This is a genomic window from Alteromonas sp. ABH4_454, from assembly GCF_056311775.1.
The window spans coordinates 1,326,443-1,441,785 of sequence record NZ_CM149972.1; the positions used below are offsets into that span (position 1 = coordinate 1,326,443).

General features: G+C 44.7%; 106 protein-coding genes and 1 tRNA gene (2 of these 107 running past the window's edge). 49 read left to right on the forward strand and 58 right to left on the reverse strand.

Annotation, left to right across the window (positions count from 1 at the left end; translation table 11 throughout):
- The 5 genes from ACYX4W_RS05830 to ACYX4W_RS05850 form a co-directional block, all read left to right on the forward strand.
- Positions 1–241, forward strand: the 3' end of a protein-coding gene (locus ACYX4W_RS05830) for a 5-(carboxyamino)imidazole ribonucleotide synthase (protein ID WP_476074951.1). 896 nt of this gene lie to the left of the window's left edge; 241 of the gene's 1,137 nt are visible here — the last part of the coding sequence; the start codon falls outside the window, past its left edge; it ends in the stop codon at positions 239–241.
- 60 nt (positions 242–301) lie between these two features.
- Positions 302–377, forward strand: a tRNA-Thr gene (locus ACYX4W_RS05835).
- Positions 378–443: 66 nt separating this feature from the next.
- Entirely contained in the window at positions 444–953 is a 510-nt protein-coding gene (locus tag ACYX4W_RS05840; protein WP_476074952.1) for a copper chaperone PCu(A)C, read from the forward strand.
- Positions 954–1,175: 222 nt separating this feature from the next.
- Positions 1,176–1,649, forward strand: coding sequence for a Dps family protein (locus ACYX4W_RS05845; RefSeq protein WP_118490413.1), 474 nt, complete (start codon positions 1,176–1,178; stop codon positions 1,647–1,649).
- A gap of 187 nt (positions 1,650–1,836) precedes the next feature.
- Positions 1,837–3,018 (forward strand): PQQ-dependent sugar dehydrogenase, encoded by a 1,182-nt coding sequence (locus tag ACYX4W_RS05850; RefSeq protein ID WP_476074953.1) that lies wholly within the window; start codon positions 1,837–1,839, stop codon positions 3,016–3,018.
- 83 nt (positions 3,019–3,101) lie between these two features.
- Here the strand turns inward: ACYX4W_RS05850 and ACYX4W_RS05855 are convergent, their stop codons facing one another.
- Both ACYX4W_RS05855 and ACYX4W_RS05860 read right to left on the reverse strand, forming a co-directional pair.
- Complete coding sequence (locus tag ACYX4W_RS05855) at positions 3,102–5,210, reverse strand: S9 family peptidase (protein WP_476074954.1); 2,109 nt, start codon at positions 5,208–5,210, stop codon at positions 3,102–3,104.
- Between the two features lie 310 nt (positions 5,211–5,520).
- The gene (locus ACYX4W_RS05860; RefSeq protein ID WP_476074955.1) at positions 5,521–5,853 is read right to left on the reverse strand and encodes an Mpo1-like protein; all 333 of its coding nucleotides are present in this window, start codon (positions 5,851–5,853) and stop codon (positions 5,521–5,523) included.
- A 250-nt stretch (positions 5,854–6,103) separates the two neighbouring features.
- Between ACYX4W_RS05860 and trxA the strand changes: the two genes are divergently transcribed.
- Positions 6,104–6,973 (forward strand): thioredoxin, encoded by an 870-nt coding sequence (trxA, locus tag ACYX4W_RS05865; protein WP_461853283.1) that lies wholly within the window; start codon positions 6,104–6,106, stop codon positions 6,971–6,973.
- A gap of 58 nt (positions 6,974–7,031) precedes the next feature.
- On the opposite strand, the gene ACYX4W_RS05870 is transcribed toward trxA, so the two are convergent.
- Positions 7,032–7,451, reverse strand: a complete 420-nt coding sequence (locus ACYX4W_RS05870; RefSeq protein WP_474853440.1) for a hypothetical protein — start codon at positions 7,449–7,451, stop codon at positions 7,032–7,034.
- A gap of 264 nt (positions 7,452–7,715) precedes the next feature.
- Here ACYX4W_RS05870 and ACYX4W_RS05875 point away from each other — a divergent pair, with 264 nt between their 5' ends.
- The 5 genes from ACYX4W_RS05875 to ACYX4W_RS05895 all read left to right on the forward strand — a co-directional run bounded on the left by ACYX4W_RS05875 (position 7,716) and on the right by ACYX4W_RS05895 (position 12,952).
- Positions 7,716–8,894, forward strand: coding sequence for an aminotransferase class V-fold PLP-dependent enzyme (locus ACYX4W_RS05875; protein WP_476074956.1), 1,179 nt, complete (start codon positions 7,716–7,718; stop codon positions 8,892–8,894).
- A gap of 145 nt (positions 8,895–9,039) precedes the next feature.
- Complete coding sequence (locus ACYX4W_RS05880) at positions 9,040–9,222, forward strand: DUF2065 domain-containing protein (protein WP_071816877.1); 183 nt, start codon at positions 9,040–9,042, stop codon at positions 9,220–9,222.
- Positions 9,223–9,504: 282 nt separating this feature from the next.
- Positions 9,505–10,803, forward strand: a complete 1,299-nt coding sequence (locus ACYX4W_RS05885) for an adenylosuccinate synthase (protein WP_476074957.1) — start codon at positions 9,505–9,507, stop codon at positions 10,801–10,803.
- A 314-nt stretch (positions 10,804–11,117) separates the two neighbouring features.
- Positions 11,118–12,524 carry an aldehyde dehydrogenase family protein gene (locus ACYX4W_RS05890; protein WP_476074958.1) on the forward strand — a complete coding sequence of 469 codons (1,407 nt, stop codon included), beginning with the start codon at positions 11,118–11,120 and terminating at the stop codon, positions 12,522–12,524.
- An 11-nt stretch (positions 12,525–12,535) separates the two neighbouring features.
- Positions 12,536–12,952: a VOC family protein gene (locus ACYX4W_RS05895; protein ID WP_061439302.1), complete on the forward strand. Its 417-nt coding sequence runs from the start codon at positions 12,536–12,538 to the stop codon at positions 12,950–12,952.
- 52 nt (positions 12,953–13,004) lie between these two features.
- Here ACYX4W_RS05895 and ACYX4W_RS05900 read toward each other — a convergent pair whose 3' ends face one another.
- A complete protein-coding gene (locus ACYX4W_RS05900; RefSeq protein ID WP_476074959.1) occupies positions 13,005–13,712 on the reverse strand; it encodes a PepSY domain-containing protein in 708 nt (235 codons plus the stop codon).
- Between the two features lie 77 nt (positions 13,713–13,789).
- Here ACYX4W_RS05900 and ACYX4W_RS05905 point away from each other — a divergent pair, with 77 nt between their 5' ends.
- Positions 13,790–14,260: a LabA-like NYN domain-containing protein gene (locus ACYX4W_RS05905; RefSeq protein ID WP_476074960.1), complete on the forward strand. Its 471-nt coding sequence runs from the start codon at positions 13,790–13,792 to the stop codon at positions 14,258–14,260.
- Between the two features lie 98 nt (positions 14,261–14,358).
- Here ACYX4W_RS05905 and ggt read toward each other — a convergent pair whose 3' ends face one another.
- Both ggt and ACYX4W_RS05915 read right to left on the reverse strand, forming a co-directional pair.
- Positions 14,359–16,077 (reverse strand): gamma-glutamyltransferase, encoded by a 1,719-nt coding sequence (gene ggt / locus ACYX4W_RS05910; protein WP_476074961.1) that lies wholly within the window; start codon positions 16,075–16,077, stop codon positions 14,359–14,361.
- A 76-nt stretch (positions 16,078–16,153) separates the two neighbouring features.
- Positions 16,154–17,530 (reverse strand): Na+/H+ antiporter NhaC family protein, encoded by a 1,377-nt coding sequence (locus ACYX4W_RS05915; RefSeq protein ID WP_476074962.1) that lies wholly within the window; start codon positions 17,528–17,530, stop codon positions 16,154–16,156.
- A gap of 220 nt (positions 17,531–17,750) precedes the next feature.
- On the opposite strand from ACYX4W_RS05915, the gene ACYX4W_RS05920 reads away from it, so the two are divergent.
- Together ACYX4W_RS05920 and ACYX4W_RS05925 are read left to right on the forward strand one after the other, a co-directional pair.
- Positions 17,751–19,835, forward strand: coding sequence for a glycoside hydrolase family 3 N-terminal domain-containing protein (locus ACYX4W_RS05920; protein WP_476074963.1), 2,085 nt, complete (start codon positions 17,751–17,753; stop codon positions 19,833–19,835).
- Between the two features lie 92 nt (positions 19,836–19,927).
- Complete coding sequence (locus ACYX4W_RS05925; protein ID WP_476074964.1) at positions 19,928–20,998, forward strand: mechanosensitive ion channel family protein; 1,071 nt, start codon at positions 19,928–19,930, stop codon at positions 20,996–20,998.
- 146 nt (positions 20,999–21,144) lie between these two features.
- Here the strand turns inward: ACYX4W_RS05925 and ACYX4W_RS05930 are convergent, their stop codons facing one another.
- Positions 21,145–22,611 carry an exo-beta-N-acetylmuramidase NamZ family protein gene (locus tag ACYX4W_RS05930; RefSeq protein WP_476074965.1) on the reverse strand — a complete coding sequence of 489 codons (1,467 nt, stop codon included), beginning with the start codon at positions 22,609–22,611 and terminating at the stop codon, positions 21,145–21,147.
- Between the two features lie 68 nt (positions 22,612–22,679).
- Positions 22,680–23,675, reverse strand: a complete 996-nt coding sequence (murQ, locus tag ACYX4W_RS05935; RefSeq protein ID WP_476074966.1) for an N-acetylmuramic acid 6-phosphate etherase — start codon at positions 23,673–23,675, stop codon at positions 22,680–22,682.
- A 188-nt stretch (positions 23,676–23,863) separates the two neighbouring features.
- Between murQ and alr the strand changes: the two genes are divergently transcribed.
- The gene (gene alr, locus ACYX4W_RS05940) at positions 23,864–24,940 is read left to right on the forward strand and encodes an alanine racemase (RefSeq protein WP_476074967.1); all 1,077 of its coding nucleotides are present in this window, start codon (positions 23,864–23,866) and stop codon (positions 24,938–24,940) included.
- Positions 24,941–25,378: 438 nt separating this feature from the next.
- Here alr and ACYX4W_RS05945 read toward each other — a convergent pair whose 3' ends face one another.
- From ACYX4W_RS05945 to ACYX4W_RS05960, 4 genes are all read right to left on the reverse strand, one after another.
- The gene (locus ACYX4W_RS05945) at positions 25,379–26,092 is read right to left on the reverse strand and encodes a YitT family protein (RefSeq protein WP_476074968.1); all 714 of its coding nucleotides are present in this window, start codon (positions 26,090–26,092) and stop codon (positions 25,379–25,381) included.
- A 233-nt stretch (positions 26,093–26,325) separates the two neighbouring features.
- Entirely contained in the window at positions 26,326–26,637 is a 312-nt protein-coding gene (locus tag ACYX4W_RS05950; protein ID WP_179982234.1) for a hypothetical protein, read from the reverse strand.
- A gap of 88 nt (positions 26,638–26,725) precedes the next feature.
- Positions 26,726–27,115, reverse strand: a complete 390-nt coding sequence (locus ACYX4W_RS05955) for a VOC family protein (protein ID WP_476055081.1) — start codon at positions 27,113–27,115, stop codon at positions 26,726–26,728.
- Positions 27,116–27,160: 45 nt separating this feature from the next.
- Complete coding sequence (locus ACYX4W_RS05960; protein WP_476074969.1) at positions 27,161–27,415, reverse strand: Rho-binding antiterminator; 255 nt, start codon at positions 27,413–27,415, stop codon at positions 27,161–27,163.
- A gap of 343 nt (positions 27,416–27,758) precedes the next feature.
- On the opposite strand from ACYX4W_RS05960, the gene ACYX4W_RS05965 reads away from it, so the two are divergent.
- From ACYX4W_RS05965 to ACYX4W_RS05980, 4 genes are all read left to right on the forward strand, one after another.
- Positions 27,759–28,877: a hypothetical protein gene (locus ACYX4W_RS05965; protein WP_476074970.1), complete on the forward strand. Its 1,119-nt coding sequence runs from the start codon at positions 27,759–27,761 to the stop codon at positions 28,875–28,877.
- A gap of 19 nt (positions 28,878–28,896) precedes the next feature.
- On the forward strand, positions 28,897–29,694 hold the full coding sequence (locus tag ACYX4W_RS05970) for a substrate-binding periplasmic protein (protein WP_476074971.1): 798 nt from the start codon (positions 28,897–28,899) through the stop codon (positions 29,692–29,694).
- Positions 29,695–29,874: 180 nt separating this feature from the next.
- Positions 29,875–31,146 carry an NRAMP family divalent metal transporter gene (locus ACYX4W_RS05975; protein WP_476074972.1) on the forward strand — a complete coding sequence of 424 codons (1,272 nt, stop codon included), beginning with the start codon at positions 29,875–29,877 and terminating at the stop codon, positions 31,144–31,146.
- Between the two features lie 509 nt (positions 31,147–31,655).
- The gene (locus ACYX4W_RS05980; RefSeq protein ID WP_476074973.1) at positions 31,656–32,123 is read left to right on the forward strand and encodes a hypothetical protein; all 468 of its coding nucleotides are present in this window, start codon (positions 31,656–31,658) and stop codon (positions 32,121–32,123) included.
- An 11-nt stretch (positions 32,124–32,134) separates the two neighbouring features.
- Here ACYX4W_RS05980 and glyA read toward each other — a convergent pair whose 3' ends face one another.
- On the reverse strand, positions 32,135–33,391 hold the full coding sequence (gene glyA / locus ACYX4W_RS05985; RefSeq protein ID WP_476074974.1) for a serine hydroxymethyltransferase: 1,257 nt from the start codon (positions 33,389–33,391) through the stop codon (positions 32,135–32,137).
- 247 nt (positions 33,392–33,638) lie between these two features.
- Here glyA and ACYX4W_RS05990 point away from each other — a divergent pair, with 247 nt between their 5' ends.
- Positions 33,639–34,496, forward strand: coding sequence for a LysR family transcriptional regulator (locus ACYX4W_RS05990; protein ID WP_474808937.1), 858 nt, complete (start codon positions 33,639–33,641; stop codon positions 34,494–34,496).
- Between the two features lie 77 nt (positions 34,497–34,573).
- Here ACYX4W_RS05990 and ACYX4W_RS05995 read toward each other — a convergent pair whose 3' ends face one another.
- The 8 genes from ACYX4W_RS05995 to ACYX4W_RS06030 form a co-directional block, all read right to left on the reverse strand.
- On the reverse strand, positions 34,574–34,903 hold the full coding sequence (locus ACYX4W_RS05995) for a zinc ribbon domain-containing protein YjdM (RefSeq protein ID WP_474808935.1): 330 nt from the start codon (positions 34,901–34,903) through the stop codon (positions 34,574–34,576).
- 24 nt (positions 34,904–34,927) lie between these two features.
- Complete coding sequence (locus ACYX4W_RS06000; RefSeq protein WP_476074975.1) at positions 34,928–35,383, reverse strand: GNAT family N-acetyltransferase; 456 nt, start codon at positions 35,381–35,383, stop codon at positions 34,928–34,930.
- Between the two features lie 52 nt (positions 35,384–35,435).
- Complete coding sequence (locus tag ACYX4W_RS06005) at positions 35,436–35,864, reverse strand: GNAT family N-acetyltransferase (protein WP_476074976.1); 429 nt, start codon at positions 35,862–35,864, stop codon at positions 35,436–35,438.
- A gap of 77 nt (positions 35,865–35,941) precedes the next feature.
- Positions 35,942–36,376 carry an energy transducer TonB gene (locus ACYX4W_RS06010; protein ID WP_474853476.1) on the reverse strand — a complete coding sequence of 145 codons (435 nt, stop codon included), beginning with the start codon at positions 36,374–36,376 and terminating at the stop codon, positions 35,942–35,944.
- Positions 36,377–36,495: 119 nt separating this feature from the next.
- Positions 36,496–36,780, reverse strand: a complete 285-nt coding sequence (locus ACYX4W_RS06015) for a hypothetical protein (RefSeq protein WP_476074977.1) — start codon at positions 36,778–36,780, stop codon at positions 36,496–36,498.
- 82 nt (positions 36,781–36,862) lie between these two features.
- On the reverse strand, positions 36,863–37,159 hold the full coding sequence (locus ACYX4W_RS06020; protein ID WP_476074978.1) for a hypothetical protein: 297 nt from the start codon (positions 37,157–37,159) through the stop codon (positions 36,863–36,865).
- A gap of 556 nt (positions 37,160–37,715) precedes the next feature.
- Positions 37,716–37,943 carry a hypothetical protein gene (locus ACYX4W_RS06025; protein ID WP_474853482.1) on the reverse strand — a complete coding sequence of 76 codons (228 nt, stop codon included), beginning with the start codon at positions 37,941–37,943 and terminating at the stop codon, positions 37,716–37,718.
- Positions 37,944–38,336: 393 nt separating this feature from the next.
- Positions 38,337–38,576, reverse strand: coding sequence for a hypothetical protein (locus tag ACYX4W_RS06030; RefSeq protein ID WP_476074979.1), 240 nt, complete (start codon positions 38,574–38,576; stop codon positions 38,337–38,339).
- A 226-nt stretch (positions 38,577–38,802) separates the two neighbouring features.
- On the opposite strand from ACYX4W_RS06030, the gene ACYX4W_RS06035 reads away from it, so the two are divergent.
- Both ACYX4W_RS06035 and ACYX4W_RS06040 read left to right on the forward strand, forming a co-directional pair.
- On the forward strand, positions 38,803–39,045 hold the full coding sequence (locus tag ACYX4W_RS06035; protein ID WP_014978218.1) for a type II toxin-antitoxin system ParD family antitoxin: 243 nt from the start codon (positions 38,803–38,805) through the stop codon (positions 39,043–39,045).
- Positions 39,042–39,344 (forward strand): type II toxin-antitoxin system RelE/ParE family toxin, encoded by a 303-nt coding sequence (locus tag ACYX4W_RS06040; protein WP_476074980.1) that lies wholly within the window; start codon positions 39,042–39,044, stop codon positions 39,342–39,344. Before ACYX4W_RS06035 ends, ACYX4W_RS06040 begins: the two co-directional genes overlap by 4 nt.
- A 104-nt stretch (positions 39,345–39,448) precedes the next feature.
- Here ACYX4W_RS06040 and ACYX4W_RS06045 read toward each other — a convergent pair whose 3' ends face one another.
- Entirely contained in the window at positions 39,449–40,063 is a 615-nt protein-coding gene (locus tag ACYX4W_RS06045) for a DUF6988 family protein (RefSeq protein WP_476074981.1), read from the reverse strand.
- 30 nt (positions 40,064–40,093) lie between these two features.
- The gene (locus tag ACYX4W_RS06050; protein WP_476074982.1) at positions 40,094–40,696 is read right to left on the reverse strand and encodes an AbiU2 domain-containing protein; all 603 of its coding nucleotides are present in this window, start codon (positions 40,694–40,696) and stop codon (positions 40,094–40,096) included.
- A gap of 135 nt (positions 40,697–40,831) precedes the next feature.
- On the opposite strand from ACYX4W_RS06050, the gene ACYX4W_RS06055 reads away from it, so the two are divergent.
- Complete coding sequence (locus ACYX4W_RS06055) at positions 40,832–41,986, forward strand: IS110 family RNA-guided transposase (RefSeq protein WP_476073587.1); 1,155 nt, start codon at positions 40,832–40,834, stop codon at positions 41,984–41,986.
- 416 nt (positions 41,987–42,402) lie between these two features.
- Here the strand turns inward: ACYX4W_RS06055 and ACYX4W_RS06060 are convergent, their stop codons facing one another.
- The 8 genes from ACYX4W_RS06060 to ACYX4W_RS06095 all read right to left on the reverse strand — a co-directional run bounded on the left by ACYX4W_RS06060 (position 42,403) and on the right by ACYX4W_RS06095 (position 46,284).
- Positions 42,403–42,825 (reverse strand): hypothetical protein, encoded by a 423-nt coding sequence (locus ACYX4W_RS06060; RefSeq protein WP_476074983.1) that lies wholly within the window; start codon positions 42,823–42,825, stop codon positions 42,403–42,405.
- A gap of 106 nt (positions 42,826–42,931) precedes the next feature.
- On the reverse strand, positions 42,932–43,363 hold the full coding sequence (locus ACYX4W_RS06065) for a hypothetical protein (RefSeq protein WP_476074984.1): 432 nt from the start codon (positions 43,361–43,363) through the stop codon (positions 42,932–42,934).
- A gap of 24 nt (positions 43,364–43,387) precedes the next feature.
- On the reverse strand, positions 43,388–43,534 hold the full coding sequence (locus ACYX4W_RS06070) for a hypothetical protein (protein ID WP_476074985.1): 147 nt from the start codon (positions 43,532–43,534) through the stop codon (positions 43,388–43,390).
- Between the two features lie 349 nt (positions 43,535–43,883).
- Positions 43,884–44,315, reverse strand: a complete 432-nt coding sequence (locus ACYX4W_RS06075) for a hypothetical protein (protein WP_474859897.1) — start codon at positions 44,313–44,315, stop codon at positions 43,884–43,886.
- Entirely contained in the window at positions 44,293–44,574 is a 282-nt protein-coding gene (locus ACYX4W_RS06080) for a hypothetical protein (RefSeq protein ID WP_476074986.1), read from the reverse strand. The genes ACYX4W_RS06075 and ACYX4W_RS06080 overlap by 23 nt, the downstream gene beginning before the upstream one ends.
- Positions 44,575–44,848: 274 nt before the next feature.
- The gene (locus ACYX4W_RS06085; protein ID WP_474806479.1) at positions 44,849–45,145 is read right to left on the reverse strand and encodes a hypothetical protein; all 297 of its coding nucleotides are present in this window, start codon (positions 45,143–45,145) and stop codon (positions 44,849–44,851) included.
- 156 nt (positions 45,146–45,301) lie between these two features.
- Positions 45,302–45,760 carry a nuclear transport factor 2 family protein gene (locus tag ACYX4W_RS06090; RefSeq protein ID WP_476074987.1) on the reverse strand — a complete coding sequence of 153 codons (459 nt, stop codon included), beginning with the start codon at positions 45,758–45,760 and terminating at the stop codon, positions 45,302–45,304.
- Positions 45,761–45,894: 134 nt separating this feature from the next.
- Positions 45,895–46,284 (reverse strand): GFA family protein, encoded by a 390-nt coding sequence (locus ACYX4W_RS06095; protein WP_476074988.1) that lies wholly within the window; start codon positions 46,282–46,284, stop codon positions 45,895–45,897.
- A gap of 250 nt (positions 46,285–46,534) precedes the next feature.
- On the opposite strand from ACYX4W_RS06095, the gene ACYX4W_RS06100 reads away from it, so the two are divergent.
- On the forward strand, positions 46,535–47,503 hold the full coding sequence (locus tag ACYX4W_RS06100) for an integron integrase (RefSeq protein ID WP_476074989.1): 969 nt from the start codon (positions 46,535–46,537) through the stop codon (positions 47,501–47,503).
- 80 nt (positions 47,504–47,583) lie between these two features.
- Here the strand turns inward: ACYX4W_RS06100 and fadA are convergent, their stop codons facing one another.
- Both fadA and fadB read right to left on the reverse strand, forming a co-directional pair.
- Positions 47,584–48,747 (reverse strand): acetyl-CoA C-acyltransferase FadA, encoded by a 1,164-nt coding sequence (fadA, locus tag ACYX4W_RS06105; protein WP_024015658.1) that lies wholly within the window; start codon positions 48,745–48,747, stop codon positions 47,584–47,586.
- Positions 48,748–48,765: 18 nt separating this feature from the next.
- Entirely contained in the window at positions 48,766–50,916 is a 2,151-nt protein-coding gene (gene fadB, locus ACYX4W_RS06110; RefSeq protein ID WP_476074990.1) for a fatty acid oxidation complex subunit alpha FadB, read from the reverse strand.
- Between the two features lie 495 nt (positions 50,917–51,411).
- Here fadB and ACYX4W_RS06115 point away from each other — a divergent pair, with 495 nt between their 5' ends.
- From ACYX4W_RS06115 to ACYX4W_RS06125, 3 genes are all read left to right on the forward strand, one after another.
- Positions 51,412–53,475 carry a transglycosylase SLT domain-containing protein gene (locus ACYX4W_RS06115; protein WP_476074991.1) on the forward strand — a complete coding sequence of 688 codons (2,064 nt, stop codon included), beginning with the start codon at positions 51,412–51,414 and terminating at the stop codon, positions 53,473–53,475.
- Between the two features lie 177 nt (positions 53,476–53,652).
- Entirely contained in the window at positions 53,653–54,984 is a 1,332-nt protein-coding gene (gene pepQ / locus ACYX4W_RS06120) for a Xaa-Pro dipeptidase (RefSeq protein ID WP_476074992.1), read from the forward strand.
- Between the two features lie 296 nt (positions 54,985–55,280).
- Positions 55,281–55,997, forward strand: a complete 717-nt coding sequence (locus ACYX4W_RS06125) for a ZIP family metal transporter (RefSeq protein WP_476074993.1) — start codon at positions 55,281–55,283, stop codon at positions 55,995–55,997.
- Positions 55,998–56,108: 111 nt separating this feature from the next.
- Here ACYX4W_RS06125 and ispB read toward each other — a convergent pair whose 3' ends face one another.
- Positions 56,109–57,083 carry an octaprenyl diphosphate synthase gene (ispB, locus tag ACYX4W_RS06130; protein WP_474808885.1) on the reverse strand — a complete coding sequence of 325 codons (975 nt, stop codon included), beginning with the start codon at positions 57,081–57,083 and terminating at the stop codon, positions 56,109–56,111.
- A 986-nt stretch (positions 57,084–58,069) separates the two neighbouring features.
- On the opposite strand from ispB, the gene rplU reads away from it, so the two are divergent.
- The 3 genes from rplU to cgtA all read left to right on the forward strand — a co-directional run bounded on the left by rplU (position 58,070) and on the right by cgtA (position 60,091).
- On the forward strand, positions 58,070–58,381 hold the full coding sequence (gene rplU, locus ACYX4W_RS06135; RefSeq protein ID WP_012517169.1) for a 50S ribosomal protein L21: 312 nt from the start codon (positions 58,070–58,072) through the stop codon (positions 58,379–58,381).
- A gap of 15 nt (positions 58,382–58,396) precedes the next feature.
- Positions 58,397–58,654: a 50S ribosomal protein L27 gene (gene rpmA / locus ACYX4W_RS06140; protein ID WP_012517170.1), complete on the forward strand. Its 258-nt coding sequence runs from the start codon at positions 58,397–58,399 to the stop codon at positions 58,652–58,654.
- A 258-nt stretch (positions 58,655–58,912) separates the two neighbouring features.
- Complete coding sequence (cgtA, locus tag ACYX4W_RS06145) at positions 58,913–60,091, forward strand: Obg family GTPase CgtA (protein WP_476074994.1); 1,179 nt, start codon at positions 58,913–58,915, stop codon at positions 60,089–60,091.
- 186 nt (positions 60,092–60,277) lie between these two features.
- On the opposite strand, the gene ACYX4W_RS06150 is transcribed toward cgtA, so the two are convergent.
- A complete protein-coding gene (locus tag ACYX4W_RS06150) occupies positions 60,278–60,643 on the reverse strand; it encodes a hypothetical protein (RefSeq protein ID WP_474808881.1) in 366 nt (121 codons plus the stop codon).
- Between the two features lie 163 nt (positions 60,644–60,806).
- On the opposite strand from ACYX4W_RS06150, the gene folA reads away from it, so the two are divergent.
- Positions 60,807–61,304, forward strand: a complete 498-nt coding sequence (folA, locus tag ACYX4W_RS06155) for a type 3 dihydrofolate reductase (RefSeq protein ID WP_476075447.1) — start codon at positions 60,807–60,809, stop codon at positions 61,302–61,304.
- Between the two features lie 130 nt (positions 61,305–61,434).
- On the opposite strand, the gene rpoS is transcribed toward folA, so the two are convergent.
- From rpoS to ACYX4W_RS06210, 11 genes are all read right to left on the reverse strand, one after another.
- Positions 61,435–62,427 (reverse strand): RNA polymerase sigma factor RpoS, encoded by a 993-nt coding sequence (rpoS, locus tag ACYX4W_RS06160; RefSeq protein WP_118490355.1) that lies wholly within the window; start codon positions 62,425–62,427, stop codon positions 61,435–61,437.
- 72 nt (positions 62,428–62,499) lie between these two features.
- Positions 62,500–63,369 carry a peptidoglycan DD-metalloendopeptidase family protein gene (locus tag ACYX4W_RS06165; protein WP_476074995.1) on the reverse strand — a complete coding sequence of 290 codons (870 nt, stop codon included), beginning with the start codon at positions 63,367–63,369 and terminating at the stop codon, positions 62,500–62,502.
- A gap of 1 nt (position 63,370) precedes the next feature.
- Complete coding sequence (locus tag ACYX4W_RS06170) at positions 63,371–63,949, reverse strand: YqaA family protein (protein ID WP_476074996.1); 579 nt, start codon at positions 63,947–63,949, stop codon at positions 63,371–63,373.
- A complete protein-coding gene (locus ACYX4W_RS06175; RefSeq protein ID WP_014948160.1) occupies positions 63,946–64,581 on the reverse strand; it encodes a protein-L-isoaspartate(D-aspartate) O-methyltransferase in 636 nt (211 codons plus the stop codon). The genes ACYX4W_RS06170 and ACYX4W_RS06175 overlap by 4 nt, the downstream gene beginning before the upstream one ends.
- 81 nt (positions 64,582–64,662) lie before the next feature.
- Positions 64,663–65,748, reverse strand: coding sequence for a tRNA pseudouridine(13) synthase TruD (gene truD, locus ACYX4W_RS06180; RefSeq protein ID WP_476074997.1), 1,086 nt, complete (start codon positions 65,746–65,748; stop codon positions 64,663–64,665).
- Positions 65,745–66,218 (reverse strand): 2-C-methyl-D-erythritol 2,4-cyclodiphosphate synthase, encoded by a 474-nt coding sequence (ispF, locus tag ACYX4W_RS06185; protein ID WP_476074998.1) that lies wholly within the window; start codon positions 66,216–66,218, stop codon positions 65,745–65,747. Before ispF ends, truD begins: the two co-directional genes overlap by 4 nt.
- On the reverse strand, positions 66,218–66,976 hold the full coding sequence (ispD, locus tag ACYX4W_RS06190; RefSeq protein ID WP_476074999.1) for a 2-C-methyl-D-erythritol 4-phosphate cytidylyltransferase: 759 nt from the start codon (positions 66,974–66,976) through the stop codon (positions 66,218–66,220). Before ispD ends, ispF begins: the two co-directional genes overlap by 1 nt.
- Before the next feature lie 5 nt (positions 66,977–66,981).
- Positions 66,982–67,272 carry a cell division protein FtsB gene (ftsB, locus tag ACYX4W_RS06195; RefSeq protein WP_179982290.1) on the reverse strand — a complete coding sequence of 97 codons (291 nt, stop codon included), beginning with the start codon at positions 67,270–67,272 and terminating at the stop codon, positions 66,982–66,984.
- Between the two features lie 98 nt (positions 67,273–67,370).
- Positions 67,371–67,502, reverse strand: coding sequence for a hypothetical protein (locus ACYX4W_RS06200; protein ID WP_476075000.1), 132 nt, complete (start codon positions 67,500–67,502; stop codon positions 67,371–67,373).
- A 10-nt stretch (positions 67,503–67,512) separates the two neighbouring features.
- Positions 67,513–69,087, reverse strand: coding sequence for a TIGR03545 family protein (locus ACYX4W_RS06205; RefSeq protein ID WP_476075001.1), 1,575 nt, complete (start codon positions 69,085–69,087; stop codon positions 67,513–67,515).
- Positions 69,088–69,418: 331 nt separating this feature from the next.
- On the reverse strand, positions 69,419–71,041 hold the full coding sequence (locus ACYX4W_RS06210; protein ID WP_476075002.1) for a methyl-accepting chemotaxis protein: 1,623 nt from the start codon (positions 71,039–71,041) through the stop codon (positions 69,419–69,421).
- 440 nt (positions 71,042–71,481) lie between these two features.
- Between ACYX4W_RS06210 and putA the strand changes: the two genes are divergently transcribed.
- The 6 genes from putA to ACYX4W_RS06240 all read left to right on the forward strand — a co-directional run bounded on the left by putA (position 71,482) and on the right by ACYX4W_RS06240 (position 83,768).
- Complete coding sequence (gene putA / locus ACYX4W_RS06215) at positions 71,482–75,279, forward strand: bifunctional proline dehydrogenase/L-glutamate gamma-semialdehyde dehydrogenase PutA (RefSeq protein WP_476075003.1); 3,798 nt, start codon at positions 71,482–71,484, stop codon at positions 75,277–75,279.
- Between the two features lie 263 nt (positions 75,280–75,542).
- Entirely contained in the window at positions 75,543–76,991 is a 1,449-nt protein-coding gene (locus ACYX4W_RS06220; protein ID WP_476075004.1) for a TolC family protein, read from the forward strand.
- Positions 76,988–78,511: an efflux RND transporter periplasmic adaptor subunit gene (locus ACYX4W_RS06225; protein WP_476075005.1), complete on the forward strand. Its 1,524-nt coding sequence runs from the start codon at positions 76,988–76,990 to the stop codon at positions 78,509–78,511. The genes ACYX4W_RS06220 and ACYX4W_RS06225 overlap by 4 nt, the downstream gene beginning before the upstream one ends.
- Positions 78,501–81,728, forward strand: coding sequence for an efflux RND transporter permease subunit (locus tag ACYX4W_RS06230; protein WP_476075006.1), 3,228 nt, complete (start codon positions 78,501–78,503; stop codon positions 81,726–81,728). Before ACYX4W_RS06225 ends, ACYX4W_RS06230 begins: the two co-directional genes overlap by 11 nt.
- A complete protein-coding gene (locus ACYX4W_RS06235; protein ID WP_476075007.1) occupies positions 81,700–82,440 on the forward strand; it encodes a response regulator transcription factor in 741 nt (246 codons plus the stop codon). The genes ACYX4W_RS06230 and ACYX4W_RS06235 overlap by 29 nt, the downstream gene beginning before the upstream one ends.
- Positions 82,434–83,768, forward strand: coding sequence for a sensor histidine kinase (locus ACYX4W_RS06240; protein ID WP_476075008.1), 1,335 nt, complete (start codon positions 82,434–82,436; stop codon positions 83,766–83,768). Before ACYX4W_RS06235 ends, ACYX4W_RS06240 begins: the two co-directional genes overlap by 7 nt.
- Positions 83,769–83,923: 155 nt before the next feature.
- Here the strand turns inward: ACYX4W_RS06240 and ACYX4W_RS06245 are convergent, their stop codons facing one another.
- Positions 83,924–84,526 (reverse strand): TIGR04211 family SH3 domain-containing protein, encoded by a 603-nt coding sequence (locus ACYX4W_RS06245; RefSeq protein WP_474808855.1) that lies wholly within the window; start codon positions 84,524–84,526, stop codon positions 83,924–83,926.
- A gap of 172 nt (positions 84,527–84,698) precedes the next feature.
- Here ACYX4W_RS06245 and ACYX4W_RS06250 point away from each other — a divergent pair, with 172 nt between their 5' ends.
- A complete protein-coding gene (locus tag ACYX4W_RS06250) occupies positions 84,699–86,204 on the forward strand; it encodes a CYTH domain-containing protein (RefSeq protein ID WP_476075009.1) in 1,506 nt (501 codons plus the stop codon).
- A 59-nt stretch (positions 86,205–86,263) separates the two neighbouring features.
- Positions 86,264–87,343: a helix-turn-helix domain-containing protein gene (locus ACYX4W_RS06255; RefSeq protein WP_476075010.1), complete on the forward strand. Its 1,080-nt coding sequence runs from the start codon at positions 86,264–86,266 to the stop codon at positions 87,341–87,343.
- A gap of 28 nt (positions 87,344–87,371) precedes the next feature.
- Here the strand turns inward: ACYX4W_RS06255 and mutH are convergent, their stop codons facing one another.
- Entirely contained in the window at positions 87,372–88,049 is a 678-nt protein-coding gene (mutH, locus tag ACYX4W_RS06260; RefSeq protein WP_476075011.1) for a DNA mismatch repair endonuclease MutH, read from the reverse strand.
- A 113-nt stretch (positions 88,050–88,162) separates the two neighbouring features.
- Between mutH and rppH the strand changes: the two genes are divergently transcribed.
- The 7 genes from rppH to ACYX4W_RS06295 all read left to right on the forward strand — a co-directional run bounded on the left by rppH (position 88,163) and on the right by ACYX4W_RS06295 (position 95,651).
- Entirely contained in the window at positions 88,163–88,705 is a 543-nt protein-coding gene (rppH, locus tag ACYX4W_RS06265) for an RNA pyrophosphohydrolase (RefSeq protein ID WP_474808848.1), read from the forward strand.
- Positions 88,706–88,839: 134 nt separating this feature from the next.
- Positions 88,840–91,131, forward strand: a complete 2,292-nt coding sequence (ptsP, locus tag ACYX4W_RS06270; RefSeq protein ID WP_474854455.1) for a phosphoenolpyruvate--protein phosphotransferase — start codon at positions 88,840–88,842, stop codon at positions 91,129–91,131.
- A 3-nt stretch (positions 91,132–91,134) separates the two neighbouring features.
- On the forward strand, positions 91,135–91,941 hold the full coding sequence (locus tag ACYX4W_RS06275) for a sulfite exporter TauE/SafE family protein (protein ID WP_476075012.1): 807 nt from the start codon (positions 91,135–91,137) through the stop codon (positions 91,939–91,941).
- A gap of 4 nt (positions 91,942–91,945) precedes the next feature.
- Entirely contained in the window at positions 91,946–92,758 is an 813-nt protein-coding gene (lgt, locus tag ACYX4W_RS06280; RefSeq protein WP_476075013.1) for a prolipoprotein diacylglyceryl transferase, read from the forward strand.
- Positions 92,759–92,766: 8 nt separating this feature from the next.
- A complete protein-coding gene (locus ACYX4W_RS06285; RefSeq protein ID WP_476075014.1) occupies positions 92,767–93,600 on the forward strand; it encodes a thymidylate synthase in 834 nt (277 codons plus the stop codon).
- Positions 93,601–93,609: 9 nt separating this feature from the next.
- Positions 93,610–94,680: a response regulator gene (locus tag ACYX4W_RS06290; RefSeq protein WP_476075015.1), complete on the forward strand. Its 1,071-nt coding sequence runs from the start codon at positions 93,610–93,612 to the stop codon at positions 94,678–94,680.
- The gene (locus ACYX4W_RS06295) at positions 94,677–95,651 is read left to right on the forward strand and encodes a GGDEF domain-containing protein (protein ID WP_476075016.1); all 975 of its coding nucleotides are present in this window, start codon (positions 94,677–94,679) and stop codon (positions 95,649–95,651) included. The genes ACYX4W_RS06290 and ACYX4W_RS06295 overlap by 4 nt, the downstream gene beginning before the upstream one ends.
- Positions 95,652–95,662: 11 nt before the next feature.
- On the opposite strand, the gene ACYX4W_RS06300 is transcribed toward ACYX4W_RS06295, so the two are convergent.
- The 6 genes from ACYX4W_RS06300 to rapA form a co-directional block, all read right to left on the reverse strand.
- A complete protein-coding gene (locus ACYX4W_RS06300; RefSeq protein ID WP_476075017.1) occupies positions 95,663–97,840 on the reverse strand; it encodes a response regulator in 2,178 nt (725 codons plus the stop codon).
- Between the two features lie 105 nt (positions 97,841–97,945).
- Positions 97,946–99,292 (reverse strand): AmpG family muropeptide MFS transporter, encoded by a 1,347-nt coding sequence (locus tag ACYX4W_RS06305; RefSeq protein ID WP_476075018.1) that lies wholly within the window; start codon positions 99,290–99,292, stop codon positions 97,946–97,948.
- A gap of 100 nt (positions 99,293–99,392) precedes the next feature.
- On the reverse strand, positions 99,393–99,716 hold the full coding sequence (locus ACYX4W_RS06310) for a hypothetical protein (RefSeq protein ID WP_474827940.1): 324 nt from the start codon (positions 99,714–99,716) through the stop codon (positions 99,393–99,395).
- 143 nt (positions 99,717–99,859) lie between these two features.
- Positions 99,860–100,747, reverse strand: coding sequence for a DUF3530 family protein (locus ACYX4W_RS06315; RefSeq protein WP_476075019.1), 888 nt, complete (start codon positions 100,745–100,747; stop codon positions 99,860–99,862).
- Positions 100,748–100,892: 145 nt separating this feature from the next.
- On the reverse strand, positions 100,893–101,609 hold the full coding sequence (gene rluA, locus ACYX4W_RS06320) for a bifunctional tRNA pseudouridine(32) synthase/23S rRNA pseudouridine(746) synthase RluA (RefSeq protein ID WP_476075020.1): 717 nt from the start codon (positions 101,607–101,609) through the stop codon (positions 100,893–100,895).
- A 50-nt stretch (positions 101,610–101,659) separates the two neighbouring features.
- Entirely contained in the window at positions 101,660–104,539 is a 2,880-nt protein-coding gene (rapA, locus tag ACYX4W_RS06325; protein WP_476075021.1) for an RNA polymerase-associated protein RapA, read from the reverse strand.
- 336 nt (positions 104,540–104,875) lie between these two features.
- Between rapA and ACYX4W_RS06330 the strand changes: the two genes are divergently transcribed.
- Positions 104,876–105,667, forward strand: a complete 792-nt coding sequence (locus ACYX4W_RS06330; protein ID WP_476075022.1) for a DUF4019 domain-containing protein — start codon at positions 104,876–104,878, stop codon at positions 105,665–105,667.
- A gap of 1 nt (position 105,668) precedes the next feature.
- Here ACYX4W_RS06330 and ACYX4W_RS06335 read toward each other — a convergent pair whose 3' ends face one another.
- On the reverse strand, positions 105,669–107,033 hold the full coding sequence (locus ACYX4W_RS06335; protein WP_476075448.1) for a gluzincin family metallopeptidase: 1,365 nt from the start codon (positions 107,031–107,033) through the stop codon (positions 105,669–105,671).
- 221 nt (positions 107,034–107,254) lie between these two features.
- On the opposite strand from ACYX4W_RS06335, the gene ACYX4W_RS06340 reads away from it, so the two are divergent.
- Together ACYX4W_RS06340 and ACYX4W_RS06345 are read left to right on the forward strand one after the other, a co-directional pair.
- Positions 107,255–109,330 carry an extracellular solute-binding protein gene (locus ACYX4W_RS06340; protein WP_476075023.1) on the forward strand — a complete coding sequence of 692 codons (2,076 nt, stop codon included), beginning with the start codon at positions 107,255–107,257 and terminating at the stop codon, positions 109,328–109,330.
- Between the two features lie 307 nt (positions 109,331–109,637).
- On the forward strand, positions 109,638–111,035 hold the full coding sequence (locus tag ACYX4W_RS06345; RefSeq protein WP_474808821.1) for a PhoH family protein: 1,398 nt from the start codon (positions 109,638–109,640) through the stop codon (positions 111,033–111,035).
- 113 nt (positions 111,036–111,148) lie between these two features.
- Here ACYX4W_RS06345 and ACYX4W_RS06350 read toward each other — a convergent pair whose 3' ends face one another.
- The 3 genes from ACYX4W_RS06350 to ACYX4W_RS06360 all read right to left on the reverse strand — a co-directional run.
- Positions 111,149–112,126, reverse strand: coding sequence for a hypothetical protein (locus ACYX4W_RS06350; RefSeq protein WP_476075024.1), 978 nt, complete (start codon positions 112,124–112,126; stop codon positions 111,149–111,151).
- Positions 112,127–112,398: 272 nt separating this feature from the next.
- Positions 112,399–113,784, reverse strand: coding sequence for a siroheme synthase CysG (cysG, locus tag ACYX4W_RS06355; protein WP_476075025.1), 1,386 nt, complete (start codon positions 113,782–113,784; stop codon positions 112,399–112,401).
- Positions 113,785–113,913: 129 nt separating this feature from the next.
- A protein-coding gene (locus tag ACYX4W_RS06360; protein WP_474853553.1) for a DEAD/DEAH box helicase crosses the window boundary here: on the reverse strand, positions 113,914–115,343 show its 3' portion. The gene runs 361 nt beyond the window's last position; only the last 1,430 of its 1,791 coding nucleotides appear in the window; its start codon lies off the right edge, out of view; its stop codon occupies positions 113,914–113,916.

Genomic DNA, 115,343 nt, shown 5'->3' on the forward strand with positions numbered 1-115,343 from the left:
TCCAAGTGCTATGGTTAACATCATTGGATGCAGCAGCTTTTCTCGAGACCTGCTAAGTATTGATGGAAGTCACCTGCATTGGTACGGAAAGTCTGTTCGTGAAAAACGCAAAATGGGGCATATCAATGTCACCACTAACACTTATGAGAGTTTAGGTGAAAAGCTCATGGCATTGAGCAAATATTTACCACTTGAGTACTTCCCGAAATTAGTTGGTGAAGCAACGCGATTAAAAGGTTGACACCCACGCGTTTATCGCTAGAATACGCATCCGCTGTCTAGGCAGCGGTTTTTAAAGTGTGCCGACTTAGCTCAGTTGGTAGAGCAACTGACTTGTAATCAGTAGGTCGCCAGTTCGATTCCGGCAGTCGGCACCATTTTTCTTTTTTCCTATGCCAAACTTACGTACACTTGCTTACGAATACCCATTCGGAGCAGACTGTATGTCACTTTTTTCCAAATCACTTAAACCGTTAGTTATCGTTACTGGCTTATTTTCTTTAAGCTTGTCTGGGACTATTTCTGCCCATGGCAATGCTCATAATAACCACCACAAGCCAAAAGAGCAGCATAAGCACATCAGTAAGCAAACTGACGTTATGGTGATGAATGGTTACGCCAGAGCAACCTTTGCCTTGGCAAAAACCGGCGCAGTGTACTTTACTCTACATAATCAAAGTAAACACGACAAAACGCTGATATCTGTTTCAGTACCCCAAGATATAGCAAGTGAAGCGCAAATTCACACAACGGTGATGCAAGAAGATGTCATGAAAATGCGTGAGCTAACTGAAGGCGTCAAAGTAGAAGCGGGCGAGATGGTCGCTTTTGAACCAGGTGGCCGTCACATCATGTTGATGGGGCTGACTAAGGGATTGGAAGAGGGCAGTGAAGTAGTGCTAACCCTCACATTTAGCGATGCAAGCGAGACTGAAGGTTTCGCTACCGGTTAAAAAAGAAGCGGGCGGAGGTCACCATCACCACCATTAATACAGCATGAGGCAGAATGGATAAAGTCATCGATTAATACGATGAAAGCAATTAACTAAACCGTTAATCTAAATCAATATTTCTGTAGTACTATTAACTTATATTATCAAGACCTAGATTTTTGATGGCCAAGAAACTGGTTGAACGAAAATCTCAAAAAGGGTTTCAACGTTAAGGAGTGTGACATGAGCAAGATTGATATTGGTATTTCTGAAAGCGATCGTAACGCAGTAGCAGAAGGCCTGAAAAAGCTATTGGCCGATTCTTACACCTTGTACCTTCAAACGCATAACTTCCACTGGAATGTAGAAGGACCGCAGTTCCGTGAACTGCATCTTATGTTTGAAGAACACTACACAGAGCTTGCAGAAGCAGTAGACGAAATCGCAGAGCGTATCCGTACTTTAGGTGTTTCAGCGCCGGGCACATATAAGTCGTTCGCTGAACTTAGTTCAATTGAAGAAGTTGAAGGTGTGCCTGAGGCCAACGAAATGGTTCGCTTACTGACTCATGGTCATGAGCAAGTAGTGAAAACGTGCCGTGAATCATTAAAGCTAGCGCAAGACGCTGACGATGAATCATCTGCAGCGCTAATTGGCGATCGCATGCGTGTTCACGAGAAAACAGCGTGGATGCTTCGCGCAACGCTTCCAAAATAAATACTGCGCCGTTGTAAAGGTAGTTAATTTCGTTTAGTCGGCAAGCCAACTTTATCGCATTAGCGAGTAAAACTATCACAAAGGGTACAGCGGCGCTGTACCCTTTTTTGTATACTGCTATAACTTAAAAAATAAAAGAAGAAGTCTGTGCCACCAAACACAGCTTCTGTAAAAGAGGCTTCTAACGATGAGACCATCAAGTACTTTAGCAGTTACATCCAAACCCGTAAGCATACTAGCGCGTTCAGTAGTATGTGCGATGGCGCTAGCAGTAAGTCAATTTGCCCTAGCTCATGGCGATCACAAGCATGACGAAGACCATGAAATCACCGACAGCGATATAACCGTATCCACGTTTGCTGAAGGTTTAGTACATCCATGGGGCATGGTGTTTTTACCTGATGGCGACTTACTGGTAACCGAACGAGCGGGTGGTATCCAACGTTTGTCTAAAGACGGTAAATTGTCAGGGCGCCTAAATAACGTACCAGAAGTGGTCGCGCAGAACCAAGGTGGTATGTTAGACATTACCATCGACCCAGACTTTGCCAGCAACAACACGATTTATTTCTGTTACAGCAAAGCGAGTGAGACAGAAGGCAAACCTGGCAGTAGCAGTAGTGTTGCAAAAGCCACGCTTACTGATTCGGGCCTTGAAAATGTTGAAGTTATTTTTAGTGCCGACTCTATTGTCGATAACGGCTTTCACTTTGGCTGTCGTTTAGCGTTCGATGCTAAAAAGCACTTATACGTCACTATGGGCGACCGCTATAAGTACATGAAAGAAGCGCAGAACACCAATAACCACTTCGGCAAAATTGTACGCATAAACCGTGACGGCAGCGCAGTAGAAGATAACCCTTTCACCGATGGCAATGCCCCTGAAATATTCAGCTATGGTCACCGCAACGTGCAAGGCGTCACTATACACCCTGAAACTGGCGTAGTCTGGGCAATGGAACACGGCCCCAAAGGCGGTGATGAAATTAATATCCTAGAGCGCGGTGCGAACTACGGTTGGCCAGAGATTACTTATGGCGTTGACTACAGCGGCGATATTATCAGCGATAAAACTCATATGGATGGTATGAAGCAGCCTTGGTTGTACTGGGATCCGTCCATTGCACCAAGCGGCCTAACCTTCTATCAAGGCGACATGTTTAAAGAGTGGAACGGCGATATATTAGTGGGTTCTTTAAAATTTACCCACCTTCGCCGTATCAAGGTAGAGAATGGAAAGCCCGATGAGCAGTTCGAGTATGTTCGCGACAATCACGACCGCATCCGCGACGTAGAAGTGGGGCCAGATGGTGCCATTTACTTACTGACCGACGCCCCTAATGGCAAAGTAGTGAAGCTGACCAAATAAGGTCGATGATAAAAAAGGTAGGCGCCATTTCATTCACTGAAGGGCGCCTTTTTTCTTAAAAAGAACTGTGGGTTTAAAACGATTTATTCGCTGTCGTTGTCTTTCTTGTAGCGTTCAAACCACGCCAAAATATTCCCCACTTTTTGAATTAATCGCGAAGGGCGGCTTGCTATACCGTGTGACGCGCCTGGAATTCGTACCATAGCCGCATCCACACCTTGCAGTTTCAACGCTTGATAGTATTGCTCGGTCTCACTGATGGGAGTGCGGTGATCGGCTTCGCCCGTTAGCAGCATGGTTGGCGTAACCACGTTGCCCACTAAGCTCAAAGGACTGCGTTGCCAGAGTTTATCGGCAATATTCCACGGCATATCAGCCATCCAATATTGGCTAAAATAGGGATACGCATCGGCGGTCAAGGAAAAGCTCATCCAATTAATAACCGGCTTTGCCACAACGGCTGCACTAAAGCGATCAGTTTTACCAATGGACCAGGCGGTAAGTGTACCGCCGCCTGAGCCGCCAGTAATAAACAAATTCTCTGAATCTACATAGCCTTGGCCAACAACCGCGTCTACCACGTCCATCAAGTCGTTGTAGTCTTCTGACGGATAGTTATGGTGGATCAAATTACCAAAGTCTTCACCGTAAGAGCTACTGCCCCTTGGGTTAGCCCATACCACGACATAACCTTGCGCGGCCATTAGCTGAATTTCCATAGCAAAATGAGGGCCGTAGGCAGCATGAGGACCGCCGTGAATTTCTAGTATCAGCGGGTATTTTTTGCTGCTATCGAATCCTGGGGGCAATGCAATCCATGCGTCGATAGGTAACTCGTCAACACTTGATACGACGGAAAGGTCTTGCACCTCTGCCAAGGTCTTATGGCCAAGTGCGTCGTTATTTAAATCGGTAAGCTGTGTGTCGTCTTTACCTTTTCTGTAAAGCGCCAAGTCACCAGGCCTAGTGCGGCTGGCAGTGGTATAAACGATGTCACCTTTGTCACTAACGGCAAAGTCGCCCGACGTGTAAGGGCGTCCAAAGGCCTGACCGCCAACACTCACGTCGATAGTTTTTACATCACCTTTAAGGTTCACCGTAGCAAGCTTAGTCTCCCCATGATCAAGGTAAGAGAAAACTAATCCGCGACTGTCTTTACGCCACGTGAACTTACCTAAGCTTCTATCTAGCGAAGTTGTTAAGCGGGTAATATCACCACTTTTAAGTTCTAGTACAACGAGGTCACCGTTTTGATATGAAAGCTTTCTGTCGTTAAGTTGAGTAAACGCAAGGTACTTACCGTCGGGGCTTAAGGTTGGCCTTCCTTCAGGCCCCTCCATATCGGTAACTTGTTCAACTGCCGCTGTGCTTACGTTTACTTTGTAGATATCGCCAGACAATGGGTGTAGCGCATAGTCTTCTCGCTGCGGTGTGGCGAAATAAATCCAGTCATTGTTTCTAGAAAAGGCAAGGGTACCGCCGCTTGGAAATTTCCCGGTTGTTAACTGTCGCGGCGTGCCGCCTTCGACAGGCAAAACAAAAATCTGGTCGAAGCCTTCACGCAAGTAGCCTCTGCCGTCACCTCTATATTTTACCGCATCAATATAGGTGCCTTGGTCAGCCCACTTTGCTCCTTTTGGCTTGCTCGGCATTCCTGTAAACAGTGGCTTTTGCTTTTCTTCGGTAAACTGCGTAAAGGCTAAAGTTTTGCTGTCATGAGACCAGGTTAACTGGCGAGGTGTCTCGCTGGTATTGGTTAAACGCACTGACTGCATAGTGTCTAAGTAATAAAGATGGATTTGTGCGCGGCCGTTGACCGCTTTTGTATACGCCACCATTTTACCGTTGGGCGACAAGGTAGCCTGTGACAAGTTTTCGTCTACTCCAATAAACGGGCGATGTTCACCGGATTTAATGTTTATCTGCCACAATCGGCTTTGTCTTCCGTCAGTCATGATATCCATGCTTTGACGAGAATAAATAACTGTTTCTTTATCAAGGAATTGAGGGTTTGTGACAAATTCCAAGTTAAAGGTGTCTTCGTACGTTAGCGCATTTACGCTACCTGAATCAGATTGAGAGTTTTGTAATGCACTGGCTTGGCTCATGCCTAAAACCAACAGTGATAATGCTGTCGAGGTAGCTAATAAACCTTGTTGTATAGGGCGAAGGGGGAAACGAGACACAAACATGTTTGTTCCTTTTGTTATTCTTTTTGCGTTAAGCGCGATAGGCGGCGTTTTTCAAAATAATGTGTTCGCAGTCGTGCTCTTAACGTTAATGCTAGGGTTAATTTAGTAAACTGCGAACCTTATTCTCAACCATATCGCTTTCGTTTCCATTATGTAAAGGGTGTGCGGTGAAGGGTGTGGATTGTCCGTTAAAAATGCGAATTGCTGCATGTATCGCGGCATATTACGCAATGTATAACAACGGGGGGCGCTAACAGCGGGTGTTATCGTTATTACCGCACCGGTAGCCCTTGTGTAACTTTCATGAGCCTTAATCGCCTTTAAGACTAATTTTGCCCACCAGAATATCTTTAAACATAACCCAATCGCCCATCAAACTATAAAGGGGGTGTTTAAATGTAGCGGGGCGATTTTTCTCAAAAAAGAAATGTCCTACCCACGCAAAGCCGTAACCTACTAGCGGTATAAACCACAGTAGCGACCAGCTCGCCATATATATTGCCAGCGCTATAACGCTAAGTACTAGCCAAGAGCCGATAAAATGAAGCGTGCGGCATGTGCCGTCTTTATGCTCATTTAAATAAAATGGGTAAAACTCTTTGAACGAAGCAAACTGAGTGTCTGTGCTGGTTTGTATAGTCATAAAACCTTCTTAGCCAAATCTTATAGAAATTAGGTGGCTTAATAATAAAGTATCTCAACAGAAAAATTTTACACCACATTAACATTCCTTGAAGGTAGAGATTGTCGTGAAAGCGACAAAGGCGAAATGACCGCTTTTACAAAAAAAGTATCTCGCTCATCCTAAAGCTAAAGATAACTCCCCTTAGCCTTGTAATTTTACAGCGCCTGCCCCATATTCCTCTCAATACAAGAAATTAAAGGCCTGCGTTATGGAAAATCTCGTTGCAAATAGCCAAGCAACCATCGTGGATATTACGGTAGAAAACTTTCAGCAAATTATTGTAGAAGCATCACAAGAAAAACTGGTGCTTATCGATTTCTGGGCTGACTGGTGCGAACCTTGTAAAGACCTAATGCCCATACTAGAAAAGCTGGCAGGTGAATACAGCCAGCATTTGATTTTGGCCAAAGTAGACTGCGAAGCACAGCAAGAAGTGGCTGCTCAGTTTGGTATTAGAAGCCTACCAACGGTAATGGTGGTGCAAAATGGTCAGCCCGTCGATGGCTTTGCAGGTGTACAACCTGAGCAGCAAATTCGTGAAATGCTGGATAAATATTTGCCAAACCCAGAAGATGATCTACTTGCCACTGCAGGCAAGGCGATCCAACAAGGGGATTACGCAGAAGCACTGCCAGCGGCAAAAGAAGCCTTAACGCTTAACCCTGATAACGTAAACGCGAAGTATATGCTTATTGATTGCTACGTTGAGACGGGCTCTATCGATGCAGCTAAAGCTTTGCTTGAAGAGATTAAGCTGGTAGATCAAGACTCTCGCTATAAGAGTTTGGCGGGCAAAATTGAACTTGCAGAACAAGCGGCGGATACGCCTGAAATACGCCAGCTTCAAGCGGCAGTAGAGGCGAACCCTGATGACCTGCAGCTTAAGGTTGACCTAGCTGTACAGTTGCAGCAAGCGAACAAAGCACAAGATGCACTAGAGCTTCTTTATACTGTATTAAAGAAAGAACTTGGCTTTGGCGATGCCAGAAAGTTAATGATGGATATGATGAACGCACTCGCTGACGGCGATCCGCTTAAGTCAGAGTATCGTCGTAAAGTCTATAGCTTGTTGTATTAAGACTATTCGGGTTTTAGCGTTCACCGTAACGCTAAAACCATCGCCTTGGGCTAGAAAACTAGCAAATAGGTGAAAACCCTTCTTTATGCAGCCAGTTAAGTGCCTCGAAGTATTTTTCAAAATACTCCCGTTCATAGTTGCTCGTTTCAAAATCACGTTGGTTTGATGGATGGGTGCGTTCCAGCTGAGCACGCTTGACCATTCCGCTATCTAGCACATACGCTGAGCGACTAAGCCCTTTCGAAATATTCACCTTTATTGCATCTGCTAAACGGGTCTGACATTCCGGCGTAGATAATACCCAACGGCGTCCGTCCATTAAGGCTGCCCAAGGCTTATTGTCGAACCTATCAATAAGCGCATGCATTTCCTCTATAAAAAATTCTGTTGTTTTAAGGTTCCACGCTCCGGTAGCAAACACTTCAAGAACGTTACCTGAGACATCCAATGAATAATTTCCGTATTTAGGGAAACGCATAAAGTACCTTTAATGTGTGTCTGCGTGGAACAGATGGAGCTTGCTAACTAGACTTACAAAACCAGCTCACCTCTATAGGGTATAGCAGAGTTTTTTAGTTTTGCAGTGGGCGTATGTATATAAGAAATAACATTAAGCGCAACGATTTGGGCAAAACTATTTACACCTATTTTGTAAATAAATGTTTTGCTGTAGGCGCAGGTTCATGCGAAGTATGCTGAAGTTTGATAGGGTTTAAGCGGTTTTTATTTTAGGCAATAAAGCATGGCATATCAGCAGTTTTATACAGGATTTCTCAACGCTAACAAAGGTAAACAGCATTATGCGTGTCACAGCCATTATTTTTGGCCAGACTGTACGCGCGAGGCAATGCTTGATTATTGGGATGACAGCGCTAAATACGTAGACGAAAAGTGGGGGTATTTTTTCCAAACTTTAGTACCGGAACTGCAGCAGCGTATTAGCAAAATACTGAATACTGGCGCGCCTCAGCAAATCGTTTTTGCGCCAAATACTCATGAATTGCTTTATCGTATTATGAGCTGCATAGATAATGTTGCCCCTTATAAAGTGGTGTCGACAGACAGCGAGTTTCACAGTTTTCAGCGCCAAGCGAGTAGACTAGAAGAACAGGGGGCAATAGAACTAATTACCGTACCTACCAAGCCTTATCATACTTTTGCTTCACGCTTTAAGGCGGCTATTGCTGAACACAATCCTGAGCTAGTTTTCTTTAGTCAGGTCTTTTTCAATTCTGGTTATGTGGTAAACGACGTTTCAGATATTGTATATAGTGTGACTAACGACAGTACCCTCGTAGTAGTTGATGGCTACCACGGCTTTATGTCAAAGCCTACTGACCTTGCCGATATTGCTCATCGTATTTTTTATCTTTCAGGTAGTTACAAATACGCACAGGCGGGAGAGGGGGCGTGCTTTGCTCACGTACCGTTGGGCTGTAAGCTAAGACCCACGTATACCGGCTGGTTTGCCGAATTTGGCGAGTTAGACAAACCCCGCGAGACGGGCGGTAAAAATGACGTTCAATATAGTTTAGATGGTATGCGCTTTGCCGGTGCCACTATGGATTTTACGGCGCTCTACAGGTTAAGAGCTGTACTTCGCATGTTTGAAGAAAATAGTTTAGATGTTGCCGCGATAAATGATTACGTAATGCGCATGCAGCGAACATTTTTAAAAAAGCTTGCTGGTTGCAATCATCCGTTACTCAATGAAAAGCACTTAGCCGTTAACAATGAAATGAATCGGGGGCATTTCCTTACCTTTGAATTAGATAATGCGGATGTGACAAAAGCCCTTGCTTCAAAGCTTAAAGCACATCATATTCTTACTGACTTCAGAGGTAACCGGTTACGCTTTGGTTTTGGCCTATACCATACACCCGAATACATTGATTTACGCGCGCTTTCGGAAATACCTTAAAAGGTGTTAGTTCGTTACAGGAAAGGCGGCACACAATGTCGCGAAAAATGTGGCGAACTCATTAACAGCGCAGTTATCAACGACATGCTCATTGAAAGCATGCTCTTTAAGAGCACAGTACTTTCACGGCTTTAAGGATAAATTTATGGAGTGGCTATTACCCGCTTTCGCTTTGGTACTTATAATCGAGGGAATAGGACCGCTGCTTTTTCCGAATAAATGGCGTAATTATTTGCTTCAAATTAGTCAGCAACCGAGTAATCAATTGCGTCAAATTGGCGGTACCCTTGTGATAATTGGCGCGCTACTGCTTTTTTATTTCAGTTAATGTTGGAAGAAGCTTTTTTCTGAGCTGCGCAGTTCAAGGTTGACCGCCTGTTCAGGTTTTGCGCTAGCTAAACTTTAGAATGCTATAAAAATTAGCGCTTTAGGAAATATGTTTTATAAAAAAATAAGCCAAGCCTTATTTTAAAAAGCCGCCGGCGACGGTTGGGCATCTTTATGTTTTCAAAAATAAAAATCAAATAGTCGTATTTTTGTTCGAAAAAGAGATGATCCTTGCCCTAGAATTTTGTAGAATCCCCGCCTAATTTTCTTACACATATGATTCATGGCAAAGAACGTTGTGGTACTCGGCACTCAATGGGGTGACGAGGGTAAAGGCAAGGTCGTAGACCTACTCACTGATCGCGCAAAATATGTTGTTCGCTACCAAGGCGGGCACAATGCAGGTCACACTCTAGTAATCGACGGTGAAAAAACCGTACTTCACTTAATCCCATCAGGCATCCTACGCAATAATGTTACCTGTATTATTGGTAACGGTGTTGTGCTTAGCCCTGACGCACTAATGAAAGAAATGACTATGCTTGAAGAGCGTGGCGTTCCAGTGCGCGAGCGCTTAAAGATTAGTGAAGCTTGTCCGCTTATTCTTCCTTATCACATTGCACTAGACGTAGCGCGCGAAAAAGCCCGCGGCGCAAAAGCAATTGGTACAACTGGTCGTGGTATCGGTCCTGCTTATGAAGATAAGGTAGCTCGTCGCGGTTTACGCGTAGGCGACTTATTCAACGCCGAAGACTTCGCTGCAAAGCTGAAAGAAGTGCTAGATGTGCATAACTTCACACTTACGCAATACTATGGCGAAGAAGCAGTAGACTTTGATGAAACCTTGAAAGGTGCAATGGAAGTTGCTGACATTCTTAAAGCAATGGTCGTTGATGTAACTGACGAACTAGACAAGGCACACAATGCTGGCTCGCCTATTATGTTTGAAGGTGCCCAAGGCACACTTCTAGACATCGACCACGGCACGTATCCTTATGTTACGTCGTCAAACACTACCGTTGGTGGTGTCGCAACGGGTGCTGGCTTTGGCCCACTTAAGCTAGATTACGTATTGGGTATCGTAAAAGCATACACCACGCGTGTAGGCTCAGGCCCTTTCCCTACTGAGCTAGATTGTGAAGTTGGTCAACACTTAGGTGTTAAAGGCCACGAGTTTGGTGCAACTACAGGGCGTAAGCGCCGTACTGGTTGGTTCGACGCAGTTGCAATGAAGCGCGCAGTACAAATTAACTCTATTACCGGGTTCTGCTTAACGAAGCTTGACGTACTAGACGGTCTTGAAAGCCTTCAAATTTGTGTTGGCTACAAAGATGCAGACGGTAATGTGAAAGACGTTCCACCTATGGCCGCTGACGGTTACGAAAAAGTAACGCCAGTATATGAAGAAATGCCAGGTTGGACAGACAACACCTTTGGTGTAACTGAGTTTGAAGCCCTTCCACAAGCGGCGAAAAACTACATTAAGCGTCTTGAAGAGCTAACAGGTGTGCCGGTTGATATCGTGTCAACAGGACCTGACAGAAACGAAACTATCGTTTTGCGCAGCCCTTACGACGCGTAATAGCGCTACATTAAATACGTTTAAAAGCCCGGTGTTTACTGGGCTTTTTTGTTGCTAACAAACTTTACCTCTTTTTCACTTGCCTCTATCACGCCTCATTTTTCTGCGCCTGCATTTCACGCATATAAAATCTACTTGTACCCTCTAATATGTAGTCGCATTAAACATTAATTAACAATTTAGTTGCGTTGTCTTAGAACATCCCTATTAATATAAGATAGTATCAGTTAATTATTACGCTGCTTTACCCGTCAACAATACCAAAGAGAGTCATCGAATTGTTGCAGTGGGTGTTATGCTATCGGAGCCTTCTTATGCCAAATAGACCTTCTCTTCACGCAGTGGAAACTGGCGTGTGTTTCGTTGACGTCGTTCACAAGCTTAACGACAGTTTCGATACTGGGAAAACTCAGTCTCTGGAGTGGCGTAAAAGCCAGTTAAAGGCATTAGAAACTTTACTGAAAGACAACCAGCACGACATTTTGCAGGCCCTTAAAAATGACCTAGGCAAATGTAAAACCGAAGCCATGGTCGCTGAACAAGGGTTTCTGCTTTCTGATATTAAGCATACGCTTAAGCATTTGGACAAATGGGCAAAACCGCGCAAAGTATCTACGCCTATGGTGGCGTGGCCAGGTAAGAGCTTTCGCAAGCCAGAGCCGCTTGGCACCGTGCTTATTATCGGAGCGTGGAATTACCCGCTTCAGTTACTACTAGCTCCTTACATTGCTGCCATCGCAGCGGGCAACTGTGCGGTATTGAAACCCTCTGAATTGGCTGAAGAAACATCGTCGCTGGTGGCTAAGCTTATCCCTCAATATATGGATAATTCATGCGTTGCAGTAATAGAAGGCGGTAAAGACGAAGCGACAGCGCTGCTTGCCTGCAAGTGGGACCACATTTTCTACACTGGCGGGGAAGTGGTGGGCAAAATTGTCATGAGCGCCGCGGCCAAACATTTAACGCCTGTAACCCTTGAACTTGGCGGTAAAAGCCCTTGTTTTGTTGATAAAAACACAAACCTTGCTGTCACCGCACGTCGTTTAGTGTGGGGTAAATGGATGAATGCGGGCCAAACCTGTATTGCCCCTGACTATGTCATTGTAGAAAAGGGCTTTGAGCAAAAGCTTATCGAAGCTGTTAAAGAAGAGCTGAAAAAGCAATACGGCAAAGCGCCTTTATCGTCACGAGATTACGGCAATATAGTCAATCATCGACACTTAAAGCGTCTTGAAAGTTACCTCGAAAACGTCAATGTGGTGTATGGCGGCGAGCTAGATGAATCTCGTCCAGCAATGGCGCCCACCCTTGTACTAGAGCCATCGCTAGATAGCCCGCTAATGAAAGAAGAGATCTTTGGCCCGATTTTACCTATCATCACTGTCGACAACATGGAGGCGGGCATTAAGTTTGTGAACAGCAGGCCTAAGCCACTTGCCCTTTATGCATTTAGTGATAAGGACGATGTGCTTGATAATATTATCAGCAAAACCAGCTCAGGCAGTGTGTGTACTAACGACACTATGCTGTTTATGACTAATCCTGAGTTGCCGTTTGGTGGCGTAGGAAATAGCGGCATGGGTAACTATCATGGCCAAGCAGGTTTTGATACATTCAGTCATAGCAAAACGGTAATGAAACGTTCATTCGCCCTCGACGTGTTCTTTCGTTATGCGCCGTTTTCTAAGTTTAAGTTATCGTTACTTAAGAAGTTTTTATAACAGGAGTTTTCATGGTTCAACCTTTTCACCTTGCCATTCCGGTCACTAATTTAACCGACGCAGAAGCGTTCTACGGTGAATTGTTGGGCTGTGAAAAGGGCCGCAGTGACACCCAGTGGATAGATTGGAACTTCTTCGGCCATCAGTTAGTAACGCACTGCGTAGAGGCCATGCCGTCGCCGCCTGCTTATAACGGGGTAGACGATCATGCCGTGCCGGTGCCGCACTTTGGCGTTGTGCTAACCATGGACGATTGGCAAGCTCTAGCAAGTAAATTAGAGGCTGCCAATACCGAGTTTGTTATCGCACCTTATATTCGCTTTAAAGGAAAGCCCGGCGAACAAGCCACTATGTTTTTTAAAGACCCTTTCGGCAACGCGTTAGAGTTCAAAGCGTTCGCAGATATTTCTCAGCTTTTCGCTTCATAATAATTGGTGTCAGCTGCTCTTTGCTCTACATCAAAGAGAAACTGATACTCGGCTAGCGCTTCTTCTTTTTCGGTTTGAAGCGCTTATATAAAAGCGCAACGCCGGTAAGGGTGAATAAAAAAGCACTGCCAGAAAAAGCAATTAACCAAGGCGTGTTAAAGTTGCTTCTGTCCTTGTAATCCATTATGTGCAGCATCCACATAAAATCAAATAGCCGCCAGGTGTCGGTACGTACGCGCGAGACGCTGCCCGTGTTCGGGTCGATATAAAACCGAGTATTGAGCTCGTCGTTAAAACTGACCTGCCATAAAGGGGCTGACAAGTTTTGTACTTCTTGCGGTAGCTTATCTAAACGCTGTGCCTCGAGAATGTCACCATCACCTGCGTATTGCTTTGTAGCTGCTTTTCGCACAGCACTTTCTTGTAGTGCGTTTAACCGTTCACCTGTTAAGGCGCTATAGCGATAAGCATTATCGCCATCCACGACATAATAAACAGGGATAGCATCGAGCGAAGATTGTGAGGTATTGACGCGATAGGTAAGAGAAAGTGACGCTGAGCTATTGTGCTCACTTAATATATCTGAAGGGGAGATCGCAGCCTTGTGCCACGACGTAGTGACGGCGTGTTTTAAGTGGTTGCCTCTTACTTCATCTATGGGTAACCAGGCCATAACCAAGCCGCTTAAAAACCATAGGCCTATTTGTACAAATAGTATTAAGCCCAGGTAGTTGTGCGCCTTGCGCATAAATTTCATCATCAGGTTTTTTGGTTTTATTATCAAAAGGCTATAACATCAGAAAACAATAACCGAGTAAATCGATAAAGAGAGTGGTTTTGAATAAAGCATTAGTGCTGGTAGACGTACAAAATGTGTATTACACCTGCCGTCAGGCGTACAAACGTAACTTTAATTACAACCAGTTTTGGCGTGAACTTACCTACAATTTAGACATAACACATGCTTTTGCATATGCCATAGACAGGGGAGACAGCAAGCAGCGAGAATTTCAGAACATTCTTCGTGCTATTGGGTTTGAAGTAAAGTTAAAGCCTTTCATTCAACGCGCCGACGGCTCGGCAAAAGGCGATTGGGATGTGGGTTTAACAGTAGATGCACTTGAACACGCCGACGATGTTGATGAGATCATTCTGGTGTCGGGCGACGGCGATTTCGATATTCTTGTAAACGCCCTTAAAGCAAAAGGGAAAACCGTAACGGTGTACGGCGTTCCCGCATTAACGGCTGAAAGTATTCAAAAAGTGGCGTCTAAGTACGTGCCTATCGACACCACGCTGTTGCTGTAGTTATTAGTTTTAACCTTGCTTGATGCCGAAATCTTAAGGCTGAGCCGATACGGCTCGCCTATAGATTTAAGTTCATGACTACAAGCTAATGAGGTGTGCTAATACGGTTGTACTAGGCTTTTACCCCGGCCGCTTTTCTCAGACGCGGCTTCCACACCCTCTTTAGTACGTTTAATTAAATGCACATCACCAAATCGACGGTTATCAATGGTATAGCCCATGGCTTTAAGCTCATTCACAGTTGCCTCTGTAAATCCGTCGTGCATACGAATAGTGTCTTTTGGCAGTAGTTGGTGATGGAAACGTGGTGAATTCACGGCTTCTTCGGCACTCATGTCGTAAAGTAGGGCATTCAAAAGTGATTGAGCAACTGACGAGATGATAGTGGTGCCGCCCGGCGAACCTGTTACCAGAACCACTTGGTCATTTTTAGTGACCAGCGTTGGCGTCATAGAAGACAGCATGCGCTTGTAAGGTTCAATAGCATTTGCCTCACCACCCACTGCGCCAAAGAAGTTAGGCACGCCAGGCTTAGCGCTAAAATCGTCCATTTCATCATTCAACAAAAAGCCAGCACCAGTCACAACAACACCGCTACCGAAAGTAAGGTTGATGGTCGTTGTATTAGCAACAGCGTTACCCCATCTGTCCATAATAGAGAAGTGTGTTGTATCTTCGCTTTCTTTTAAACCCGGCTTCACGCTTGGCGTATCAGAAATGCTGTCAGGCTGAATATCTGCTGCGCGTTCGATAATGTAGTTAGCGTCAGTGAGCGCTTTTACCGGAACACTAACAAAGTCAGGATCGCCCATATATTCAGCGCGATCGGCAAACACACGCTTGCCTATTTCAGACATAACGTGAATATATTCAGTGCTGTTTTGCGCAGGCAAATCGTGGTTTGCATCATAGGCTTCTAGCATGCCAATCCATTGCGCTACGGCAACACCACCCGAACTTGGAGGAGGTGCGGTCACCAGCTCATAACCTTGCCAGTTTAGGTGAAGAGGTTTGCGCCACACGGCTTTGTAAGCTTGCAAATCTTCGTAGGTAATAAGGCCGCCATTTTGCTGCATAAAATCAACAATATGTTTTGCTACATCGCCTTTATAAAAGCCGTCTTTGCCCTGCTGCTGGATAGCTTTAAGTGTTTTTGCTAGCTCAGGCTGCTTAAAAGTAGCGCCCGCTTTTGCATCTGCAAAGTATTCACTGAAATTGTTGTCGATGCCTTTTTCTTGGGTGCGCGAAATATAACGGGCAATGTTATTTGCTAATTTTTCATGCACCACAAAGCCCTGTTCAGCCAAATCAACGGCTGGTGCGAGTAGGCGCTCCCAATCCAATGTGCCGTATTTTTTATGCGCGGCCCACATACCTGCAACGGTACCAGGAATGCCAGACGCTTTAGCCCCAAACAAAGACTCATACGGTTTTACATCACCTTGCTCGTCAAGATACATATCGCGGTGAGCTTTTTCAGGCGCCATTTCACGGTAATCAAGAAAGTCGGTACTATCTTCAAACTTTATTGTCATAAAGCCACCGCCGCCAACGTTACCCGCCTCTGGCAATGTTACGGCTAAAACAAACTGAGCAGTAATAGCCGCATCAATAGCGTTGCCGCCTTCCTTAAGTACCTGCATCGCAGCATCGGCGCTATAGCTGTCAGGCATGGCAACGGCCGGCTGACTTAAGCCTACGGCATTTTCTCCAACAGTATTAACAGTGTCGTTTGGCGAATGTGAACATGCTGCCACTACTGAAATAAATGCCACTATCATCGAGATAAACCCGATGTTTGCTATCCGTCTTTTCATTTAAAAACTCCTTGCTACAGATATTGCTAACACCTTGATATTAGCAATCGGCTACCAACAAACGTTAGTCACGTGTTTAGCCAAGCATGACTAAGCTTGCTACAAAATAGGCAATAAGCGTAAGTGCGCCGGCAAATAATGCATAAGGGAACTGGGTTTTAACGTGCGTTAATACGTCAGTACCCGCAGCTAGCGAAGATACGGCTGTGGTATCGGAAATAGGCGAACAGTGATCGCCAAATATACCGCCACCCAATATAGCGCCAATAACCAAAGAAGGAGGCAACCCTAAACTCTGAATTAGTGGTACACCAATAGGTATAAGGATGGCGAACGTACCCCACGACGTGCCTGTGGTAAACGACATGATCCCGCCGGCAATAAACAACATGGGAACAATAAGCACCATTGGAAGGTATTCGCCCACTATTCCTGCCACAAATACGCCTGTTCCTAGCACCTTAAGGCTATTGCCTAAGGTTAATGAAAGTAACACTATGGTAACTAGGGGGAGTAGTTCACCCATCCCTTTAAAACCGATATCTACCGCTTCTTTATGAGTAAAACGTTTATGGACGAGAAGCAGACCGTAGGCAATAGCAGTGGCAAGAGCCGTAGCATAAAGAACTGATTTACTGCCGCTGCCTTCAGACAAAACGCCGTTACCTGTCCAGAACATGAAGCCAACCATACTCAATACCATCACAAGCAGCGGCACCAGCATAAATCGCGCTTTAGTGGCAGGCTCAGTCGTGTGATTTACCTCAACATGAGACAGTGCTTTTTCTTCTTCAGCCATAGGGCCGTGCACTTTATCAGCCGAAATTGTATAAGCCACAATAAGTAAGGTGAAAATAGCGTAAAAGTTAAAAAATACGCTGCCCCATAAAATGGAAGCTGACGAAGCGGGTAGTTCGTAGGCATCGAGTAGGCTGAGTATAAAAGCGCCCCAGCCGTTTAATAAAATCAAAATACAAACTGGCGCGCTGGTGGAATCAATGATGTAAGCTAAACGTGCGCGGCTCATGTTGAAACGATCAAACAACCCTCGGGCGAATATACCAGCAGTAAGCACGCTCAAGTTCGATTCTATGAATACGGCAATACCAGTGAACATAGTCAAACTACCCACTTGCTTACGACTTTTTGCTACGCCCTTGTTGACAAGAAAGTTAACGGTTGCCGTTACGCCACCAGAATCACGAATAAAAGCCAGTAATGCGCCTACTAGAACAGAGAAAATAAGCACCCGCGTGTTACCTGGACTAGCAGCCGTATCAACCACACGCTCTATGGCATTAATAGGGGCCATGTAGCTAGTTGCGATATCAGCATTGACCAAAATTAAGGCTTCAGCAGACAGTACGGCCAGCGCCAATGCTAAGATAACTTCTTTTTTCCAAAAAACGACGGCAATAGCCACAAGAGGGGGGATGACTGACATCCAATCCATACTTCTTTCCAAACTTAAATTTATGTGTGCTTAGGACCTGCTGCTTTAGATTGTTTTCTTAAATTCAGCGTGTCCTACAGGTATGTCTTTTCACGTCACATATTATATAAACTAACGCGTAAGAGAAGGAGTGAATACAGTTCAAAGTTGGCGAACATGCTTCTCTCATTTATGCTAGCGTACCGTATTGTGCTCTGTGTTACCAAGGATTAGATAAACATTGTTATTCCAGCAAGTTATTTGTAAAAAGCGTGCTTCTGTATTGGGCTTAAGCCATTTTCTTTCAGGCATTTTAGTTTTATTTAGTGTCGGCATTTTTGCTGCTAGCGCAACGGCAAACTCATTAAGCGTCGACGCATCTACCCCAAGAGCTACCAATACTGACTTACCCTCAATCAGCGCTAACAAAATCACAGCTAAAAAGGCTGGCGATGACGGGGCTAGCGAGGAATTGACTAGCGCGAAAACGATTAGTGCCGAAGCTGTCAGTGCAGTAAGGAACATGCTTGGGCAAAAGATCATTTTAGATTTTCGCTATTTCTGTGAAGACGGTACGCCATCATCGCGCTGCCGTACGCCTATGACCGAAATTCCTCCTTCGCTTTTAAGTGTGCTCAGTACACACAATATAGGTGGCGTTATTTTGTTTTCAGAAAACATTCAAAATGCCGATCAGTTAATTACGCTCAATTACACCATGCAGCAGCATATGGTAAAAGCAGGTCGCCAGCCGCTATTTATTGCTGTCGACCAAGAAGGAGGGAGAGTAGCGAGACTGCCTTCAGATATGCTTTCGCCGTTTGCAGGTAACATGGCTATCGGTGCTACCTTTCATCAGCGGGGCCATGCCTTTGCCCGAAGCGTAGCATCGCATATAGGGCAAACGCTGTTACCTTTAGGGGTTAATACTAATTTTGCGCCGTCGGTGGATGTAAATAGTGAGCCAAAGAACCCCGTTATAAACGTACGCAGTTTTTCTGAAAAACCAGAGCAGGTGGCGGCACTCGGACAAGCGTTTGTAAGTGCAATGCAAAGTACGGGAGTCTTGGCTGCTATTAAACACTTTCCAGGTCACGGTGATACCCATGTGGACAGCCACAGTAGCTTACCGCAAGTCACCCATACCAAAGCTCAGGCTATGGCGGGGGATATTCTTCCTTTTGCTAATATCATAAACAGTGCAACCCCGCCTGCAATGGTTATGAGCGCACACATTCAATATCCGTCGTTAGATGATACTGAAATCGCAGACAAGAATGGCAAGCTGCAAATTGTTCCCGCTACCTTGTCGAAAAAGATACTGACCGACATGCTTCGCAAACAGCTAGGGTATAAAGGTTTGGTCGTTACAGATGCGTTAGATATGGCTGGTATTACACAGTTCTTCTCGCACGAAGAAGCACTCGTTCGCGCATTCAGTGCCGGTGCGGATATTGCGCTCATGCCTTTCACCATAAGAAATAGAAAGGATATCAACGCATTTTCAAAGCTTTTAGATAATGTGGCAGTAAGACTTGTAAATAAGTCATTAGACTCATTTTCAGAAAGCGCTTTCTTGGTGTCTTCCTATAATCGTATTCTTAAAGTAAAACAACACTTTAATTTAGAAAGCTTTGTTTCCAAGCCTGTATCTTGGTGGCTTAATGAAGCAAAAGAAAACGCATCGATTAATAGTCCTAACAGTCTAAAAAACAAAGGAATTCAAATTGAGAAAGCGCTTTCTGGGGCTTCGGTTTCGGTGCTGTTTGGAAAGGGGAAACTTCCGGTAACATCAACGCGTTGGCTTGCGCTAATGCCTGATGCCGCAAGGTGTTTAGCCTTTGAAAGTGCACTGATACGAGCAAGTTCAAAGAGTACTAATAAGCCCCTAGAATTTGCTTGTTTACCCTTGACGGCATTGCCAAAAAAACAGCTTGCTATGATGCTTTTAAAACAGGCAGAAGTGCTAGTGGTGGGTAATATTAGTCCGCTTCACGCGAACTATGAGTTAGGTGGGCTTGATCTACCTGAACATGTGAAGCAGCGCGCAAGTGAAACTGATGTGATGACATTTAGCAAAATGATGATGACTGCTGCGAAAACACAGAACAAAACCGTGGTTTTTGCTCCCCTACGTATGCCGTATGAAGCAAATGACCTTAAAAATGCGGCAGACATCGCTATTGCGACATTTAGTTATGCAATAAGCATAGACAGTCAAGGTGATAGGGACGGTAACAAAGTTACCAGCTATAGTCTGAACGCACTGGCTGATGTTTTAGTTGGTAATTCAGTTGCTGAAGGCCGTGCACCAGTTTCGTTATAGTAACTTATACTATACCTAAAAGCGTCAGTTTGACCGACAATGTGAAAGGCTAGTTTAAAGGTGCTTCTTTAGACAGCCTTAAAGGAAAACATGTGATTACAGAAAACTTATCAGGTACTACGCGAGCATCACTAATGGACTCTGTGTTAAGTGCGTTCGTTACATTTGTTCCTTTACTTGTTGCTATAGCACTGGTTGTAAGTACACTCATTACTCTACATTACCTTTTGCTTGCTAAACAAAGCCACCTTACCAGCGAACAGAAACTGCCTCGTCAAGTTGGCATGTTAGTACTTACTATTATTGGGGCGGTTGTTATAGCAATGACTCTTCCAGTAAGTGAAAGTACGCGAAATCAAGTTATAGCACTTATCGGTGTACTCATTTCTGGTGTCATTGCATTTTCATCTACCACAATGGTGGGTAATTTGATGGCAGGAATAGTACTTCGGGTAAACCGCCCCTTTAGGGTTGGTGACTTCATAAAAGTAGAAGGCTATAGCGGGCGCGTTACTGAAATGGGGTTGCTTGATGTTGAAATTCAGACGGAGAGCAGAGAACTAATTGCTTTCGCCAACACGCTTATGGTGAATTCGCCTGTTTCGGTCACGCGTGCTTCTGGTGCAATTGTTAGCGTGGATATTAGCTTAGGCTATGATATTCACCACAGCGTTATTGAAAAGCATCTACTTGCTGCTGCTGAAAATGCAAAGCTGGCAGAGCCTTTTGTACAGGTCATGGGGCTAGGCGATTTCTCTGTAAGCTATCGTATTTCCGGGTTACTAACCGAAGTAAAGAGCTTGCTGAGCGCTCGCTCAAGGCTGCATAAAGCTGTACTTGATGCCTTGCACAATTCTGATATTGAAATTGTTTCGCCTAGTTTCATGAACCAGCGTCCTCAGGCCGATGGTTTGAAAATGATTGCTAAATCGCCCAGCCAAACCACCAAAGAAGAAGCGTCTCCAGAAGACGTGATTTTTGACAAGGCTGAAGAGGCGGAGCAGAAAGAAAAGAATAAAGAAATGCTGATGCAGACCATTGCCGATATTGATGCAAAAATCGCAGAGGCTGAAAGTGAAAATAGAGATGAGCTAAAGCAACAAAAAGCCACAGCAGAAGCTAGACTTGCAACACTAGTAAAAACTAAAACAGAGGAAGGTTAGTTTTTACTAACTTTTTTTAGGCTTATGATATAAGCCCTAAAAGCTGAGTAAGTGTTTACTTTCACCTTTAGTCATCCAAAGGTTAATAGCAGTTCCTCTCCATTTTGTCTTTCTACCAGTTCGTTAAATTGGCAAGCCTACATGAGTTATTCTTGACGTCGTTCGGTGTCTTCATAAAGTAGATATGGCTTTCTTTTTTCTCTGAACGTGTTCAAACTTTTTTGCCAGCTTTGGCGAATCTCAGCAGATGTTTTCCCGGTTTGGATTTGTATTCTTAGCGCATCAGTACCCGCTAATTTATCGAAAAACTGTGGGCGGGTGAAAAATGTTTCTGTAGAAATTCCACTGGCGGTGGCATTTCGGTTGTATTCAGAAAAGCGAGAATAGGCATCAATCAAGGTTTCTATTTCTAATCCACTAATTGGTGAACCTTCTCGATTCTGCAACTTAAGGCTTGAGTTTTCCAAGTCCATATATTCAGCGTCGATAAGATCTGCGCGGGTAAATACGTGTGCATTTAGTAAGGTGTTTTCATGTTTAGGGTGAGGCGCTGCACTATTTGCTTTTACCATTATTTGAGATTCACCAAATGCAATATTAGGGTGACCAATAAGCTGAAATGGAAAATCAGTACCACGGCCAATGCTAACATCGGTTCCCTCGAAAAAGCATAGCGTGGGGTATAGCTGGATAGATAAATCGTTTGGTAAGTTAGGGCTAGGTGCCACCGGCAGGGAATAATGCGCAGTGCGTTTATAATCTTCTACCGGCACTACGGTAAGTTTTGCTTGGTTGTAGTTAGTTGCCTCAATATCTAACCAGCGCTCTCCAACGATCATTTGAGCAAGTTCACCTAATGTCATGCCGTGCAAAACGGGAATAGGGTGCATGCCAATAAACGATGAAAATGCGGGCTTTAGCACTGGGCCGTCGACATATCGGCCATTAGGGTTTGGTCTATCTAGCACCACAACCTGAATGCCTTGGGCAAAAGCGGCTTCCATTACATAGTGCAACGTACTTAAGTATGTGTAAAAACGTACGCCTACATCCTGAATATCGAAAACAATTACGTCGGTATTTTCCAGCATAGCCGTCGTGGGCTTTTTAGTTGCCCCGTAAAGCGAATGAATAGGTAAACCTGTTTTAGCATCAATATCGCTATTTACCTTTTCACCTGCGCCTTTATCCCCTCTAAATCCGTGCTCGGGTGACATAATGCTTACTAGGTCAATGTTACGTTGCAATAGGGCATCTACCAAATGCTGATAGGGTTGGTTTTCTTTTATCGGTCCTGAATGCCCAGTTATCTGGTTATTTCTAACCAAATCATTTCTAACTAAAGAGCTTTGGTTCACTACCAAACTAACTCGCTTACCTTCTAACAAAGGGAGGTATTTTGAATAGCGTTCAGCACCTACAGCAAGTTGATTGGCGTTTAAGTCTTCATTAACCAGCCCACTTTGTTTTGCTTTTAAACTGTCACTATCAGTTGTATATACATGTGTAGATAAGCTGTTTTGCGCACATGAGGTCAAGAAGGAAAAACTGACCAGCAAGATAAAGGCGACAATTAATGCGCTCTTTGTATAACGTGTAATATTTGTGCTCATAGTGACTAAACCGAACCCCCTTATTGCAGTGCCTTATTGCAATCTCTTATTGCAGAGAAGCACCTTAGCTATTTACTTTCTTCAACGGCTTTACGTAAGTAGCCATCGTTAGCACACAGCTGTGCGGCTGCCTGCTCTGCGGTTTGCCCTGTTAGTACCATTAAAATGGCGACCTTCGCTTTGTTGTTGCATGCACTAAGTGCTGCTAAAGCGGCATCTTCACTACAGTCGGTAGCCTGCATAACAATGCGAAGGGCACGAGCTTTTAGTTTTTCGTTAGTAGCATTCACATCTACCATCAAATTTTGGTAGGTTTTTCCCAGCTTAATCATAGCGCTGGTGCTAATCATATTAAGTATAAGCTTTTGTGCCGTACCCGACTTCATACGTGTGCTGCCGGTAAGTGCTTCAGGACCGACAACGGGGCATATGGCCGCGTCAGCATTTTCAAAAATAGCAGCGTTAGGGCTACAAGCAATAGCGCCGGTAAAGCAGCCAAGGGAATGGGCATATTCCAATGCTCCACTTACATAGGGTGTGCGACCGCTAACTGATAGACCTATAACTGTATCGTTCTGCGTTAGTGATAAACTTTCAAGGTCAGTTCGACCTGCATTAAAATCGTCCTCTGCGCCTTCAACCGCGTGCTGAACGGCTTTCTCTCCGCCGGCTATGACACCTACAACCATTTCATCGGGTACACTAAAGGTAGGGCGACACTCAACAGCGTCTAGTATGCCTAATCTGCCGCTGGTCCCAGCACCAATATAAATAAGCCTTCCGCCGTTTTTAATGCTAATAGTTGCGGCATCAACCGCTTTTGCTATTTGGGGTATTTGAAGTGCTACCGCGTTTGCGACTTTAGCATCCTCGTTGTTAAGGCGGGTAAGAATGCCTTGGGTACTTAACGTGTCTATATCCAAGGTATTGGGATTTCTGCCTTCTGAGACAACTTTATTCAGTGATTTAGCTAATTCGTTCACGGTGGGAGCATTATCTGCCGCGTTGTTTTTAATACGGCTGTTTGCGGGCGAATCTGAAGTAGAAGGGTTGTGCGAAGACATGATAAACCTTGAAGCGACGAAATGATTATAATAAGCGAGCGCAAAGCATAACGGTATTTTAAACCATAAGAAACCTTGCGTTAGACAGTCGGTTTTTCAATATTAATCCTGCGCCCTCAATGCACTTCTCGTGGTACACTTCGGCTTTATATGTTTCCCCATTAAACATTTAAGGAACGTGTTTTTCAGTGAGCCGACAAACGCAAGCTATTATTCATGCTGACGCCATTTTACATAATTTCAAAGCTCTTGCCGCTTTAGCGCCATCTAGCCAATCTATGGCGGTGGTGAAAGCTGATGCCTATGGTCATGGAGCCGTAAATGTGGCGCGTATTCTTCAGCATGTTTCTTCGCGTTTTGCTGTCGCTATTATCGAAGAAGCTATTGCCCTTCGCGATGCGGGAATTACCGCGCCAATCGTTGTTTTAGAAGGGGCTCATCAGGCAAAAGAGTGCCAAATGGCGTTTCAGCATAACTGTATTTTGGTTATGCATTGTGAAGAGCAGCTTGCATGGTTAGAGCAATGCCCTGAACAGCAACGCCCGCATGTTTGGCTTAAAGTGGATAGCGGCATGCACCGATTGGGTTTTGCCCTTTCCGATATCGAAGAGATTGCTGCTAAATACAACCACTTACTCAGCGAGCAAACAGTGATTGCTACACACTTTGCGTGCGCTGACGATATAAACAATAATTTTACTATCACGCAAATCGAAGCGTTTAATCAAATAGCAAATATATTGGGCTTACCTACTAGCGTGGCTAACTCTCCGGCTACGGTAAATTGGCCGGCAAGTCGAAATGCGTGGAACCGGTTGGGAGTGGGCGTTTACGGTGGTGCGGTTTCAACCTCGCAAAACATTGATGTTGAAATGTATCCAGCCATGACCCTTCGCTCAAGCGTACTGGCTGTGCGAACTATACCCGCAGGCGAGGGGATCGGGTACGGGCAAACCTGGGTGGCGAATAAACCCAGCAAAATTGCAACCGTAGGTATTGGTTATGCCGACGGCTATCCAAGGCACTGCAAAAACGGTACGCCAGTCATGGTTAGGGGGAAGCGCGCTTATTTGGCAGGCCGCGTATCTATGGACATGATCACCATTGATGTGACGCATATCGACAATGTAGCTGTGGGCGATGAAGTAGAGCTTTGGGGACAGAATGTATCTATTCAGGAAGTTGCAGCCAATGCAGACACTATCGACTACGAATTAATGACGCGAGTTTCTCAGCGAGTACCGCGCATTGTGAAATACCTTTAGTTTTCAACACTGTGCCAGTTTGAGCAATCTTTATATAAGTTTTAATAAAGCACTATTCATTAAAAGAATGAGACTTTTACCCCTAATTTGGGCTTTACTGTTGTGGCTTAGTTATGGGATTGCGGCGAATATTTCGCCTCCAACTGTTCTGAGCATCAACTCATAAGTGAGGTTTGTATGCGTACTTCGTTTTCTCGTCCGAGAGTGAATCGTGGAGTAGTTAGTCGACCGTCAAGACCTGTTCAAAAGAAGCAATAGGTTTGCTGTAGGCGTCAAGGAATACAAATAAAAGATACAATAAAGCCCGGTTAGGTTTGCCTAACCGGGCTTTCTATTAACTACTTATATGAACGGTTAAGTACTTTCAGCTTGCCAGTATCTGTTTAGACGCCCAAGCCTTTAAACCTAAACGTAAAACCTTAGGCGCTGACTACCAACTTAGCCGTTTTGGGCGCGAAGCTCGCTGTCTATGCTGCTGTGCTCATTGCTATCCACACGCTTCGCGTCAGCCTTTTTTGATTCTATTTTAGCCTTGTCTGAACTGTCTTCTCCGGGTGCCGGGAAGTAACGCTCTGGTCTATGGTTAAGCGAAATAACCATATTTAAACAAAACGCCGCGAGTATCGAGATGAGCACTAATGGCCACGAAATAAAAAACAGCGCGCTAAGCAATATGCAGCTATCAACAGTTAACTGGAAAGTCCCAGCTCTGATATTAAAGCGTTGCTGTAAGTAGAAGGCCATAATACCAACGCCACCTAGGCTAGAGCTGTGACGGAACATCATCAGCATGCCTACACCAATTAAAATTCCGCCAAATACCGCTGCGAAAAACGGGTTAACGTGGCTGATATCTACAAATGCTGGAATTTGCTCGGTTAATACCGAAACAGTGGTTACAGAGATAAACGTATTGATGGTGAAACGTTTACTAATTTGCGTCCACGCTAGGGTATAGAAAGGTAGGTTAATCAAAAAGAATAACAAGCCGAAGTCCATGTCGAAAGCATAGGTACCTAATAGCGCAAGACCTGCCGCGCCACCTACCATTAGGTCTTGAGACTGAAAAAGATATACGCCAAAAGCAACAAACAAGCCGGCGCTTATCAGGGCGAAAACATCCTCGACGACACTGTGTTTTGTTTTTTGCATAAAAAAGAGTTTGCGTTAAGAAGACACTGCGTAATTATACGTTTACAGCACATTCGGTGACAGCAAGATGAAAAGTTAAGTCGGTGCGATAAAAGTAAGAAGGTAAGTTTGCCTTTACGACTTTTAGCGCTTCGGTGAATAAGGTGTTGCGGCGATGTAAACGTTGCACCAAGGTGGTTCAGCTTTATGGCTACAAAAGCTTAATGCGTTCCTAATATTTGAAGGTTGAATGATTATTCCACAATAGAGAACACCACAATATCTTGCTTATTAAATTCTACACTGCACTTCATGATACCTAAGTGCAGTGGACTATATGCTTCAATCTTGCTGCCATTTGCTACAAACTCAGTATCCCACAACAATAAGTCTGCGGTGTTAAGCTGGCGTTCAACGCTTTTTTTCGACACCCCTGGCGTAAAGTTGTCGCAAAGAATAATGACCTCACGTCTTGCTTCAATCCAGTAAAAGGTAGTGGTGATCAACAGTGCTATCGCCGCTATTGCAACAACATCTGCAATAATAGAACGTTTCATGGCCTGCACGTTTTACTTCTCCTCTACGTCTTTACTGTGGGTGAATAAACCTTGTGATACAGAATGCGCTATAAGCAAGGTGCACTTGTATAAAGTGCTATTCAGTGGTTTGGATCAAATCCCACTTATTGCCGAACTTATCTTTAAAGATGGCTACCGTACCATAAACTTCTTCACGGGGAGTTTCTAAAAACACCACGCCTTTACTTTGCATTTCGTTAAAGTCGCGCCAAAAGTCATCGGTATTTAAAATTAAAAATACTTTGTCTGCGGCTTGGTTACCAATAAGCGCTAATTCAACGTCGTTTTTAGCTTGCGCTAGCAGCAAGCTGGCTGAACTGTTTGGCGGCGTTACTAACACAAAGCGCGAGTCTTCACCGGTTGCTTTATCTTCAGTTAAGGTGAAATTTAAAATCGTTGTGAAGTACTCAATTGCGTTGTCGTAGTCGTCTACAAAGAAGGTAATCGCCGAAAGGTGTTGTGTCATAAATGTGGTTCAGTTCAAAATGGTTAAGTGAACTTGGCATACTACCTAAAAGCTCACCGAGCTGAAATGCGGGTTATCAGTTATTGCATGAAGTTGAGCGATTTCATTAAGGGCAATGTTTTCTACATTACCGTTAATGCGCATTTGTATACATTCTGTTGGCGCGTCATTGCGTTTATCTATAACTGTATTTAATGCCTTACCGTTTTTTAGTTCCCCACTTTTTAATACAGCGCTTAACTCAAATTTATACATGCAGGCTATTTCTATGTAGTCATAAAGCTGACAGGCTATATTCACAGGTTTTCCTATAATTGCTTTTAAAGCGTTGCTCAAATTTTAGATAAGCCCTGGCGTTCACGGCAAAAACTTCTTTATTTACCGTACATTCATTCCACTTCACTTTAAACATTCGACTGCCAATGTTTAAATGCCGCCGCCTATCGGGGCGGCGGAATTTCTCAACTTAAGTCTCAGAAGTCAGACCTTAACAAATGATCTTTTTTTAAGGTTTGCTCAGTATTGTAAGTACTGAAGGATTTATTTTGGTGCAAAAAATTCCTGAGCGCTTAAACGCCCCTTTACTCATTAGAGGCAATTTATAGCAAAGGGTTCCCGCCGAAAATTCAATACAGGAACAGTAATGAACAAGCTACTATCCGCATTTTCTTTAGTTTCAATTGCTACATGCGCTTCGAGCGGCGTAAAAGCCGACGAACTCCCCTTTAATTTAAGCGGTCACGTAAGGGTTAACTACGGACATCAAGATTGGCAAATTCCCGAGTTTAGAGATGGTTTTGAGTTTGAATCATTCAAGCTTGGCGTATCCGGCGAGTCGGACCAGTTTAGCTATAAAGCAGAGTACCGCTGGTACGAGAACACTGATTTTGATACCGTTCGCTTCGCTGACCTTACATATCATTTTGACGACCAAACCGAAATTACCGCAGGTATAACGCAAACCCCGTTTGGTCTACAGCCCTTTGCCAGCAACAACTTTTGGTTTTCAGTTAACTACTATCTTGGCTTCGAAGACGACTACGATGCTGGGGTCAAAATTAATCACGACTGGGGCAAATGGGATTTTCAAGCCGCTTACTTTATGAACGATGAGTACAATGACGCAGCTGAGTTTGGTCGTTACTCATTTGATGTGGCAGATGACGGGGAATACCGAAATAAAGAAGACGGGCAGTACAATCTACGTGCTAACTACTCAGCGAATTTTATTCGCGGTGCGACTACCGATATCGGTGTGTCGTATCAGTACGGTAACATTCTAAACTTAGATACATTAGACGATGGTGATATGAATGCTTATGCCGTTCATATGCGTCATACCCAAGGTGACGTAAAAGTTGAGCTACAGTATATCGACTATGAATACGACCTGGCTGCACCTGAAGGGCAGGCTGACGACCGTATAGCACTATCGTCTTTTACTTTTCCATTTCTGGCGGCTGCTGACGGCAAAACTTATTCAGCAAACCTCGTGTACTCGGTGCCCTATAAGTTTGCGCATATAGAATCGCTTACCTGCTATTCAGAATACAGTGTTGCCAAAGGCGAAGGAAATGAAGGGAAAAACTCTTCTCAGTGGATAAATGGCTGTAGCTTTGGCTGGGATAAATTGTTTGTATATGTAGATAGTATCCAAGGCAAAAATATGTGGTTTTCAGGCGGCCCCGGCGTTGGGCTAGACTTAGGTGGTAGACAAGAAACTACCCACCGGTTGAACATCAACCTTGGCATTTACTTCTAACCAATAACAGGACTTTGACATGCGATTACTACTTATAGCGACATTGATACTAGCGCTAATTCCAATGCAAAGTTTTGCCCATTCATGGATGAAACTGCGTATAGCGACCACAGAGTATGCGCCTTACACGTCAACTGAAATGCAGCACGAAGGTTACATAAACCATATTATCGCCGATGCGTTCAAAGAGACGGGCGTTGTGGTGGAGTTCGTATCCTTACCGTGGGAAGAAGCGTTAGAAGCAACGCTAAAAGGTGAATACGATGCGGTTTCTTACGGCAACTTTGTACGCTCTCGAGAAAGTGAATTTTTCCATAGCAACCCGATAAGCGCAGAAAGCTTGGTGTTCTACGTTAACGCCGACAAAGGCCCCGATAGCTGGAATGACCTTAGCGATATGCAAGGTCTAAAAATGGGGATCACAGAAGGGTATTTATATAACGATGAGCTTGCTGCCTTTATTAAAGACAATGAAAGCGTAGTGGAGCGCGAGACTGATAAAGCGAACCTAGAAGCGCTAATAAACGGTGATATCGATGTTTTCCCCATTGATGAACTTACCGGTTGGTATTTGCTACAGCGAGATTTCAACAGTGGCGACCGTCGTGATGTCATGCCTATTAAACCTTTTATCTCTACGGTAACCACGCATTTGTTAGTGCCTAAAGGGCAAGGCGATAGCCAGCTTATTTTGTCTTTATTCAATAAAGGACTAGAAGAGCTAACGTTGGAAGGTAAACTAACTCGCTTCAAGCGACTGCTAAAAGAAGGTTATTATCAGCACCCGCAAAAGAAGGTAAATTTCGACCGACGCTAACACACAACCGTGTTCTAAACGCGTGCTAATCCACGACTTTTCAAATTGAAAAAAGGTTGCGAACCAAACGCGGTTCGCAACCTTTATTCATGCTGCTTTCTCATCACTTAGTGTCTTTTCTGCTGATTACTAAACTGATATGGTTAACGGCTATTTTCTAATGCCCATTTAGAGGTTGCCTTGTCGTACTCAGCTGAAACATCCTTCCTTGCCCGCGTTATCGCCTTACTAAAATTACTCGGTCCTGGTGTGCTTATGGCAACGGCGGCGGTAGGTGGAAGCCATTTGGTGGCCTCAACTCAGGCGGGCGCAAAATTCGGATGGCAGTTAGCGCTTCTCATATTGGTGGTAAACCTACTTAAATACCCGTTTTTCAGGGCAGGCGTAAGTTACACCATCAGCACGAAGCAAACCCTGCAGCAAGGCTATTTAGAGATGGGTAAACGCTACCTAGCCATTGCCTTGTGCTTAAATACTATCGCATCGGTAGTCAATGCTGCGGCACTGTTACTGTTTGCAGCAAGTTTATTGTCGTATTTTATTCCATTTGATATAGCTATAGCGGTGTCTGCCTCAGTAGTTTTAGCGCTCATATTACTGATTTTACTGGCAGGGCATTTTGAAGGGCTCGACAACATTGCCAAAGGCATAATGGGCGTGCTTGTGGTGGCAACCATAGCAGTGTTTATCGTTGCACTTAGTAATTATGCTGCTACAACGGTGCCTGCCGAAGAGCAGCCTTCGCCGTGGACGCTCGCCACGCTCGGATTTTTGGTGGTAACAATGGGGTGGATGCCTGCACCTATTGAAATATCCTCTATTACTTCTCTTTGGTTAAAGCGTCAGTGCAAAGGTCAAGCGGTGACCCCGAAGTCGGCCCTTTTTGATTTCAACTTGGGCTATGCGGTAACGGTATTGCTTGCCCTGTTATTTTTAGGGCTGGGAGCATTAATTCTGTATGGCAGCGGCACAGAGATCAGCACTAGTGGTATTGGCTTCTCTCATCAGCTTATAAGCATGTACTCGTCAACCATCGGAGAGTGGGCGCATCTGCTTATCGCGATAGTGGCATTTCTATGTATATTCGGCTCGGCGCTAACGGTATATGACGGCTACGCGCGAGTGGTTGCCGAAGCAATTGCGCTATTGTTTAACAAGGATAAAGCCGCCCGAAATACACTTGTGACACCAGTATTACTTTTCATGGCAATATTCAGCTTTATCATTGTACTCTTTTTTAAGTCTGCTCTATTGGCCATGCTAGGCTTTGCGATGACGTTAGCTTTTGTAACCACGCCAATGTTCGCTTGGCTTAATCATAAGCTGGTGGCACAAACTAAGCTGCACCCTGATGCCGCGCCTAATAAGGTAGTAAAGTTACTTAGTTTGCTAGGCCTAATTTACCTGTTTGGGTTTCTTTTGGTATTTGTTTGGTGGAAGTGGTTTAGCTAACGGCTTACCCCAGAACATAGCCTCACTCGCCACCACCTTTGCCAGCCGGTTACTGCTATTGCTAGCCGGCCCACTTCAGCAATTTAATACGAATCTTTTGAAAGCGCCTAAAGACATGAGAACCCCTCGGTTAGTGCTTTATTTCTTCAAGCAGTAGTAAATTAGTTTAATTACTTATACCAATCCGTATAGATTATTACCCACTCAGCGAGATTTAAAATGTTCGTAATCGCGGCGTGTTACCGAAGGTATAGTGGCTCTACATCAAGGTGACACAACAAAGAGTACGGACATTTTAAACTCGCCCTTCGGGAAGGTCTGGCAAGCTTCCTAGCTTCATTCTGGGAATTTGAAAGGGAACAGCCATTCCTGCATTCCCACGCTTCGCTAGAAAGCTTGCCAGCGCCTTCTGAGTGGGCAATTATCTATGCGGATTGGTATTATATCCAAGTATTCATTTAAGACTCATCTATACTAAAAGCGACGCTGCTAAAGGAGTGGGCTATTCGGTGCGTATAGTAAAATTATTTCCAACACTACATTCAGGTAAATACATAAGCTTTGTGTTGCTTTGCTTCGTGTGTATGACAATGTGGGGATGCACAAAAGACGAGCCGAAATCCATACAATGGAACAATGCCTATGATATTGAAAGGGAGCTTCACCTTTTAGGGCAGCAGGATGACCCGAGAGAAATTTATAAGCGTTTGCAGGGCATTAAACAGCAAGCATCGCTTCAGCTATCCCAGCTTCGCAAGACAGGGCAGCACGACCCACTATTTACCGAATGGCTAGAGTCATTAAGAATAAGTTTGTCGCTAGCGCCACTGTATAGCAACACAATCGAAACCTGTGACGTGTGGCAAAATGCAATGGAAGAAGCATGGGGCGTTCAAACTATTGAGTTTAACGAACGAGCTAAACTCGTGTGGCGGGTAATGGTCGCTACCTGCAACGCACGAGTTCGCTCTTTGTAAACCGCTAGGTTTTACTGAGTGTAAACAGGGCGAGCAGCAGTTAGCGTAGCAACCTTATCTTTAACTTGCTGAATAAGATTATTGTCTTCAGGTTCCGATATCACATCGCAAATCCAGTTAGCTAACTGGGCACAATCGTCTTCGCTAAAATTACGAGAAGTCACCGCTGGCGTACCTATCCGAATGCCACTTGTAACAAAAGGCGACTGTGGGTCGTTAGGCACAGTATTCTTATTAACAGTAATATTCACACTATTTAAGATAGCGTCTGCCTCTTTACCCGTCATTCCCTTACTAACCAGACTTAGTAAAAACATGTGGTTGTCAGTTCCGTTAGATACCACATCAAATCCACGCTTCATAAATACGTCTGCCATAGCGCGTGCATTGGTAACCACTTGCTTTTGATACGCTTTAAATTCGGCTGTCATGGCTTCTTTAAACGCAACAGCTTTAGCCGCGATAACGTGCATCAGCGGGCCGCCCTGAATCCCCGGGAAGATAAGTGAGTTAAACTTCTTTTCAAGTTCAGGGTTTGACTTACACATAATGAGCCCGCCGCGAGGGCCTCGTAGTGTTTTGTGGGTAGTGGTAGTAACCACGTGCGCGGCGTTAATTGGAGAGGGATAGACACCCGCAGCCACAAGACCCGCAACGTGTGCCATATCTACCAGCAAATACGCGCCTACACTATCGGCGATGTCTCTAAACTTTTGCCAATCGACAACGCGAGAATAAGCTGAAAACCCTGCCACAATCATCTTTGGATTATGCTCTTTAGCTAACGCTTGTACTTGGTCGTAGTCAATTTCACCGGTTTCGGTGTTTAACCCATATTGAATGGCGTTGTATAGCTTTCCTGAAAAATTAGGTTTTGCACCATGGGTTAGGTGACCGCCGTGATCAAGACTTAACCCGAGTATGGTATCGCCAGGGCTTAGCAGTGCCATGTAAACCGCAGTATTCGCTTGCGAACCAGAATGGGGCTGAACATTTACATAATCAGCTTCAAACAGGGCTTTGGCTCTGTCGATAGCAAGCTGTTCAACTTTGTCCACAGCTTCACAGCCACCGTAATAGCGCTTACCCGGATAGCCTTCTGCATACTTATTCGTTAGCTGACTACCCTGCGCCTGCATAACGGCTTTGCTTGTGTAGTTCTCTGAAGCAATTAGTTCAATGTGATGTTCTTGGCGCTCGTCTTCTTGCGCAATAAATTCGGCAATATCTGGGTCTTGCTGGTTAATGTTTTGGTTTAGCGTATTCATGCTGCCTCCTAATTTTCATTGTTGTGTATTCGATACTAGAAGTGCAAAATGAATAAATAAAATTAATAAAAAATATGGCATTATAATTTTATTAAATGCCTGCGGCTGCACTTTTGGCACAACACAGCACAACACAGCGCGTTTGTGTTTTGTCTGTAGAAAAGTGGCTAATAGACTAAGCCTGTAAACTTTGTTGGTGAAAGGTCAGTGTATAGTTGACGCTATAAAGAAGGTGTAAAGCAAACTAATGAAGAACTTGTCCATAGATTTCCTACGCTCGTTCGTGCTTATCGCACAGACGGGAAGCTATACACAGTGCGCCGAGCAGCTGCAACGGACACAACCTGCAATAAGCCTTCAAATTAAAAAACTAGAAGAAATGATTGGGGAGAAGTTATTTTCTCGCGACAAAAATCGTTTAGCGCTTACCGGCGCTGGTAGTCGCTTGTTGTCATATGGTGAGAAAATAGTAGCCCTTAATGACCAAGCTATGGCTGAGTTCGGTAAGCCTCAGGTGACCGGAAATATTAAGTTAGGTATTCCCAGTGAATTTAGCACCACGCTTATGCCTAAAATCATTCGGCGGTTCACACAAACTTACCCGGAAATATCGCTGGAAGTGCATTGCGCGCTAAGCAAAGATTTGTTGAGCGAACCGCTGAAAAGCCAGTTCGACTTAATTTTGTCATTACAGGAAACACCAGATCCACAGCAGGATGGCTTCATCATCTCAGATCAACTGGTATGGGTAGGCAGTCAGCGCTTTGTTAACAGTGTGCCTGCTAAGCTCCCTATTATTGCAGCCCCCTCACCGTGTATTTATCGCAAACGCGCCACTAACCTTTTATCCGCAATCAAAAAGCCGTGGCAGGTGGTATACACCATTGCAGATTTAAACGGTATTCAAACTGCTATTAATGAAGGGCTAGGCATTACGGTACTGGCAAAAAGCTCAGTACCGTCAGGATTACACATTTTATCTAATTCAGAAAACTTGCCCGAACTTGGACATGTAGGCGTTTGCTTAGTTAACCCTCAGAAAGTGTCATCTAAAGCGATTAGCCTGCTCACTGAAACCATTACTAATGAGGTCGCTAACTTCTAAAGTGTTATTTAGCTAGTGCGCCCTATGCGCTAAATGATAAGCGCGCTAAGAGGTGAGGGGTTTTAAAAAAGTGCTGACTATGCCTTTTTAACAAACTGCGCGGTAAGCATCATCTCACCTGCACCATCTACTTTACAATCTAGCTGGTGGTCTTTGGCATCTTTCACATGACGGATAACCGCTTTGGTACCAATTTTAAGTACCAGCGAACTGCCTTTTACTTTCAAATCTTTTGCTAACGTTATCTTGTCACCGGCAACTAACGGCGTACCGTTATAATCTTTTGCAGAGACTTCTTCTTCAACATCGTTCGGGTTCCACTCGTGTCCACATTCGGGGCAAATAAGTAGAGACTGGTCTTCGTATACATATTCTGATTGGCAATGCGGGCAAGGAGGTAACGACATGTGGAATTCTCTTAAAATACTAAATTAAAGCGCTCGGGTCATAAAGTGGCTGTTGGGATCGATTGAATAACTGCCAAATGGACCGCAATCAACAAAACCAAACTTTTTGTATAGGGTTCTGGCCGCTAAAAAGTAGTCTTGCGTTCCTGTTTCTAAACTTACCGAACTAAACCCTTTCATTTTCGCATGTTCTAGGGCAAAAAGTAATAACTGAGACGCCACACCACATCCTCTGAAGGGCTTTGCCGTTCGCATAGATTTTAGCTCTGCGCTATGTGTATCAAGGGCTTTAATAGCAACACAACCCGCAAACTGTTGCTGCTTCCAACCACTAAAAAAAGTAATGTTAGGCGCTTTTAGTGCATTAACATCTAGTGCGTGCACGCTCTCAGGTGGCGATGTAGCATACATATCAGACAAATGCTCTTCTAAAAGCGCTAGCACTTCTCCTCCGGTGAGATCGTCAATAATAATCTTCATGTGCTTTGGCCTTTAGGTATATTCTGAGTAGACGGCGGTACAAGCCTGTTTGTTAAGTGCTTAAGGGTTTAGTCATGTTAAAAAAGCGGTCGTCTTCACTTTTAACGACAAATCCCACTTTTTTATAAAGCGAAACTGCAGGGCTAACTTTGAATACTCGTAGTTCAAGCGAGTTAGTATTGGCCCCTAACGCAAGTCTTTCGGCTTCTTCAATGGCAGCACGACCTATGCCTTTGTTTTGTGCACTCGGTATAACTTGGAGATCGCGCAATATACAGGTGTTATCTTCAAACTGTAGGCGCATAACACCCACTGTTTGGTTGTCTAATTTAATGTCGTAGTTGACTAGTGCAGCCGTAACCTCTAACACTTTTTCAGTATTCCACTCGGGAGCGAATTTTGCGTAATATTCTTGCATGTTCGCAAAGGTAAATTCGGCTGCTCGCTGAAGGTTTGTAGTTCGAAAGAAAGTAATTTTCATAGTTATAACTACACCTCAAATTCCTCTTTTACTACAAACTCAAACATAACGATAAACATCGGTATATCCTCCAGTCGCTATTCGCAAGCCATTGCGGCTTGTTTCTTACACTTTGAAATAGATTCAGCCTCTGTATTACCACCCATGCAGAAATCTAACCTCAATAGCTTTTCTTCGCGGGTCGGAGATTTGCTTTTAGCCAATGTCCACTCCCAATCTTGAATAACTTTCGTTACCGGCTTAGAAATAACCTTTTTAGGTACTGAACTTATAAGCTCAATGCTTTCGGTCAAGCCATTTTCGTCCACTATTACTTTAAATACTCCGCAGCCAACAATGCCTTTTCTTGCTAATTCAACGGGGTAGCGTGGCATAAACTGCTTTTCTCTCAACCAAGTGGTTTCAGTAATTGTTGGCTTTAGATGTGTTAACTCCACAGAAGCATAATTAACTGCTGCGAGTGTGCCTGTAGATAAAAAATAGATGACGAAGAGTAAATTCTTATAGTTCATAAAACCTTCCTTAGTGGGTTCAAAAAACATTCGCATAAAAAACTCAAATACGGCTTCTATGGACAGAGCGATGGGGCGAAGTCTAATGTAGCGTGTCAGTTTACGAAGAGACTTTATTGTTACGTGCGTGCATTGTCAGACCCACAGACAAATGTTTCTTCACCCAGGTGGTAGACATTATTGATAGCTACATATGTGCCAGAAACAACACCCGTTATGGGGAGTAGTACAAGGCCACTAATTGAATAAAAGGTATTGGTATCCTTAAATCCATTAATAACTTTAAGGGTTTTGCGGTCCGATGATATCTCACACTTGTTCACTTTAGCCGTATCGGTTTCTGGAACGACTACACAAGCACTAAGCAAAGGCATGCTTAAAATTAATAATGCGAGTAATTTCACCAAATAATTCCTTTTATCTCTCGTCACACAGATTAGCACATATTTTCGCCTAGCCCACAAAGAGGGGGAACTAGGCTCTTTGTTATGCATACATTATTGAGCCAGCACACAAAAGTAAAAAAGCGCAAAGAAAATATTTACTACTCACTGAGTTGAAGCTTACATTTTGTTTAAACCAAACCTTTACTGGCATGGTTAACATATACGGAGATAACAACAATCCGCGTAATAAACATAAGACGCCCAATGTCATGGTGATAGAACCGAAGTTCAGTGTCTTAGTGTTTTGGTAAGCGACTGCTTCTATAAGAATTACGGCTGCCATAGCTACTTTGATTAAAATTACAGCCCTTTGGACTTTAATTGCTTCGTATTCCATTGCGAATAAATCCTAATAGTACTTATAACATCCACTAAGGGGCAGTTATGTATAGATTGAAGATCTCTTAACCATCTAACATAGTGCGATGAATTGAGACTATAGGATCTTCCTTATACAGCTAATGCCCCGCAGAACTGATTTGATATGTAGCCTTCTATCCTTGAGTGTATTTTTGTTCGCAAGAAACAACCGCAGCGCACAAGCCGCTAACAACTAGAAAGCAAATAGTAGCGGAAAATGTGCCTATGCTAACGAATAAACAAGTTTCTCTAACTCTAGGGTCGACAACAAAAGCTGCGCCCCATAGTAGAACAGTAAAAAAAGAGAATATATAAGCGAAAATACCAAGAGCTCTAGCTGCGAATAAAAGAGTGGGTAGGTTTACAGTTTGCATCGTTTGGTAAGGGTAAAGTTTCATAAAAAGTCCTTCTACATAATGCAAAAATTCATAGCCACATAGCGTTTAAATAACGGGCGTAGGCGTGTGGGGCATAACGGGGAAACCGCCCCACGAGTATATTTCCCCGCTTGCGAAACGAGTGTGTCGATTGCTTTATTTCGGTGCATTCATGAAATGACCGTTTTCTTCTACATCTTTCTTAAGAACCAAAACAATTAAAAATATTAGCGATAGGGGCGGGATAAAAGCCGTGAAAAAACCAATCACGGAGGTTACGACAGGTGTGGTGGTTTTACGCTTTCCGAGATAATAGCCAGCTACAGTCATGAGTATTGCTAAAACGATTATGATTTGACCGAAAAGTGTCGCGTTGATATTCATAAATAATTCCTTCTACTTGTGATAATTTTGGTAGTACATGACTACCAATAACGGGCGCAGACATGTGGGCTGTAATGCGAAGCAGGCTACGTATCTGCGTCCCAGCGAACGCTGTGAGCAAATTACAGCGGCTTGTAATATGCCCTTTGATTCGTTACCCAGTAACTTTGCTTTGTTTTAGTTCTTGAGATTTCTCAGTGAACCCTTTGTTAGCACCTTCAACAAATGGCTCTGCGCAGAGAGATAGGAAAAGACAAAATGAGCCAAGTAACATCATATTCCGGTTATTTTTCCTATAGCCGAAACTGATAAAATAAACAAAAAAGATAAAGAGAATAACTTCAAAATAAAACATCATAATTCCTTTTTTTTGCAAATGATGTGATGGGCACATTACTTCATCGCCTTTTCTCGTGCTTTGATTCTTTGAGCCAAATGCTGTGGCAAAGAAGAGGTTACTTCTTTTTTATCACTGCTATTTTTAATGCATAAAACAATGCCGGCAATGGGAGGCAAAAATAATCCAAAGAAGAACCAGAGCCAAGCATCACTGCCAGTCTCTTGAGCCCAGTATGCGCAAAAAATACCAAATAAGAAACTGACCATGCCCTGAGTTGCAAAATTATGTTCCATTTAAATAGGATCCCTTTCTTAAATAATGAAAATGATTTTTGGGGTTAACCAAGAAGTACCTAACTTTTAAATAACGGGTATAGGTATGTGGGGCATAATAGCGAAGCCTTCCCAGATGTATGCGCCCCAGCGAACCTGCGAGCGGCTTAATGTGATTGTTATGCGCTATTGACTTACAACGCGCAAGTACCATAATTAGGTATATATTGGTACTTGGAGAAACCAGATGGCTAAAAACACCAGCATTACCCTTGGAGACCATTTTGATGGCTTTATTGCTAGCCAAATTCAAACTGGTCGGTATGGTTCAGCAAGCGAGGTGATTCGTTCAGCTCTTCGCTTGCTAGAAACACAGGAAACCAAATTAAACACTCTGCGTCAATTACTTGTAGCAGGTGAAGAAAGCGGCGAAGCTGAATACGACCTTGAGCATCTGATATCAGAACTAGACGGTGAATTAAAAGAGTGAAACCGGTTAAGTTAACCGTACTAGCAAAATCAGATCTCAAAGATATTGCATTGTTTACTCAAAGGAAATGGGGCCGACAACAGCGTAATGTATATCTTAAACAATTCGACGATTCATTTTGGATGTTGTCTGAAAGTCCTGATATTGGTAAAAGCTGCGACGAAATAAGAGATGGATACAGAAAATTTCCTCAAGGTAGCCATGTTATTTTCTACAAACAAACGGGCAGTCAGGAAATTCTGATCATTAGAATCCTTCATAAAAGTATGGATGTAAATCCTGTACGCTTTGGCGCATAACTTTTCAATAAGGGGCGCTAACACATGGGCTAAAATTAGGAAAGAAGTGACGCAGCCCATGTGTTAGCGTCCAAGCGAGCGAAGCGAGAGACTTAAGTGGTTTGTTATAAGCCATCATTATAGAGATCTTTTAGCATGCGATTTGACGATATAATCTGCACAATTTCTTCTTTAGGCACATGTTCATCGACGTGCAGAAGCATTTCAAGTAACGTTTTAAACGCTAATAGATTTGATAAATTAAGCATTGAGTCAATTAATTCGTCACTATAGTTTGGGGAAATATTCCCATCTTTAAAACGTCTCCCGAGTTGTGGGGCTCCAGTGTGCGTAAAACCACACAATTGCGACCAGAACTGATTCTTAATTAAAAGGTTATCTTCCCACGCAGATACATTTTGTGATTTAAGTTCACTAAGAATACGTCCAAATTTTTTGTTTAGTTTGTCATTGTAAACATCATCTATTTCTACATCGGTTGCACAATGGAAATACCACGTTCCTTTGATAAAGGATTCAAACTGTGACCGTAATAAAGCGATCGAGGAACCATAATTTTTCTTTTCACAAAGAATCAAAATTGCATTGTGATATTCCAAGCTAGAAGATAGTGATCCTACGGCACAAATTTTACGGTTATCTAAGCTAAACCCTTTATTTGCCAATAGTTGGTCAATACTTTTTGAAAGACTGTCTGTTTCTATCAATGTTTGATTCATGGCTTATAACGCCGCAAGAAGGGACGCGCTTTAGTGCGTCCCTCTTGCTTGCCTTGTTATATTTTCAATATTTTTTAGAAAATTGGTACCTATACCATTACGATGAACATTGCCGTCTGTGATTGGCAAACTTTGCTCACCTCGCTCTTTGGCTACTTTAAGACGTACACCAAAGAACAAGGCTCGTGACAAACGAAGAATACGTAAAAGCACTTCTGTTTCTAGATTATGCTTGGGGTGGTCATTCTCACCTGTAAGCGTTGCTTTGTCATTGTGCGCCAGTACGAGATCCCTGTAGTCTTTTACGTTTGATGATGCCTTGATTGCAGCTATTTCGTCTCTATGGTGTTGTAGCTCTTGATCAATATAGCTGGCATATTTCTTTGCAAGGTTATACTGACTTAGATATTCATAGGTGGCTTCTGAGGTTTTGTAATTCTCGCCATCGTATAACAGACGCGCCAATGACATCACGATATCGTTGTGTAGCGATCGCTGTATTATTCTGGTTGCTTCAGAGGATAACCCAGAAATTATTTTTATAGTCTCTTGTTCACCGTAGATTTCATCATAAAAATATACTGCTGTAGTAAGCCTATCTAGCTCTACGATGAACCTGTCCAGATCTAGCATTCATTGCTCCGATGCTGACGAAATATAGACACAATGACTCCCTGTAAAAGTGCTAGCCCCCGCATTTTCGTGGGTTAACTTTTCAGCCAGAGCCATAATTAGTTTGTTCAATACTAAATCAATTTGGAGGCTAGCATGAACAAACATAGCATGATTTTTATAGGGTTGGATACGCATAAAGAGTTTCATGAGGTTGCTTATTGTGAAGAACAGCGAGGTGCAGCCCCGGTTCATTATGGGCGCATTCCCTCATCTAAGGTCAGTGTCAAAAAGCTGCTCCGCCAGTTTGAATCTAAATACCCTGGTGCAACACTTCACGTTGTTTACGAAGCAGGGCCATGTGGTTATTGGATTTATCGTCTCATTACCAGTCTTGGGCATTGTTGCTATGTAGTTGCTCCGTCTCTTATTCCCAAAAAGCCAGGAGAGCGAATTAAAACCGACCGCCGAGATGCGCTTAAACTCGTTAGGTCGCTAAAGTCTGAAGACCTTACACCCATCTATGTGCCCGAACCGGAAGATGAAGCTGTGCGGGATTTATCTCGAGCTCGAGAAGCCGCAATGAAGGATTTAAAAGAAGCAAAGTATCAACTCAAAGCCTTATTACTTCGCAACAACATACGTTATGAAGGCACTGCCAACTGGTCGAAGAAGCATCTGCGCTGGCTCACCGAACTTATTTTACCTCATCCAGCCCAGCAAATTGTCTTGCAGGAACAACTGCAAACCATTGAGGAACGTATCCTGCGACTGGAAAGGCTCGACAATGAGTTAACCCACCATGTACATCAATGGCGTTATTATCCAGTAGTGAAAGCCGTTCAGGCGATGCGAGGCGTTCGATTGCTCGTTGCTGTTGGTGTGGTGGCAGAGCTCGGTGATTTACACCGCTTCGACCATCCTAGAAAGCTCATGGCTTATCTGGGCTTAGTTCCCAGTGAACAATCATCAGGTGGAAAGCGACACTTAGGCGCCATTACTAAAGCGGGAAATGGAAGAGCAAGGCGTTTACTGATTGAAGGTGCACACAGCTATCGTTATCCGGCCAATGTCTCTACCGAATTACAGTTAAGGCAGGAAGGCTTACCTAAAGACATCGTTGATATTGCCTGGAAAGCACAATTGCGTTTGTGCAAACGCTATCAGCGCATGAGTAAAAAGGGAAAACACTACAATTTAATTATTACCGCAATAGCTAGAGAAATGGCGGCATACATCTGGGCTATTGCAAAGGAAGTGGTACTTACACCGGTTAACCCAAAACTAAGACTGAGCCGAGTACCTGCATGATAAACGAGTTTGAGCTAACGCATTCGGATCAGGCCGCGGAATGTGGCACAACCTACGAGGGCGTTATGATGGCAATCACTTATTCGTGATTGACCCACGAGCATAGACTGATGAGAAGGTGCTACGGCGGAACACGTAAGGTCAGCTCTGCTTATTCAATGAATAAGTAATCTACGAATACCAGCATACCAACCGACGACATTACTGCCTCATCCGGTGCGTTAGCTCATTTATTTTAAGTGAGAAACAAAGCTAATTATGGACTGAAAGAATGTCAGGGATGCACTCGCTCAGGGTTGACAAAGGGAGTCATACCAACGCTCCAATATGGGGCGCATAAATGCTTGGCTATAATCAGCGACGAAGGAGCGCAAGCCAAGCGTTTTGCGTCCATGCCATAATTGGCTTGTTATAACTCACCTTTCGATTAGCCAATATACTAAGGCTGAGAAAGGAACAACCACCATACCAAAAGTTAATAATCCTGCACTTGTTTGCAGTACACTGTTAATTGAAGCTGCACCGCCAATTAGGTAGTTGAAAGCTAGAGCAAAAAATAAAACAGAAACCAAGACAGAACAAGCACCAGAAATTAGCAGTTTGGGGAAAATTGTCACTCTCAGTTTTTTAAACAATATTTTAAATGTGGGGTAGCCTAAAACTGAAGCACAAATAGCCACACCGACCGCAAAAACAAGCGAAAAAAAGAAGACAGGTATCAAAGCCAGAGTCATTTCGCTTTCAATAATAGCGACCACAACTGCGGATGCTATAAAAGCCAACCAATAGCCTGTAATCGCTGAAACAATATATGTTGAAAATCTAGGCTGAATGTCCATGTGAGTCATAACACCCACATAAGGGGCAGTAACGCGTGGGCTAAAATCCGAGCGAAGCGACAGAGCCCACGTGTTACTGTCCCAGCGAAGCGACTTAATGTGTTTGTTATAATTTTCTATTATAGACTTCCTCTGCGCCCTTTGGAGCGGGCAATAGAAGTTTCCCCTCTCTGATACAGAATGTATTTTGTTGTATATCCAGTGGTATTCTTGTGTCTTCAAATTGAAGGACAAAGCAGCCTTCATCATCCGGTGGAGTTATTAGCGAGAAATGAGTTCTTATGGGGTTTCCTCTACTTGGATAAACAGAATATAGGCCGTCAGATATTACTATTTCCTGACTTTTTAATATCTTTGAGAATTTATGAACTTCTTCTTCACTCATTTCTGAACTTTCAAAGCTTTCAATTGTTTCTGCCTTACTGAAAATCCAGTGTCCAATAAATTCATACTCTGTACTCTTGAGAGTCTTCCCAATCGTATAGCTGCTATATAAAATTAGGCTAACCGAGATAACTGTAAGAAACGTCCTTTTCATTAAATTTACCCCTAAATTATAACGCTAAGCTAACGGGCGCAAACGGAATGCAATAATGCCGAAGGCGCATTGCGTTTGCGTCCCAGCGACCGAAGGGAGCGAGTTAAGCGCCTTGTTATGCGTTTCACTGAACGAGCGCAGCTTTGCTGCCTTGTGCCGAGATGTGTCCACAACAAACTCCCTTTAGCTGATACATCCAGACTACCTGATGGGTTGCGATACTGACAAGATCTTGTTGGTAGTTTGGCACTTGAAAATAAACAAAAGCGATGAACAGGGCTACCACTGAAACGAAGTTGCTGATAAAAAAACAATGCTCATTTTTAACAGTAAAACCAAAAACAACAAACGGCTAACGACAACGAAAAGTAGTTGCTGTTTGACCACGAAATGAATGCATTATTCCAGTAAGACCAAGACGCATAACACCTAAATATGGGGCACAAACAGGCAGGCTACAATGGCGAAGCCGCCTGCCTGTTTGTGTCCCAGCCCGCCTGCGGGCGACATAATTTTTTTGTTAGATGACAACTGATACAACCTCGTTTGATTGGTTAATGAATTCTAACCCTTCAAAAACTCTAGTTTGTTTCGTCCATTTTGATGTTACTTGGACAGGCATTGCCAAAGCATGGGCCTCTAGAAACAAGGAGGAGCTTTTGATATCTCCATCTGTTGGCTCTGCCATACCCCGCCAAAAAGATAATGAATCGTTGTTTATAACGACCGAAAATGATTCTGAGCCGTCAAACATCCCAAGCTGCCTTTTACCATTTGCGAAAATAAATTCGGCTAATTCTAGCTCGATAGTTTCTGCGCAAAACTCAGGGTGAGTATTTGGGATGACATATTCAAAAGCATCGTACCCCAACTCATCGTTATGGTAATAACACCAACGATGCTTTATGAGGTCATCTAATGAAATATCTTCAATTCGTATTGGTTGACTCATATCCCTTGTCATCTAACATTAAGCTAAGCGGCGCAGTTGCGTGGGGCATAATGGCGAAGCCGCCCCGCGTAAATGCGTCCGAGCGACCGAAGGGAGCGGTCTTAAGCGCCTTGTTATAAGCAAAGCCAGTTCCTTTGGTCTGTTTAAAAACTGTTAAAGCCAGCATACGATTGATTGTTAACACAAACAAGCAAAACGACTGAGCAGTGATGGTTTTGATTTGACTGGAGCAAGCTGCCATTTGAACTGTCGAACGCATTGGCGCTTGTTGACGTCAAATAACAACTTGGCGACAAAGCGCCTAATGCGCAACCTTTGAATTGAACGCGGCGGATTTAAACCTGCCACAAGCTAGAGCGATGTTAATGAAAACAGGTGAGGGTAGTTTTACTGGGGTTTTTATAAAGCCAAACGCAGTTTAGGCTGACGCCTTATAACTTCCAAATATGGGGCGCAGACACGTGTGCAATAATGGCGAAGCCGCGCACGTGTTTGCGTCCCAGCGAGCGTTAGCGAGTGCCATAATTTGTTTGTTATGCACGTGCATGACACAGACCTCCATAGCTTAATGCAATAAACGAAGATGTTGTTGCAATAATTGCGACCAAAAGAACTGGCCTCCATTTGGCTCCAACCGAGTTTAGCCCCTTGGAGCTCAACAGAATGTGAAAAGGACCAAGAATTTCGATATACCAATCAAATTTTTCTTGTTTTCTTTCGTTTGAGAAAACTGCGAAAGCACTGAAAATTGTTAGCAATATCCCTAGGACTGCGATTAAAAAGGCAGCTTGTTCAAAGAAAGTATGACAATTGCTAAATTTAATCGACATTAAAAACATAAATTCCTTTTAAGAAGACTCTGTAGTGCATAACGCTAAGCTTTGGGGCGCTAGCACGTGGGCTAAAATCCGAGCGAAGCGAGTCAGCCCACGTGTTAGCGTCCCAACGACCGAAGGGAGTGCCAACAGCGTTTTGTTATACACACATTAACCGTGATGCCTGCGAATATGCGTAATCAACTTATCTTCATTGAATTCTAAGGTTACTATATTTACAGAGCTGTAGGTTATATCTTTGTCTAAATGACTTGGCCTGACTTTTCCTGACTCAGTCATCTTTATAATGGCAACATTTCCCCCAGTCATCATTTCGTTTATAACTATTGAACTGTAGTAAATTTTGTCCCTCATTTTGGCAATCATACCTTCACGTAAAGCGGACTTTTCCGTAATCATTACATTAAACTTCACATGTTCATCGACGAATTCGTCTGCAATTAGGCTAATAAAGGCATCAATATCCTGAATTGTAGAATCAGGTTGCTGTCGAGCATTTTTGACTTCCACAAACTTTGTGGCTAGTTGCTCCAGTTCTCCCTCAGAAAGAGCTGCATTGGCAACAAACGATAGAGGTAAAAAGACAAATAAAAGTAAGAGCTTATACATAATCTTCCTTGTGTGTATAACACCCCGCTTAGGGGCAAAAACACGTGGGCTATAATAACGAGCGTAGCGAGGACAGCCCACGTGTTTTTGTCCCAGCAAGCTCCGCTTGCGTCTACAGCGGTTTGTTATACCGCCTACACCACACCTTGCTCAAAATTGGGTAATGTCGCTATTTGATTTACCCACTGAAGTTGTGACTCACAATAAATATTGATTGCTGGTTTAAGAGCCGGAGCGTTGTCTATTGAACCCAAATATAAAATCTTTAGGCCAGCAAGTTTAGGGTTTTGATTGTATATTGGCGTACCGCAATGTTCGCAGAAACTTTTGGATGCGTTTTCTGATACTTGCACTGTTTTTAATGCACCACTATTTAAAATAAAGCCTTCTTCTGCAACAACTACGTATGATGAAAATGCGCTACCATTCATTTTGCGGCAAAGATTACAGTGGCAATTAACGATAGCTCTGATCTCATCCGATGAACTAAATTGAACACTCTTACAGTTACAACTTCCTTCCATGAAACATCCTCTAAGATTAACTAGCGGTATAACAATTTAGTGTAAGGAAAAAATCCTTTATGCAAGGTGGATAATTTCCGTATATCACATTTATAGTTTTCTTACTTTCGCACGTAAATACCCTTTCATCAATAACCTACACTTAGTATCTGAAAATACTGCACTTAAGTACGGAATCTTTCCTTTTTATTTTACGGTCGCATCAAAAATCGTAATTCTGTATTTATTTACAGTAATTAAAATCAAAAAAATGAAATCAATGTTCATGCAAATGGTGATAGAGCATATGCACAACCGTCGCTATGCGAAACGTTCGATTGAACTCTATAGTAAATGGATAATTAGCTTTATTCGCTTCAACAACAATAGGCACCCATCTGAAATGGGAGACCAAGAAGTTGAAGTGTTTCTATCTCACCTAGTTAACACTAAAAACGTAGCTCCAGCTACTCAGGCTAGCGCGCTAAATGCACTGGCGTTCTTGTATCGCGATATATTAGAACGTCCACTTTCTTGCGAACTCAACTTTGTTTCAAGTCGTCGGCAAGCCAAGCTTCCAGTTGTATTAACGCAGGAAGAGGTCGTTTCTCTTTTCGAGCAAATCCCTGCCAACTTAAAATTGCCCATATCTTTACTATACGGAAGTGGGCTGCGACTAATGGAAGCGGTTAGACTACGAGTTAAAGATATTGATTTTGACTACAACGCTATTCGCATATGGGATGGGAAAGGCGGTAAGCATCGCATTGTAACCTTGGCTGCGGAACTAAAACCGGGTCTTACACGACAAATCGCTATGGTAGAAAGCTTCTTGGCGGCTGATTTAGAAAATCCTAAATACGCAGGCGTTTATCTACCTCACCGATTACGTTTGAAATACAAAAACGCGCCCAGAGAGTTAGGATGGCAGTATTTATTTCCCTCTTCTCGATTGTCTGTCGATCCTGAAAACAAAAAAGTGCGAAGGCATCATATTGATGAATCGAGTATACAAAAAGCAATTCGAAACACGGCTAAAGCCTGCGACATCAAGAAAAAAGTAACGCCTCATACGCTACGCCACTCTTTTGCAACCCATTTGTTGCAATCGGGTGCTGACATTAGAACGGTACAAACACAGTTAGGTCATTCAGACGTAAAGACGACGCAAATTTATACCCACGTGCTTCAGCAAGGTGCGCAGGGTGTGGTAAGTCCTTTATCTCGTGTTTTGAAGTAATCTTTAAAGTAATTACACCCAACAAAAAAGGGCCCGAAGGCCCTTTTCAAAATTTAGCTGTTAAACGCTAGTTAAAACGCTTATACACGCTCAAATACGGTAGCAATACCTTGGCCTAAACCAATACACATAGTCGCTAAGCCTAGGCTTACGTCTTGTGATTCCATTAGATTGATAAGCGTACCCGAGATACGTGAACCAGAACAACCTAGTGGGTGACCAAGTGCAATTGCACCACCGTTAAGGTTAATCTTAGTATCTAGGTGGTCCATCCAACCTAGTTGCTTAATGCAAGATAGTGCCTGTGCCGCGAACGCTTCGTTAAACTCAGCAAGTTCAATATCGTCCATAGTAAGGCCAGCACGCTTAAGGGCTTTCTGTGTTGCTGGAACTGGACCGTAGCCCATAATTGCTGCATCACAACCAGCCACAGCCATTGCGCGAATTTTCGCACGTGGCGTTAGGCCAAGCTCTTTCGCACGGTCTGCCGACATAAGCAGCATACCAGATGCTCCGTCAGACAGCGCAGAAGACGTACCCGCAGTAACGGTTCCGTTTACTGGGTCAAACACTGGGCGAAGCGCCGCCATGCTCTCAGCAGTGCTCTCTGGGCGTACTACTTCATCGTAGTCAATTAGCTTTAATACGCCGTTTGCATCGTGACCTTCAACAGGCACAATCTCGTTAGCCCAGCGGCCTTCAAGGTGTGCTTTGTGCGCTAGCTGGTGCGAGCGCGCGCCAAATGCATCTTGTTGCTCACGAGTAATACCGTTTTGACGGCCAAGTAGCTCGGCGGTCATACCCATCATACCCGACGCTTTCGCGGTGTACTTAGCAAGACCAGGGTGGAAGTCGATGTTGTAGTTCATCGGTACGTGACCCATGTGCTCAACACCACCAATCATGTAAATGTCACCACGACCGCTCATGATGCCGCTTGTTGCATCGTGAAGGGCTTGCATTGATGAACCGCATAAGCGGTTTACCGTTACCGCGCCAGTTGTGCGTGGGATTTGTGTGAGTAGTTGCGCGTTACGTGCAACGTTGAAGCCTTGTTCTTTAGTTTGCTGAACACAGCCCCAAATGATGTCTTCAATTTCCGCTGGGTTTACGCCAGGGTTACGCTCTAGTAGCGCGGTCATTAGTGCTGCAGATAAGTCTTCTGCACGCACATTTCTGAATACACCGTTTTTTGAACGACCCATAGGGGTACGTACGCAATCGATTACGACCACTTCTTTCATTAGTTTTTCCTCCGGGTCTTATGCGAAATAGGATTTACCAGAAGCGGCCATTTCACGAACGCCATCTGAAATCTGATAAATTGGACCAAGTTCAGCGTACTTATCTGCCATAGCAACAAAGTTCGCCAAGCCAATGGTTTCAATCCAACGGAAAATACCACCGCGGAATGGAGGGAAACCTAAGCCGTAAAGTAGCGCCATATCTGCTTCAGCTGCGCTATCTACAATGCCTTCTTCTAAGCAGCGAATTGCTTCGTTTGCCATAGGGATCATAAGGCGTGCAATAATGTCGTCAGCTTCAAAGTCTTTCTTGTCAGCTACGTGTGGTGCCATTAGAGCATATGCTTCTTCTGCAGGTGTCTTAGACGGCTTGCCGCGCTTATCAACACCATAGTTGTAGAAACCTTTACCGTTCTTCTGACCTAAACGCTCTTCTTTGTAGAAAAGAGTTACCGGGTCATTGTCCAGACGAGCCATACGCTCTGGAATGCCCGCTGCCATTACGTCTGCTGCGTGATCGCCAGTGTCGATACCTACAACGTCCATTAGGTATGCTGGGCCCATAGGCCAGCCGAAGATTTTTTCCATTACTTTATCAACTGCAACGAAGTCTGCGCCGTCGATAAGAAGCTTACTGAAGCCCGCAAAGTATGGGAACAATACGCGGTTTACCAAGAACCCTGGGCAGTCGTTAACCACAATGGGGGTTTTGCCCATTTTAAGGGTAGCGGCTACTACTGCATTGATGGTTTCTTCTGACGTTTTTTCGCCACGAATAATTTCAACAAGCGGCATGCGGTGCACTGGGTTGAAGAAGTGCATACCACAGAAGCGTTCTGGCTTGTCTAGGCTTTCAGCTAGCTGATTGATAGAGATAGTCGAGGTGTTTGAACAGATGATAGCGTCATCTGCTACATTGTCTTCTACTTCTTTAAGTACAATACCTTTTACCTTCGGGTTTTCTACTACCGCTTCAATAACAAGGTCTGCATCTTTAAGCGTGCTGTACTCTAGGGTAGGCGTGATAGCGTTAAGTGTTTGCGCCATTTTAGTCGCATCAACTTTACCGCGCTGCATACCTTTGCCAAGAATTTTCGCTGCTTCTGAAAGGCCAAGGTCTAGTGCACCTTGGTTAATGTCTTTCATAATTACCGGCGTGCCTTTCACTGCGCTTTGGTATGCAATACCGCCACCCATGATACCTGCACCTAGAACAGCGTTAAGCTTAGATTGCTTAGTCGCTGCTTTCGCCTGCTTTTTACCTTTGCCTTTAACTAGCTGGTCGGCAAGGAAAATACCAATTTGCGCTTTCGCTGCGTCGGTTTTCGCAAGGGCTACAAAGCCTTCGTTCTCAAGCTTAAGCGCACCTTCACGGTCTAGGCCCGCTGCTTTTTGAACAGTTTCAACCATTTTGTGAGGAGCTGGGTAATGTTTGCCAGCTTGTGCAAATACCATAGCTTGAGCAGTAGAGAAGCTCATCATAGCTTCGTTTTTGTTTAGCTGTAGTGGGGCTTTTTTAACCGCACGACGTGCTTGCCAATCAAATTTACCGTCAGCGGCATCTTTCACCATTGAAAGCGCGCCTTCAACTAGCGCCTCTGGTGCTACAACTGCATCAACTGCACCTTCAGCAAGGGCTTTCGCGCCTTTTCTGTCGCGGCCAGTGGTCATCCACTCTAGAGCATTGTCTGCACCAATAAGACGAGGTAGACGAACCGTACCACCAAAACCAGGCATAAGGCCTAGCTTAACTTCTGGCAAACCAATTGAAGCGGTGGTGTCGGCAATACGCATGTCACACGCCAATGCCATTTCACAGCCACCGCCAAGCGCGAAGCCATTAACAGCAGCAATGGTAGGGAAAGGTAGGTCTTCAAAGCGGTCGAATACTTGTGACGTATTGGCAACCCACTGTAGTACTTCGGCATCGTCCATAGCGAAAAGGCCAGTGAACTCGGTGATATCTGCACCTACAATAAATGCAGGTTTTGCACTGCGTACTACTAAGCCTTTAACATCGCCTTTAGCAAGTAGGGCTTGAGTTGCTTCATCAAGTTCGCTCACTGTTTGGCGGTCGAACTTGTTTACTGAACCTTCGGCGTCGAATACCAGCTCAGCAAAGCCGTCATCTAACAGGCTGACGGAAAGACTTTTGCCTGTGTATATCATTATCATCTCCTTCGGCATTGGCCAGGATGTTAGTGAAGTAATCCAACTAATTTGTAGGGTCGTATGCATTCACTAACGCGTTAGGGTGGCTAGATTCTTTACAAAGCCACACAAAATTTCAACAAAAAATCAAACAAGCGTTTCAATTTGTCTAAGGTAGTGGTCCGATGACTTAAATTCAAGTCTAAATATCGAATTCACACTTCATTTCGGTATTGGTGGTTGTATAATGAGCGTTATTGGCCCAAAGCGCCAATCCAGCAAAAGAATAATCTACAATCATGTCAACTATGTTTGTAAAGCATAGCTAACGACAGCTGGCACAACATCTTCTTTGGCATGGAGCCAGGCTGAAATTTTCCCTTTGTTTATAAAACAAATGTAGTGGGTCAGTCGTAATGCTGCTTTATCAGCAACATTTTACAATCAGCTCGATTAGGCAAAGTTGCCAGCGCTCATAAGCGTTCGAGTGTAGAGCAGGGTAGGAGTTCTATTGTGTCTGGTTTTAATTTTAGTTCGAGGTTAGGTCAGCGCTCGCTGACAAAAAACAATAAATTACTCGCCACGCTAGTGGGGGCGCTAGTTTGCTCGCTCTCTTCAGTTTTCTCTATCAGCGCATGGGCTGCACAGCCGTTAACGCTACCCAATGATATTTTCGAAAGCGATCGTGCCCGCTATTTAGAAGTAGAAAAGAAGCTACTTACTTACTCGAAACACCGCCTTCAACACCTTGATAACGACATTTATGAGTTAGCGCATTATCCACTTTATCCGTACCTGCTACGGCTTAAACTAGAGCGCACCATGTCAATCAAAACAAAGCGCGAAGTTAGTCAGTTTTTGGACGACTTTAACGGTCAGCCAGTAAGCTACGGGGTGCGCTACAAGTGGCTCAACTACTTAGCTAAAAAAGATTACCGCAGCACTTTTCTAGAAAATTATCGCCCCGGTATGGGCGCGCGGCTTACCTGTGTTGCGCTTAATTACCGTTTAAAAGAAGGTGAAAGCGAACAAGATATTCTCCGTGAAGTAGATGCGCTTTGGCTTCATGGTCAGTCCCAGCCTGACGAATGCGATCCGCTTTTTGCGAAATGGAAAAAAGCGGGCATGATGACACCAGACATGGTGATAAAACGCATTGAAATTGCGGCAAAAGAAGACAACCGAAGTATTATCTCTTACCTAAAACGCCAACTTCCCAGCGATAAGCAATACATTGCAGACGCATGGTTATCGGTAACCCGCGACACCAGCCGCGTTAATAAAACCGCGCTTTTCCCACTTAAAAATACTTCGCATGAAGCTGAGGTAATAGTGTGGGCAATAGAAAAACTAGCCTGGCGAAACCCTGATTTAGCAGGCAAGGTTTTTAACCGTTACAACGACAAAAACATCTTCTCACAAGCCCAGCAACACGTTATGCGAAGAGCAATAGCGCTTAGCTACACACTAGACCGCCTTCCCCAAGCCCATCAGTGGCTAGAGCTAGCTGATGTTAACGGCGCCAGTGATGATGTAAAGCTATGGCATGTTTCCTATTTATTGCGCATGAAGAATTGGCAGGAAGTGGTGAATGTTATTAAAAGCGCCCCCGCCAGCCTGCAGCAAGAAGAAAACTATCGCTATTGGAAGGCCCGTGCTTTAGAAGCGCTTGGTCAAACTATGCAGGCTACAGTGCTGTACAAAGAACTTGCGCAAGAACGCCATTATTATGGCTTTATGGCCAGTGCACATGTAGGCGAAATTCCATCGCTTGCGCATACGCCAGCGCCAAGAGACACGGCAGCTATAGCCAGTGTGGCTAAAACCCCCGCTACCATGCGCGCTGTAGAATTTTTCAGGTTAGACAGAACCACAGAAGCGCGTAGAGAGTGGTACTACTTGCTTTCCCATTTACCCAAATCAAAAGTAACCGATGCGGGCATACTCGCTTATGAGTGGGGGCTGTACGACCAAGCAATTACCAGCTTCGCAAGAAGCGGCTATTGGGACGATGTAGAACGCCGATTCCCGCTGGCTTTTAGCGATGTGTTTAGTGAAAAGTCACAGGCTTACAGTATTTCAAAATCGCTGGCTATGGCCATCGCACGCCGCGAAAGTTCGTTTCGAAGCGATGCTATTTCTCCTGTCGGGGCGGCAGGGCTGATGCAGTTAATGCCAGGAACAGCGCGTTATGTGGCAAAAGAGAAAGTCAGTCGCAACACACTTTTTCAGGTAGACAACAACGTTGGATACGGGGTGCAATACCTCCGGTATTTGATGGATAAACTAGACAATAACCCTGTGCTGGTTTCTGCCTCTTACAACGCGGGATGGCGTAAAGTGTTGGAATGGCTGCCTGCTGATGAAGCGCTTCCGGTCGATATCTGGATTGAGAATATCCCCTATAAAGAAACTCGCGCCTACGTAAAAGCGGTAATGGCGTACCAGCATATCTACGACCACCAGTTAGGTGGAAACGAGAATATCTTCCCTCAACTTACCCAAGATATGATCCCATCGGCTGACGCGGTAAGTACACACCCAGTAACAGGAACTCTTCAACTAGCGCCACGTTAGTAACGTGAGGGTGGGCGTACACAGGTACGCCTGGGTTTACCTTGCGTGGGGGCGAGCACTGGCGACTTAACGTAAACCACAGCGCAGTGGTCGGGGTCAGCATGCACGTCATGTTGGCCTCGTGATACACTAGTGGCTAATGTGTTCCATCTAACGACTAAAAAGATAAGAGGGGCTATGTCGCAACATCAAGCAACCTACCAACAGCATATCGAAGAGCTTCAGGCTCGTACTCGCGAAGCATTACAGCGAGAAGGACTTGACGGGCTAGTGATTCACTCGGGGCAGGGCAAGCGCCTTTTCTTAGACGATAATCACTACCCATTCAAGGTAAACCCGCAGTTCAAAGCATGGGTGCCAGTTATTGATAACCCTAACTGTTGGCTGGTGGTGAACGGTGTAGACAAGCCTACGCTTATTTTCTATCGTCCCGAAGACTTCTGGCATAAGGTGCCGCCAGAACCAAATGATTTCTGGACTGACAGCTTCGACATTAAATTGCTTCAACAGGCCGATGCAGTAGAGAAATTCCTGCCTTATGACAAAAGCCGTTTGGCTTATGTAGGCGAATACATTGAGGTGGCCAAAGCGCTGGGCTTTGATAACGTAAACCCAGACCGCGTGTTACATTATTTGCACTATCAACGTGCTTATAAAACCGATTACGAGCTAGACTGCATGCGCGAAGCTAACAAGTTAGCGGTAGCAGGGCATAAAGCGGCTGCGCAAGCCTTCCGTGAAGGAAAAAGCGAGTTTGATATTAACCTTGCTTATGCAACGGCAAGCCGACAAGGCGATAACGATGTGCCTTACACCAGCATTGTGGCACTTAACGAGCATGCTTCAATTCTTCACTATATGCAGTGCGATACAATAGCGCCAAAAGAATCCCGTTCGTTTTTGATTGATGCGGGTGCGAATTATCATGGCTATGCGGCAGATATTACGCGTACTTATGCTCAAGACGGTGTTCAAAATTCAGCAATGTTTCGCGACCTTATTCAGGCAGTAGACAAGGTAACCCTGACCTTGGTTGATTCGTTGAAACCTGGCGTAGCTTATACCGACATTCATTTGCTAGCCCATGACGGCATTGCACAAATTCTTCACGATACCGGCATGGTGAATTTAACGCCGCCAGAAATCGTAGAAATGGGGATTACGCGCACGTTCTTCCCACACGGCATTGGTCACTTCTTAGGCCTTCAGGTGCACGATGTTGGCGGTCTTGTAAACGACGATCGCGGTACGCCTAAGCCTGCTCCTGATGATCACCCGTTCTTGCGCTGCACGCGTATGGTTGAAGCCCGTCAGGTGTTTACTATTGAACCTGGCTTGTACTTCATTGAAAGCTTGCTTCGAGACCTAAAAGCGACGCCTGCGTCTAAATACATTAACTGGGATACTATTGATGCATACAAGCCGTTTGGCGGTATTCGTATTGAAGACAATATTATTGTGCATCGCGATAAGAACGAAAATATGACCCGAGATTTAGATTTAAATTAATCGGGCTTTTCTGAGCATAGCTAACGGCAACCTCAAACTATTTTCATGAATGCAAAGAGCAGCCTTAGGCTGCTCTTTTTTGTTACACGTTTAGAAAAAGGCTCTGAAATTTAAATTATTCTGGCAATTTGAAAGGGAACAGCCATTCCTGCATTCCCACGCTTCGCTATGAAGCTTGCGAGCGCCTTCTGAGTGGGCAATTATCTATGCGGATTGGAATTACTTGTAAACCAATGGTGCTGTGTGAAGTAATTAATAAATAAACATGTACTGACAAAAGCGAGAAAGGAGTCTTTATGTCACAAGGCGATATTGTAGGTTTACTGGTAATGGCAACGGTAGCAGGCCTTGCCATGCCCACGGGCGCTATTTTAGCGACTTACCAAGGTATTCAACCTAAGTGGCTGGAAAAAGAGTTACGCCACGGCATTTTAGCGCTTGGGGCAGGGGCGCTTATTTCGGCGGTAGGTCTTGTGCTTGTGCCCGAAGGGATAAAAGACGTATCGGTATTTGCTGCCATATTGTGTTTTATTGGTGGCGCCTTAGCTTTTATGGCCCTTGATATTTATTTAGCGAAAAAGAAAACCGCAGGCAGCCAGTTAGCCGCTATGCTGAGTGACTTTGTGCCAGAGTCTATCGCCCTTGGTACCACAGCAGCTTTAGGCGGAGGTACCATGCTATTAGGCCTATTGATTGCGGTTCAAAATTTACCTGAAGGGTTTAACGCCTACAGAGAGATGTTGCCCAAAAACAAACAGCGCAGCAATAAACTCATTGTTATCTTTGTTCTGATGGCGTTACTCGGGCCGTTATTCAGTTTGCTAGGCTTTTACTACTTAGCCCAGTTCCCAGTGGTCATGAGTGGGATTATGCTGTTTGCTGCAGGTGGTATTCTTTATTCAGTGTTCCAGGATATAGCACCGCAAATCCGTATGGAAAACCATTGGCTACCACCCCTAGGCGGTATTCTTGGCTTCTTAGTAGGCCTTGTAGGTTTTATGCTTGAAGGTTAGCGTTTCAATAAGTAGTTAGTTTTAGTAATTGGTTAACGCCAATAAAAAAGGCGTGTTGCTTACAACACGCCTACTCATATCACTTATCGACAATTGTTTATTTATCGCTAGTTAGCTCGTACGCTCAATTGAAATGTGCGCCAGCGCAATGAGCGCTTCTTTGTATTCAGAATCTTCGACAGCGTTTAGACTATCAATGGCCATTTGCACTTCTTTTTGGGCACATTCTCGTGTGTAGTCCAAAGCGCCGGTTTCTTCCATAATACCTTGAATACGGTTTAAATGTGGCAGGCCATTGCTTTGCTCAATGGCTTCTTGAATAAGTGCTTTATCGTCGTCATTCTTAGCGTGCCACATAGCGTAAAGTAACGGCAGGGTAGGCTTACCCTCGGCTAAGTCGTCGCCAGCATTTTTACCCATTTCTTCGCTGTCAGCCATGTAATCCAGAATATCATCAGCAAGCTGAAAGGCTGTGCCTAAGTGTTTACCGTATTCTTGCATAGCATGCTCAATGTGCTCGTCTTGATCAGTTAAAACAGCCGCTAACTGTGTTGCTGCTTCAAACAGACGGGCCGTTTTACCATAAATAACATCAAAGTAGCGTGCTTCTGTAGTGCTGGCATCGTTACAATTCATCAACTGCAACACTTCGCCTTCTGCTATTTGGTTCGTGGCTTCCGACAATATTTCCATAACGCGCATGCGCTTAAGGCTAACCATCATTTGGAAAGAGCGGGTGTAAAGAAAGTCACCTACTAATACCGAGGCCTGATTACCAAAGATAGCATTCGCAGTCTCCCGACCTCTGCGCATGGTCGACTCGTCAACTACATCGTCGTGCAACAGTGTCGCGGTATGAATGAATTCTACAATGGCTGCAAGGGTATGATGGTCGTTATTACCTATGCCCATTGCCCGTGCACTTAACACGGTAAGTAAGGGGCGTAAGCGTTTGCCGCCACTGTTTACAATATAAAAGCCAAGCTGATTAATTAGGGCAACATCAGAATCGACTTGTTGTTGAATCAGCTGGTTAACCGCCTGCATATCATCATTAGACAGGGCGCGGATTTGATCTATATCCATAGGCATGGCAATAAATACTTACTCTTACGTCTTGGGCAATGGTTGCTGGCGATTGTACCTTAATCATCTGTACTATCCACCAAATTGTCTTAAAAAATGACGGCTTAACGTATTTACGTGTAATTTCTTAATTACGCTTAAACTCGTTTTAGAAATTGCACAAAAGCATTTTTCATCAGAGATTCGAAACTCTTTTAAACATTGTTTTTTCAATAGTGTTCAATTTGCGTTATTCGCTTACTTGAGCTTTGCCCATTAATACTTCCGTATGCAATTAATTGTAATTATAGGCACTCTTAATTGTTTTTCCTTTCAAAGGGCGATTTTTTTACTTTTTACGTGCAGATAGTAATGCGCATTACTAGCTACTAAAGCTAGCTATTTAGCCAAGCAACTAGAGCGGACGACCAGTTACAGAAATTCACGGATCCCACATCAAGCCGATAAGGGAACGTGACGATCTAACTTTGCGATCCAATAGACAATCGAAAAGCCAAACTACAAAAGTAGTACTAGGACTAGATAGTAAATAGGAGCGCAGCTTATCTGGTAAGAAACGCTCTTTTATCCTTTTACCGATAGTGCCGAACTATTCAGGATCTCACTTGGGCGATCGCAAATGCCTCTATTAGATCGCTTATTGCTTTTTGCCTGATCGCTAGCGCTGCAAGTCAAACCGCCAGCGGCCTTTATGAGTTCGCTGTCGTCTTGTTCGCACTTTTTGTCAATATTCTTTGGAAATAGCCCAAGTTTTTATAGTTGGCGATCCTACTTTTCTGCTGATTTATCGAAATTATTTTTGAAATTTTAATAGTTTCTGAGCATTTGAAGCTGCATCAAATAAGCAATTGAGGCATAATTCGCCCCATGTTGGAAAAATAATCATTTTTTCTGCGAATCGGGCTTGTGATTTACGGATGTTTCACGTACAATTCGCGCCCTGTTTTTTGAATTGAAGCGTCAGTGGACGCAGAGCGGAGTTAACTATGTACGCGGTTTTCCAAAGTGGCGGTAAACAACACCGTGTGGCCGAAGGCCAAACCGTTCGTCTTGAAAAAATCGAAGTAGCCCCAGGCGAAACGGTTGAATTTGACAAAGTTTTAATGGTAAGCAACGGTGACGACGTAAAAATCGGCACACCAATCGTTGCTGGTGGTAAGGTGACTGCTGAGGTTGTTACACACGGTCGTGGCGATAAAGTAAAAATCGTTAAGTTCCGTCGTCGTAAGCACTCTCGTAAGCAAGCGGGTCACCGTCAGTGGTTCACAGAAGTGAAAATCACTGGTATCAACGCATAATAGGAGCACGAACACATGGCACACAAAAAAGCTGGTGGTAGTACCAAAAACGGTCGTGATTCAGAAAGTAAACGCCTAGGTGTTAAGCGCTTTGGTGGTGAATCTGTTCTTGCTGGTAACATCATTGTTCGTCAACGTGGTACTCGTTTCCACGCTGGTGACAACATGGGTATCGGCAAAGACCACACGTTGTTTGCACTAAAAGACGGTAAAGTTCAGTTCGACGTTAAAGGACCGAAGAACCGTAAATTTGTAAGCATCGTAGCTGAGTAAGCGCGAAAGCTTCTCGCCGAACAGGCTTAGAAAAACCCCGCGCTTGCGGGGTTTTTTGTTTTGTGAAACCTTTCTTTCTTTTTCTGTTCTTATTTTACAGCGTTTAAATTCTAGAACGAATTAACGCTAGGCAAGGTTTTACTTCTCGTTTTTTAGAATGCTGAGTAGACTCAAAAGCGCCGACGCGCAATTTGGTGTAAACTTAGTATTCGCATTAAAAAAGTTAATAACCCACGGCATAACAGCCCGGAGTGATAAATGAAATTTGTAGATGAAGCTGAAATTCGCGTTGAAGCCGGTGACGGTGGCAACGGTACCATTGGCTTTAGAAGGGAAAAATACGTACCTAAAGGTGGCCCAGACGGTGGCGACGGTGGTGACGGCGGCAGTGTATACTTACAAGCCGATGAAAACCTAAATACATTGATCGATTATCGCTTCGAACGTTTTCATCGCGCTGAACGCGGTCAAAACGGCCAAGGTAGTAATTGTATCGGTAAGAAAGGTCAAGATCTTACCGTTATGGTGCCCGTGGGTACACGCGCCACTGATAGCGATACTGGTGAAGTATTGGGTGACTTAACTCGTCATGGCCAAAAGCTTAAAGTGGCACAAGGTGGTTTTCACGGTTTAGGTAATGCTCGCTTTAAAAGCAGTACTAACCGCGCACCACGTCAAAAAACCAATGGTACGCCAGGTGAAATTCGCAACCTTAAGCTAGAGCTTATGCTTCTAGCCGATGTTGGCTTACTCGGTATGCCTAACGCGGGTAAATCAACTTTTATCCGTTCTGTATCGGCAGCTAAACCTAAAGTGGCTGACTACCCGTTTACTACGCTAGTGCCTAACTTAGGTGTGGTTCGCCAAGACTCACAGCGTAGCTTCGTTGTCGCTGATATTCCTGGTTTGATTGAAGGTGCAGCCGATGGGGCAGGTTTAGGTATACGCTTCTTAAAGCACTTAGAGCGTTGTCGTATCTTGCTTCACGTGGTAGATATTTTCCCTGTTGATGAAACCGATCCTGCCGAACATGCAAAAGCGATCATTGAAGAGCTTGAAAAATACAGCCCTAAATTGGCAGAAAAGCCCCGTTGGTTGGTATTTAATAAAGTCGATTTGCTGCTTGAAGAAGAAGCTGAAGAGCGCTGTCAGCATGTTATTGACGCATTAGAATGGGAAGGCCCAGTTTACCAAATCTCTGCGTTCCAAAAGATGAATCTAGATCCTTTGTGTAATGACATTATGGACTTCATCGAGACCCTTCCAGCAGAACTGGAAGAAGAAGAAGAGAAGAAAGAAGTGGAGTTCAAGTGGGACACCTACCACAAGAATACGCTTGAAGCTCATGATGAATTCGAAGGCGACTTGGGTGACGATCTCGATGATGACGACTGGGACGAAGACGACTACGACGTGGAAGTTGAGTATCGTCGCTGAGAAACAGTCGTTGAGAAACAGTCGTTGAGAAACAGTCGCTGACTAACAGCCATTCAGAAGCACTGGTCGAAGATAGCTTCTGTGAGTTAGTGATTTAAGCAGTCACTAGCAATCAACTCACAAAACATTAAGCTCGTACATTTGCCAAAGCAAAGTGCGAGCTTTTTTGTAAGGTGAACACCATTTCTACACCGCAAATCGTAGCGGTATTTCGTTGTTTACAATATTGTTAGAAGCTTCTATTACTGTGTGGGCTCTGTCTACTATGGCATTTCTGTGATGGGTAAGTCTTAAATGAAAATAAATATCTTCAAGTAAACTGGTCAAACTCATAATTTTAGTCGTCATAGCGCTGTTTTCGCCACCATCAACTTCAAGCAATATGACGGCGATATCAAATGCACAACCAAGATAGGGAATCGCTTCACTTAACTGGCCACTTTGCATAAGCATAGTGCCCTGCATTTCGTCTCGTGCCATTACGTGTAGGGCTTGCTCTGGATTGTTGTAAACCCAGTCTGCATGTTTAGGGCATAAATAATTTATAAGCATGGTAGCCACCTCCTAACTCTACACTAAATTACTTTTACAATGCATGCAAATGATAATTATTACTATTTGCTTTAGTGGGGTGGCGCATTTCCCATCTGATGTTGATATACTTTGCCTTGAAGAATTAGAACTTAGCCTGAAGGTGTAAAAAATGAAAATAGCGATGATTGCTGCTATGGCAAAAGACAGAATTATTGGCGCAGACAATGATATGCCTTGGCATTTACCCGCTGACTTGAAGCATTTTAAAGCTATAACCTTAGGCAAGGCAGTTATCATGGGGCGAAAAACTTACGAGTCAATTGGCAAAGCACTTCCTGGTAGGCCAAATATCGTCATTACCACTAATGCTGACTATAGCTTATCTGACGCTACCGTGGTCGACTCGCCGGAATCAGCATTTGAGGTCGCAAAAGCGCTAAGTAACAGTAATGGACAGAATGACGAAGTAATGATTATTGGTGGCGGTACTATCTACCAGTCATTTTTAGATAGAGCGGATACCTTGTACCTTACACATATTGATCTTTCAGTAGAGGGAGACACCCAGTTTCCAGATTATGAGGCAGCAGCAAGTTGGACTGAAGTATCGCGAGAAGCACATAGGGCCGATGAAAAGAATGCGCATGATTATACTTTTGTGACGCTTGAAAGGAACTAATATAGCCAGAACGAGAAGAAGCTTGCTAGGTTACTTTGAATTTAAAATAAAAAAATGCCAGTGTTGAAACGCTCGTTTAAGAGCGTCACAACACTGGCATTTTAGCATTACTCTGCAATATGAGTAGTAGCTACTTCATTTGGTCGAACAAGTTCTCTAATGAAAGACCTTGATGACCCAGCATATCGCGAAGACGGCGAAGTGCTTCTACTTGAATTTGACGAACACGTTCACGTGTTAAGCCAATTTCTGCACCAACATCTTCAAGGGTTGAAGGCTCATATCCCATAAGGCCAAAACGGCGAGCGAGTACCTCGCGCTGCTTAGGATTTAGCTCTTCAAGCCAAGTTACGATATTACTCTTGATATCAGAGTCTTGTAAGCTCTCTTCAGGGCTAAACTCTTTCTCATCAGCAATAATATCAAGCAGTGCTTTGTCATTTTCTCCGCCAATAGGTGTATCGACAGAGGTAATGCGTTCATTCAAACGAAGCATCTTTGTTACATCTTCCACTGGCTTATCAAGCGCCGCCGCAATTTCTTCTGCTGTTGGCTCATGATCAAGCTTTTGTGAAAGTTCACGAGAAGCACGTAAATAAACGTTTAGTTCTTTTACTACGTGGATTGGCAAACGAATAGTACGCGTTTGATTCATAATAGCGCGTTCGATAGTTTGGCGAATCCACCAGGTTGCATACGTTGAAAAGCGGAATCCGCGTTCAGGATCAAACTTTTCTACGGCACGGATTAGACCCAAGTTACCTTCTTCAATTAAATCAAGGAGTGCTAATCCACGGTTGTTATAACGGCGAGCAATCTTTACAACAAGACGAAGGTTGCTAACAATCATACGTTTGCGAGAGGCTTCGCAGCCTTTCAGTGAGCGGCGCGCAAAATAAACTTCTTCTTCTGCGGTTAGCAGTGGTGAAAAACCAATCTCGCCTAGATAAAGCTGTGTGGCATCTAGGTTTTTAGGTTGGTCATCCTGACTGAAAATGGCATCGTCATTTTCTAGTTCAGCGTCGTTGGTTAAGGTTTCGTCAGCTTTCATATCAGCTGGCATATCGATGACATCTAAGTCATCTTGAGGTTTTGATTCCAAGGCTTTATTTGACTTACCCATCATGAATCTCCTGCTACAAGGTTTACCTTATGACGTTTCTCCTTTGTCTTTTATTATTATTATTTATTTTTATTATTTTAATGTTGGCAGGTATTTCATCGGGTCTAATGATTTCCCTCTATACCTAACTTCAAAGTGAAGTTTTACCGAATTTGTTCCGCTATCACCCATGGTTGCAATCTGCTGCCCCGCTGACACCCATTCTCGTTCTTTAACTAAAATAGTGTCGTTGTAGGCGTAAGCACTTAAGAAAGTATCGGTGTGTTTGATAATAACTAACTTACCGTAACCTCTTAAGGCACTCCCTGAGTAAACAACTTTTCCATCTGCTGCTGCGACGACTTTACTGCCTTTGGCACCAGCGATATCAATTCCTTTGTTGCCTGACTCTGACTTACTGAAGGTACCAACTAGCTTACCTTCTGCAGGCCAAACCCACTTTTGTACTTTGCTTGGGAAGCTCGTTGGCGTTTGTTTTTTGACGCTTTGTGACGGCTTCTTGACAGTCGTAACTTTTTGTGGCTTAACAACTTTTTCACTTTCACGATACGCTGGTGGCGATGGGCGGTCAACCAAACTTTTGTCTACATTTGAGGTGGTCGGAGTTGTTGACCGTTTGGTCTTTACCTTAGGTTTTACGGGGGCTACAGCTACATTTGAGGGTGGTGTAACCTTTAAAATTTGACCTGGGAAAATGGTGTAAGGGGCTGATAACTGGTTGTATTTTGCTAAATCGCGATAGTCGTTTCCGGTGTACCAAGCTACTGCGTAAAGTGTATCGCCTCGTTGTACTTTATAGGTATTTTTTGTGTATTCCTCGGTTCCATCTGAAACTTGGCTATTTAATAAAACAACAGGAGCTGGCGCAGTTCTTCCTGCACAACCCCCGATAAGCACACAAAAATATAACAAAAAAACTATATAAAAAAGAGGCTTATGCATATCACCGCAACAGTAAATAAGCGAGAACGGCAAGAATAACGACTGACCATCCAAGCACTTCTACATACTGTCTTAGCTTTTGCTCCATTGCAGCTCCTCCCCAGCGCATAAGCGCCGCAACTAAGAAAAATCGCGCGCCGCGCCCAATGGCGGATGCAAGCACAAAGGGAAGAAAAGCCATCTGTAAAAAACCGGCACTAACGGTGAAGATCTTATAAGGAATGGGCGAGAAACCCGCTAAGAAGACTACCCATACACCATAATCTTTAAACCACTGCATTGCAGTTTCAATTTTATGGGTATACCCCCAGCTTTCTATAAGCGGAGCTAGCCAAGCATCAAACGCGAAGTAACCAAGCCAGTAGCCAGCAATACCACCCAAAATAGAGGCAATGGTAGTAATTAGAGCAAACTGCCATGCCTTATTAGGCTGCGACAAGGCCATTGGTGCAAGCATCACGTCAGGGGGAATGGGGAAGAAAACTGACTCTGAGAAGCTTAACCCACCTAAATATTTAGTTGCGTGGCGATGCCTCGCCCAGCGTAACGCCATGTCATAACACGGCTCAAAAAGCTTCACATTAGCTCTCCTGCTACAAGAGGGACAAATCGAACCGATTCAATGGTCGACGTTTTTAGTTCCCCTTCAATCCTATCAATACACAGCAACGATTGTTGTTCGTTACCCACGGGAATTATAAGTCGCCCACCTTCTTTTAGCTGATCGCACAAGTCTTGCGGAAGGCTAGCAGCGGCAGCGGTAACAATAATGGCATCGTATGGGCCTTTTGACGCCCAGCCTTTCCAACCATCGCCGTGTTTCATTGCAATATTGTGAAGGTCGAGCTGATTCATTCGACGCTTCGCTTGAAACTGCAATGATTTAATACGCTCTACACTAAAAACTTTAGCAAATAGCTGTGCAAGAATAGCTGTTTGATAACCTGAGCCTGTGCCTATCTCCAGCACTTTTTCAGGTTTGTTGGGGCTATCAAGCAATAGCTCTGTCATTTTCGCAACGATATAAGGCTGCGAAATTGTCTGGCCTTGGCCTATCGGCAATGCCGTATTTTGATAAGCCTTATGTTTTAGCGCGTCGGGCAAAAAGCTCTCCCGCGGCGTACCAGCAATGGCGTTTAATACTGCTTGCGAACGTATTCCCTCGTTATAAAGCAGTTGTGCTAACGCGTCTCCTTTTCTAGAAGCTCTCATGATGTTGCGTACTTTCCTTTATTTTTATTCACAGCTACGCGAGGTTAAATCTGTTGCGCGCCACACTTTTATCAATACTTTTTAAACCCGGTTAATGGGGGATAAGGTCTCCACGCACTCTCTAAGGACCGAGGTTGCAAAGCAGCCGCTTGGAAGCGCAAACGAGATAGTAAATGTATCACCCTTACTCTGCCATTCAAGCTGCGAAGGCCAAATTTTTATCGCTCGGCGCTCTTGCTCAAACCCGCATTGACTTAAAAAGTCGATAATTTCGCTATTTTGCGCAGCAACGGACTGCTCTAATGATAGGGCTTCAGCTTGCGTAACAAGTGCTCCCTTACCCCAAAGCGGCGCTGAAGGGCACACGTCCCTTGCAGTAAAACGGCGCTGTGCATCTTGTTGCTGTTCTGAGCCTTCAGCACCTTCGTTGATGAAAAAGCTATTAGACCCGGAAAGCACCAGTGCATCGCCATGGTTTACTTTATCAAATGTGCCTTTTTCAAGGCGCGTAGAAAGCATTTCATTGAACAGCCAGCTGCGCAGAGCTGAAAGCGCCATAGAGCGTTTGTTACGATGCCTAATGGTTTCGCCATTGACCATGCGTTCGGCCATTACCAGGTTTCCGCCACGCTGCACTTCACCCATATCATTTAAGCGCATTACCCCAAAGCGTTGCTCGCCGTAGTAATTAGGTACCCCGTGTGCTGCTATTTCTTGCAAACGCTCTTCAATAGCTTCTGGGTGCAATACCTGACGCAAGGTAATAGTAAAGTGGTTGCCTTTAAGCTGACCCGTACGCAGCTTTTTGTTGTGACGCATTTGTTTAAGTACTTTAACGCCTTCCAGTTCGAAGTTGCTAAAATCGAAATCTGGTTTGCCTGGTGCGTGAATGCCAAACCATTGTTGTGTTACTGCGTATTTGTCTTTACGTCCAGCATATGTAATTTGACGTAGTGGCAGGTTAACGAAGCGCGCCAGTTGCTCAGCAACAAATGCGGTATTTGTGTTGGTTTTTTCAATAAACACAAACTGGTGCTCGCCTTCTCCACAGGGGGTATAGCCCAAATCCTCGACAACTTGAAAGTCGTCGGCTTGGAATTTAAATATGCCAGTAGATACAGGCTTTGTGAAATAGTACTGCCAGTGATCAGTGTTTAAAGGCTTCATAGTTTTTCCAATAGCACGACAGCGTGAGAGGCAATGCCTTCTTTGCGGCCGGTGTAACCGAGTTTTTCCGTCGTCGTAGCTTTTACATTAATGTCGTCAAGCGCGACGTTGCAGTCTTCGGCTATAACCTCGCGCATAGCAGAAATATGCGGTGCCATTTTAGGTGCTTGCGCCACAATGGTCATATCAGCATTACTTAGCTTGTAGCCTTTTTCTTTTACTACATTCACAACGTGACGTAACAGTACGCGACTGTCTGCACCTGCATAGGCATCGTCTGTATCCGGGAAATGTTTGCCGATATCACCAAGTGCTGCTGCACCTAGCATTGCATCGCAAAGTGCGTGAAGCAATACGTCGCCATCAGAATGTGCCACTAGGCCTTGTTCGTAGTCGATGCGCACGCCACCTATGGTGATGGGACCTTCGCCGCCAAATTTGTGTACATCGAAACCGTGTCCTATTCGCATTATAAGTTTGCCTTTTGATCTTGTGCGCTATGGCTTTTTAGGTTGTCGCCTTGCGCGCTAAATTTTTGCTTAAGATAGAATTCTGCCAAAGGAAGGTCGGCTGGGTGAGTTATTTTTATATTTGCTGGGCTTCCATTAACCATAGCTACCTTGTAGCCAGCAAGTTCCATAGCCGACGCCTCGTCAGTAATCGCTGCGCCTTTTGCTAAACCTTCCTGAAGGGCCTGCTTTAAAAGTGTTGCGGGAAAGAACTGTGGCGTTAGCGCGTGCCACAGGCCGTCTCTGTCTTCGGTGTGAGAAATGACATTGGTGTCGGTATTCGTATCAAGCGCAACTCGCTTCATGGTATCTCTAACAGGCGTTGCCAGAATACCGCCGGCAACCGACTTATTGTCTATTAAGGCGATAAGCGCCGAAATATCACTCTTTTCAATACAGGGGCGGGCTGCATCATGTACTAGAGCCCAGTCATTATCGCCCAAAGACATGATGCCGCTAAGTACGCTGTCTGCCCGTTCTTTACCACCGTCTACCACATGAATTGGTTTATCCCGCAGTCCATAGGTATCGAAGTATGCATCGCCTGGGCTGATGGCCACCACAACCTCGTCAACTAATGGATGGGTTAACAAGGCGTCTATGGTATGTTCAAGAATGGTTTTACCGTTTAAGGTAAGGTACTGTTTGGGACGGTCGGCTTTCATGCGGCTGCCAACTCCTGCTGCGGGGATAACCGCAACAACGCGGGGCGATGTCATTTTATTCACTTAGCATCTGCGGGCAAAATACGGTAAAAGGTTTCTCCCTTTTTAATCAAACCGAGTTCATTTCGCGCTCTTTCTTCAATGGCTTCTAATCCAATTTTTAAATCGCTGATATCAGCTTTAAGTAACGCATTGCGCTGAGCAAGGTTCGCGTTTTGAAGGGCTTGTGTATGAACTTCTTGTTTTCGGTTGAAGTAATCGGGAATACTATTTTTTCCAAACCATAGTCTGTATTGCAATAGACCAAGAAGTACTATTAATACGATGGGAAGCCATTTACCTTGTAACACAGATTCACCTGACAGTATGGTTAAGCGGAAAAAAGCAGAGACGCTGTGCCTCTGCTGTATTGTATTATGCCGCGAACAAGCGCCGAGTCAAAGGTGCATTATTCGCCCTGACCAAATTTACCCTTCAATTTGTCAAAGAGTTTGCTTTTTTGCTGTTCAACAACGTTGTTAAGCTGAGCTTGAAGTAGTTCCTGAAGGGCTGCACTGTCGCCTTGGGCTGCGCTTAGCATACTGTTAACGTCAACGAGACTCATCAGACAGTAGTGATTGCTCGCTACTTATCATGCTATTGAGCTTATTGTTTAATTCATCAAGTTTGTCTTTCTGGCTGTCAGTTAGCTGGGAAAGCGCCGCCTTAGCTAACTTATTATCAAGGTCAGACTTGATATTAAAGCCAGGGTCCGAAAGGGTACCATCAAGCAGCATAGTCATGTTCAAGCTGGTTAGTGTTTGCAATGCCTGAGCGATAGCACTGGTAATATCACTGGTGCCCGTTGCTTCCATGACAAGCTGCTGTAGATCGACTTCGCCGGTACCGGTAAGCATGTTATCAGTGACTTTCATCGACCCGTTTGTTTTCATTAGCGCTGATTTAAGCACCGCATTAAGTGTTTCATTGCCGCTAAAAGAAATGTCAGACATATTCACGCCGGCTAGTTCCCATACCTGGCTAGCATCAACACCTTCACCATCAATCCAAAACTCACCGCTAGAAGTAAACGACTTTAATAACTCGCCAGCCGCTTCAATAGTGAAGGTGGTTGGGTTACCAAATACTTCGTGAACGTTAGTGATATTGTTCCATTTGCTAGTGATAGATTCGTTTTGCCATAGTACAGAGACATTAGCCTCTTTTACTAAAATTGAGGGTACGTCAGCAGGCGCTTCGCTTTTTTCTTCGCCCTGAATAAGCGGCATAACTATTTGCATTGCGGCCATTAAATACTCAGTGTATTCCGCTGCTTTATCGCCAAATACAAAATAGGTTACCTGAGAAAGGGCGGCCTGATCGCCAGCAATAACACCTTTAAGTAAAGTATAGTCTTCCTGAGGTGCTTTTTTGAGCGCTTCAACACTTTCACTTAAAGCTTGTTTTGCATCGCTAGCCTTTTCAGTGAAGTTGCTGATAAGCGCGCGGTCTGCCTGCATCTCTTCTTTCAGTTTATCGAATGCTGATTTGGCTTGAACCAACGCTTGAGGGTCTTTGTAATCCGTTTCTTTTAGCTGAGCGACCTGTGTTTTGTAGTACTCAATGCGTGATTTATCAGGCAAAGATTCATAGTCGTCTTTCAAACCTTTGCCATAGGTATCGTAAGCAGCCTTTGCATTTTCGATGGCTGCGGTCGTTTTTAGCGGGTTGCGTGCAAGTAGTTCATCAACCGTAGGTACGGCCTCTTTCGCTTTCGTTTTGATTTCATCAAACGAAAGTGAACGCTCAGGAACGCGATATACTTCACCTTCGGACTCACGCTCAGTATCAAACTGTACTTTAAGTAGGTTTAGGTTATTAACAATAACCTGATCATCAAGCAGTGGCTTTAACTCTACGTCGGCATTCGCTTCACCCACAAAAACTTGGTTGTGAGATGGCTTGGTTGGGTTGGTTAGCGCGATGCCTTTCAGCGTAACGGTAGTGGGGAAAAGAGAATGGTCGAACTCGTCAATGTTGACTTCTGCGCCGTATGACTCACCTAATTTTGACTCAAGAATAGATTTTATAATGGTGTTGGCGAACAAAAAGTACACCAAGAATAACAACACAAAAAAACCGGCAACCCATGTTAAAATAGGCTTCCCCTTAGAACCATTACTCATATTCAACTCCTTGATTTGATACGCGTCTAACGTTACAAGCGCTTAAGCCATTGCCAAATTGCGATAGCACAGCCGATTACCTAGAAGAAATCGGCACTCGGCCACTTAATGTGATTCTGAGTGTAATGCACTCGGGCCTTTTGTTCCACAGGCAGAGCTTGTCGCTGATGGTTTAAGAGCGTCTAAATGCTACAAAGTTTCGTTCTTAGTATCGAAAACAATCGCATTTAAAGTTTGAGTTAAAGCAAGGAAGGATATAAAGAAAGGTGTAAGCGGCCTGAACACGCGCGAATTGCTTCACGGGTTCTTTAGGCCGCGGTCGGTAATAGATTTACAGCTTAAAACGGTTCGCTATATCCATAATTGCCAAACAACTGCTTTTAAGTGCTTGGCTTGCAGCAGCCAGTTCATCTGCTGTTTTCAAGCTACTATCTGCAGCCCCCGATAATGCATTTATTCGCATATTCGCTTCAGTGGCGGCTTCCGCTTGCTGTTCAGTGGCTCGGGCAATTTCACTGCTCATGTCTGCAATTTCCGTCATTAGGCGGTCAGCTTCCTGAAGGTTTTGGTTTGCTTGTATGGCATTATCTACAGTTTTGTTTGACGCAGACTGACTGATTTGTACTGCGTCTACCGCACTTTTCGCGTTGTTCTGCAGTTTTTCAATCATAGCTTGAATTTCATCGGTACTTTGTCCAGTTCGACTTGCCAAGGTGCGAACTTCATCTGCTACTACGGCGAAGCCCCTTCCTTGTTCACCGGCTCGAGCAGCTTCAATAGCGGCATTAAGGGCGAGTAAGTTAGTTTGTTCCGCGATGCCTCGAATTACGTCAAGCACAGCTCCGATACTGTCTGTTTGCGCAGCAAGTTCAGTCACTACGTTGCTCACGCTTTCTATATTAGAGGTCAGCGAGCGGATATCTTGCACCGTACTGTCTACTACAGCTGCACCGTTTTGAACGTTCCCTCGAGCACTACTTGTACTCTTCTCGGCAGAATCCGCATTGCTACTGACATCGTTAATCTGCGTTGTCATTTCTTCCATTGCTGCGGCAACTTGGAGCATATTCTCGTTTTGTGTTTGCGCTTGTGCATTACTATTTTGGCTGGATGACTCTACGAGTTCAGCTTGCTGGGTAAGAGAGCTAATATTTTCGCGAATACCCAGTAAAGACTGACGCATTTTATCGGTATACTCATTAAAGTAGCGGGCTAACCGAGTAACTTCGTCTTGCCCAGTTTCAGGAAGAGAGCGAGTCAGGTCGCCTTCTCCCTGAGAAATATCCTTCATCCGTTCAGACACTTCTTGGACAGGTTTTACAATGCTTCCACCTATTACATAGACCAGCAGTACAACTAACACAATGCTCACTAGGCAAAATACCAAGATAAGGTTGCGAAGGTGCGCGAACTCTTCTTCAAGGTTTGTAAGGTAGATTCCTGAACCTACAGTCCAGCCCCACGGTTTAAATTCTTTTACATAAGAAATTTTGCCAGTAGGGGTTTCTTCGCCGGGAAGAGGCCACACGTAATCAACAAATCCGTCCCCTTGCGCTTTGACTTTCTGCGCCATTTCTATAAAGAAGGCTTTGCCGTTTCCGTCTTTAAACGTTCTTAGGTCTTTACCGTCGAGCGCCGGCTTGATGGGATGCATAACCATAGAAGGGGTTTGGTCTTGGATCCAAAAGTAATTGCTGCCGTCATATCGCAGCGCCTTTACCGCTGCTAGCGCCTGTTGTTTGGCCGTAGCCTCGTCGACGTCGCTACGCGCTTCGAAGCTGGCGAGCATAGTGTGAACTACTTCAACTAAGTGTTGGTTTTCGTCATAGGACTTTTGCTTTAAAGCTTCGTAGTGCCTGTTTAAAACAACAGCGGTTAGCAATACAAACAGCAGAGTAATTAGGGCAACAATAATGCCCAGTCGTTGAATTAAGCTAAATTTTCGTAACCACATTGGCAATACCTAATTATTATTTTGTTTTTTTATAGTGTAGTCGGTTTTTAGTTAGCCGCTTTTTATTGCAATTAAAAATACATCATTTTCAACAATCTTTTACTACGACCTTTGGCGCAGTGGATTAATGGACTGATGAACTAAAAATAGCGTGGCTTTTACAGGGTGATATATGTCATCTAACGCACTGAATACGTAGCTTGACAGAGAAAATGAAAAACTTTGATTAAGGGGGCTTGGCAGCGCATTTTTGTGTGCTACTATCCGCGCAAATTTGGCCCCGTCGTGATCTTCATCCAAAAGTATAAAGTTAAAAGAAGAACGACAGGTCAATGCAGGGTTTCGACTTTGCTTGTTATTTAGCCGCTTCCATGTAACCGTGGGCAGTCATACACGGCGGGAACGCTTTTTGTTACAGCTATTTCAATGAAAGGGTTGCAATGCTCATTAACGACACACTTCATACAACTTCACCCCTACGCCAGCGAATAAGAGACTACTATCGCATTAGTGAGTCGGTGGCTGTGGATCAAATTCTTCCTATCGCCGAGGTCAACCCGCGTGCACGAAGTCGTGCATGGGAACGCGCTCGCAAGATGGTACTTCAAATTCGTCGTGAACAAGAAGGTCACGGTGGCGTTGACGCACTATTGAATGAATACTCGCTATCTACAGCAGAAGGTGTGGTATTGATGTGCTTGGCTGAAGCCCTTTTGCGTGTTCCAGATAAAGCCACTCAAGACGAGCTTATTCGTGACAAATTGTCTCAAGGTCAATGGACGCCACACCTTGGCAATTCAGAGTCGTTGTTTGTAAACGCATCTGCGTGGGGCTTGTTGTTCACTGGCAATATGGTGAACTATGCCGACAAGCGTAAGAAAGAACAGTTTGGTTTGTTAAAACAAACCCTTGGCCGCTTAGGTGAGCCGGTTATTCGCCGTGCAATGAACATTGCCATGCGCGTTATGGGCCGTCAGTTCGTTATGGGCGAAACCATTGAAGATGCGGTGGATCGCGCCAAAGAGAAAGAAACCAAAGGATATGTGTATTCTTACGATATGCTTGGTGAAGGCGCACGTACCATGCATGATGCTGAGCGTTACTACGATGCATACGTGAAAGCCATTAAAGTTATCGGTAAAGCGGCCAATGGTCGTGGGCCTAAGCGTTCACCGGGTATTTCGGTAAAACTCTCTGCTATTCATCCGCGCTTTGAATTTTCTCATCGCGAACGCGCCATGGAAGAAATACCGCCGCGTTTAAAAGCGCTGTGTATGATGGCGAAGGAATACGATATTGGTTTAACGGTAGATGCGGAAGAAGCCGACCGTCTTGAGCTGTCTTTAGACATCATTGAAGCAGTATTTCGCGACGAAGACTTAAACGGTTGGACGGGCTTTGGCTTGGCGGTGCAGGCTTACCAAAAGCGTGCAATCCATGTTATCGAACATTTGCGTGAGCTTACTCTTGAAGTAGGTCGCCCGCTAATGGTGCGTTTGGTTAAAGGCGCATATTGGGATACTGAGATTAAGCTGACCCAACAGGCGGGTCTTGAAGAATTCCCTGTGTTTACCCGTAAGTCTTCAACCGACGTGTCATACCACGCTTGTGCGAACCGCTTACTTGAGTACCGCGATACCATCTATCCGCAGTTTGCTACGCATAATGCTTACACAGCATCTGTTATTGTTGAGCTTGCTGGCGATGACAAAGAAGGCTTCGAGTTCCAGTGCCTGCACGGTATGGGCGATACGCTTTACGACCAGGTGGTAACCGAAGATAAAATTCAGTGTCGCGTGTACGCGCCAGTTGGTGAACACGAAGACCTCTTGGCCTACTTGGTGCGCCGTCTTCTTGAAAATGGTGCGAACTCTTCATTCGTGAATGCCATTGTTGATGATGAAAAGCCAGTTGAAGCCTTGCTTGAAGATCCTGTAGAGAAAACGCAGCGCTTGAAAGTGCGTTATAACAAGTTAATTAAAACGCCACGTGGGCTGTATGCGCCAGAGCGTGACAACTCGCGCGGTTTAGACCTTACCGACACTAATGCGGTAACAGCACTTAAACATGAACTTGAACGCTGGCAGGATTACTACAAAGCAAAAGGCGACATTCCTGCAGGCGCTACACCTGTTGTAAACCCTCTAGATCACAACGACATTGTGGGCTACCACCACTACGCAACGCCCGACGAAATGCGTAAAGCGTTAGATGACACTGATGCAGGTTTTGATGCCTGGTCTAAGCGTGATGTAAGCGAACGCGCAGAGATCCTGAATCGTACGGCAGATGCGCTTGAGCGCCATATGGCTGAGCTTATTGCCATTTGTATGCGCGAAGCGGGTAAAGTTGCGCAAGACAGCATTGATGAAGTACGCGAAGCGGTAGACTTCTGTCGCTATTATGCAGTGCGCGCTGAAGAGCTTGCTGAAGACCAGCGCTTAAAGCCTCGTGGCGTAGTACTTTGTATTAGCCCATGGAACTTCCCATTGGCCATATTCCTTGGACAGGTTACAGCGGCATTAGCAACAGGCAATACGGTTATTGCTAAACCTGCTGAGCAAACCAGCATTGTTGCACAGCGTGCAATCGACATTATGCACTCAGTAGGTTTACCGGAAGATGCATTAAAGCTTATCGTATCGCCAGGTAAAGAAGTGGGTGAAACCTTATTGCCTGATGAGCGCATTAAAGCGGTAATGTTTACGGGCTCAACGCAAACGGGTACGTTGATTTCACAAGTGCTTGCAGAGCGCGGAGGCGAACAGGTACCGCTTATTGCAGAAACGGGCGGTCAAAACTGTATGATTGTCGATTCGACGGCACTGCCAGAGCAGGTTGTTGACGATGTCATTCGCTCAGGCTTCCAGAGTGCTGGTCAGCGCTGTTCTGCGCTTCGTGTGCTCTATGTACAGGAAGAGATTGCAGATGATCTTACTGAAATGCTTATTGGTGCAATGAAGGAGTTAACCGTAGGCGACCCCACGCAGCTTGCAACCGATGTGGGCCCTGTTATCGATGAGAAGGCACTTAAAAGCCTAACAGACCATCAAAAAGCAATGGAAGATAAAGCAAAGCTACTTTATCGCTCATCATTGCCTGAGCAATTCGAAAACGGTACCTTCTTCCCACCGACTTTGTATGAAATCAAGAACATTGATGTGTTGGAAAAGGAAGTATTCGGTCCAGTAGTTCATATTGTGCGCTTTAAGTCGAAAGACCTTGATGGCGTACTAGAGCAAATTAACGGCACGGGCTATGGATTAACAATGGGTGTTCACTCGCGCATTGAAGAGCGTGCTAATGAAATTGCAGCAAAAAGTCGCGCAGGTAACGTTTATATTAACCGCGATATCATTGGCGCTATCGTTGGTGTTCAGCCATTTGGTGGCCGTGGGCTATCTGGTACGGGTCCAAAAGCAGGTGGTCCTAACTATTTGTCTCGCTTGATGATGGAGCGTGCTACGCCTAAGCCGTCACATATTGATGATGTAGACGGTACTGATACTGCACTTGTAGGTGATGAAAAGATTGCCGAACGTGCACACGTTATGATGGATAGAGCAAAGGCAGTGGAAGTGCAGTGGCGTCATACGCCGTTGAACGACCGGATCTCTATGGTACGCCAACTTTTAGCGAAAATTGCGAAAGTAGACATTGTTGACGAGCTAGCCGACGACTTAAATCGTACGCTTGCGACGGCACGTCAGCAGCTGATCAGCGTTGAGCGCAAGTTAGCAAAACCACAAGTTCTGCCGGGGCCAACAGGTGAGTCGAACAAGCTTTACTTAGAGCCGCGCGGTATCTTGGTATGTTTTGCCGATAAAGAAGTAACCTTTGAATATTGGTTGCTCTCTGTTGTAACAGCACTTTCAACCGGCAACCCAGTAGTGTCAGTTGTGTCTGAAATCTTCTATGAAGAAGCCGTAGAAATTCAGAACAAATTTGAATCGACAGGCGCACCAAAAGGCTTATTCCAAGTAGCGCGCCTTGCCCACTTAGATACCCTGTTGATGGATGAAGATTTATCAGGTGTTGTAGTGGATTCGAGTACTGAACGTACGGCGAGAATCTCGGCCATGCTGTCTTCTCGTGAAGGGGCTATTTTGCCGGTAATCACCGCGGAATATAACGATAACCTTATTCAGCGTTTGATGACCGAAAAAACTATCAGTATTGATACAACGGCATCAGGCGGCAACACATCGTTGATGACTCTAGTTGAAGATGATGAATAAGCGGTAGCGTTCGCTGCAAATAGCTAATTCATTAAATAGCTATTGCATCAATATCTTAGGCCAGCTTGACGCTGGCCTTTTTTATTTGACTTACTCTGGGCTTCATCTAAGCCTTTTCATGCCTTTCTCCTCTTTTTCTTATCACGTTCTCATGCCTTAACCCTGCCTTAACCCTGCGTTTGAAATACTAGCGTCAGTTAATTTAAACAAGTTGCGTATAGGCCTTAAAAAGTAAGCTATGCGCCAAGCAATAGGCATAAGTAATGGGCAAGATAAAACTTACGGTAAATATTGTTACCCTTTGTATTTTATTGTCTGCATGCACAAGTACTGATGACAGAGCGTTAAGTGAATCAGCATCCGAAACAACAGGGGATGATGTTGTGTGGCAGTCCCAAGCGCAGCAACGGGTTTCAGCGCAAACCCTAGTGTTAAATTCAGATACTGGGTTAACCGACGTCATAGATCTCAATCAGCTGCCGCACTTAGCAGATTTTATTGATGAAGCTCTGTCTTCCAATGCAAATCTGCAGCAGTCGCTTATTACACTTCGTAAAGCACAAGTTGCTATCGATAGCGCAAAAGCAGACAGAAACGTGAATGTGGACACAAGTTTCTCAGCATCAAAAAGTGAAACTACAGGCAGCAGTTCATCTACTAATACGGACGTAAATACAAGTGATCAGCTAAACAACCCAAGCTATAGCGCAAGTTTAAACGTTAGTTGGGAGCTCGATTTGTGGCAGAAAATTAGCGACGGCATAAGTGCTGCAAACTTAGATGCCGCGAGCGCCAGAGCCAGCTATCAATCGGCCAGAGATTCACTGGTTGCCAGCGTAATAAGAAGCTATATCGATGTACTTACTCAACAGCAATTACTAAATATCGAACAGGCTCGGTTATCGGTACTAGAAAACAACGAAGCAGTGATCTTAACGCGCTATCGCACCGGGCTTGGAAGCCTAGACGATTTAGATACCGCGCGTACAAGCAGTGCAAATACCCGAGCTTCTATTGCCCAGTATGAATATGCTCTGTCATCAGCCAAGCGCACATTGGCAGTACTCCTAGGCAGGCAGGACCAATCGCTATGCGAGCTTGATACGCAGGTTAATTTTCCAGATATCCTGTTGCCGCTTACTAATTTGCCAAAACAAGACCTTGCCCGCAGACCTGACCTTCAGGCGGCCTTCTACACGATACAAGCAACAGAGTTTGAAGTTGATGTGGCCTATAAAGCTTTACTGCCCAGTATTAGTTTATCGGCATCGCTATCTGATTCTGCCTCTACACCCTCACAAGCTTTGTTTACAAACCCTGTATGGACATTGCTTGGACAGATGACGGCACCTCTTTTTCAGGGAGGCGCATTGAGGGCACAAGTAGAAGACGCAAAACTTACCGCAGCAAATGCTTGGTGGCAGTATCGCGAAACGCTATTAACTGCGGTGCAGGAAACCCAAAACGCACTGGATAATGAAACTGCCTACAGCGCGCGAATTGGCCATACAAATGTGGCACTTGCTAATGCAGAGCGCAGTGTAGCTACCATTGAAGGTCAATATCGACAAGGTCTTGCTGATATCTTGGACTTACTTTCTGTGTATGACACGCGCTTTGACTTACAAGCTCAAGCTGTTGAGCTTCACGCCCAAAAATTACAAAACCGAATTGACTTAGGCCTGGCTCTTGGCCTTGGAGTGTCGCAATGAGAAATAAACGAATTATCGTAACCTTAATCGCTGCAGCGAGTATTGCGCTGGCAGTCATGTATACCATGATGAACATGGGGGCTCAGCATCCTGGCGCTCGGCCGCAAGGGGCCTCTGAATCAACCCCGCCAGCTTCGCCATTACCTGATGATACTGAGCAATTACCCGATGATGCTGAGCAATTAAAAGGTGACGCTTCAACAATGAGACCAACTGGTGGTGGAAGACCGTCAAGAGGTGACACGGCTGAAGGTACTAAGCTTCGTCCATCTAGGGGAAATGAGAATGAAGTAGCTAAAGAATCAGGTAAAAGGCCATCTGCAGATAGCCCTTCTTACCGAAGCCAAAAAGTAGAACAAAGTGCTGATTCTCAGCTAGCTCAAGTAGGGGTTATTAAGGTAACCGCCAACAGCTACAAGGCCAAAGTAAAGGGGTATGGTCAGGTAGTTCCTCAAGATAGCTTGAGCTTAGTCGCACAGGTTAGCGGGCAAGTTACTCACGTATCATCAACTTTTAAGACTGGCGCGTTAGTTGAAAGTAACACAGTTTTAGCGCGCATTGATGACACCAGCTATCAGCAGGCATTAGCAAGTGCCAATGCGACCTATCAGGCAGCTGTAGTAAGCCTAGAAGAAGAGCGCTTACAGGGAACACAAGCTAAAGATGAATGGACACGTTCGGGGCTTGAAGGCGAGCCACTATCCGCGTTGGTTTTAAGAGAACCACAGCTTAAAGCCGCGCAGGCGACCTTGGATGAAGCCGAGCAGTCGGTAAACTCAGCCAAGCGAGACTTGGCGTTTACCTCGTTACGTGCCCCTTTTAACGCATTGGTGGTTAATCGTGATATTGCGCAGGGAAGCTTTGTTCAGGCCGGCAGTGCTGTTGCAACACTTTATTCTACTGATGTTGCCGAAGTAGCGATAGGGCTGTCTCCAAGCCAATGGACTCAGTTACCTTCGGTTTCTGGAGCGCAGTTATCTAATGATACCCCTCTCAATTGGTCGGTAACGCTTACCGATACCACCACAGGTTATGAATGGAGTGCCAATATCGTCCGCGCTGAATGGCATCAAAGCGATACAACGCGCCAGCGCAACGCTATTGCGGTTATTGAAAAGCCATTAGATCAAGCAAATCCGCTTTTATTCGGCAGCTTTGTGCAGGCAGAAATTGAAGGAAGACAGCTCGAAAATGTATGGAAACTACCGGCTTCTGCCATTTCACAAAAACAAGAAGTATGGTTGGTAATGCCGGCCACTGGGCAGCTAGCGAAGTTTACTCCCTCAGTGCTTTTTGAAAGCGATGGCTATGCCTACATCACTCCACCTAAGGCGAGTGATATTACTGGCGACATTACCAATGAGTCTAGGAGCAATACGAGCAGTGAAGCCGAGCCGGAACTTGAAGGGGAAATTCGCCAAGCGATGGTCGTTGCGCGCCCTTTAAACAGTTACCTGATCAACACGAAAGTTAAGCCTGTTGTGGAAGGACAAACGGGAGGGCAAGCCAATGACAAATAACCGAAACGGCGGGCCTTTTGATGGCAGCGAAGAGCCTAAAAGTAATAGACATAATGGGAAAAGTCCTCGGGGAATTATCGCTTGGTTTGCACAAAATTCGGTGGCGGCCAATTTACTGATGGTCAGTCTTATCGTACTGGGTTTAGTTTCCATGAACGATATCCGCAAAGAGGCGTTTCCAAGCATGGAGCCACGCTTTGTTACCATATCGATGACATATGATAGCGGTGACCCCAAGCAAGCCGAAGAAGGCATTGCCATCAAAATTGAAACTGCGCTAGAGGCCATTCCCGGTATTAAACGAATTACGTCTACCTCAAATGCCAGCGGCGCCAGTGTGCAGGTAGAAAAGGAAACCGAATACGATTTAGACACGCTTTTCAACGACATCAAAACCGAAGTAGACAGTATTTCTAACTTCCCGTCAGATGCTGAAAACCCGGTTATCAGCAAAGCGCGCCGTCAAGAGCATGCTATTTGGGTGCAGCTTTATGGTGATGTCGACCACGCTACGCTGCAGTACTTGGGAGAGCAATTAGAGCGAGATTTACTGGCCAAAGAGGATATTCGGGAGGTCAGCGCGGGTAGTTTTGTCGACCCCATGATGTCTATTGAAATAGACGAGGGTAAGCTTCAGGCCTATGGTTTAACGCTATCTGATGTGGCAGATGCGGTAAACCAAGAGTCTAATACCGCCCTTACAACCAGTTTGCGTAACAAAGAAAAAGTAATTCGGTTAAAAGCCTCTGAGCAGTCTTATTGGGCGAAAGATTTTGCTGACATTCCCCTTATTACCGATACCAGTGGCGTAATACTTTCTGTTGGCGATGTGGCGACGGTGCGCGATATGTTTGCCGATGACAGCTATCACTTGTCTCGTTACAACGGAACCAATGGATATGGTATTCAGGTGCTAATGGATGAATATGGCGACGTAACGAAAATGGTGCAGCAGGCCCACGAGGTAGTAGATGCGTGGCATGATAAAGGTTTACTACCTCAAGGTGTCGAACTCGAAACCTGGTATGACAAAAGCACGCTCATTACCGAGCGCTTGGAATTGCTTACCAGTAACGCACTAATGGGCATTGTGTTGGTGTTTGTTACCCTTGCTGTGTTTCTTAATTTGCGTGTGGCATTTTGGGTGGCGGCTGGCTTGCCGTTTATTTTCTTCGGCACCTTGTACTTCATGACCGATAGCTACACGGGAATGACGCTAAACGAGATGACCACGTTCGGCTTTATAATGGCACTTGGTATAGTGGTAGACGATGCCGTAGTGGTGGGAGAGAGCGTTTACGCCACGCGAAAACAACACGGCGATACGTTACATAATACCATTTTAGGTACGCATAAAGTGGCGGTGCCAACACTGTTTGGGGTGTTGACCACGGTAGCAACCTTCTTCGCGCTATCGAACGTATCTGGCGGCTTAGGTACCTTGTACTCGCAGTTTGGCACTATTGTTACTTTGTGTTTACTGCTCTCGGTGGTGGAGTCAAAGCTAATTCTACCGTCGCATTTAGCCCACCTTCCAACCAAACAGAAAACCCGAAAGGGGATAGGCGGCATGTGGAACAAAGTGCAGCAAATAGCGGATGGTGGACTTCAATGGTTTAACTACCGAGTCTATCAACGCTTGTTGAAGGTCACTGTAGCCTACCGCTATGCAGCCGTTTTATTGTTTATCGCGCTTTTCATCTTGGTTGTTAGTTTACCGCTAACGGGCGCTGTACGTGTAAGCTTTTTCCCCAGCATGCAAGGTGATACTGTTTCGGCGAATATGTCCCTTTATAGTGATGCTAGCTACGGGCAAAACGAACGCAACTTAATGCTGCTAGAGGAAAATGCGCTTGAAGCAGATCGCCAGCTAATCCAAGAAAATGGTACTAGTGGCAGCGGTATTAGTAGTTTACAAGTAACTGCGAGTAGCGATCAAAGTGGCACAATCACTATATCACTTGATGAAGACTCGCCTTATTCTTTGGATGAGTTGTCTGCACGCTGGAATGCCTTAACTGGCAGTTTAGAAGGCGTAAAAAGCTTAAAGATACGCTCTCGACGAGAAATGGTCGACGGGTTCAATGTTGAAATAAAAAGCATTAACGACGATACCTTAACGGCGGCGAATGACGCTTTTGTTCAAGTGCTTACCAATATTGATGGCGTATATGCAGTAGAAAGCTCGCTTACACCCGGCGAAGCCATGATGCGCTTTGAACTTACTCCCGAAGGACGAGCCTTGGGATTAAATACCCAAAGCCTATCGCAGCAGCTGTTAAAAGCGTTCGGTGGAGAAATTGTTCAGCGCTACCTGCGCGATAAAAACGAAGTGAAAGTGCGGGTACGTTACCCTGAAAAGGATAGGATGAACCCGTCAGATGTAATGAATACCCAGGTGCGCCTGGATGATGGCACTGTGGTACCACTTTCCGTAGTGGCGAATGTTATTCAAGATGTACAAGAAAAACAGGTAGTACGTATTGATGGGTTGCGCGCTTTAACGGTAAGTGCGTCGGTGGATAGCGATGTTATTACTTCTACAGAATTGGTTAACTATCTTAACAGCGAGTTTGTACCCCAGTTGGAACGCCAATACCAAGACTTATCGCTTTACTTTGCCGGTGAAGCCGAGCAGCAAGCGGAAACGCAAAGCTCAATGCAGAGCGTGTTCATACTCGCTTTATTGTCTATTTTTGCATTATTAGCGATACCGCTTAAATCCTATGTGCAGCCGCTCATTATAATGACTGCAATTCCCTTTGGTATCGTGGGAGCCATTCTTGGGCACTGGTCAAATGACCTTATGATAAGCCTACTGTCGTTAAATGGCATATTGGCGCTTAGCGGTGTAGTGGTAAACGATAGCTTGTTATTGGTCTCGCGATTTAATGCGTTACGTGAAAATGGCATGCCTGCGCATGCGGCGGTTATTGAAGCGTGCACCAGTCGCTTACGTGCTGTGCTTTTAACTTCAATTACTACCTTTGTAGGTTTATACCCCATATTAGGGGAAACCTCGGTACAGGCGCAGTTCCTAATTCCGGCAGCTGCCTCATTGGGTTACGGTATTTTGTTCGCCACTCTTATCACGCTTTTATTAATTCCGGCATTGCTGTTAATTTATGAAGATGTAAGCCGTTTAATGGCAAAGTATTTGGTTAAACCTTTAACGGAGAGTACGGTTAATGATCCGCGTGTTACTAGTGGAAGATGATATGGGCCTAGCCGGCAATATCATTGACTATTTAGAGCTTGAAGATATGGTGTGCGACCACGCTGCTAATGGCGTGGCAGCACTCACGTTTATGCGAACTAATCCGTATGATGTTGTGGTCTTAGATATCAATTTACCAAGACTTGATGGCTTAAGCGTATGCGAAAAAGTGCGCGGTGACGGCAACGATACACCTATCATTATGCTAACGGCCCGTGACCAGCTAGAAAATAAGCTCGAAGGGTTCCAAAAGGGTGCTGATGATTATTTAGTAAAACCCTTTGATATGCCTGAACTGGTAGCACGAGTTTCCGTGTTGGCGCACAGGCGCTCATCGCAAGTGAAAAGGCTAAACTTCGGTAATATGAGCTTAGAATTAGGTAGTGAAGTGGCAAGTGTTGATAACACGCCAATTAAGCTAAGTCCTACTGGCTTTACCTTGCTAAAATCCTTATTGCAGCAGCAAGGAAAGGTTATGCCACGGGAGCGTTTACTCAATGCGGTGTGGGGGGAGGACGCGCCCGAAAGTAATGCGCTAAAAGTCCACCTTCACAATTTGCGCAAATCGTTGGCTCAAGCTAAGGCAAACATAGAAATTAAAGCCGTACCGGGCGCAGGATTTTGTGCTGCGCTAAAAGGTGACCAAACGCCGAGCGAGGGCTTTGATAATACATTGTCGTCAAATAAAAGTAAGGACACTGACCAATGGTAAACGGCCTTCGCATCAGCTTAAGACGCTATGTCTTATGGTCGTTACTAAGTTTAGCGACAATAGTCATTGTGCTGTTTTCTATACAAAGTAGCGATAGCTTTTTTGATGGTATGGACGGCATGCTCAGAAATACCATGGTTCGGGCGGCACAAAGTGCAGAGCTTGATAAAAGTAATCATGCGCAGATCCTCGATTTACATGTTTATGCTCATTACAATGACTTGCCTGATGAAGTGAAGCAAAGCTTTTCCAAAGAGCGCTTTGAGCCATATATCCTATTAAAAGATATCAACAAGCCAGATTGGTTTTCTCGCCCAGTTTCGGCGCACTTTGCTGTGTTGGTCCCTCTGGATGATGGAAGTCTTCGATACGTTTCCCAAGTGTTCCGAGCGCCGCCCTCAGATGGTCAAAAGCACTTTAGAATTAACCATGTTATCTACAGTGCTATTGTAGGTTTTGTCGCACTTATTTCCTTTTCTGTCGCACTACTATTTTTAATGCGCAGCGTGTCTCGTCCTATAGAATCATTACAACGCTGGGCAGCCTCTCTTGATGAGAAAGAGCTCGATAAGCCTATTCCTGAGTTTCGCTACAAAGAGCTTAACGCGCTTGCGGCGATAATTCACGGTAGCTTGCAAAACGTACGTACTACGCTTAACCGAGAGCGGGAGTTTGTTAATCATGCCAGCCATGAGCTTAGAACGCCTATTGCCGTTATTAGAAGCAGTGCGGCTTTGCTGCATAGAGTGATAGATAGTGAGAATACCAAAGGCAACAACGCTCTAGCGCGGGTGGACCATGCCTCAAAAACCATGGCGGATTTGACAGAAACTTTACTGTGGTTAGGAAGAAATGAAGAGACAGCGCTGCCTAAAGAAAAAGTGAATCTAAAAGCTATGGTTGAGGCACTTAGCCAAGACTTAATGTATTTGCTGTCAGGCAAAAATGTGAGTGTGCAATTGCACCTGAATGAGTGTGAATTGATGCTGCCTAAAACAGCAAGCGAAATAGTGATTGGAAACGTAATTCGAAACGCTTACCAGCATACTCAGCAAGGTAACGTCACTATCACGCTTTCAGGTGCAACGCTTACCGTACTCAATGAAGAAGATGGCATAGAGCAAAACGAAAGTGCCTCCTTATCGGTAACGCCAAATAGTGAGTTAGATGGCGGTTTTGGAATAGGCTTAAAGCTTATCGATAAGCTATGTACGAAGTTGGAATGGGGATATTCTCACAAGAAGGTCATTGCTCGCGATACACCGAGTAACCGAGAAGATATGGACTCTGTGGCGAAGGGGTATAGTGTTGTGCTTGAACTGCAGTAGCCTGCAAACAGGGCAAACAGGGCAGAGTTAATATACTATTATTGCTGGACTGTTCTTAGAAAGATTGTATTAGACCCTCTAAATGCATCTACAAAAAACGCCGATGTTTAACATCGGCGTTTTTTCTGTTTAAGCATTTTTTATAAATGCTAGCACTACATCCATTCGCTGTTTCTACGTTTGCGCTTAGGAAGGTAAGTGAGCATTACACCAAGCAATATCCCCACGCCTGCCACTATGCCACCGCGCGTAAACCAAGTAACAAGCTCATCTTTATTCGCGCTTTCAACCTTGGCGGTTAAACGAATGATTTGAGACGCTTGTTCGTCGTTTGTAGTGGTAAGTTTAGACACCTTTTGACGCGCATCATTAAGCTGCTGACGAAGTCTGGCGTTTTCTGACTGTGCAGCTTGCAGACCACTTTGGCTCTCAGCAAGCTTCTCACTAACTATAGGCAACTGCTCTGCCTGCGACATTGTGTTAGACACAAATTTACTTTCCACCCAGCCTTTACGTCCTTCATCGTCGGTAATTTGCGTGAATTCAGCATCATTGTCGCGCGAAATTACCGTAATAGGGGTGCCAGCTTCAATTGAACCTAGGATACGATAGTTACGACCAGGTCCAGTATGCATAAAGATAAACAAGTCATCTCTTATGTAGTGCGAAGAAGACGCTTCTAAATCAGCGGTATCTTGTAGCGAAAATGCTTGAAAAGAGCATGCAATAAGGGCTGCTGCTAACCACTTTCGAATCATATGGAGTCCAATTTTAGAATTTAAAACGTGAAGATGGTATTGGTTGACCGCGATAAAGGCAAGTTTGTTCCACTTTTGTCTAATTTAAGCGACTTGTTTAACAGCAGCAACATTGCGAAAAGTGATCGACAAGGGTAAGGTGTCAGCATCATAAGCTGTGCTTAGCGCAACCATGTCAGAAATAGAATTAAAATTTGTAACGGGTGACAATGCTCACCAGGCGTTTACCCAACGTGTACTCCCTCTTTTTGAAAAACACAATATCCAGGTTAACTCTCATCGCGAAATGCGCTTAGAGAACGATTATTACGATACGGATCAGCTCGATTTTCAAAATAATAAAATGGGCTTTCGAGTACGTGGTAATAATGGCGAGTACGAACAAACCTTAAAAACCAACGGTGTAGTAAGCGGTGGCTTGCACAAACGCATGGAATATAACGTAAGTCTTGATAACGCAAGGCCGGATCTCACGTTATTCGAGTCGAATGTGTGGCCCGAAGGTTGGGACATCGCAACAAAGAATGCGAGCCTTTCTAAACAGTTTAGTACACACTTTACGCGCAATGCCTATGTGGTTGCTTTAGGCGATAGCCAAGTTGAAATTGTCTTAGACTGCGGTGAGGCTAGTACGGATAAAGCCAGCTCCCCCATCAATGAGATTGAGCTTGAATTGATGTCAGGGGAGATCAACAGCCTGTTTTCTCTTGCTGTGCTAATAAACGACAATATGCCGGTGCGTTTAAGCGATGTGTCAAAAGCCGCGCAGGGCTATCAATTGCTACACGGCTTTAACGCTAAAGTTCGCCATCTGCCAGACTTTCTAGCCCTTAAAGAGACTACCACCACAGAAGAGGCATTCGGCCAAGCAGTGCAAACCGCTTTGGCACATTGGCAGCATCACGAGCATGTCTTCTGCGAGAGTGGCTCTATAAAAATGCTGGCTGAGGTTGCTAAAAGCGTTAGGTTGCTGCTGCAGAGTGTGTCGCTTTATCTACCCGTATTGCAGTGCCCGGAGCTATTAGCCTTGCACAAAAAACTGGTAACCCATGCGCAAAAGTGGGGCTGGCAAGATGATTTACAAAGTTTGCGCTACTTGCTGTCTAAAAAGAGCATGTTTAACAAAACCTTAAGCAAGCATCCAGCGGTAGTAAGCTACCTGCAAGGGCGCCAGACAGGTTTAATGCAGGCCCATGAGCCTGAAAAACTATTTTTCGACAATGATGCTACAGACATTAAGCTTCACGCTATAAGTCTTATACAGAATAAGCCTTGGCAAAAGGTAGCAACGGGGTTTGATCACCCTGTACTTGACCATGCAAAAGGATGGTTATCGCAAGGGTGGCAAACCGTGCAGCAGAGTATGCCCCTCAACAAAACCATGGGGCCAGCTAATTACAGTGCAGCGGAAATAATGCTAAGACAAACCCTGTGGAGCGGTTTTTTGCTTGGTGACCTATTTGTTGAAGAGCGAGGTAACTTTCGTGCGCCTTGGTTAGATTTACTTACTGGCATTGATGAATTAAACGCATTGCTCATGCTGAAGCAATCAATAGACGATGCGGAAGTGGACTCTCACGATGAGGTACGCAAATGGACAGCAGAGAAACTCAGTACGTTAATTCGAATTATGGAGCGAACGCGCACTGTGGCTATGCAACGTGAAATCTACTGGTAACCCATGTCGGTGGACACGTATTGCGTTAGCAAATTTTATCTCAGGGAGGGAGGACGCTGATGACTTCAAGCTACTATGATTATTTTCTTTATTCGCTACTAGGCGTTTATATTTTCTGTTTTGCGCGTCTGTTCGTTCAAAAAGTAAACTTAACCAGCATGCGCTGGCTAATTGGTGCCTTTATCTGCTGGCCACTATTTATGCTAGATGAATGGCTGCGAATCGCACAAGCGAGTTCATTAGCTATCTTGTATGGTTTATCAGATGTATTTGCCGTCATCGCGATTACTTGTTGTTATCGTGCCATAAAGCCCATGTTATTGGCTTATCCTACGGCAAGAAAGCGGCTATGGTGGCCTGCCGTGGTAACGGCAATTTTTCAATGTACCGTTTTACTTATTCCAGTGGGTGACAAACAACAATGGCTTTCATCGTCGCCGAGCGGCGAGCCTTTATTGCTATGGCCAGCCTATTGTGCCTCGCTACTTACAGGCTTTAGTGTATTGCTCATTGGTATTCTTATTACCGAACACATTCAAATGTACCACCGACATTTACCTGAGCAGGCGGTGGACATTAAAAACTTAAAAATGCCTAAGCTTGCCGGAGTAATGGGAAGCTTGGTCGGTGTTGCCTTTATGAGTATTTTACTTGTTACCGCCGCAACCTTTGGTTTTTTCCCCGTACCTTTTTGGGAAAGCTTTCATCACTTAATGATTGGCTGTGCACTGTTAGTGGTATTGTTTTCATTAACCTTTATTCGCCGAACAGCGCCGTCGCCATTGAACTACGAGCGACTGGACGAAGGCAAAGCCACACCGTATGAAATAAGCAGTATTATTTCTAAAGCAGAACGCTATACCATTGAGTCAAAAGCCTATAAAACCCGTTTCCTTACGCTAAGTGAGTTTTGCAAAGGGGCTGATATCGACCCTACATCTTTGGCTATTGCGCTTCAGCTTACTGAAAAGAAAAACTTTAGGCGGTTTATATTTCACTACCGCCTGGAGTATGCGAAAAAAGTGCTGCTTCATAGCGATGCTAAATTAGAGGCTGTAGCAAAACGTCTTGGTGTTAATTCAGAAAAGTTCTTAAGCGAATACCTTGTTAAGCATTTGAATGCTGCTCCTGCGAAATGAAGAATACTTTTATATCATCCCGCACCCTTTAAACACCAAATGCATTGCGCAGTATTTGGTGGGTAAAGGTTTTGCGCAAGTAAAAGCCCCTAGGGCGAGTCTTAATACGCTGGCCCTCTGGTCCTAATGCGTCGGTAAGTACCTTACCATTAGCTGCTTTGGGGCGAATATGAAGTGCCTCGCCTTGTCGAGAGGTAATAGATTCCACCTGTCCTGTGGCAATTTGCTCTACCAATTCTTCCCAATCGTGTCTAAGCATGGCGTCTTCATCCTCATTTGGACGCCAATAAAACCCAGTCGCCACACGCCTGTGTGCTAATGGAATAGCTCTGTCACCTTCAATGGGTAGCCACAACACCTGCTGTAGCTTGTTTCGCACATTGGATGTTTCCCACGTGATACCCGGCGCCATCAAAAGCGGCGCAAAACAAACATACGTGGTTTCCAGTGGGGAAAAATTAGCATCGATGGGTATGGTTTTAAGCTCTATACCTAACTCGGGGAAGTCCTGTTGAGGCTTTGAACCTGCACTGGCGCCAAGCCATTTTTCAATAAGCATGCCTGGCCATCCTTTGTGACGCTGTAAATTGGCTGGGATGGCAACATTGGCCATGTCAGCTAACTCTCCTAAGGTTAAACCTGCAATAGCGTGACACCGCGCTAAAAGACTATCTGGCGAAGATGGAGGCGATGAAGGAGGCTGCATAAAAAGTGGTTAATTTCCTGTTTGAAAGCGAAGGCGAACATTAAGACTATGATTGGAGCATAGTTTGTGGAAGAATGAAAACATATACAAGTATAGTGTGCCCGGGAGTCTATGTGATAGATGCCGATGGATTCCGTGCGAATGTGGGCATAGTGATTTGCAACAAAATGGGTCAAGTATTTTGGGCAAGACGTTATGGTCAACATTCATGGCAGTTCCCTCAAGGCGGAATTGATGAAGGGGAATCTGCTGAACAAGCTATGTACCGCGAGCTTCACGAAGAAGTAGGACTGACACCGAAAGATGTCACCATTTTAAGTGTTACCCGTAACTGGCTTAGATATAAGCTACCAAAGCGATTAATTCGACAAGGCAGCAACCCTGTTTGTATAGGGCAAAAACAAAAGTGGTTCTTGTTGCAGCTAGATTGCAACGAGCGCGACGTTAATGTGCTTAAAACAGGCCATCCTGAATTTGACGACTGGAGGTGGGTAAGTTACTGGTATCCCATTAGAAATGTTGTATCGTTTAAGCGAGATGTATACAGACGAGTAATGAAAGAGTTCTCGCCTGTAGTAATATCTGCGCAACATCGACCTCAACAGCGCCAAAATGTAGCCCCGCATAAGCGTGGTAAAAAACGCAGGCGCGGTTAAGCCGCTAATGGAAAAAGTGTAAAAGGGGCAGAGATGTTAAAGGTGTCAGAGGCAGCGATGTGCAACAGTAAGCGACGAGCAAACTGCAATTACACAAGGATAAACCGGTGAGCCCTCAGAGCCAACAAGGCGCAATGTTAACTACATTAAAACGTATCGTGCAGGAAATGAATCAAATTCCTGCACTCGATACCGCGTTGTTTAGGCTAGCTTCACGTGTAAAGCATACGCTTAGTGTTGACTCATGTTCTATTTACCTTGCCGATTACGACACCCAAGAATTCATCCTTAAAGCTACTGACGGTCTTCACCCCGATGCGGTAGAACAAGTTCGCATTGGTTTTTCGGAAGGTCTTATTGGCTTAGTTGGTCAACGGGAAGAACCGCTTAATATCGTAAACGCGCACAACCACCCTAGATTCAAACACTACCCTGAAGTAAAAGAAGAAAAGTATAACGCTTTTTTAGGTACGCCCATTATCAATCAAAGGCGTGTACTAGGTGTTATCACACTTCAGCAGTCTCAGATGCGACGCTTTAGCGAAGATGAAGAAGCGTTTTTAGTTACCCTTGCCGCACAGTTAGCGCTAGAGATCACCAACGCTGATATACGTGGCGCATTGACTCTCTCTAACTCCACCGACAACATTGCTCGGCAAAAAAATGTGCGTGGTATCGCTGGCTCGCCTGGCTTAGCTATTGGTAAAGGGGTGTCCCCCGATAAGTCTATCAACCTCAAAAACTGGGTGGTTAAGCGCACCCAATCACCACAAGAGCAAATTCAGCTTTACCGCAAAGGTGTTGAGGTAACACGAGGCCATGTTGACGCCCTGTCTCAGCGATTGGATGACGGAATCCCCGACGACGTTAAATCAATTTTCCAGCTCTATCATCACCTTTTAGATGCCAACAGTCTTGGGCGCGAAGTAGAAGAAAAGATTCGCCAAGGTTGGGACGCTGCTTCGTCGTTGAAAATGGTAGTCGAAAGCTACGCGGCTCGTTTTCAGGCTATGGACGACCCTTACATGCAAGAGCGTGCTATTGATATTGTCGATTTATCAGATCGTATATTAGCCAATATTTTGTATGAAGCGAACGGACAAAAAGTTTCTGAGCAGGTTATTACTGAGGCAAGTATTTTAGTCGCTGATGAAGTGTCAGCCCCCATGCTTGCTGAGTTTCCGCGAGATAAGCTCAAAGGCATTATCTCTATTCGGGGCTCGAACAACTCTCACGCAGCCATATTAGCAAGGGCTATGGGCGTGCCTGCCGTAATGGGCTGTCAAAACGTTACACCAGCGCTACTTGAAGACAAAGAAATTCTGCTTGATGGCTACTCCGGGGAAGTCATTATTTCGCCAGAGCGCAACATTAAGACCGAATTTATTCAGCTTATTGAAGAAGAGTCGGCCATTGCGGATAAAATCGACGCAGAGGCGGATAAACCGTGTGAAAGCGTTGATGGTTGCAGAATGTCCTTATACATCAACGCGGGCCTTTCTGCTGAAGTAGAACTTAACGCCGAACAGATTGGGGCAGGCGTGGGTTTATACCGCACCGAAATTCCCTTTATGCTTCGCGAGCGATTCCCTTCGGAACAAGAGCAGGTTCAGCTGTATCGCCAAGTCCTTGAGGCTGCGCCGTCGTTACCCATCACCATGCGTACTTTGGATGTGGGAGGCGATAAGCCGCTACCCTATTTTCCTATTAACGAAGAGAACCCGTTTTTAGGATGGCGTGGCATTCGACTTACACTCGACCATCCCGAAATATTCTTGGTTCAAGTTCGCGCTATGCTTCGGGCAAGCGTAGGGCTAAGCAACCTGCAAATTATGCTGCCCATGATATCTACGGTATCTGAAGTGCAGGAGTCTAAGCGCCTTATCAATCAGGCGTTTTATGAGATATCTGACGAAATTGCGGAATCAGGGCAAACCCTGAATAAACCAAAATTAGGCATTATGCTCGAAGTACCATCGGTACTTTATCAATTGCCCCAGCTGGCCAAGCATGTTGATTTCTTTTCAGTTGGCAGCAATGACTTAACCCAGTACCTACTGGCAGTCGATAGAAACAATACGCGGGTGGCGGGGCTTTACAATAGCTATCATCCAGCCGTACTAGGCGCGCTTTACGATGTGGTTCAAAAAGCTAACCAAAATCAAGTGCCTGTGACTATCTGCGGAGAAATCGCGGGAGAGCCCGCGGGGGCGTTGCTGCTAATGGGAATGGGTTACCGCCGTTTGAGCATGAACGGCTTTAACCTTAGAAAGATAAACTGGCTTATTCGAAAAGTAACGCTTGATGAGTGTAAGCAGTTACTTTCACTAGCGCTAACTTCTGTTAGCCAAGAAGAAGTTTTTGTGCACTTGAATCAGTATCTTGAAACTAAGGGCCTGGGAGGCCTTATCCGAGCAGGTGCTTAAAAAATGGAACCACTCGTTGTAATTGTTGTTAGCTGTCTGATCTTAGGCTCTATTGTCGGTATTCTTGCAGGAATGTTGGGTATCGGTGGCGGCTTAATTATTGTACCCGCGCTGTCATACCTAATGATTCACTTTCTGGGCATGACCACCGAAACGGTTATGCCTGTCGCTATCGCAACATCCTTATCTACCATCATTTTTACGGGTATGTCGTCGGCTTTAGCGCATTATAAGCTGGGTAATATTCAACGTCATGTTGTGCTGTATACGGGATTAGGAATTGCGTTTGGCGCAATTGCCGGAGCGCAGGTAGCAAGTCATATCTCGGGCGAATTGCTTAAAGATGTGTTCGCCGTCCTGGTTATATTGATAGCGCTGCAAATGATTTTTGGCAAACAAAAAGCGTCTGAAAACGAAGCATCCAAAAGAGCGTTAGCCGCTGTTGGCGGTGGAGCAGGCATGCTAAGTGCGCTTATGGGTATTGGCGGTGGCGCATTACTTGTACCCGCTTTAGTGTGGTTTCGTGTTAATGTACGCGCGGCTATAGGTTGCGCCGCTTTTTGCGGGCTTGTTATTGCCGTTTTTGGTACCACCAGTTTTATTATCGCTGGGTGGGGTGAGATAGATGTACCAGAATACAGTATGGGTTATGTTTATCTGCCTGCTACAGCTGGTATTGTTGCAACCTCTATGTTTACCGCAAACATAGGTGCTAAGCTTGGGCAGCGCGTTAATACACGTGTGTTAAAAGCGATGTTGGCATGTTTACTTGTTTTAGTAAGCATTAGAATGATTTTAGGAATTGAATAAAATAATGGAACAGAGCAGTTATCTGGTATTTCCCAGTATCGACCCCGTTATCTTCAGTGTCGGTCCATTAAGTGTCCGCTGGTACGGCTTAATGTATTTGGTAGGTTTTATTGCAGCGTATTTGTTAGCACAAAAGCGCCTATCACAAACTAACTGGAGTAGAGAACAGTTAAGCGACCTGCTTTTCTGGAGTTTCGTGGGCGTGATTTTGGGTGGTCGCATTGGCTATGTGTTTTTCTACCAGTTTGGCATGTTCTTAGACGACCCTCTATATCTATTTAAAATTTGGGCGGGTGGAATGTCTTTCCACGGCGGCTTGTTAGGTGTACTAGTAGCCCTGTTTTGGCGCGCAAAGTGTATGAATACGACCTTCCTTCGTTTAGGGGATTTCGTTGCACCACTTGTACCCATTGGTTTGGGGGCTGGTCGAATTGGCAATTTCCTAAACGCAGAACTATGGGGGCGCACCACTGACGTACCTTGGGCTGTCATTTTCCCTAACGCAGGTTATGTGCCTCGCCACCCTTCACAGCTTTACGAGTTTGCTTTAGAGGGCGTGCTGCTCTTTATTATCCTATGGCTTTATTCTGCCAAGAAGCGCCCAGTAGGGGCGGTCAGTGGCTTATTCTTGCTCGGTTACGGTAGCTTTAGGTTTATCGTTGAGTACTTCAGAGAGCCTGATGCTCATATTGGCTTATACCAAATGGGCCTAAGCCAGGGGCAACTTCTTTGTTTACCTATGATAGCTTTAGGAATAGGATTAATAGTCCGTGCTTATATGCGCGGAAAAGACCGTGTTGAACAACAAAAAATATAAGAATAACGATGAAAGAATATCTCGCATTAATGCGCCATGTACGTGATACGGGTGTGAAAAAGGAAGATCGAACTGGTACAGGTACATTAAGTGTATTCGGCTATCAGATGCGTTTTAATTTACAGGAAGGTTTCCCTTTGGTGACAACAAAGAAGTGTCACCTAAAATCAATCATTCACGAACTACTTTGGTTCTTAAAAGGCGAAACAAATATTGCCTATTTAAAAGAACATGGCGTAAAAATTTGGGATGAATGGGCTACCGATGAAGGCGAGCTTGGCCCTGTATATGGCCATCAATGGCGTAGTTGGGATCGCGGTGACGGTACCTCGGTTGACCAAATTGCCGAAGTGATAGAGCAAATTAAAAATAACCCTGATTCACGTCGTCTTATCGTTAGCGGCTGGAACCCGGCGGTATTGCCTGATACTAGCTATTCACCTAAAGAAAATGCTGCAATGGGCAAGCAGGCGCTACCTCCCTGCCATACGCTTTTTCAATTTTACGTTTTAGAAGGCAAGCTAAGCTGCCAGCTTTACCAGCGTAGCGGTGATATCTTTCTTGGCGTTCCGTTTAACATTGCAAGCTACGCACTGCTTACCATGATGATTGCACAAGTATGTGATTTAGAGCCGGGTGATTTTATCCATACGCTAGGTGATGCGCACTTGTATTCAAATCATCTTGAACAGGTAGAACTTCAGCTTAGTCGCGAACCGTTTGCCCGTCCGACGATGGAAATTAACCCAGATATTAAAGATATCTTTGGTTTTTCATACGATGACTTCACGCTAAAGAATTACCAGTCACACCCACATATCAAAGCCCCTGTCGCTATTTAAGGAGTTACCATGAGTACTCCAATATTGATTTGCGATGACTCGGGCTTCGCAAGGCGGCAAATGGCGCGCAGTTTACCCGACGGGTGGGATGTAGATGCCTCATTTGCCGAGAATGGTGAACAAGCCCTAGCTCTTATCAAAGAAGGTAAGGGCGACGTGGTCTTTCTCGATTTAAACATGCCGATAATGGATGGCTACCAAACTATGGAAGCCATTCGTCAACAGGACTTGCCGTGCTTAGTGGTGGTAGTGTCTGGTGATGTTCAGGCGCAAGCGCGGGAAAAAATGCTCGCCCTGGGTGCTTTAGATTTCATTCGAAAGCCAATTGATAATGATAAGCTTAGTCATATCTTATCTTCCTACGGCATTTATAGCGGTGAGAGCCATTCATCAGGGGCTAACTTACAAAAGGCCCAGGGGCAAAGTGAGTCAAGTGCGCCTAAAGCCAAGGGCCCAGCGAGTAATGAAGAGCAGTTAGACGCATGCCGTGAAATGGTCAATATTGCCATGGGGCGCGCAGGAGAAAATCTAGCCCAGCTGCTAGGTGAGTTTATTGACCTACCCATACCTAATGTTAACTTAATTGAAAGCAACGAATTGTCTATGGCGATTGCCGAGATTAATCGTAATGACAGCGTTTCTGCGGTTTCAAAAGGGTTTATTAGCGAAGGTATAAGTGGTGAAGCCCTGGTTATCTTTAACGATACGAATACGCAAAATATTGTTGAATTGTTGAAATACCCTTCGTCGGCATCGTCAGATAAACTTGCCCTAGAAGCCCTAATGGACGTGTCGAATATTCTAATCGGTGCTTGTTTAAATGGTTTGTCAGAACAACTCAATGTTGCTTTCAGTCATACGCATCCTATCTTACTCGGGCAGCACCAAGGTTTATCAACGCTTTTAAGCGATAACGTACAGCGCTGGGGAAAATTAATGGCCATTGAAATTGGCTATGCGATAAAGTCGAGAGATATTTCCTTCGACCTTCTATTGCTGTTCCCCGGTGATGCTATGAGTCACATTTATGCGCGGCTGTTCGATGATGGTTTTATAATACAAGACAAGGAAAGTCTATGAATGCTTCAACTGGTACACTCGCTGCAGAAACCCTCGTTAGTTCATCTCACGTACCTGCAGAATTACTCGACTCAATTGAAGTAGGGATTGCGGTAATTGATCGCAACTTCAACGTGCAGGTCTGGAATAAATTTCTTGAGGATCATAGCGCTAAGAAAGCGAACGCTATGGTTGGAACTAGCTTGTTTACACACTTCCCAGAAATAGAAGAGAAGTGGCTCAGAACCAAAGTTGACCCTGTATTTAATTTAAAAAGTCCGGTGTTTATCATTTGGGAGCAGCGCCCTTACTTATTAAAGTTCGATTGTAATCGTCCGGTTACTTGCGCCGCTGAGTTTATGTACCAAAACGTGACCATGTTCCCTATTGTAGATAAAAGCGGACGTGTAGAGCGGTTCTGTATGCTGGTTTACGATGTGACCGAGCAAGCCCTGGGCAAACTGGGAATGCAGCATCTTAACGAAGAGTTGAAAACTGCAAGCCGAGTCGATGGGCTTACAGGGTTATTTAACCGCCGCTATTGGCAAGAACGCTTTGATGAAATGCACAAGTTATGCGTTCGACGAGGAAAGCCCAGTACCGCACTCATGCTAGATATCGATCATTTCAAGCGGGTTAATGATACCTACGGGCACCAAACTGGCGACAAAGTCATAAAAATGCTTGCTGCCCTGATTAAACGTTGTGTGCGGGAAACCGATCTGGCGGGGCGTTATGGCGGTGAGGAGTTTGCAATTATCCTTAACGATTCAACGGTAGACGATGCGAAAGCGGTGGCCGAGCGTATTCGACAATTTGCCCAGCGTTTGGTGGTTGAGCATGAGGGCGAATCGATAAGCTTCACTGTAAGCCTTGGGCTTGCCCAGTTTTCTCCCGACTTTAAGGAGTCGATGGCATGGCTTGAGTGTGCCGACCAAGCGCTTTATCAGGCGAAAGAAAACGGTCGAAATCAGTACCGTATCTATACTTAGAAAAACACCATCTATAAAAGTGCAAGACGTAAGGTATTTTTGAGTTCCTGAAAGGTAACAGGCTTCACAAGGTGATATCGAATACCCGCCTGCAGTGAAGCTTCTTTATCGTTTCTGTGGGCATTAGCGGTAAGTGCAATTATAGGGAGGTTAGGGTGCCCTTCTTTCATTATTTTTGCTACTTCCAAGCCGTTAATATCTGGCAATTGAATGTCGAGCAACACGCAGTCAAAGTCGGTTTCGTTAACTCGGCTAATTGCATCGTCGCCGGTATAACTCACCGTCACATTGTGACCCATACTTTGTAGCATATACTCCACCATCTCGGCGTTAATCGGCTCATCTTCAACAACTAATATGTTGGCCTTGGCTACATCTTTTATGACTTTTGCATTATTTGCCGTTAGTTGATGAATGGCGTCTACAAACCGATTTCGGTCGATAGGTTTAACAAAGCTCTGATATATGGGTAGCTCACTTTTGGCGATAATATTGGCGATATCCGGTGTTGCAGACAATACGATGACCGGCGGCACTCGTTCTCCATAGATTGCGCGCAGTGTTTTTACCAGTTCAAGTCCATTCATCCCTGGCATATATAAGTCGGCAATGATGCCCGAGAATTGAAGCAGTTCTTCGTGGAGGTTCAAAAGGTTGGCGCCAGACGAGAATGTGCGAACGCTAAAGCCTTCTTTCGTGACAATAGACTGTAGATGAAGCCTTGAGATTTCTAAATCGTCGACAACCGCGAATTTGGCATTTGAAGGGGTAGATGACACCGATGGTGAATCTTCTACTGGCTTAATAGGCAGTGATATTTTAAATTCAGATCCGACGCCAACGGTACTGCTGACTTGAAGTGTACCGCCAAGTCTATCAATACTGCGTTTGGCAACCGATAGCCCAATCCCCGCCCCTGGGTAGCGCTGACTTTGCGAATGCTCTCCTCTATAAAAGCGCTCAAACATGCGTTTTTGCGTACTATCATCAATGCCAATGCCGGTGTCGTTAATAATGATTACTAGAAAAACTTTTTTGTTTTTAACTAGCGTTGTAACGGTCACGTCAATTAAACCCGTTGAAGTAAATTTCACGGCATTATCGAGAATATTCACTATGACTTTGGAAAGGGCCATAGCATCGGTTTCAGCATAACTTGGCACGCTATGACTGCAGTGCATGTTAAATTCGAGCTTTTTGTCTTTAATCCTTACCGAAAAAGGGGATATGCATTCGTCTAACAAGCTGATCAAGTCTACCTTTGAAAGTTGAAGGTCATCCTCTATGTGATTATTGAGTATATCAGTAAGGTTGTTGGTTAAATTTAGCAGTCGATAACTGGATTGCTCTGCTTGTTGAATTAACCGAGTACGCTGATCTTCCAAATTAGGAATAAGCTCTAAGGCACTAATTATGGCGCTAATCGGGGCCCTAAACTCATGGCTGATAAGCTGTAAAAACTCTTTGTTCTGTAGATCTTGATCATTATCAGCAATAGCAAGCCGTACCTTTGACTTGTTGAGTTTTCGCAGAGATTTCTTGGGTGAGCTTTTACTAATAATCCACGCACCAAGATACCAAAGAACCAGAACAACTGCGCCAAATAAAGTGGTTATCAACATCTTTTGCCGCAGTACCTGTACACGGAGTAACGCCGCATTTTCTTCCGCTTGTAAGGTGCTTAGAAGAGGAAGAAGGCTAAAGCCATCATCAATATAAGGCTTCATTTCAGTAGGGGGGAGCGCCATAAACGTATAAAGCAATATTCGCGTTGTTTTGGCGCTTTCTTCGGCTGTAGCTCTATTTAAACCTTTATATGCCTTTGTAAACTCTTCTTTAGAAACGGGCGCAGGAGCGTCGCTGACCCTCCATCTGTCTTGTAAATATCGATGTAACCCCTGGTACGTTACCTGTAACTGATGGGCTAGAGCGGTATGATTGCCATTATCGCTTTGAGTTTGTCTGTTGAATTGGTGAATTCGATGTTCAGCGGTAATTATACTGTTTACTAAATCACTCTTTTGCTTAAGGCTAGTAATGAAAGACTGCTGTTTGGTGTTTAACACAAACAAGATTGAGATAATAATGGCCGCGAAAAACATAGCCGAGGCGTTTACTTTTGAAAAGGTAAAAGCGGTGGATACCAGTGATGACTTGCGTTGCGGTGGATCAGCCTTGTTTGCGCTCAAATTTCTTCCTTGCAAGAGTTTGTATTAACTACCTTCTTTAAATGTAGGCAACTAATACAAAGTTGCAAGGCCACTAAATGTAGACAACAACAGGGTGTAAGGAATTTATGGCGCTTCGACGCGCTTTATGTGATCTCTTATGGAATATAAAAAGCAAAGGCTTGGGACCACCATGACAGCGGTCAAAATGAAAAACAAACTCCAGTTTCCATTAAGACTATCAACAACTAGACCACTGCTAGAAGCAACCAATGTTCGTCCTGCAACACTTAGTGAGGCCATAAGTGCATATTGAGTTGCGCTAAAAGCGCGGTTACATAAAAGCGATATAAAGGCGACCATGGCAACGGTGCTCCATGCTCCGGTAAAACCGTCGACGACTACAGTGATGGCTAACAGTGAAGTTGAAGGCCCAGTTTGCGCGATAAGAGCAAACAGAAGGTTTGAAGCCGCCATGGCAACCCCTGCAATCATCAGTCCTCGGTAAATACCATAGCGAATATTGACTAATCCACCGAGCAGAGAAAAGACAATCGTCACCCACCAGTTAAGCAGCTTTGAGTAAGTGGCGATATCGCTATTTGAAAAACCCACTTCTTTATAGAAGACGATGCTCATACGACCTAAAAACGCTTCTCCAATTTTAAAAAGAAAAATAAACAGTAAGAATGAAGCAGCCAGCTTGATGCCATTGCGGTTAAAGAACTCCGAAAATGGTGTTATGAGTGTTGTTCTTATCCAGTTAATTGCTGCAGAGCTTTTTGCGTCTACATCCGTTACTTGCTCAAGCAAAGCTTCCCTATCAACAGCGGGTTCATTAGCAAACCAGGTAGCTATTGCCAAAGAGGCCATGATAGCGCCAAGTAATAAGTAAATATCTGGCCAAGTCCAGGAAGTGAGGTCTGCTAAGAAAAAGGGGATAGCGCCAAGGCCACCGTAGCCCGTCCACCATCCAGCTGTTGCTACTGATGATGCAGCAGACATACCATCTTTGTCTTCTTTTTCAATGCAATCAATACGAAAGCCATCAATAGCAATATCTTGGGTGGCAGAAGCAATGGCAATGAGTAAACCAATTAGGGCTACGTAGAATAGGTCTTGGTTTGCGGTAAGTTGGGACATGGCCAGACACAGGAAAACAACAGCGCTTTGCATCAAAAAGATCCAACCTCGTCTTTGTCCTAGCATTGGCGGCTTAAGCTTATCGACAAGGGGCGACCATAGAAAATTAAATGAGTAGGTGGCGAAGATAATACCGAACAAACCAATCGCCGAACGCGATAACCCTTCATCCTTTAACCATGCCGATAATACTGAACCAATCATGATCCAAGGGAAGCCACTGGAAACGCCAAAAAGAAAAATGGTTAAGAAGCGTTTGTCATTGAACGTTTTTAATGCAGTTAGCAATACTTCGGCCTTCGGCGTTGACTCAAAAGTGTATTGAGCCATGAACCATTGTGTTTAGCAATAAAACTGTGGGGGCATGATGAACTTTTAAGCGATACGTTTTAACCCAAGGGGGGAGTATACCGTTGTAAGTGAGCGGAAATTAGGGGCGGATCCCGACGCAATCCAGAGGGCAGTGCCCTAAACCTTCCAAAAAGTTAACACAGTTTGTTAACTCATCAACAAGAAACTGGTCTTTTGTTAGTTTATCTTCATTCCAGTAATGCACTTGATGAAGCAAATGCCAAAAAACACGCTCTTTTTGCGTATATGGCTGGGTTAACGTGCATTCAATTTGCCCCCATTCTTCCATACTATCCCAAAAGAATAGCTCGATCTCCTCGATAGGAAGCTCTCCCTGCCAAAATGCTCGCAAATAGAAACACAGCTGTTTCGCTTTGTTATCTACAAAATCTTGAACATTCACAAGCCACTCAACCGTCGTTGTTTGCTAAAAAATAGTATAGCCCATAACATGACTACCATTGACTTCAACATCCCATTATTCGTATGAATAAAGGTAGGTAACTGTTTTGGATACTGATTTAGCCTAATCCTAAGATAGAGGAATTACCAGCCTAGATGCCTGGTCCAGCCTATGATGCTATTTGCAACTATATGAATGTTAGGGTGTTTCTCAATTTCTTTTATACTAAAGGTTAAAGAATTATTTGGCAGGTGGACTTGCCTATAGTGCAATTTCAGTTCGTTTTTTGCACGAACCTTTCTTTTCATTGCGGTGCTTGCTTCCCAGTCATTAAAGTTTATTAAAGACAAGTCAAGAATGGGAAAGCTGGCTTTCGCGATAGTATCAATCACTAAGTTATTTGTTTTTTCTTGTGGCCAGAATGGCGATATAGCGACAAATGAGTCTGGTTGTAAACCAGGCTGCATTTCTACTGCAGACAAGTAGGCCGTTGCAAGCATTCCTTGCGCAATGACCATGCGGTATCCCGTTCTATCTTGCAAATAATTATCTAAAGCACTGAGTTGCAGCGTTAGTGCAGTCGTTGTTGATTTAAAATCAAGGTACTGAGTCAGTTGATCACTTCTCGGGTGGATGATTGATTCACTACCCATCGATGGGGATGCGCTTTCTGCTTGGGCTTCACTGGTTTGTTCTTCAGTAGTTAGAACCGATGGTGAGCTTGTCGACAAATTAAATGGGCTGATAATTACGTTCCACCCTTTCTCAGCAAGCATACTCGCTAGGCTGTTACCTTCTGCAAGGGTCAAGCTAGATGGAAAGGGTTCAGTGAGTATCACGGCAACACCCAAAGGGAGCGGAGTTCGTGCCTCAATGAAAATAACAGGGGCTTTCTCTTCGCCCACCATTAACGCGTCCACTTCTCCGGGCAAATAGGCATTACTTACATCTGTGAAAAAATCACAATGCGCCGTTACAGGCAGCAGCGATACGATAACTGCAAATGTTATAAGAAGAGCGTGCCTTTTCATAAAAAACGGTTTGCCTTTACCTATTTTTGATTTGCGCGGTTACGGCAGCATCAAATCAATTCATACACCAAGTATTCTAAGAAGGTTATCGGCAGAACCTTATAAAACTGAAATGAAGTCCATAGATAAAATAAAGAACCGCTAACTACTCAATACTTTCAGAAAGGGCTTTGGGGTGGTACTGGCTAAAAGGTATAGGAATGTGAAAATGCTGCCAGTGCCCGAATGTAGGGTGGGAAAAGCTTAAGCTTTCTGCATGTAGCTGCAAGCGAGAGGCCATAGATAACGCTTCTTCATGGGCATAAAGTCTGTCCCCTAAAATAGGGTGGCCTAAAGCAAGCATATGCACGCGCAGTTGATGAGAGCGACCTGTGATGGGATAAAGGGCAACTAAAGAGTAGGGCAATCCATTTTCATCATGGGTACGCTCGACAACGTCAAATTGCGTCACTGCTTTCTTACCGCGCTCGAAATCTACCATTTGCTTCGGTCTGTTCGGCCAGTCGCAAATAAGGGGTAAATTAACCTCTCCACTGTCTTGTGCTACATGACCATGTACTCGGGCAAAATACCGCTTTTTAGTTTGTCGAAGCTCAAATTGTTTTGATATATGGCGATGACTCTCTTTATTCAGTGCCAGCACTAAGATACCCGATGTTGCCATATCTAGCCGATGAACTACCGTCGCGGTAGGGTATACACAATTAACACGGCTAATGAGCGAGTCTCGGTGCTCTAAGGCCTTTCCTGGCACGCTTAACAGTCCGCTAGGCTTGTGAGCTACCACCACATCCTCATCTTGATACAGGATATCAAGATAAGGCGTCATAGGCGGGTTATAAACAAAACTCGGGTTTGCCATTATGTACTCGTTACTTCAACGTTGTTCTTTCAGTGCTTAACATTTTGCATTTACGGGTTGTTCACCACAATACGTATTGCGTCTAGCTGAACATCAGCTTCCTGAATGACCTTATCGAGCGCATTCATTTGCGTTTCAATAAATTCAATTTCGCTATCGCGCACAGCAGGGTTGCGCTTTTGAAGATCGCGCAAGCGCTGTATTTCATCATTCAATGTGCTATGCATATCGTTAAGGGCATCATGCTGCTTTTGGTTAGCCTCATGATGGGCAAGCTTACGTGCTTTCTCGATTGCAAGTTCAAGCGGCTGTTGCAGTGCTTTTAGAAGTTGAGAAGAAATTTTGCGGCCAATTTTACGCTTAACATCAAAACTTAAGTCAGAAGGATTGCCCTGCGCATCTAAACATACCCGCACAGGCGTTTGTGGCAAGAAACGGCCTAATTGAAGCGCTTTCGGCGCTTGTGCATGCAGCACAAAAAGGGTTTCTATCCAGTAGGCGCCCTTCGGTAAAGATAGCTCGGCAATAAAGCCCATACTGCTTTTTCCGTGTACGTCGGTGAGTACTACATCAATCGCGGTATGTACTAGCGGGTGGTCCCAGCTAAGAAACTGTACGTTTTCAAGCGTGGTGGCAACACGGCGCTTGTAAGTGACCGTCATGCCTTCTGGGTCAAGCCCTGGAAGCTGGCTTACCATGGATTCGGTTGGCATAAGAATAAAGCAGTCATTGCCTTTTTCGTCTTGCTGGACGCCGATAGCGTCAAATACACGGCCCATAAAGCGCGACAAATCTTGTTCGCTATCAAGGGTGATAATGTCTTCAAGCAGTTGCTCTACACGGCCCTCTCCAGAAGCATTAAGCTCAAGAAGTCGATCGCGACCGGCTTCAAGTTGAGCCACCAGTTGGCTATTTAGCGTAACGCTCATGTTTACAAGCTCGTCACGGGCACTCATATCGTCAGGGTGCAAGCAGGCACCAATAAGCAAAGGTTTAACGTCGTCAAACACACCAGAGCCGGTCGGACAGGTTTTCTCAAAGGCATTAAGTCCTTCGTGATACCAATCTAGTAAAACGTGCTGCGCGGTTTTCGCTAAATACGGAACGTGAATTTGTACAGTTTGAGTTTGGCCAATACGGTCAAGACGGCCAATACGCTGTTCAAGCAGGTCTGGCGTAATAGGCAAGTCGAACAGAACCAAGTGGTGAGCGAACTGGAAGTTACGGCCTTCACTGCCAATTTCACTGCACAATAGAATTTGAGCGCCGTCTTCTTCGTCAGCAAAGTAATGGGCGGCCTTATCGCGCTCAACGATGCTCATGCCTTCGTGGAATACACTGTGGCGTATGCCGGTTTGCGTGCGAATGACTTCGCCTAACTCTTGTGCAGTACGAGCGCTGGCGCAAATAAGCAGTATTTTTTCTGGCTTAACGCTTTGCATAAAATCTAGCAGCCATTCAACGCGTGGGTCGTGCTTAGTCCAGCTATTAACCACACTTGCCATACGCTCAGGGTATAGTGAATAGGTTAGGTCGCCGCCGCTCACTGCCTCTGAATAAACCTCAGGTAAAGCCAATTCATATGCACTTAGTTTACGCTCTGGGAACCCTTCGATATTGGCACGGCGGTTTCTGAACAACATGCGACCTGTACCGTGACAGTCGATAAGTTGATGCAGCAACGCATGACGATTTTCCGGCGAGCTTAAATCACCTGCATGTTCCATTACGTCAGGCGCGAATTCTGCGAGTTTGCTGCGTTGTTTGTCATTAGGCTCGGCGTCTGAAAGTAATGGCGCTACCGCATCGGCGAGCTGGCTGTATTTCGATTCTTCATCTAAGAAAGCGTCGTAACTATGGAAGCGAGCCGGGTCGAGTAGGCGTAAGCGTGCAAAGTGGCTTTCGTGACCAAGCTGATCAGGCGTTGCGGTAAGTAGCAATACGCCAGGTGTTTGATTCGCTAGTGCTTCAACACATAGGTATTCGGCAGAGGGAGCTTCACTTGACCACGCAAGGTGGTGGGCTTCATCGACAACCATTAAATCCCAACCTGCGGCTTGAATTTGCTGCTGGCGTTTTTCGCTCTTACTGAGGAAGTCGATACTGCAAAGTACCAGCTGGTCGCTTTCAAACGGGTTTATTGCGCCTGTGTCAGCTGTATCGTCATCTTCTAGGCCTTCGCTCTTTTCTATCGCTTCACTCTTCTCAATTGCTTCGCAGCGACTCTCATCGTAAATGGCGAAAGGAAGATTTACGCGGCGCAGCATCTCAACTAGCCATTGGTGCATGAGCGAGTCTGGCACCAAGATAAGCACGCGCTCGGCACGACCAGTTTTAAGCTGCTGGTGAATAATTAGCGCTGCTTCAATAGTTTTACCAAGCCCTACTTCATCAGCAAGCAATACGCGAGGCGCGTGTCTGCCGCCTACCTCTGATGCTATGTGTAGCTGGTGCGGGATAAGCGATATACGGGCACCGGCAAGGCCGATAGTACTTGAGCGCAAATATTCGTATTGATGATCTAGGGCGCGTTCGCGTAAGTCGAACCATTTCGGATTGTCTAGTTGCTGACTAAACAGGCGCTTTTCAGGTTGGTTTAAGCGAATGTGGCTGTCTAGCATGGTTTCAGGTAAACGCACTTGTGCCTTGGTGTCTTCCCGGAGCCCGTGATATATAAATAAACCTTGGCTTTCTTCTTTTTCAGTAATGGTCATTTCCCAGCCATCTTGGCTTTTGACCGTTTCGCCAATTTCGAATATTAGTCGCGTAAGGGGCGCGTCTTGCTTTGTGTATTTTCGCGCTTCGCCTGTTGCCGGATACAACACTTCAACTGAGCGGAAATCGTTACCGATAACCACGCCCAGCCCCAGCTCTATTTCGGTGTTGCTTAACCAACGCTGACCAACTAAAAATTGACTATCTGAACTCATAAATCACCAACCTGTTTTTCGGGGGGCGGTATTGTACGCATTGCGTTGTGATAAGTCATTAATACTAGCTTATTTGATTTACGGTTGCAGGTGGGGGACGTGATTGAGTAACTATACCTCTGCGTCAATAAGACGATTAGCAAGAGTAGTGCCTTCATTACTTCACAGCGAGAATGCTGGTTAGCAAAAGAATAAGAACGTTAACGTATCCATCAGGCTTGCTTTGTCACAGGGTTGACGTAAAACTGTCGTATCACTGACCATGGATATTTCTTACTGTTAACCGCGTTACGTTTTTAACGTATGTGAAGCGCAGCTAACAGGAGGAAGCGCGAGATGGATATGAAAGTAGACAGTCAAAAGCTTATACAACTTCGCAATGCTAAGGCGTGGAGTCAGCAGCATCTGGCAGATGTGTCCGGATTGAGTTTGCGTACTATTCAGCGAATTGAGAAAACACAATCTGCATCACACGATTCAATAGGCGCACTTGCTTCGGTTTTCGAAACGACGCCCGATACGCTTTTAATGGGTGAAACCCTCGCCACTACAAGTCATGCTCAAGGGCAGCCAACCTCGCAAACTTCTACTGCGGGCGAGAATGCCGCAGCTCATCATGCAATTAAACAGCAGCTTGACCGGCCAACGTCGTTGAATCCCCAACATGTTCTTTGGATCACGCTAGCGCTCGCCATCAGTTTGTTTGTGGCTATTTATTATGCGCAAACGGTCAATGCGAACAATGGTAGCAACCAAGTAATCGAAGCTGGCAAGCCAGTTAATGTCAGTAGCGAAGTCCTTGAAGATGCAACAACTTGGCTGGAACTTATCGACAGCGGTGAATATGAACAAAGCTGGAAAGAGAGTGGGGCTATTTTTAGAAGCGGTATTTCAATAGCTAAATGGACCGAGGCGATGCAGCTAGTCAGGGAGCCATTGGGGGCAGCCAAGTCGAGGGAAATCGCATTAACACAAGCGCCAACTTCACTGCCAGGATTGCCTAAAGGAAACTACTTAATTTTGTCGTTCACCACTGACTTTGATTCCCAGACCACAATGAAAGTAGAGACCCTTTCTATGGTGGAAGTTGATGGTGAATATAAAGCAATAGGCTACTTCATTAAGTAGCCTACTCAGGTAACTGGTACAAAGTTTCAATCCCTTGAATGGCTTTGAGAGCATCATCGCTAGTTGCATTGTTTATGGCGTCAATAAGTTCAGGTGCGTTATAAGGCTCAAGTAATGCTAAAAAGGTCGCTGTGCCAGGCGGCATGCCTCGACTCACTGCTTTTTGAAGTCGTTTCCATACGGTGAACAGCGACTCCTCACCTAACGTTTTTTGCTGCACCACGCCATCGATGGCGCGGTGCATTACCATTCCGCACGAGTAATAAAGATTGAAGCGTCCGTTCTTATAAGCGTTGGCTAGCGTGCTTTGCGTTAAACCTTGCGTGCAGCTTTCAAACGCGTGGGTTATACGCCTATCCACATAGCTATTGGCATCTTCATAAAGGTAGTTCATAGCTAGTGCCGCAAAGTAGTCGGCGCTACCTTCATGTAACCACGATTGTTCGTCATTCTCTGAAACACCGGCGGTATTACCTGGCTGATATAAATGTGCTGCTTCATGGGCAAAGAACCACAACGTCTTATTGGCAAAGTCGCTATTCTCAGCGCGTTTGTCCAAATCATTTCGGTTCCAGTGCATAAAAATTTGATTTGGCAGCGTGCCGCCTTGTGAGGAATGACCGTCAACCATGGCGTAAGAAGCAAATAGCATAGGTTTTTCGGTGGCAAGTGGGTTAAGAGAGTGAGAGAAATAAGCCATGATATTGGGCATGTCGTACTTAAGCTTCGCTTGTATGCTCTCAGGTAGGGCTGGGTCAATAAGAGCAACGGCGCTGTCTGTGATCATAGGTTGCTGCTTACCTACATAAACCTGTCTGCCATTATTTTTATCTACCCATGAGGCGCTGCCACTAACTACTTTTCCGTTTAAAACGATATGTTCGCCACTTGGTACTTTAAGGGTGATGGGCCATTCATTATGTTCATCTTTACAAGCATTAGCACAAGCAAACAGACGACCAGAATGAAAAGCATTGCCACCGTTCGAAAAGGGCGAAAACGGCGCATAGTCTTTGCCCAAGTGTTTGTAAGTGGGGGTGAGTACAAAAGAAACCTTAGAAATAGGTTTTCCCGTCTTAGAGCGCACAATTTCTTGTTGTGAAGTGGTGTCGTAGGCAATCTCAATGTCACTAGTTTTTGGTAGCCAGCGAGTGGTTCTAGAAGCGTCAGGATTTCGGACGAATACTAGCTGTTGTGAAGGCTTATCAAGGGTATAGCTTAGCTCCCAATTAGCACCGCTTTCTGTCTGAATTTTTTCAATTACGGTGTCGACCTGGTTAGCGAGACTTACGCCACTCGCAAAGTTAGTGACTATCAACACTAAAAGGGTAAGAAAGGGATGAGCTATAGTTCGAAGGGGGGGCATCACAACTAAAAGATCCTTTTTAAGTGTAGTAATAATGGTTTACTTTCGCGTATTACGAATGTAGCCAATATCAGCGTCTACGCGTGTGTTTCGCAACCAGGGTTAAAATAATGTTAATGAGGGCTGGCTGATTTAATATTAATTTATTTACTGATAGTAACGCACGTTTTGTTTTTATCTGCTATTTAAACTTACATCTAATGAATAATGGAACTTATATAATGCCAAATATAACGGGTGATGTTGTTTCCCTTTTTACCCGTACGTCGGTACCTAAAAAGGCGATAGGGTTGTACTTACTATGTTTGGTTTTTCTACTTGGCACCAATTTCACCTATGCACGCCCTGTTACGCTTGCAACATCAGAGGTAAGCCCCTTTAGCGACAGCCAAGACGTGTCGAAAGGCTATGTGAATGAAGTGGTAATAAGAGCTTTTGAAGAGCTAGGCGAGCCGCTTAATGTAGAGCGTTACCCTCATGCTAGGGCTTTAATGTTGGCGAAAAAGGGCGCCGTAGACGGTGTCTTTCCTGTTCATGACTACGAGCGTTTTAATGACGCATTTCTTCTATCTGATGCTATCCCAGCGGGAGCAAGTGGGTTCCTAATTAGGACGAAAGACTTTAAGAATAGAAGTGAAATACCTAATCTAGTTGAATGGCTCAAACGACAAAACTTGCGAGGAATTGGGTACCTCAGAGGCACAGTAGCGCCGCAATTTTTATCAAATGAAGCGTTTTTCAATATGTACCCAGGAAAGTCTACGGTTAATCTATTAGATTTACTTGGAAGAGAGAGAATTGATGTTTTATTTATTGATAAGTATAGCGCCAAGGAAGCATTAGTTAACGAGCGACCTAGCCTCAAAGGTGAGTTTATATTTATCCCTGGGGAGGAAGTGCAAAGCTCTTTTCATCTAGCGCTTTCAAAACAAAACCCTAAGTCTTCCAAGCTAATTGAGAAGTTCAACCTAGCGTTACAGAAACAAAAACAGAATGGGCTTTTGGCGCGCACACTCGAAAAGTATGGTGTATATAACACTTCAAAAAACGAAGATGCATTAATTGTTGGCGCGCCAGATATTAATGCTGTTTTTAATGCAAAAGCATACCTGGATAAATACGGCTCCCCTCTATCACTGTCAAATATCCAATGGCGAATAATGGATGAAACCGTTTTACGCCGCCGATTGCTCGGTAATTTTTCAGTTAATGAAAATAGCTTTGATTTGGTATTAATTGGTAATTACGGGCTTCCTATTTGGGCGAAGCGGGAAATTCTCGTTCCTTTTAACACGCATCCTGACGATTATGATATTGATGATGTCATTCCTGCAGCTCTTAATGCAAACACCGTTAACGGTAAGCTTTACGGGTTACCGTTTGTCGCTGAAACAACACTGACTTTCTACCGAAAGGACCTGCTTGATAAGTTTAATTTAAGCCTTCCCTCAGTGCTCACATATACCGACGTTAAGGAGCTAGCTCAACAAGTACATATGCCCGAAAAAGAAGTTTATGGCGTAGGGCTTAGAACGCGCGTGGGGTGGGGACAGAATATGGCATTAGTGAGTACCATGGCCAATACCTATGGGGCATCGTGGTTAGATGAAAAAATGCGACCTACCCTAGACAGCACGGCGTGGCTTGATGCAGTGAATATGTATGCTGACCTTGCAAAGAACGTTGGCCCCCCAAGAAATGAAGATATGGGGTGGCAAGAGAACCAAAAACTTTTTGCTCAAGGCAAGTTAGCGTTTTTCATTGATGCCTCTTCTTTAGGCGGCGCGCTATTTGATAAAAATTTCTCTAAGGTTACTCAATCCACTGGCGTTACTTATGCGCCGCTCGGAACGCAACAGAAAGGGGCGCAGTGGTTTTGGTCATGGAATTTTGCCGTTCCGAAACAATCGCGCTATGTGAAAGAGTCCCAGCGACTTGCGCATTTTTTAACATCAAAAACCTTTATTGATGACCTCAAGAAAGTTAGCGGTGAATACGCAGCCCCTTCAGGTACTAGGCACTCTACGTATTCAAGTGCTTATCAGCAAGTCGTGCCTTATGCTGCGTTTGAGCACCAAGCGTTGAAGTTACTTTCAAGCGATGAACCGAGTGAATCCATGATTGGAAGCCAGTTTATCCCTATCCCAGAGTTTACTGCTATTGGCTATGCAGTAGGGGCACAAGTCAATGACGTGGTTACCGGTAAAAAAAGCGTGAAGGCGGCATTAGAAAGCGCGCAGAATCAAACAGAGATAATTTTAGAGCGCGCTGGGTACTTCACGAACAAAGAGAACTAGCTTGTTAGCATTGCGTATGTGAAAAAAGACTAAGACGATTGCGCTTTACATTTGTTCTAAATGAAAATAAAAAAAGAAAAAACAGTGCTAAATCTTAAAAACTGGATTATGGTGGAATTAAGGGTTCGCTAATTCAACTGACGAACCTTTGAGGCAGAAAGTGTAGTACTGCTTCTCAGTCGACGCGAGTAGGGGAAGAAGTCCTGTTTCGAGCGGCATTCTCCTACAACCGTAACTGTAGCTTGTTAGTGCGCGGGTTCATAAATGAACTATACGCCTAACCTGGCTTTATTTACCGGAGTGAAGGATGCCAAAAAAAAATTCTACCGATACTAAGATTTACGTCCTCGATACCAATATTCTGCTGCACGAACCTCACGCTTTTCTCTCCTTTAAAGAACATGATGTTGTTATTCCAATGACCGTATTGGAAGAACTCGACTACATAAAAGACAGTAAGAAAGACGTGGCGCGCGACGCACGGGTATCCATTCGGGCGATGGAGGACTTACTCCACGACGCAACGCCAGAAGATATGCTTGCAGGTGTATCGATGGAAGGACTTGGCGCGGGGCAAACGGCACCTACAGGTAGCCTATCTATCTTTGCCGACCTTAATATGGTCGAAGCCCAGCAAGTCTTCACCAGCAATGAGAACGACAACCGCATTATTAACGTAGCGCTGCACTTGCAAAAGACCTTTGCGCCGCAAAAAGTGGTGTTGGTAACTAAAGATCTTAACATGCGCCTTAAAGCGAAAGGGGCAGGGCTTGCTCATGTTGAGGACTATCGAACCGACCAGCTTATTACCGATATCAAATATTTATCTCGCGGGTTCCATACCTTTGAGGGAAATTTCTGGGACAGCGTAAAAAGCGTGGATAGTCGTAGTGAAGGTCGAGACACCATTCACACCATACCAAAATCCATGTTGCCCGAGGCGTATGTAAACGAGTTCTTACTCGATGAAACAAAACAGTTTGCAGGTTTAGTTGAAGAGATCACCGACGATCATTTAGAAGTACTGGATTTAGGTTACGAACGCTTAATGGGTCGTCACGCCTGGGGCATTACACCTAAAAATATCGGTCAGGCAATGGCGCTTCATGCGCTGCTAGACCCGCACATTGATATGGTTATTCTCACAGGCCCTGCCGGTAGTGGTAAAACGCTACTTGCGTTAGCGGCAGCCCTTGAAATGGTGGTAGAGCGCAACATGTATGACAAAATCATTGTTACGCGAAGCACGCCAGAAATCGCTGAGTCTATTGGCTTTTTACCGGGTACTGAAGAAGAAAAGATGTTGCCTTGGTTGGCAGCGATTACTGACTCACTTGAAGTACTTCACAAGCATGATGAAAACACCAAAGGCTCTATGAACTACATCATGGAAAAGGCCAATATCCAGTATAAGTCGGTAAACTTTATGAGAGGTAGAAGTATTCAAAATGCCATAGTGATTTTGGATGAGTCGCAAAACTTAACCGCGTCACAGCTTAAAACTATCATCACCCGTTGTGGTGAAGGAACTAAGCTCATTGTAGGTGGTAACCTGGCGCAGATTGATAGTAACTATCTGAGCGCCGTGACCTCTGGGCTTACTTATTTGGTAGAGAAGTTCAAGGACTTCTCGGGCAGTGCCACCATTAATCTAGATGGCGTTGTAAGAAGTCGACTAGCGAGCTTTGCTGAAGAAAACCTCTAGCGAGTTACTCTTCCCAAGTATTTTATTTAAAGCGCCTTAATCAAAAAGGTGCTTTTTATTTTTACATTCAGTGAAGATATTTTCCCAATACACCAAGGATGAATTTGTTCCTTTTATTCGACAGTTTCCACTTGATAGCGCCCGGTGACAATGTGGCGTTCGGTATCTTCAGATACTTGTCCAAATGGAATGAGTGCTGGGCCAGTGGGGTCGTAGAGCACGTAAGTATCGCCTTCGTGCTCTATAGTTCTGTCATCGGCCATGGGCGTCAAGGCAATGCCGAGCAAGGCATGATTTGGCAAAAATACCATGATCATTTTCGTGGACGGTAAAAATGCGCGCACCATCGACGATGCCAGTACTGCCTTACTATCGCAATCACCAAGGTTCTGCATAAGTACGCTGACAGGCGGCGCATAGCCAGAGCCATTACTTACTACTCTGTCTTCTAATGTGTCGTAAGGGATACTTTGAAGCCAACTAAGAAGTAGTGAAAAATATCCTCTGTAGTCTGACTGTACGTTCACCTTTTCATAAAACGCCTGCGATGCTGCTATTAAAGGCTTTACCGACTCGGTAACATATCGCACATGATCGGGTTTTATTGCTTGTTGATTAAACAAGGTAGTGAAGCGGGTAAAGTAATTATCTTGCAAGTACTTATCGTACTCTTGCTGCTGAATAGCTTTTAAATTATTGAGTATTTCTTCAACTTGCGCTTCGTCTGAGCCTGTAACCTGAATATCAATAGACTCTTTTTTTGGCGTTATCTTCACACGCGCAACTTTTGGGTCTATTTTTTTTGCTTCTTTAGTTAATGCAACAATAATGTATCGCTGTGCTATTTTCGGTTTGTAGTTAGCTTGCTGAGAAGGGGCTTCTTTTAATGCACTTTTAGATAACTCAAAAGAAATAGATTGTCGCCTGTTATCGTTATCTAGCCATTCGTAGCTAAAATTTACCCCCGTATCCGTGTTAACTTTGCTGTATTTGAGTTGTTCGCCGTGTGCAGCAGTCACTAAACAGAGGCTAGAAAACAGCATAAGCATGCTGGCTGGTTTTAATGTGCAGAGCACGTGAAATTGAGACACGAATACATATCTTTTCAACGCATTTCCAATCGCTGTATGTGCACCGCCCTTCACATTGTTTACCACATCATTTCCCACATATTCATCACATTACTGAGTATGCGCACCTATATGTAAAAAACAAGTTTATGCTGAATTTGGTCTAAGGGGATTGAGAGACGAAGCCACGTTAAGGTGTTCTTTGGATAAAACGCAGCCTTCGGCTGCTAGAACAAATAAACCCCTCCGGAAAAAAGAGGGGTTTATGATCAATCTGAGGTGACTTATGTCGCCTATTCTTGAAACCAGTTCAACTCATCGTGAAGGCTTACTACGCTACCCACAATAATGAGTGTAGGTGGCTGAAGCTGCGCTTTTTCCTGCTTAACGACAATGTCTTCAAGTGTACCGGTTAACACCTGCTGCTTCTCAGTGGTGGCTGACTGAACCAGTGCTATTGGCGTTGAGGCATCAAGTCCGTGTTCAATCATTTTTTCACAAATGATAGGCAAACCGGTTAGCCCCATGTAAAACACAGCGGTTTGATTTTTTTGCGCAAGGGCAGGCCAGTTAAGTTCTATAGTGCCGTTTTTTAAATGGCCAGTAGCAAACACCACAGACTGTGCATGATCTCTATGAGTAAGTGGAATGCCTGCATAGCTTGATGCGCCGCTTGCTGCGGTAATGCCGGGAACTACCTGAAACTCAATACCGTGCTGAATAAGAGTTTGAATTTCTTCTCCACCACGCCCAAATATGAAGGGGTCGCCGCCTTTTAAACGCACCACGCGATTACCTTTTTTCGCTTCATCAACCATCAGCTGATTAATATCGTCCTGAGGAAGCGTGTGATTGCTTTTAGCCTTACCTACATAGATTTTCTCCGCATCGCGACGCACAAGCTCAAGAATTTGTGGGGAAACTAAGCGGTCGTAAACAACAACGTCAGCTTTTTGCATTAAGCGAAGGGCGCGAAAGGTAAGCAAGTCTGGATCGCCAGGACCTGCCCCTACCAAATACACTTGCCCTTCGACTTTTTTGTCTTCAGCGGCAGCTTGTAGTGCTAAGTCAAACGCTTCATCAGCTTTTTGGTCTTGGCCCTTTTCAACCATTTCCGCGATATCGCCGTCAAGTACGTCCTCCCAAAAGTAGCGTCTTGCGGTTACACCGTTAAGCGTCTGTTTTACTTTTTCGCGGAATTTTTCAGAAAACGCGCCCAATCTACTTAAATTGGCCGGCAGAACAGTCTCTAATTTCTGACGTAAATAACGCAGCAGAACCGGCGCAACACCGCCACTGCTCATAGCAATAATAATGGGAGAGCGGTCAACAATAGAAGGGGTAATAAATTGGCATAGTGGCGTGTTATCTACCACATTAACCAAAACTTTGTTGGCGCGAGCTAAGTCGTGAATATACTGGTTAACATCGCCTTTATCCGTGGCAATAAACACCATGTCTTTATGGGTAAGGTCGCTATTTTCAAACTCACGTTCTATCAGCGTGACTTTCTCATTTAACGCTAGTTGCTTAACCGTGTCACAAACCCAAGGTGCAACCACTGTAATGGTTGCAGGCGTCTTCATAATAAGCTCTAGCTTACGGGCTGCCACTTCACCGGCCCCAACAATAAGGACATTGAGTTTTCTAGCGTCTAGGAATAGCGGAAAGTAATCCATAAAGGTTTTCTTAGCTTTAAATACAAAAAAAGAACTGACACTATTTTGCGCCAATTCTTTTTAATTAGAAAACAACGAAAACAGCCTTCATATTGCAATTAGTTATATAAAGGCTGAATGTGTTGCTATTTAGTTCTTACGCTTACGGTTTTCGCGGTCTCCGCGATTGCCTCGGTCTTCACGGTTGCCGCGAGGTGCTCTGTCACCGCGATTACCACGATCGCCACGACCTTCTCGCTTAGCCGGTGGCGTATCAGACCATTCGCGAATATTTAAACGCTGACCTGCAACACGTGTGCCTTGAAGCGTATCGCGGGTTTCCTTAGGCATGCCGTCAGGAAGGTCTACCGTGCTGAAGTTGTCATAAATTTCGATAGCACCAATGTGCTTCGAGTTTATGTTTGCTTCGTTCGCAATAGCGCCTACGATATTGCCAGGCTTAGCGCCGTGAACATGACCTACTTCAATACGGAAGCGCTGCATGCCTTCTTCTGGCTTGCGGTTGCCACGTGGCACTCTTGGCTTTCTTTCGCGACCATCACGAGAGTTTCTATCACGGTTGTCGCGCGGAGGCTTGCTATTAATGTCTGGTCGATCTGATTCTTTAAGAATTAACGGCTCGTCGCCTTGCGCAATTTTAAGTAGCGCAGCCATGATGGTTTCAGGCGATGCTTCGTTTTCTTCTTTAATCATCTCAACAATAGGCATTAATGATTCAATGCTATCGTCTTGAGTTGCTTCGGCAACTGACTGCTTAAAGCGGCTTAAACGGGTCTCATTGATTTCGCTAATTGAAGGAATAGGCATCGCTTCAATAGGCTGCTTAGTGGTTTTCTCAATCGAGAACAACAAGCGCTTTTCACGGTGAGAGATAAATAAGATTGCATCACCTTGACGACCAGCACGACCGGTACGACCAATACGGTGTACATATGACTCACTGTCATACGGGATATCGTAGTTGATAACGTGGCTTACACGCTCAACGTCAAGACCACGGGCTACTACGTCAGTAGCTACAAGAATGTCGATCTTACCCTGTTTAAGCTTTTCAACAGTACGCTCACGGGCGGCCTGAGGAATATCACCGTTTAGCGGCTCTACATCGTAACCACGCGCAGACAGTTTATCTGCTAATTCAACAGTAGCGGTTTTCGTACGTACGAAAATGATCATGCCGTCGAACACTTCCACTTCCATGATGCGGGTTAGCGCTTCAAGTTTATGGTGTGGTGCAATTTGGCAATAGCGCTGGCGAATAGTGCTAGCTGTACTTACTTTAGACGCAATTTTAACGTGCTTAGGGTCTTTTAAGTAACGCTGAGTAATTTTCTTAATTGGACCAGGCATAGTTGCCGAGAACAGCGCGGTTTGGCGCTCTTCTGGTGCGTGGCTAAGAATAAGTTCAACGTCATCAATAAAGCCCATGCGAAGCATTTCGTCAGCTTCGTCTAACACTAAGAACTTAAGTTCGCTTAAGTCTAGTGTTTTGCGCTTTATATGGTCAATGATACGGCCTGGTGTACCTACAACCACTTGAACGCCACGCTTAAGCTGGC

Bases quoted from the DNA above. Each gene is read 5' to 3' on its own strand.
- ACYX4W_RS05990 (WP_474808937.1), top strand. From the start codon at position 33,639: ATGAAGAACTTGTCCATAGATTTCCTACGCTCGTTCGTGCTTATCGCA.
- ACYX4W_RS05860 (WP_476074955.1), bottom strand. From the start codon at position 5,853: ATGACTATACAAACCAGCACAGACACTCAGTTTGCTTCGTTCAAAGAG.
- ACYX4W_RS06340 (WP_476075023.1), top strand. From the start codon at position 107,255: ATGCCAAATATAACGGGTGATGTTGTTTCCCTTTTTACCCGTACGTCG.
- ACYX4W_RS05870 (WP_474853440.1), bottom strand. From the start codon at position 7,451: ATGCGTTTCCCTAAATACGGAAATTATTCATTGGATGTCTCAGGTAAC.
- rluA (WP_476075020.1), bottom strand. From the start codon at position 101,609: ATGGCAAACCCGAGTTTTGTTTATAACCCGCCTATGACGCCTTATCTT.
- ACYX4W_RS06150 (WP_474808881.1), bottom strand. From the start codon at position 60,643: ATGCTTATAAATTATTTATGCCCTAAACATGCAGACTGGGTTTACAAC.
- rpoS (WP_118490355.1), bottom strand. From the start codon at position 62,427: ATGGGTAAGTCAAATAAAGCCTTGGAATCAAAACCTCAAGATGACTTA.
- ACYX4W_RS06030 (WP_476074979.1), bottom strand. From the start codon at position 38,576: ATGGAACATAATTTTGCAACTCAGGGCATGGTCAGTTTCTTATTTGGT.
- ACYX4W_RS06080 (WP_476074986.1), bottom strand. From the start codon at position 44,574: ATGCGTTCGACAGTTCAAATGGCAGCTTGCTCCAGTCAAATCAAAACC.
- lgt (WP_476075013.1), top strand. From the start codon at position 91,946: ATGGAACAGAGCAGTTATCTGGTATTTCCCAGTATCGACCCCGTTATC.
- ACYX4W_RS06255 (WP_476075010.1), top strand. From the start codon at position 86,264: ATGACTTCAAGCTACTATGATTATTTTCTTTATTCGCTACTAGGCGTT.
- ACYX4W_RS06210 (WP_476075002.1), bottom strand. From the start codon at position 71,041: ATGTGGTTACGAAAATTTAGCTTAATTCAACGACTGGGCATTATTGTT.
- ACYX4W_RS05970 (WP_476074971.1), top strand. From the start codon at position 28,897: ATGCGATTACTACTTATAGCGACATTGATACTAGCGCTAATTCCAATG.
- ACYX4W_RS06090 (WP_476074987.1), bottom strand. From the start codon at position 45,760: ATGTATAAGCTCTTACTTTTATTTGTCTTTTTACCTCTATCGTTTGTT.
- ACYX4W_RS06025 (WP_474853482.1), bottom strand. From the start codon at position 37,943: ATGAATATCAACGCGACACTTTTCGGTCAAATCATAATCGTTTTAGCA.
- ACYX4W_RS06205 (WP_476075001.1), bottom strand. From the start codon at position 69,087: ATGAGTAATGGTTCTAAGGGGAAGCCTATTTTAACATGGGTTGCCGGT.
- ACYX4W_RS06230 (WP_476075006.1), top strand. From the start codon at position 78,501: ATGACAAATAACCGAAACGGCGGGCCTTTTGATGGCAGCGAAGAGCCT.
- ACYX4W_RS06235 (WP_476075007.1), top strand. From the start codon at position 81,700: ATGATCCGCGTGTTACTAGTGGAAGATGATATGGGCCTAGCCGGCAAT.
- ACYX4W_RS06065 (WP_476074984.1), bottom strand. From the start codon at position 43,363: ATGAAAAGGACGTTTCTTACAGTTATCTCGGTTAGCCTAATTTTATAT.
- ACYX4W_RS05930 (WP_476074965.1), bottom strand. From the start codon at position 22,611: ATGAGCACAAATATTACACGTTATACAAAGAGCGCATTAATTGTCGCC.
- pepQ (WP_476074992.1), top strand. From the start codon at position 53,653: ATGTCGCAACATCAAGCAACCTACCAACAGCATATCGAAGAGCTTCAG.
- ACYX4W_RS06175 (WP_014948160.1), bottom strand. From the start codon at position 64,581: ATGAGAGCTTCTAGAAAAGGAGACGCGTTAGCACAACTGCTTTATAAC.
- ACYX4W_RS06335 (WP_476075448.1), bottom strand. From the start codon at position 107,033: ATGCCCCCCCTTCGAACTATAGCTCATCCCTTTCTTACCCTTTTAGTG.
- ACYX4W_RS06085 (WP_474806479.1), bottom strand. From the start codon at position 45,145: ATGTCGATTAAATTTAGCAATTGTCATACTTTCTTTGAACAAGCTGCC.
- ACYX4W_RS06125 (WP_476074993.1), top strand. From the start codon at position 55,281: ATGTCACAAGGCGATATTGTAGGTTTACTGGTAATGGCAACGGTAGCA.
- rpmA (WP_012517170.1), top strand. From the start codon at position 58,397: ATGGCACACAAAAAAGCTGGTGGTAGTACCAAAAACGGTCGTGATTCA.
- ispD (WP_476074999.1), bottom strand. From the start codon at position 66,976: ATGACATCGCCCCGCGTTGTTGCGGTTATCCCCGCAGCAGGAGTTGGC.
- ACYX4W_RS05945 (WP_476074968.1), bottom strand. From the start codon at position 26,092: ATGCAAAAAACAAAACACAGTGTCGTCGAGGATGTTTTCGCCCTGATA.
- ACYX4W_RS06330 (WP_476075022.1), top strand. From the start codon at position 104,876: ATGGATATGAAAGTAGACAGTCAAAAGCTTATACAACTTCGCAATGCT.
- ACYX4W_RS05885 (WP_476074957.1), top strand. From the start codon at position 9,505: ATGGCAAAGAACGTTGTGGTACTCGGCACTCAATGGGGTGACGAGGGT.
- rplU (WP_012517169.1), top strand. From the start codon at position 58,070: ATGTACGCGGTTTTCCAAAGTGGCGGTAAACAACACCGTGTGGCCGAA.
- ACYX4W_RS06275 (WP_476075012.1), top strand. From the start codon at position 91,135: ATGGAACCACTCGTTGTAATTGTTGTTAGCTGTCTGATCTTAGGCTCT.
- fadB (WP_476074990.1), bottom strand. From the start codon at position 50,916: ATGATATACACAGGCAAAAGTCTTTCCGTCAGCCTGTTAGATGACGGC.
- ACYX4W_RS06285 (WP_476075014.1), top strand. From the start codon at position 92,767: ATGAAAGAATATCTCGCATTAATGCGCCATGTACGTGATACGGGTGTG.
- ACYX4W_RS06295 (WP_476075016.1), top strand. From the start codon at position 94,677: ATGAATGCTTCAACTGGTACACTCGCTGCAGAAACCCTCGTTAGTTCA.
- rapA (WP_476075021.1), bottom strand. From the start codon at position 104,539: ATGAGTTCAGATAGTCAATTTTTAGTTGGTCAGCGTTGGTTAAGCAAC.
- fadA (WP_024015658.1), bottom strand. From the start codon at position 48,747: ATGAAAGAAGTGGTCGTAATCGATTGCGTACGTACCCCTATGGGTCGT.
- ptsP (WP_474854455.1), top strand. From the start codon at position 88,840: ATGTTAACTACATTAAAACGTATCGTGCAGGAAATGAATCAAATTCCT.
- ACYX4W_RS06100 (WP_476074989.1), top strand. From the start codon at position 46,535: ATGAAATCAATGTTCATGCAAATGGTGATAGAGCATATGCACAACCGT.
- ACYX4W_RS05890 (WP_476074958.1), top strand. From the start codon at position 11,118: ATGCCAAATAGACCTTCTCTTCACGCAGTGGAAACTGGCGTGTGTTTC.
- ACYX4W_RS06220 (WP_476075004.1), top strand. From the start codon at position 75,543: ATGGGCAAGATAAAACTTACGGTAAATATTGTTACCCTTTGTATTTTA.
- cysG (WP_476075025.1), bottom strand. From the start codon at position 113,784: ATGGATTACTTTCCGCTATTCCTAGACGCTAGAAAACTCAATGTCCTT.
- ACYX4W_RS06225 (WP_476075005.1), top strand. From the start codon at position 76,988: ATGAGAAATAAACGAATTATCGTAACCTTAATCGCTGCAGCGAGTATT.
- ACYX4W_RS06240 (WP_476075008.1), top strand. From the start codon at position 82,434: ATGGTAAACGGCCTTCGCATCAGCTTAAGACGCTATGTCTTATGGTCG.
- ACYX4W_RS05995 (WP_474808935.1), bottom strand. From the start codon at position 34,903: ATGTCGTTACCTCCTTGCCCGCATTGCCAATCAGAATATGTATACGAA.
- ACYX4W_RS06045 (WP_476074981.1), bottom strand. From the start codon at position 40,063: ATGAATCAAACATTGATAGAAACAGACAGTCTTTCAAAAAGTATTGAC.
- ACYX4W_RS06075 (WP_474859897.1), bottom strand. From the start codon at position 44,315: ATGAGTCAACCAATACGAATTGAAGATATTTCATTAGATGACCTCATA.
- ACYX4W_RS06005 (WP_476074976.1), bottom strand. From the start codon at position 35,864: ATGAAAATTACTTTCTTTCGAACTACAAACCTTCAGCGAGCAGCCGAA.
- ACYX4W_RS06055 (WP_476073587.1), top strand. From the start codon at position 40,832: ATGAACAAACATAGCATGATTTTTATAGGGTTGGATACGCATAAAGAG.
- ACYX4W_RS06165 (WP_476074995.1), bottom strand. From the start codon at position 63,369: ATGCATAAGCCTCTTTTTTATATAGTTTTTTTGTTATATTTTTGTGTG.
- ACYX4W_RS06200 (WP_476075000.1), bottom strand. From the start codon at position 67,502: ATGCTAAGCGCAGCCCAAGGCGACAGTGCAGCCCTTCAGGAACTACTT.
- ACYX4W_RS06010 (WP_474853476.1), bottom strand. From the start codon at position 36,376: ATGAACTATAAGAATTTACTCTTCGTCATCTATTTTTTATCTACAGGC.
- ACYX4W_RS06050 (WP_476074982.1), bottom strand. From the start codon at position 40,696: ATGCTAGATCTGGACAGGTTCATCGTAGAGCTAGATAGGCTTACTACA.
- putA (WP_476075003.1), top strand. From the start codon at position 71,482: ATGCTCATTAACGACACACTTCATACAACTTCACCCCTACGCCAGCGA.
- ACYX4W_RS05900 (WP_476074959.1), bottom strand. From the start codon at position 13,712: ATGATGAAATTTATGCGCAAGGCGCACAACTACCTGGGCTTAATACTA.
- ACYX4W_RS06095 (WP_476074988.1), bottom strand. From the start codon at position 46,284: ATGGAAGGAAGTTGTAACTGTAAGAGTGTTCAATTTAGTTCATCGGAT.
- ACYX4W_RS06290 (WP_476075015.1), top strand. From the start codon at position 93,610: ATGAGTACTCCAATATTGATTTGCGATGACTCGGGCTTCGCAAGGCGG.
- ACYX4W_RS06000 (WP_476074975.1), bottom strand. From the start codon at position 35,383: ATGAAGATTATTATTGACGATCTCACCGGAGGAGAAGTGCTAGCGCTT.
- ACYX4W_RS05845 (WP_118490413.1), top strand. From the start codon at position 1,176: ATGAGCAAGATTGATATTGGTATTTCTGAAAGCGATCGTAACGCAGTA.
- mutH (WP_476075011.1), bottom strand. From the start codon at position 88,049: ATGCAGCCTCCTTCATCGCCTCCATCTTCGCCAGATAGTCTTTTAGCG.
- ispB (WP_474808885.1), bottom strand. From the start codon at position 57,083: ATGGATATAGATCAAATCCGCGCCCTGTCTAATGATGATATGCAGGCG.
- ACYX4W_RS06315 (WP_476075019.1), bottom strand. From the start codon at position 100,747: ATGAAAAGGCACGCTCTTCTTATAACATTTGCAGTTATCGTATCGCTG.
- ACYX4W_RS06345 (WP_474808821.1), top strand. From the start codon at position 109,638: ATGCCAAAAAAAAATTCTACCGATACTAAGATTTACGTCCTCGATACC.
- truD (WP_476074997.1), bottom strand. From the start codon at position 65,748: ATGAAGCCTTTAAACACTGATCACTGGCAGTACTATTTCACAAAGCCT.
- ACYX4W_RS05875 (WP_476074956.1), top strand. From the start codon at position 7,716: ATGGCATATCAGCAGTTTTATACAGGATTTCTCAACGCTAACAAAGGT.
- cgtA (WP_476074994.1), top strand. From the start codon at position 58,913: ATGAAATTTGTAGATGAAGCTGAAATTCGCGTTGAAGCCGGTGACGGT.
- ACYX4W_RS05880 (WP_071816877.1), top strand. From the start codon at position 9,040: ATGGAGTGGCTATTACCCGCTTTCGCTTTGGTACTTATAATCGAGGGA.
- ACYX4W_RS06035 (WP_014978218.1), top strand. From the start codon at position 38,803: ATGGCTAAAAACACCAGCATTACCCTTGGAGACCATTTTGATGGCTTT.
- ACYX4W_RS06245 (WP_474808855.1), bottom strand. From the start codon at position 84,526: ATGATTCGAAAGTGGTTAGCAGCAGCCCTTATTGCATGCTCTTTTCAA.
- ACYX4W_RS06020 (WP_476074978.1), bottom strand. From the start codon at position 37,159: ATGGAATACGAAGCAATTAAAGTCCAAAGGGCTGTAATTTTAATCAAA.
- folA (WP_476075447.1), top strand. From the start codon at position 60,807: ATGATTGCTGCTATGGCAAAAGACAGAATTATTGGCGCAGACAATGAT.
- ACYX4W_RS06060 (WP_476074983.1), bottom strand. From the start codon at position 42,825: ATGGACATTCAGCCTAGATTTTCAACATATATTGTTTCAGCGATTACA.
- ACYX4W_RS05955 (WP_476055081.1), bottom strand. From the start codon at position 27,115: ATGACACAACACCTTTCGGCGATTACCTTCTTTGTAGACGACTACGAC.
- ACYX4W_RS05915 (WP_476074962.1), bottom strand. From the start codon at position 17,530: ATGGATTGGATGTCAGTCATCCCCCCTCTTGTGGCTATTGCCGTCGTT.
- glyA (WP_476074974.1), bottom strand. From the start codon at position 33,391: ATGAATACGCTAAACCAAAACATTAACCAGCAAGACCCAGATATTGCC.
- ACYX4W_RS06305 (WP_476075018.1), bottom strand. From the start codon at position 99,292: ATGGCTCAATACACTTTTGAGTCAACGCCGAAGGCCGAAGTATTGCTA.
- ACYX4W_RS05850 (WP_476074953.1), top strand. From the start codon at position 1,837: ATGAGACCATCAAGTACTTTAGCAGTTACATCCAAACCCGTAAGCATA.
- ACYX4W_RS05895 (WP_061439302.1), top strand. From the start codon at position 12,536: ATGGTTCAACCTTTTCACCTTGCCATTCCGGTCACTAATTTAACCGAC.
- murQ (WP_476074966.1), bottom strand. From the start codon at position 23,675: ATGTCTTCGCACAACCCTTCTACTTCAGATTCGCCCGCAAACAGCCGT.
- trxA (WP_461853283.1), top strand. From the start codon at position 6,104: ATGGAAAATCTCGTTGCAAATAGCCAAGCAACCATCGTGGATATTACG.
- ACYX4W_RS05855 (WP_476074954.1), bottom strand. From the start codon at position 5,210: ATGTTTGTGTCTCGTTTCCCCCTTCGCCCTATACAACAAGGTTTATTA.
- ispF (WP_476074998.1), bottom strand. From the start codon at position 66,218: ATGCGAATAGGACACGGTTTCGATGTACACAAATTTGGCGGCGAAGGT.
- ACYX4W_RS05840 (WP_476074952.1), top strand. From the start codon at position 444: ATGTCACTTTTTTCCAAATCACTTAAACCGTTAGTTATCGTTACTGGC.
- ggt (WP_476074961.1), bottom strand. From the start codon at position 16,077: ATGAAAAGACGGATAGCAAACATCGGGTTTATCTCGATGATAGTGGCA.
- ACYX4W_RS05965 (WP_476074970.1), top strand. From the start codon at position 27,759: ATGAACAAGCTACTATCCGCATTTTCTTTAGTTTCAATTGCTACATGC.
- ACYX4W_RS06250 (WP_476075009.1), top strand. From the start codon at position 84,699: ATGTCAGAAATAGAATTAAAATTTGTAACGGGTGACAATGCTCACCAG.